General features: G+C 68.1%; 110 protein-coding genes, 4 tRNA genes and 1 pseudogene (1 of these 115 only partly in view). 63 read left to right on the forward strand and 52 right to left on the reverse strand.

The annotated features are described in order from the left end of the window. Nucleotides 1-21 precede the first annotated feature (21 nt). The 20 genes from metK (at nt 22) to MNR00_RS08705 (ending at nt 21,639) form a co-directional block, all read left to right on the forward strand. Entirely contained in the window at nt 22-1,218 is a 1,197-nt protein-coding gene (metK, locus tag MNR00_RS08610) for a methionine adenosyltransferase (protein ID WP_241928725.1), read from the forward strand. Between the two features lie 8 nt (nt 1,219-1,226). Continuing rightward, nucleotides 1,227-3,191 carry a primosomal protein N' gene (locus MNR00_RS08615; protein ID WP_241928726.1) on the forward strand — a complete coding sequence of 655 codons (1,965 nt, stop codon included), beginning with the start codon at nt 1,227-1,229 and terminating at the stop codon, nt 3,189-3,191. A gap of 47 nt (nt 3,192-3,238) precedes the next feature. Further along, complete coding sequence (gene fmt, locus MNR00_RS08620) at nt 3,239-4,162, forward strand: methionyl-tRNA formyltransferase (RefSeq protein ID WP_241928727.1); 924 nt, start codon at nt 3,239-3,241, stop codon at nt 4,160-4,162. Next, nucleotides 4,159-5,577 carry a transcription antitermination factor NusB gene (locus MNR00_RS08625; RefSeq protein WP_241928728.1) on the forward strand — a complete coding sequence of 473 codons (1,419 nt, stop codon included), beginning with the start codon at nt 4,159-4,161 and terminating at the stop codon, nt 5,575-5,577. The genes fmt and MNR00_RS08625 overlap by 4 nt, the downstream gene beginning before the upstream one ends. A 1-nt stretch (nt 5,578) precedes the next feature. Then, complete coding sequence (gene rpe / locus MNR00_RS08630) at nt 5,579-6,265, forward strand: ribulose-phosphate 3-epimerase (RefSeq protein WP_241928729.1); 687 nt, start codon at nt 5,579-5,581, stop codon at nt 6,263-6,265. Next, on the forward strand, nt 6,262-6,525 hold the full coding sequence (locus tag MNR00_RS08635; RefSeq protein ID WP_241928730.1) for a phosphoribosyl-ATP diphosphatase: 264 nt from the start codon (nt 6,262-6,264) through the stop codon (nt 6,523-6,525). The genes rpe and MNR00_RS08635 overlap by 4 nt, the downstream gene beginning before the upstream one ends. A gap of 37 nt (nt 6,526-6,562) precedes the next feature. Continuing rightward, on the forward strand, nt 6,563-7,405 hold the full coding sequence (gene hisG / locus MNR00_RS08640; RefSeq protein ID WP_241928731.1) for an ATP phosphoribosyltransferase: 843 nt from the start codon (nt 6,563-6,565) through the stop codon (nt 7,403-7,405). Next, a complete protein-coding gene (gene hisF / locus MNR00_RS08645) occupies nt 7,405-8,166 on the forward strand; it encodes an imidazole glycerol phosphate synthase subunit HisF (RefSeq protein WP_241928732.1) in 762 nt (253 codons plus the stop codon). The genes hisG and hisF overlap by 1 nt, the downstream gene beginning before the upstream one ends. Further along, nucleotides 8,166-8,528, forward strand: coding sequence for a phosphoribosyl-AMP cyclohydrolase (gene hisI, locus MNR00_RS08650; RefSeq protein ID WP_241928733.1), 363 nt, complete (start codon nt 8,166-8,168; stop codon nt 8,526-8,528). Before hisF ends, hisI begins: the two co-directional genes overlap by 1 nt. Continuing rightward, entirely contained in the window at nt 8,525-9,118 is a 594-nt protein-coding gene (locus MNR00_RS08655) for a Trp biosynthesis-associated membrane protein (RefSeq protein WP_241928734.1), read from the forward strand. Before hisI ends, MNR00_RS08655 begins: the two co-directional genes overlap by 4 nt. Before the next feature lie 35 nt (nt 9,119-9,153). Then, on the forward strand, nt 9,154-9,384 hold the full coding sequence (locus MNR00_RS08660; RefSeq protein ID WP_241928735.1) for an HGxxPAAW family protein: 231 nt from the start codon (nt 9,154-9,156) through the stop codon (nt 9,382-9,384). Between the two features lie 2 nt (nt 9,385-9,386). After that, nucleotides 9,387-10,190, forward strand: a complete 804-nt coding sequence (gene trpC, locus MNR00_RS08665; protein ID WP_241928801.1) for an indole-3-glycerol phosphate synthase TrpC — start codon at nt 9,387-9,389, stop codon at nt 10,188-10,190. Further along, nucleotides 10,187-11,398, forward strand: a complete 1,212-nt coding sequence (gene trpB, locus MNR00_RS08670; protein WP_241928736.1) for a tryptophan synthase subunit beta — start codon at nt 10,187-10,189, stop codon at nt 11,396-11,398. The genes trpC and trpB overlap by 4 nt, the downstream gene beginning before the upstream one ends. Continuing rightward, complete coding sequence (gene trpA / locus MNR00_RS08675; protein WP_241928737.1) at nt 11,395-12,186, forward strand: tryptophan synthase subunit alpha; 792 nt, start codon at nt 11,395-11,397, stop codon at nt 12,184-12,186. The genes trpB and trpA overlap by 4 nt, the downstream gene beginning before the upstream one ends. A gap of 10 nt (nt 12,187-12,196) precedes the next feature. Further along, nucleotides 12,197-13,168 carry a prolipoprotein diacylglyceryl transferase gene (gene lgt / locus MNR00_RS08680; protein ID WP_241928738.1) on the forward strand — a complete coding sequence of 324 codons (972 nt, stop codon included), beginning with the start codon at nt 12,197-12,199 and terminating at the stop codon, nt 13,166-13,168. Between the two features lie 132 nt (nt 13,169-13,300). Further along, nucleotides 13,301-17,875, forward strand: coding sequence for a glutamate synthase large subunit (gene gltB, locus MNR00_RS08685; RefSeq protein ID WP_241928739.1), 4,575 nt, complete (start codon nt 13,301-13,303; stop codon nt 17,873-17,875). After that, nucleotides 17,868-19,334: a glutamate synthase subunit beta gene (locus MNR00_RS08690; RefSeq protein ID WP_241925549.1), complete on the forward strand. Its 1,467-nt coding sequence runs from the start codon at nt 17,868-17,870 to the stop codon at nt 19,332-19,334. The genes gltB and MNR00_RS08690 overlap by 8 nt, the downstream gene beginning before the upstream one ends. 57 nt (nt 19,335-19,391) lie before the next feature. Further along, the gene (gene pyk / locus MNR00_RS08695; protein WP_241925550.1) at nt 19,392-20,840 is read left to right on the forward strand and encodes a pyruvate kinase; all 1,449 of its coding nucleotides are present in this window, start codon (nt 19,392-19,394) and stop codon (nt 20,838-20,840) included. Nucleotides 20,841-20,914: 74 nt separating this feature from the next. Continuing rightward, a tRNA-Leu gene (locus tag MNR00_RS08700) sits at nt 20,915-20,997 on the forward strand. Between the two features lie 24 nt (nt 20,998-21,021). Next, nucleotides 21,022-21,639 (forward strand): response regulator, encoded by a 618-nt coding sequence (locus MNR00_RS08705; RefSeq protein ID WP_071644465.1) that lies wholly within the window; start codon nt 21,022-21,024, stop codon nt 21,637-21,639. A 69-nt stretch (nt 21,640-21,708) separates the two neighbouring features. Here MNR00_RS08705 and MNR00_RS08710 read toward each other — a convergent pair whose 3' ends face one another. Then, nucleotides 21,709-22,059, reverse strand: coding sequence for a hotdog fold thioesterase (locus MNR00_RS08710; RefSeq protein WP_241928802.1), 351 nt, complete (start codon nt 22,057-22,059; stop codon nt 21,709-21,711). Between the two features lie 118 nt (nt 22,060-22,177). Here MNR00_RS08710 and polA point away from each other — a divergent pair, with 118 nt between their 5' ends. The 6 genes from polA to MNR00_RS08740 are packed head-to-tail and all read left to right on the forward strand — an operon-like array spanning nt 22,178 to nt 29,777. Next, on the forward strand, nt 22,178-24,829 hold the full coding sequence (gene polA, locus MNR00_RS08715) for a DNA polymerase I (protein WP_241925551.1): 2,652 nt from the start codon (nt 22,178-22,180) through the stop codon (nt 24,827-24,829). A gap of 28 nt (nt 24,830-24,857) precedes the next feature. Continuing rightward, nucleotides 24,858-26,531 (forward strand): DUF885 domain-containing protein, encoded by a 1,674-nt coding sequence (locus tag MNR00_RS08720; RefSeq protein ID WP_241925552.1) that lies wholly within the window; start codon nt 24,858-24,860, stop codon nt 26,529-26,531. 2 nt (nt 26,532-26,533) lie between these two features. Beyond that, a complete protein-coding gene (locus MNR00_RS08725; protein ID WP_241925553.1) occupies nt 26,534-27,565 on the forward strand; it encodes an Atu2307/SP_0267 family LLM class monooxygenase in 1,032 nt (343 codons plus the stop codon). Nucleotides 27,566-27,613: 48 nt separating this feature from the next. After that, nucleotides 27,614-28,369, forward strand: a complete 756-nt coding sequence (locus MNR00_RS08730; protein WP_241925554.1) for an SGNH/GDSL hydrolase family protein — start codon at nt 27,614-27,616, stop codon at nt 28,367-28,369. Next, nucleotides 28,366-29,028 carry a hypothetical protein gene (locus MNR00_RS08735; protein ID WP_241925555.1) on the forward strand — a complete coding sequence of 221 codons (663 nt, stop codon included), beginning with the start codon at nt 28,366-28,368 and terminating at the stop codon, nt 29,026-29,028. The genes MNR00_RS08730 and MNR00_RS08735 overlap by 4 nt, the downstream gene beginning before the upstream one ends. Before the next feature lie 5 nt (nt 29,029-29,033). After that, on the forward strand, nt 29,034-29,777 hold the full coding sequence (locus MNR00_RS08740) for an SUMF1/EgtB/PvdO family nonheme iron enzyme (protein WP_241925556.1): 744 nt from the start codon (nt 29,034-29,036) through the stop codon (nt 29,775-29,777). Nucleotides 29,778-29,780: 3 nt separating this feature from the next. On the opposite strand, the gene MNR00_RS08745 is transcribed toward MNR00_RS08740, so the two are convergent. From MNR00_RS08745 to MNR00_RS08755, 3 genes are read right to left on the reverse strand one after another with little or no spacing between them, the layout of a single operon-like run. After that, nucleotides 29,781-30,197 carry a GNAT family N-acetyltransferase gene (locus MNR00_RS08745; RefSeq protein ID WP_241925557.1) on the reverse strand — a complete coding sequence of 139 codons (417 nt, stop codon included), beginning with the start codon at nt 30,195-30,197 and terminating at the stop codon, nt 29,781-29,783. Beyond that, nucleotides 30,194-31,522 carry an MFS transporter gene (locus MNR00_RS08750; RefSeq protein WP_241925558.1) on the reverse strand — a complete coding sequence of 443 codons (1,329 nt, stop codon included), beginning with the start codon at nt 31,520-31,522 and terminating at the stop codon, nt 30,194-30,196. Before MNR00_RS08750 ends, MNR00_RS08745 begins: the two co-directional genes overlap by 4 nt. A 10-nt stretch (nt 31,523-31,532) precedes the next feature. Beyond that, nucleotides 31,533-32,090, reverse strand: coding sequence for a GNAT family N-acetyltransferase (locus MNR00_RS08755; protein ID WP_241925559.1), 558 nt, complete (start codon nt 32,088-32,090; stop codon nt 31,533-31,535). A gap of 95 nt (nt 32,091-32,185) precedes the next feature. Between MNR00_RS08755 and MNR00_RS08760 the strand changes: the two genes are divergently transcribed. Beyond that, the gene (locus MNR00_RS08760) at nt 32,186-32,797 is read left to right on the forward strand and encodes a glyoxalase (RefSeq protein ID WP_241925560.1); all 612 of its coding nucleotides are present in this window, start codon (nt 32,186-32,188) and stop codon (nt 32,795-32,797) included. Here the strand turns inward: MNR00_RS08760 and MNR00_RS08765 are convergent. The 3 genes from MNR00_RS08765 to MNR00_RS08775 are packed head-to-tail and all read right to left on the reverse strand — an operon-like array spanning nt 32,763 to nt 34,531. Then, on the reverse strand, nt 32,763-33,335 hold the full coding sequence (locus MNR00_RS08765) for a histidine phosphatase family protein (protein ID WP_241925561.1): 573 nt from the start codon (nt 33,333-33,335) through the stop codon (nt 32,763-32,765). The two genes, MNR00_RS08760 and MNR00_RS08765, sit on opposite strands and share 35 nt — an antisense overlap. After that, nucleotides 33,332-34,015, reverse strand: coding sequence for a type A chloramphenicol O-acetyltransferase (catA, locus tag MNR00_RS08770; protein ID WP_241925562.1), 684 nt, complete (start codon nt 34,013-34,015; stop codon nt 33,332-33,334). Before catA ends, MNR00_RS08765 begins: the two co-directional genes overlap by 4 nt. Nucleotides 34,016-34,069: 54 nt before the next feature. Next, nucleotides 34,070-34,531, reverse strand: a complete 462-nt coding sequence (locus MNR00_RS08775) for a GNAT family N-acetyltransferase (RefSeq protein ID WP_241925563.1) — start codon at nt 34,529-34,531, stop codon at nt 34,070-34,072. Nucleotides 34,532-34,596: 65 nt separating this feature from the next. Here MNR00_RS08775 and MNR00_RS08780 point away from each other — a divergent pair, with 65 nt between their 5' ends. After that, nucleotides 34,597-35,679, forward strand: a complete 1,083-nt coding sequence (locus MNR00_RS08780) for a DNA polymerase IV (protein WP_241925564.1) — start codon at nt 34,597-34,599, stop codon at nt 35,677-35,679. A gap of 27 nt (nt 35,680-35,706) precedes the next feature. On the opposite strand, the gene MNR00_RS08785 is transcribed toward MNR00_RS08780, so the two are convergent. After that, nucleotides 35,707-36,363 carry a class I SAM-dependent methyltransferase gene (locus MNR00_RS08785; protein ID WP_241925565.1) on the reverse strand — a complete coding sequence of 219 codons (657 nt, stop codon included), beginning with the start codon at nt 36,361-36,363 and terminating at the stop codon, nt 35,707-35,709. Between the two features lie 75 nt (nt 36,364-36,438). Between MNR00_RS08785 and MNR00_RS08790 the strand changes: the two genes are divergently transcribed. The 4 genes from MNR00_RS08790 to MNR00_RS08805 are packed head-to-tail and all read left to right on the forward strand — an operon-like array spanning nt 36,439 to nt 39,625. Continuing rightward, a complete protein-coding gene (locus MNR00_RS08790; RefSeq protein WP_241925566.1) occupies nt 36,439-37,068 on the forward strand; it encodes an ABC transporter ATP-binding protein in 630 nt (209 codons plus the stop codon). Beyond that, nucleotides 37,065-38,555, forward strand: coding sequence for a DUF6297 family protein (locus tag MNR00_RS08795; RefSeq protein ID WP_241925567.1), 1,491 nt, complete (start codon nt 37,065-37,067; stop codon nt 38,553-38,555). Before MNR00_RS08790 ends, MNR00_RS08795 begins: the two co-directional genes overlap by 4 nt. Then, a complete protein-coding gene (locus tag MNR00_RS08800) occupies nt 38,552-39,073 on the forward strand; it encodes a GNAT family N-acetyltransferase (protein WP_241925568.1) in 522 nt (173 codons plus the stop codon). The genes MNR00_RS08795 and MNR00_RS08800 overlap by 4 nt, the downstream gene beginning before the upstream one ends. 3 nt (nt 39,074-39,076) lie before the next feature. Beyond that, entirely contained in the window at nt 39,077-39,625 is a 549-nt protein-coding gene (locus MNR00_RS08805) for a GNAT family protein (protein ID WP_241925569.1), read from the forward strand. An 11-nt stretch (nt 39,626-39,636) separates the two neighbouring features. Here MNR00_RS08805 and MNR00_RS08810 read toward each other — a convergent pair whose 3' ends face one another. Then, a complete protein-coding gene (locus MNR00_RS08810; protein ID WP_241925570.1) occupies nt 39,637-40,122 on the reverse strand; it encodes an HIT family protein in 486 nt (161 codons plus the stop codon). A gap of 800 nt (nt 40,123-40,922) precedes the next feature. Between MNR00_RS08810 and MNR00_RS08815 the strand changes: the two genes are divergently transcribed. The 3 genes from MNR00_RS08815 to MNR00_RS08825 all read left to right on the forward strand — a co-directional run bounded on the left by MNR00_RS08815 (nt 40,923) and on the right by MNR00_RS08825 (nt 43,187). Further along, nucleotides 40,923-41,645 carry a Type 1 glutamine amidotransferase-like domain-containing protein gene (locus MNR00_RS08815; RefSeq protein WP_241925571.1) on the forward strand — a complete coding sequence of 241 codons (723 nt, stop codon included), beginning with the start codon at nt 40,923-40,925 and terminating at the stop codon, nt 41,643-41,645. Nucleotides 41,646-41,896: 251 nt separating this feature from the next. Then, entirely contained in the window at nt 41,897-42,469 is a 573-nt protein-coding gene (locus MNR00_RS08820) for a hypothetical protein (RefSeq protein WP_241925572.1), read from the forward strand. A gap of 202 nt (nt 42,470-42,671) precedes the next feature. Then, the gene (locus MNR00_RS08825; protein ID WP_241925573.1) at nt 42,672-43,187 is read left to right on the forward strand and encodes a hypothetical protein; all 516 of its coding nucleotides are present in this window, start codon (nt 42,672-42,674) and stop codon (nt 43,185-43,187) included. A 15-nt stretch (nt 43,188-43,202) separates the two neighbouring features. Here the strand turns inward: MNR00_RS08825 and MNR00_RS08830 are convergent, their stop codons facing one another. Together MNR00_RS08830 and MNR00_RS08835 are read right to left on the reverse strand one after the other, a co-directional pair. Further along, nucleotides 43,203-43,994, reverse strand: coding sequence for a class I SAM-dependent methyltransferase (locus MNR00_RS08830; RefSeq protein WP_277884354.1), 792 nt, complete (start codon nt 43,992-43,994; stop codon nt 43,203-43,205). 5 nt (nt 43,995-43,999) lie between these two features. Further along, entirely contained in the window at nt 44,000-46,354 is a 2,355-nt protein-coding gene (locus MNR00_RS08835; RefSeq protein WP_241925574.1) for an excinuclease ABC subunit UvrA, read from the reverse strand. 189 nt (nt 46,355-46,543) lie between these two features. Between MNR00_RS08835 and MNR00_RS08840 the strand changes: the two genes are divergently transcribed. Then, complete coding sequence (locus MNR00_RS08840; RefSeq protein WP_241925575.1) at nt 46,544-47,101, forward strand: DUF308 domain-containing protein; 558 nt, start codon at nt 46,544-46,546, stop codon at nt 47,099-47,101. Between the two features lie 78 nt (nt 47,102-47,179). On the opposite strand, the gene MNR00_RS08845 is transcribed toward MNR00_RS08840, so the two are convergent. Further along, entirely contained in the window at nt 47,180-47,944 is a 765-nt protein-coding gene (locus tag MNR00_RS08845) for an SDR family oxidoreductase (protein ID WP_241925576.1), read from the reverse strand. A gap of 113 nt (nt 47,945-48,057) precedes the next feature. On the opposite strand from MNR00_RS08845, the gene MNR00_RS08850 reads away from it, so the two are divergent. The 4 genes from MNR00_RS08850 (at nt 48,058) to MNR00_RS08865 (ending at nt 50,734) form a co-directional block, all read left to right on the forward strand. Then, nucleotides 48,058-48,540, forward strand: a complete 483-nt coding sequence (locus tag MNR00_RS08850; protein WP_241925577.1) for an NfeD family protein — start codon at nt 48,058-48,060, stop codon at nt 48,538-48,540. Then, nucleotides 48,540-49,457, forward strand: coding sequence for an SPFH domain-containing protein (locus MNR00_RS08855; RefSeq protein WP_241925578.1), 918 nt, complete (start codon nt 48,540-48,542; stop codon nt 49,455-49,457). The genes MNR00_RS08850 and MNR00_RS08855 overlap by 1 nt, the downstream gene beginning before the upstream one ends. Next, on the forward strand, nt 49,454-50,230 hold the full coding sequence (locus MNR00_RS08860; protein WP_241925579.1) for a glycerophosphodiester phosphodiesterase family protein: 777 nt from the start codon (nt 49,454-49,456) through the stop codon (nt 50,228-50,230). Before MNR00_RS08855 ends, MNR00_RS08860 begins: the two co-directional genes overlap by 4 nt. 120 nt (nt 50,231-50,350) lie before the next feature. After that, nucleotides 50,351-50,734, forward strand: coding sequence for an RNA polymerase-binding protein RbpA (locus MNR00_RS08865; RefSeq protein ID WP_241925580.1), 384 nt, complete (start codon nt 50,351-50,353; stop codon nt 50,732-50,734). A 1-nt stretch (nt 50,735) separates the two neighbouring features. On the opposite strand, the gene lnt is transcribed toward MNR00_RS08865, so the two are convergent. From lnt to MNR00_RS08910, 9 genes are read right to left on the reverse strand one after another with little or no spacing between them, the layout of a single operon-like run. Then, nucleotides 50,736-52,262 (reverse strand): apolipoprotein N-acyltransferase, encoded by a 1,527-nt coding sequence (gene lnt / locus MNR00_RS08870; protein ID WP_241925581.1) that lies wholly within the window; start codon nt 52,260-52,262, stop codon nt 50,736-50,738. A 4-nt stretch (nt 52,263-52,266) separates the two neighbouring features. Further along, the gene (locus MNR00_RS08875) at nt 52,267-54,741 is read right to left on the reverse strand and encodes a DEAD/DEAH box helicase (protein WP_241925582.1); all 2,475 of its coding nucleotides are present in this window, start codon (nt 54,739-54,741) and stop codon (nt 52,267-52,269) included. Further along, nucleotides 54,738-55,502 (reverse strand): twin-arginine translocase subunit TatC, encoded by a 765-nt coding sequence (gene tatC / locus MNR00_RS08880; RefSeq protein ID WP_241928804.1) that lies wholly within the window; start codon nt 55,500-55,502, stop codon nt 54,738-54,740. The genes MNR00_RS08875 and tatC overlap by 4 nt, the downstream gene beginning before the upstream one ends. Nucleotides 55,503-55,559: 57 nt before the next feature. Then, entirely contained in the window at nt 55,560-55,850 is a 291-nt protein-coding gene (gene tatA, locus MNR00_RS08885) for a Sec-independent protein translocase subunit TatA (RefSeq protein ID WP_241925583.1), read from the reverse strand. Between the two features lie 31 nt (nt 55,851-55,881). Then, complete coding sequence (locus MNR00_RS08890; protein WP_241925584.1) at nt 55,882-56,874, reverse strand: WYL domain-containing protein; 993 nt, start codon at nt 56,872-56,874, stop codon at nt 55,882-55,884. After that, on the reverse strand, nt 56,871-57,860 hold the full coding sequence (locus MNR00_RS08895; protein ID WP_241925585.1) for a WYL domain-containing protein: 990 nt from the start codon (nt 57,858-57,860) through the stop codon (nt 56,871-56,873). Before MNR00_RS08895 ends, MNR00_RS08890 begins: the two co-directional genes overlap by 4 nt. After that, a complete protein-coding gene (locus MNR00_RS08900; RefSeq protein WP_241925586.1) occupies nt 57,857-58,765 on the reverse strand; it encodes a hypothetical protein in 909 nt (302 codons plus the stop codon). Before MNR00_RS08900 ends, MNR00_RS08895 begins: the two co-directional genes overlap by 4 nt. Nucleotides 58,766-58,775: 10 nt before the next feature. Further along, complete coding sequence (locus MNR00_RS08905) at nt 58,776-59,786, reverse strand: tRNA (adenine-N1)-methyltransferase (RefSeq protein WP_241925587.1); 1,011 nt, start codon at nt 59,784-59,786, stop codon at nt 58,776-58,778. Continuing rightward, nucleotides 59,783-60,427: an HAD family phosphatase gene (locus MNR00_RS08910; RefSeq protein ID WP_241928805.1), complete on the reverse strand. Its 645-nt coding sequence runs from the start codon at nt 60,425-60,427 to the stop codon at nt 59,783-59,785. Before MNR00_RS08910 ends, MNR00_RS08905 begins: the two co-directional genes overlap by 4 nt. Before the next feature lie 137 nt (nt 60,428-60,564). Between MNR00_RS08910 and MNR00_RS08915 the strand changes: the two genes are divergently transcribed. Continuing rightward, entirely contained in the window at nt 60,565-61,407 is an 843-nt protein-coding gene (locus MNR00_RS08915) for a PAC2 family protein (protein WP_241925588.1), read from the forward strand. A 31-nt stretch (nt 61,408-61,438) separates the two neighbouring features. Here the strand turns inward: MNR00_RS08915 and MNR00_RS08920 are convergent, their stop codons facing one another. Together MNR00_RS08920 and MNR00_RS08925 are read right to left on the reverse strand one after the other, a co-directional pair. Then, nucleotides 61,439-62,269: an undecaprenyl-diphosphate phosphatase gene (locus MNR00_RS08920; protein WP_241925589.1), complete on the reverse strand. Its 831-nt coding sequence runs from the start codon at nt 62,267-62,269 to the stop codon at nt 61,439-61,441. Nucleotides 62,270-62,312: 43 nt separating this feature from the next. After that, nucleotides 62,313-63,608 carry a M20/M25/M40 family metallo-hydrolase gene (locus tag MNR00_RS08925; protein ID WP_241925590.1) on the reverse strand — a complete coding sequence of 432 codons (1,296 nt, stop codon included), beginning with the start codon at nt 63,606-63,608 and terminating at the stop codon, nt 62,313-62,315. Between the two features lie 110 nt (nt 63,609-63,718). Here MNR00_RS08925 and MNR00_RS08930 point away from each other — a divergent pair. After that, nucleotides 63,719-63,801: transfer RNA gene (locus tag MNR00_RS08930), tRNA-Leu, on the forward strand. A 90-nt stretch (nt 63,802-63,891) separates the two neighbouring features. Here the strand turns inward: MNR00_RS08930 and MNR00_RS08935 are convergent. Both MNR00_RS08935 and MNR00_RS08940 read right to left on the reverse strand, forming a co-directional pair. Next, on the reverse strand, nt 63,892-64,986 hold the full coding sequence (locus tag MNR00_RS08935) for a VIT1/CCC1 family protein (protein ID WP_241925591.1): 1,095 nt from the start codon (nt 64,984-64,986) through the stop codon (nt 63,892-63,894). Nucleotides 64,987-65,101: 115 nt separating this feature from the next. Beyond that, nucleotides 65,102-66,844 carry a DEAD/DEAH box helicase gene (locus tag MNR00_RS08940; protein WP_241925592.1) on the reverse strand — a complete coding sequence of 581 codons (1,743 nt, stop codon included), beginning with the start codon at nt 66,842-66,844 and terminating at the stop codon, nt 65,102-65,104. A gap of 118 nt (nt 66,845-66,962) precedes the next feature. On the opposite strand from MNR00_RS08940, the gene MNR00_RS08945 reads away from it, so the two are divergent. After that, a complete protein-coding gene (locus MNR00_RS08945) occupies nt 66,963-67,793 on the forward strand; it encodes an SGNH/GDSL hydrolase family protein (RefSeq protein ID WP_241925593.1) in 831 nt (276 codons plus the stop codon). 2 nt (nt 67,794-67,795) lie between these two features. Here the strand turns inward: MNR00_RS08945 and MNR00_RS08950 are convergent, their stop codons facing one another. Beyond that, nucleotides 67,796-68,596, reverse strand: coding sequence for an RNA methyltransferase (locus MNR00_RS08950; protein ID WP_241925594.1), 801 nt, complete (start codon nt 68,594-68,596; stop codon nt 67,796-67,798). 55 nt (nt 68,597-68,651) lie between these two features. Here MNR00_RS08950 and MNR00_RS08955 point away from each other — a divergent pair, with 55 nt between their 5' ends. Both MNR00_RS08955 and MNR00_RS08960 read left to right on the forward strand, forming a co-directional pair. Beyond that, the gene (locus MNR00_RS08955; protein ID WP_241925595.1) at nt 68,652-69,500 is read left to right on the forward strand and encodes a Sir2 family NAD-dependent protein deacetylase; all 849 of its coding nucleotides are present in this window, start codon (nt 68,652-68,654) and stop codon (nt 69,498-69,500) included. A 23-nt stretch (nt 69,501-69,523) separates the two neighbouring features. Next, complete coding sequence (locus tag MNR00_RS08960; protein ID WP_241925596.1) at nt 69,524-70,111, forward strand: histidine phosphatase family protein; 588 nt, start codon at nt 69,524-69,526, stop codon at nt 70,109-70,111. Between the two features lie 49 nt (nt 70,112-70,160). Here MNR00_RS08960 and MNR00_RS08965 read toward each other — a convergent pair whose 3' ends face one another. The 5 genes from MNR00_RS08965 to MNR00_RS08985 are packed head-to-tail and all read right to left on the reverse strand — an operon-like array spanning nt 70,161 to nt 76,092. Then, complete coding sequence (locus MNR00_RS08965; RefSeq protein WP_241925597.1) at nt 70,161-70,961, reverse strand: CoA ester lyase; 801 nt, start codon at nt 70,959-70,961, stop codon at nt 70,161-70,163. 3 nt (nt 70,962-70,964) lie between these two features. Then, complete coding sequence (locus tag MNR00_RS08970) at nt 70,965-71,441, reverse strand: MaoC family dehydratase (RefSeq protein WP_241925598.1); 477 nt, start codon at nt 71,439-71,441, stop codon at nt 70,965-70,967. A gap of 9 nt (nt 71,442-71,450) precedes the next feature. After that, nucleotides 71,451-72,617, reverse strand: a complete 1,167-nt coding sequence (locus MNR00_RS08975; RefSeq protein WP_241925599.1) for an acyl-CoA dehydrogenase family protein — start codon at nt 72,615-72,617, stop codon at nt 71,451-71,453. Next, nucleotides 72,614-74,533, reverse strand: a complete 1,920-nt coding sequence (locus MNR00_RS08980) for a biotin carboxylase N-terminal domain-containing protein (RefSeq protein ID WP_241925600.1) — start codon at nt 74,531-74,533, stop codon at nt 72,614-72,616. Before MNR00_RS08980 ends, MNR00_RS08975 begins: the two co-directional genes overlap by 4 nt. 5 nt (nt 74,534-74,538) lie before the next feature. After that, nucleotides 74,539-76,092, reverse strand: a complete 1,554-nt coding sequence (locus MNR00_RS08985; protein ID WP_241925601.1) for a carboxyl transferase domain-containing protein — start codon at nt 76,090-76,092, stop codon at nt 74,539-74,541. Between the two features lie 115 nt (nt 76,093-76,207). Here MNR00_RS08985 and MNR00_RS08990 point away from each other — a divergent pair, with 115 nt between their 5' ends. Then, on the forward strand, nt 76,208-76,804 hold the full coding sequence (locus tag MNR00_RS08990) for a TetR/AcrR family transcriptional regulator (RefSeq protein ID WP_241925602.1): 597 nt from the start codon (nt 76,208-76,210) through the stop codon (nt 76,802-76,804). Between the two features lie 52 nt (nt 76,805-76,856). Here MNR00_RS08990 and MNR00_RS08995 read toward each other — a convergent pair whose 3' ends face one another. The 3 genes from MNR00_RS08995 to MNR00_RS09005 are packed head-to-tail and all read right to left on the reverse strand — an operon-like array spanning nt 76,857 to nt 80,396. Next, nucleotides 76,857-78,257: a dihydrolipoamide acetyltransferase family protein gene (locus MNR00_RS08995; protein WP_241925603.1), complete on the reverse strand. Its 1,401-nt coding sequence runs from the start codon at nt 78,255-78,257 to the stop codon at nt 76,857-76,859. Next, complete coding sequence (locus tag MNR00_RS09000; protein ID WP_241925604.1) at nt 78,254-79,282, reverse strand: alpha-ketoacid dehydrogenase subunit beta; 1,029 nt, start codon at nt 79,280-79,282, stop codon at nt 78,254-78,256. Before MNR00_RS09000 ends, MNR00_RS08995 begins: the two co-directional genes overlap by 4 nt. Before the next feature lies 1 nt (nt 79,283). Continuing rightward, nucleotides 79,284-80,396: a thiamine pyrophosphate-dependent dehydrogenase E1 component subunit alpha gene (locus tag MNR00_RS09005; protein ID WP_241925605.1), complete on the reverse strand. Its 1,113-nt coding sequence runs from the start codon at nt 80,394-80,396 to the stop codon at nt 79,284-79,286. A gap of 168 nt (nt 80,397-80,564) precedes the next feature. Here MNR00_RS09005 and MNR00_RS09010 point away from each other — a divergent pair, with 168 nt between their 5' ends. Continuing rightward, a complete protein-coding gene (locus MNR00_RS09010; RefSeq protein ID WP_241925606.1) occupies nt 80,565-81,038 on the forward strand; it encodes an Lrp/AsnC family transcriptional regulator in 474 nt (157 codons plus the stop codon). On the opposite strand, the gene MNR00_RS09015 is transcribed toward MNR00_RS09010, so the two are convergent. Then, complete coding sequence (locus MNR00_RS09015; RefSeq protein WP_241925607.1) at nt 81,010-81,918, reverse strand: alpha/beta hydrolase; 909 nt, start codon at nt 81,916-81,918, stop codon at nt 81,010-81,012. The genes MNR00_RS09010 and MNR00_RS09015 overlap by 29 nt on opposite strands. Before the next feature lie 82 nt (nt 81,919-82,000). Here MNR00_RS09015 and MNR00_RS09020 point away from each other — a divergent pair, with 82 nt between their 5' ends. Further along, a complete protein-coding gene (locus MNR00_RS09020) occupies nt 82,001-82,264 on the forward strand; it encodes a hypothetical protein (RefSeq protein ID WP_241925608.1) in 264 nt (87 codons plus the stop codon). A gap of 2 nt (nt 82,265-82,266) precedes the next feature. On the opposite strand, the gene MNR00_RS09025 is transcribed toward MNR00_RS09020, so the two are convergent. Further along, nucleotides 82,267-82,338 (reverse strand) — tRNA-Arg (locus MNR00_RS09025). Between the two features lie 46 nt (nt 82,339-82,384). Here MNR00_RS09025 and orn point away from each other — a divergent pair. The 6 genes and pseudogenes from orn to MNR00_RS09055 all read left to right on the forward strand — a co-directional run bounded on the left by orn (nt 82,385) and on the right by MNR00_RS09055 (nt 84,898). After that, on the forward strand, nt 82,385-83,011 hold the full coding sequence (orn, locus tag MNR00_RS09030) for an oligoribonuclease (protein WP_241925609.1): 627 nt from the start codon (nt 82,385-82,387) through the stop codon (nt 83,009-83,011). A 36-nt stretch (nt 83,012-83,047) separates the two neighbouring features. Then, a tRNA-His gene (locus MNR00_RS09035) sits at nt 83,048-83,123 on the forward strand. 94 nt (nt 83,124-83,217) lie between these two features. After that, nucleotides 83,218-83,574, forward strand: a pseudogene (locus tag MNR00_RS09040) (GNAT family N-acetyltransferase); the annotation flags it as partial. 156 nt (nt 83,575-83,730) lie between these two features. Further along, nucleotides 83,731-84,075, forward strand: coding sequence for a metallopeptidase family protein (locus MNR00_RS09045; RefSeq protein ID WP_241928806.1), 345 nt, complete (start codon nt 83,731-83,733; stop codon nt 84,073-84,075). After that, nucleotides 84,072-84,395 (forward strand): ATP-dependent Clp protease adapter ClpS, encoded by a 324-nt coding sequence (gene clpS, locus MNR00_RS09050; RefSeq protein WP_241925610.1) that lies wholly within the window; start codon nt 84,072-84,074, stop codon nt 84,393-84,395. Before MNR00_RS09045 ends, clpS begins: the two co-directional genes overlap by 4 nt. After that, on the forward strand, nt 84,392-84,898 hold the full coding sequence (locus tag MNR00_RS09055; protein ID WP_241925611.1) for a DUF2017 family protein: 507 nt from the start codon (nt 84,392-84,394) through the stop codon (nt 84,896-84,898). The genes clpS and MNR00_RS09055 overlap by 4 nt, the downstream gene beginning before the upstream one ends. Here MNR00_RS09055 and MNR00_RS09060 read toward each other — a convergent pair. From MNR00_RS09060 to gatC, 6 genes are read right to left on the reverse strand one after another with little or no spacing between them, the layout of a single operon-like run. Further along, nucleotides 84,885-85,466, reverse strand: a complete 582-nt coding sequence (locus MNR00_RS09060) for a hypothetical protein (protein ID WP_241925612.1) — start codon at nt 85,464-85,466, stop codon at nt 84,885-84,887. The two genes, MNR00_RS09055 and MNR00_RS09060, sit on opposite strands and share 14 nt — an antisense overlap. Then, on the reverse strand, nt 85,450-85,770 hold the full coding sequence (locus tag MNR00_RS09065; RefSeq protein ID WP_241925613.1) for a hypothetical protein: 321 nt from the start codon (nt 85,768-85,770) through the stop codon (nt 85,450-85,452). Before MNR00_RS09065 ends, MNR00_RS09060 begins: the two co-directional genes overlap by 17 nt. 54 nt (nt 85,771-85,824) lie before the next feature. Then, nucleotides 85,825-87,072 (reverse strand): DNA polymerase IV, encoded by a 1,248-nt coding sequence (dinB, locus tag MNR00_RS09070; protein WP_241925614.1) that lies wholly within the window; start codon nt 87,070-87,072, stop codon nt 85,825-85,827. A 50-nt stretch (nt 87,073-87,122) separates the two neighbouring features. Then, complete coding sequence (gene gatB, locus MNR00_RS09075; protein ID WP_241925615.1) at nt 87,123-88,652, reverse strand: Asp-tRNA(Asn)/Glu-tRNA(Gln) amidotransferase subunit GatB; 1,530 nt, start codon at nt 88,650-88,652, stop codon at nt 87,123-87,125. Then, nucleotides 88,652-90,166, reverse strand: coding sequence for an Asp-tRNA(Asn)/Glu-tRNA(Gln) amidotransferase subunit GatA (gatA, locus tag MNR00_RS09080; protein ID WP_241925616.1), 1,515 nt, complete (start codon nt 90,164-90,166; stop codon nt 88,652-88,654). Before gatA ends, gatB begins: the two co-directional genes overlap by 1 nt. After that, nucleotides 90,163-90,462: an Asp-tRNA(Asn)/Glu-tRNA(Gln) amidotransferase subunit GatC gene (gatC, locus tag MNR00_RS09085; RefSeq protein ID WP_241925617.1), complete on the reverse strand. Its 300-nt coding sequence runs from the start codon at nt 90,460-90,462 to the stop codon at nt 90,163-90,165. The genes gatA and gatC overlap by 4 nt, the downstream gene beginning before the upstream one ends. 83 nt (nt 90,463-90,545) lie before the next feature. On the opposite strand from gatC, the gene MNR00_RS09090 reads away from it, so the two are divergent. The 3 genes from MNR00_RS09090 to MNR00_RS09100 all read left to right on the forward strand — a co-directional run bounded on the left by MNR00_RS09090 (nt 90,546) and on the right by MNR00_RS09100 (nt 94,601). Then, the gene (locus tag MNR00_RS09090) at nt 90,546-92,246 is read left to right on the forward strand and encodes a long-chain-fatty-acid--CoA ligase (protein WP_241925618.1); all 1,701 of its coding nucleotides are present in this window, start codon (nt 90,546-90,548) and stop codon (nt 92,244-92,246) included. Between the two features lie 122 nt (nt 92,247-92,368). Next, the gene (locus tag MNR00_RS09095; RefSeq protein ID WP_241928807.1) at nt 92,369-94,195 is read left to right on the forward strand and encodes a DEAD/DEAH box helicase; all 1,827 of its coding nucleotides are present in this window, start codon (nt 92,369-92,371) and stop codon (nt 94,193-94,195) included. Nucleotides 94,196-94,331: 136 nt separating this feature from the next. Further along, nucleotides 94,332-94,601 carry an acylphosphatase gene (locus tag MNR00_RS09100; RefSeq protein ID WP_241925619.1) on the forward strand — a complete coding sequence of 90 codons (270 nt, stop codon included), beginning with the start codon at nt 94,332-94,334 and terminating at the stop codon, nt 94,599-94,601. 117 nt (nt 94,602-94,718) lie between these two features. Here the strand turns inward: MNR00_RS09100 and MNR00_RS09105 are convergent, their stop codons facing one another. Then, entirely contained in the window at nt 94,719-95,168 is a 450-nt protein-coding gene (locus MNR00_RS09105; protein WP_241925620.1) for a hypothetical protein, read from the reverse strand. Between the two features lie 131 nt (nt 95,169-95,299). After that, nucleotides 95,300-97,618, reverse strand: a complete 2,319-nt coding sequence (ligA, locus tag MNR00_RS09110) for an NAD-dependent DNA ligase LigA (RefSeq protein WP_241925621.1) — start codon at nt 97,616-97,618, stop codon at nt 95,300-95,302. An 86-nt stretch (nt 97,619-97,704) separates the two neighbouring features. Between ligA and MNR00_RS09115 the strand changes: the two genes are divergently transcribed. Both MNR00_RS09115 and MNR00_RS09120 read left to right on the forward strand, forming a co-directional pair. Next, nucleotides 97,705-98,391 carry an aminoglycoside phosphotransferase family protein gene (locus MNR00_RS09115; protein ID WP_241925622.1) on the forward strand — a complete coding sequence of 229 codons (687 nt, stop codon included), beginning with the start codon at nt 97,705-97,707 and terminating at the stop codon, nt 98,389-98,391. Between the two features lie 30 nt (nt 98,392-98,421). Beyond that, on the forward strand, nt 98,422-98,604 hold the full coding sequence (locus MNR00_RS09120; protein WP_241925623.1) for a hypothetical protein: 183 nt from the start codon (nt 98,422-98,424) through the stop codon (nt 98,602-98,604). Here MNR00_RS09120 and mnmA read toward each other — a convergent pair. Both mnmA and MNR00_RS09130 read right to left on the reverse strand, forming a co-directional pair. Beyond that, nucleotides 98,556-99,635 (reverse strand): tRNA 2-thiouridine(34) synthase MnmA, encoded by a 1,080-nt coding sequence (mnmA, locus tag MNR00_RS09125; protein WP_241928808.1) that lies wholly within the window; start codon nt 99,633-99,635, stop codon nt 98,556-98,558. The genes MNR00_RS09120 and mnmA overlap by 49 nt on opposite strands. 28 nt (nt 99,636-99,663) lie before the next feature. Beyond that, nucleotides 99,664-100,830, reverse strand: a complete 1,167-nt coding sequence (locus MNR00_RS09130) for a cysteine desulfurase family protein (protein ID WP_241925624.1) — start codon at nt 100,828-100,830, stop codon at nt 99,664-99,666. Nucleotides 100,831-100,928: 98 nt separating this feature from the next. On the opposite strand from MNR00_RS09130, the gene glgX reads away from it, so the two are divergent. The 3 genes from glgX (at nt 100,929) to glgB (ending at nt 107,326) form a co-directional block, all read left to right on the forward strand. After that, entirely contained in the window at nt 100,929-102,998 is a 2,070-nt protein-coding gene (glgX, locus tag MNR00_RS09135) for a glycogen debranching protein GlgX (RefSeq protein ID WP_241925625.1), read from the forward strand. Nucleotides 102,999-103,157: 159 nt separating this feature from the next. Next, on the forward strand, nt 103,158-105,122 hold the full coding sequence (locus tag MNR00_RS09140) for an alpha-1,4-glucan--maltose-1-phosphate maltosyltransferase (protein WP_241928809.1): 1,965 nt from the start codon (nt 103,158-103,160) through the stop codon (nt 105,120-105,122). Continuing rightward, nucleotides 105,119-107,326 carry a 1,4-alpha-glucan branching protein GlgB gene (gene glgB / locus MNR00_RS09145; protein WP_241925626.1) on the forward strand — a complete coding sequence of 736 codons (2,208 nt, stop codon included), beginning with the start codon at nt 105,119-105,121 and terminating at the stop codon, nt 107,324-107,326. The genes MNR00_RS09140 and glgB overlap by 4 nt, the downstream gene beginning before the upstream one ends. Nucleotides 107,327-107,335: 9 nt before the next feature. On the opposite strand, the gene MNR00_RS09150 is transcribed toward glgB, so the two are convergent. Both MNR00_RS09150 and MNR00_RS09155 read right to left on the reverse strand, forming a co-directional pair. After that, entirely contained in the window at nt 107,336-108,280 is a 945-nt protein-coding gene (locus MNR00_RS09150; RefSeq protein WP_241925627.1) for a tetratricopeptide repeat protein, read from the reverse strand. Next, a complete protein-coding gene (locus MNR00_RS09155; RefSeq protein WP_241925628.1) occupies nt 108,277-110,130 on the reverse strand; it encodes a glycosyl transferase in 1,854 nt (617 codons plus the stop codon). Before MNR00_RS09155 ends, MNR00_RS09150 begins: the two co-directional genes overlap by 4 nt. Nucleotides 110,131-110,304: 174 nt before the next feature. On the opposite strand from MNR00_RS09155, the gene MNR00_RS09160 reads away from it, so the two are divergent. Further along, nucleotides 110,305-111,384 carry an AI-2E family transporter gene (locus MNR00_RS09160; protein WP_241925629.1) on the forward strand — a complete coding sequence of 360 codons (1,080 nt, stop codon included), beginning with the start codon at nt 110,305-110,307 and terminating at the stop codon, nt 111,382-111,384. On the opposite strand, the gene MNR00_RS09165 is transcribed toward MNR00_RS09160, so the two are convergent. The 4 genes from MNR00_RS09165 to MNR00_RS09180 form a co-directional block, all read right to left on the reverse strand. Next, a complete protein-coding gene (locus tag MNR00_RS09165; RefSeq protein WP_241925630.1) occupies nt 111,385-111,672 on the reverse strand; it encodes a hypothetical protein in 288 nt (95 codons plus the stop codon). A gap of 9 nt (nt 111,673-111,681) precedes the next feature. Next, a complete protein-coding gene (locus MNR00_RS09170) occupies nt 111,682-112,290 on the reverse strand; it encodes a transglycosylase SLT domain-containing protein (protein ID WP_241925631.1) in 609 nt (202 codons plus the stop codon). Nucleotides 112,291-112,394: 104 nt separating this feature from the next. After that, nucleotides 112,395-112,979, reverse strand: coding sequence for a DivIVA domain-containing protein (locus MNR00_RS09175; RefSeq protein ID WP_241928810.1), 585 nt, complete (start codon nt 112,977-112,979; stop codon nt 112,395-112,397). Further along, nucleotides 112,979-114,173 carry the 3' portion of a phosphatidate cytidylyltransferase gene (locus MNR00_RS09180; RefSeq protein ID WP_241925632.1) on the reverse strand. The gene runs 59 nt beyond the window's last position, so 1,195 of the gene's 1,254 nt are visible here — the last part of the coding sequence; its start codon lies off the right edge, out of view; the stop codon is at nt 112,979-112,981. The genes MNR00_RS09175 and MNR00_RS09180 overlap by 1 nt, the downstream gene beginning before the upstream one ends.

A 114,173-nucleotide genomic window follows, 5' to 3' on the forward strand; every position in this document is an offset into this window, starting at 1 on the left:
ATCTCCCGATCTGGAGTACCGATGAGCGCGCTGCGTCTGTTCACGTCCGAGTCCGTCACCGAGGGACACCCTGACAAGATCTGCGACCAGATCTCCGACAGCGTCCTCGACGGACTGCTCGCGGTCGATCGCGACTCCCGCGTAGCCGTCGAGACCCTCGTCACCACGGGCCTCGTGCACGTCGCCGGCGAGATCCGCACCGACGGCTACGTCGACATCCCCACGATTGTGCGCGATGTCGTCAACGGCATCGGCTACACCTCCAGCGACACCGGCTTCGACGGCTCGTCATGTGGTGTCACGGTCTCGGTCGGCGAGCAGTCCAGCGACATCGCCCAGGGCGTCGACCAGGCGCAGGAGCACCGTGATGGCACGTCGACCGATCCGCGCGACCTGCTCGGCGCCGGCGACCAGGGAATCATGTTCGGCTACGCCACCAATGAGACTCCCCAGCTGATGCCGATGGCCGCCTGGACGGCGCACCGCATCGCCGAGCGCCTCACCGAGGTGCGCCGCTCCGGTGAGCTGGACTTCCTGCGCCCCGACGGCAAGACCCAGGTCACGCTGGGCTACGAGGGGTTCACCCCGAAGACCATCGACGCGGTCGTCGTGTCGACCCAGCATCACCCCGACATCTCGCAGGACGAGCTGCGCGGACTCGTGCGGGCGAAGGTCATCGACCCCGTGCTCGCGCAGACCGGTCTGGATCTGGCATCCGATCTGAAGTACTACATCAACCCCGCCGGCCCCTTCGTCATCGGCGGTCCGAAGGGCGACGCCGGTCTCACCGGCCGCAAGATCATCATCGACACCTACGGCGGGGCGGCACGCCACGGCGGGGGCGCGTTCAGCGGCAAGGACCCGTCGAAGGTCGACCGCTCCGGCGCCTACGCGATGCGCTGGGTGGCGAAGAACGTCGTCGCGGCCGGACTCGCCGACCGCGCCGAAGTGCAGGTCGCCTACGCCATCGGCGTCGCACGCCCCGTCGGCCTGTACGTCGAGACCTTCGGCACCGGCAAGGTGGACGAAGAGGTCATCATCCGCGCGATCACCGACGTGTTCGACCTGCGCCCGCAGGCGATCATCGAAGAACTCGATCTGCTGCGCCCCATCTACGCGCAGACCGCGGCCTACGGGCACTTCGGTCGTGAGCTGCCGGACTTCACCTGGGAGCGCACCGACCGGGCAGAAGACCTGCGCCGCGCCGCCGGCGTCTGAAGGCCGTCGTGGCGACGTCGTCTGATGGCGCGCACGCGCGCGGCCGGCGCATCGCACGCGTGCTCATCGACTCGCCGCTGCCGCAGCTGGACCGTCTGTTCGACTACGCCCTGCCGGATGAGCTGGGCGATGTCGAACCTGGCGTGCGCATCAAAGCGCCGCTGCGCACCGCTGGGCGCGTGATCGACGGGTACATCGCCGAGATCGATGTCGAACCGGATGCCGCGCGCACGCTCTCCGAGGTGGAGAGCGTCGTATCTCCCGTGGTCGTGATGCCGGACCGGCTGTACCGCCTCGCACGTCGCGTGGCCGACCGCGCGGCCGGGTCCGCCTCGGATGTGCTGCGCCTGGCGATCCCGAAGCGGCAGGTCCGGGTGGAGAAGTCCTGGCACGCCGTGCAGGACGCCCCCACCGTGTCGGAAGATGCCGTCGCCGGGGCCCGCGAGGTCGTCGCGGCGTACGGCGGACTGGCCGACGTGATCGCCGCCCGCGGGCGTGCGGCCGTCGAGGCGATCCCGGTGCAGGACGGCAGCATCCCGGGCTGGGCGAGGCTGCTCGCGGCGACCGCAGCGCTTCAACTCGCAGAGGCGCGCTCCAGCATCCTCGTCGTGCCCGACTATCGCGATCAGGAGCTGCTGCTCACAGCGCTCGAAGCAGTGCTGCCGGCCGATGCCATCGTGCGGCACGACGCGCGCCAGCCGAACCCCGACCGGTACCGCGCGTTCCTGCGCACGCTGGATGAGGCGCCGTGCGTGGTCGTCGGCAACCGCTCGGCGGTCTACTCGCCGGCGCAGGCCGGTCTCGTGGCCATCTGGGATGACGGCGACGCACTGCTGGCAGAGCCGCTCGCGCCCTACGTGCACGCACGGGATGCCGCACTGGTGCGCCAGGAGCACGAGGGCAGTGCGCTGCTGCTGGTGGGCCACACCCGCTCCACCGACGCCGAGCGCCTGGTCGTGAACGGCTGGATGCAGGACGTCACGGCTGTGCGGCGGGTGATCCCGAAGGTGAAGCTCAGCACCCCGCAGGAATTGGAGCAGACGGCGCAGCGTGTGCCATCAAGCGCATTCGCCGCGGCGCGTGCGGCGACGGCCGAGGGCCCCGTGCTGGTGCAGGTGGCTCGCCCCGGCTTCGCGCCGACTCTCGTGTGCGCCACCTGCCGTGCGCCGGCGCGCTGCACGCACTGCGGGGGACCACTTGGAGCCAGGCGACGCGGCGCGGTTCCGCTCTGCGGCTGGTGCGGCCGATCCGCGAACTCGTGGCGGTGCGACCAGTGCGACTCAGACAAGGTGCGCCTGGCCTCCTCAGGCACCGAGCGCACCGCCGATGAGCTCGGCCGGGCTTTCCCCGGCGTGCGCGTGATCGTCTCGGACGGCGCCCATCCCGTGCAGCACGTCGACGCGAAGCCGGCTCTCGTGATCGCCACGCGCGGGGCCGAGCCCGTCGCCGACGGGGGATACCGTGCGGTCATCCTGCTCGACGGGGCACGGATGCTGCAGGCACCGGAGCTGCGCATCGGCGAATCCTGCCTGCGGTGGTGGAGCAATGCCACCGCGCTGGCGGCCCCGGGCGCCCCCGTGCATCTGGTGGGTGTGAACGGACCGGTCGCGCGGGCGCTTGCCACCTGGAGCCCTGCTGCCTACGCGCGCAGCGAGCTGGAGTCCCGCGCACCACTGCACATGCCCCCGACGACCCGTGTGGCGCAGATCGACGGTCTGCCTGCCTCAGTGCGCGCTGCGCTCGGACGGCTCGCCGAGATCGGCGTGGGCGGCGAGGCCGTGCTCGGGCCGGTGCCTGTGGGCGATGACGGGCGCGTGCGCGCCCTGGTGCGCTTCGGCTACGGCGCTGGACAGACCGTCGCGGCCGCCATGCGCGCCGCGGTCGTCGCCGAGGCCGCGGCAGGTCGGCGAGGGCGCGGCCGAACGCGGGTGCCCCTCGCGGTGCACCTCGATATCCTCGAACCAGACATCTGACCGTCAGCACCATCCTCACTCACAGACTCACCATCCGGAGAACCTTCATGCGCCTCGTCTTCGCCGGCACACCCGCTGCCGCGGTCCCGACGCTCCGCGCCCTCGCCGCCCAGCACGAGATCGCCGCCGTGGTCACCCGACCCGACGCGCCCCTGGGCCGCAAGCGCGTGCTCACCCCGTCCCCTGTCGCCGCCGCGGCCGAAGAGCTCGGATTGCCGGTGATCAAGGCCGCTCGGCTCGACACCGAAGCCACTGAGCGCATCTCCGCCCTGCTCGCCGACCTCGGCGTGATCGTCGCGTACGGCGGCATCGTGCGTGAGCCGCTGCTGTCTGCGCCTGCGCACGGCTGGATCAACCTGCACTTCTCGCTGCTGCCGCAGTGGCGTGGCGCCGCACCCGTGCAGCGCGCCTTGATCGCCGGTGATGCGGAACTCGGCGTGAGCGTGTTCCAGCTCGTGCCTGCCCTCGACGCCGGCGACGTGTTCGCGATGCGCACCGTCGCGATGCCGTCGGATGCCACGGCAGATGCCGCCCTCGAGATCCTCGCGCTCGACGGCGCGGCGCTGACCTCAGACGTGGTGGCCGCGATCGCCGCCGGCACTGCTGTGGCCAGCGCGCAGACGGGTGAAGTGAGCCTGGCTCCCAAACTCGCGCTCGAGGACGGGCTGATGGACTGGACCCAGCCCGTCGAGGCACTGTACGCGCGGTTCCGCGGCGTCACCCCTGAGCCCGGGGCGCACACCACGGTCGACGGCGCACGGCTGAAGATCCTGAGCGCGGCCCCGATGGCATCCGACGCTCCCGATCTCGCCCCCGGTGAGCTGCTCGGCACCAAGAACGGCGTCCTGATCGGCACCGCCACCACGCCCCTGGCCGTCACGCGCGTGCAGCCGGCCGGCAAGGGGGCGATGAACGCCGCGGACTGGTGGCGCGGACTGCGCGACAGTGACGGAATGAAGGCAGGATCATGAGCAGCACGAGCATCCAGCCGGCCCGGTGGGTCGCCTACGACGTGATCCGCGCGGTCTCCGACGACGACGCCTACGCCAACCTGCTGCTGCCGAAGCTGATCGGCGAGGCTGGACTCAACACGGCAGACGCAGCGCTGGCGACCGAACTCGCCTACGGCACTCTGCGTCGCCGCGGCACCTACGACGCGATCATCGCCGAGGCCGCAGGGCGTCCTGTCGACGAGATCGACCCTCCGGTGCTCGATGCACTGCGTCTCGGCGCGCATCAGCTGCTCGCCACGCGCGTCGCGGCGCACGCGGCCGTCAACGAATCGGTGAATCTCGTCGCCGCAGAAGTGGGACGCGGTGCATCCGGCTTCGCGAACGCGGTGCTGCGACGGATCGGACGCGATGACGCGCACACCTGGCAGCAGCGCATCGAGAGCATGGCGCGATCCGACGACGAGCGCCTCGCGCTGCGGACCGCGCACCCGGTCTGGGTGATCCGCGCCCTGCGGCGTTCGCTGGATGCCGAGGGGCGAGTCGATGAGCTCGAAGACCTGCTGCACGCCGACAACGTCTCCCCGGAGGTGACGCTCGCGGCGCTGCCGGGGCTGGCGGAGCCAGGAGAGCCGCGCCGCCCATACGCCCGGACCGCATTCGCCTCACCTGGTGGCGACCCTCGCGAGGCGATTGCGCATGCGTCAGGCACGATCCGCGTGCAGGATGAGGGCTCGCAGCTGGTCGCCCTCGCTGTGGCCGCCGCCGCTCCGGTGCGAGCGGGGGAGCGCTGGCTGGACCTCTGCGCCGGCCCTGGCGGCAAGACCGCGATACTCGCCGCGCTCGCACTCGAATCCGGCGCGCAGCTGGAGGCCAACGAGGTCGTCTCGACTCGAGCCGGGCTGGTCAGAGGGGCCGTGAAGCCCCTGCCCATCGACGTGCCAGTGCACGAGCAGGACGGCAGGGAGCTCGCGGCTCAGCATCCATCCTCCTTCGACCGCATCCTGGTCGACGCACCCTGCACAGGTCTCGGCGCGCTGCGCCGCCGGCCGGAGGCGCGCTGGCGCAAGTCGCCGTCTGACGTGCCAGAGCTCGTCACGCTGCAGACCCAGCTGCTGGATGCTGCGATCGATGCTCTTGCCCCTGGCGGGATCGTGGCCTACGCGACCTGCTCGCCGCACCTGGCCGAGACCACCGGTGTCGTCTCAGAGGTGCTGCGACGACGCGGCGATGTGATCGAACTCGACGCGCGGGCCGTGATGGCGGAGGTCGCCGAAGCGCCGATCGACCTCGCGGCACGCGGCACAGATGAGCCGGGCGCGCTCAGCGCCCAGCTGTGGCCGCACCGGCACGGTACCGACGCGATGTTCCTCGCGCTGCTGCAGCGGAGGACGGACCAGCCAGACGAGCCAGAACAGCGAGAAGGAGACCAATGACATGACGAACCCGACCCCCGCCGCTCCGCGCATCAACCCCAGCATCCTCGCCGCCGATTTCGTGAACATGCAGGCCGACCTCGCCCGCATCGCATCGGCTGACTTCGCCCATGTCGACGTGATGGACAACCATTTCGTCCCGAACCTCACCTTCGGACCGCAGATGGTCGAGCGCATCCAGGCAACCAGCCCGATCCCGCTCGACGTGCATCTGATGATCACCGACCCCGACCGGTGGGCCCCCGGCTACGCCGAGCTAGGTGCCGCGAGTGTGACCTTCCACCTCGAGGCCGCGGCCGACCCGGTGGCGCTCGCTCGGCGGCTGAGGTCGATCGGCGCCCGCGCCGGCGTCGCGATCAAGCCGGGCACGCCGCAGCAGCCGCTCTACGAGATCCTCGACGAGTTCGACCAGATTCTGGTCATGACCGTAGAGCCCGGCTTCGGCGGCCAGGGATTCATGCCAGAGACCATGCCCAAGCTGCGGGCGCTGCGCGACGAGGCCCGCCGCCGTGGGTCCGACGTGTGGCTGCAGGTCGACGGCGGGATCTCGGACGCCACCATCGCGCAGGCGGCCGAGGCCGGCGCCGACACCTTCGTCGCAGGCTCCGCCGTCTACGGCGCCGATGACATCGCGGCGGCCGTCACAGGTCTTCGGGACCGCGCACGAGCGGCTAGCCTGGAAGCGTGAAGACTTTCGACGAGCTGTTCGCCGAGCTCAGCGCCACGGCGCTCGCGCGCCCCGAGGGATCGGGTACCGTCGCACAGCTGGACCGCGGCGTGCATGCCATCGGCAAGAAGATCGTCGAAGAGGCCGCCGAGGTGTGGATGGCCGCCGAGTACGAGTCGAACGAGAACGCCGCCGAGGAGATCTCGCAGCTGCTCTACCACCTGCAGGTGATGATGCTCGCCAAGGGGCTGAGCCTGGAGGACGTCTACCGACATCTGTGAGCCCGTGCCCACAGACCGTTCGATCCGAAAGACACCCATGCTCCGCATTGCCGTTCCGAACAAGGGCTCGCTCTCCGAGACCGCCGCCGACATGCTCGCGGAGGCCGGCTACGTCGGCCGCCGCGACCCCAAGACCCTGCACGTGATCGACGCCGACAGCGACGTCGAGTTCTTCTACCTCCGTCCCCGCGACATCGCGACGTACGTGGCCTCCGGTGCCCTCGATGTCGGCATCACCGGCCGTGACCTGCTGATCGACGTGCGTCAGGACGATGCCCGCGAGATCGAGCAGCTGGGCTTCGCCCGCTCGACGTTCCGCTTCGCCGCCCCTCCCGGCCGCTATCGCACGGTCGCCGACCTCGCCGGCGCTCGCGTGGCATCCGCCTACCCCGGCCTCGTCGACGACTTCCTGCGCAAGCACGGTGTCGAGGCGGAGCTCGTCTCGCTGGATGGCGCCGTCGAATCGGCCGTGCAGCTCGGCGTGGCCGACGTGATCGCCGACGTCGTCGAGACCGGCACCACACTTCGCCAAGCCGGGCTCGAGATCTTCGGTCCGGTGATCATCGAATCCGAGGCGGTGCTGATCAGCCGCCCCGGTGACGCCCCAGGCACCGACCGCCTGCTACGGCGCCTTCGCGGCGTGATGGTCGCCCGCCAGTTCGTGCTGCTCGACTACGACCTGCCCGCGAACCTCGTCGACCAGGCCGTCGCCATCGCAGGCGGTCGCGAATCGCCCACCATCTCGCCGCTGCGCGATCCGGAATGGGTGGCCGTGCGGGTGATGATCCCGCGAAAGGGCATGAACCAGGTGATGGACGACCTGTACGCACTGGGCGCCAGGGCGATCCTGGTCACCGCGATCCACGCTGCGAGGCTCTGATGACACTCGCAGCACGCGTCATCCCGTGCCTCGACGTGGCCGCAGGCCGCGTCGTCAAGGGCGTCAACTTCCAGAACCTGCGCGACATGGGCGATCCGGTCGAGCTGGCCTCGCACTATGCGGCGCAGGGCGCGGACGAGATCACCTTCCTCGACGTCACAGCGACGGTGGATGCCCGCGCGACGACCTACGACGTCGTGCAGCGCACCGCCGAGCAGGTGTTCGTACCGCTCACCGTCGGCGGGGGAGTGCGAGAGGTCGAGGACGTCGCCCGCCTGCTCTCGGTCGGTGCCGACAAAGTGGGTGTGAACTCCGCCGCGATCGCGCGTCCGGATCTAATCGGCGAGATCGCCGACCGGTTCGGCGCACAGGTGCTCGTGCTGTCGCTCGACGTCAAGCGTGCGGCGACCACGCCGTCGGGGTTCGCGGTCACCACACACGGTGGACGCACTGAGACCACGCTGGATGCACTCGAGTGGGCCCGAGAGGCCATCGAGCGCGGCGCCGGCGAGCTGCTGGTGAACTCGATCGACGCCGACGGCACGAAGGACGGCTTCGACCTCGAGCTCGTGCGGCTGATGCGCGAGGTCTCGTCTGTTCCGGTCATCGCCTCCGGCGGCGCAGGGAAGACCGCGGACTTCGCCCCCGCGATCGAGGCAGGAGCGGACGCTGTGCTCGCGGCGAGTGTCTTCCACAGCGGCCAGCTGACCGTCGGAGACGTCAAGGACGCCCTCCGCGAAGCGGGAGTGGTGGTGCGGTGATGGGCTCGCTGGACGCGGACATCGCTCGCGTGGTCTGGAACGACGCCGGCCTCGCCCCCGTGATCGTGCAGCAGCACGACACGCGGGAAGTGCTCATGCTGGCGTGGATGGATGCTGAAGCGCTGCGCCGCACGCTGACCGGCGGACGCGCGGTGTACTGGTCCCGCTCGCGCCAGGAGTACTGGCGCAAGGGCGACACGTCCGGCAACACCCAGCGGGTGCACAGCGTCGCCGTCGACTGCGACGGCGACACCATCCTGCTCGCGGTCGACCAGCACGGACCGGCATGCCACACCGGAACGCGGACCTGCTTCGACGGCAGAGAACTCGCCTTCACGCCGATCGAGGAGCCAGTCGAATGATCCGCCGCGCGCGCATGCTCGCCGTCCTGGGCTTCCTGCTCGCCGGCGCCATCGGCATCATCTCGTCGACCCAGACCTGGATCACCGTGCGTCGCGCGGACGGCGGTGAGGATCTGCTCGTCGCCGGGGCGGATGCTGTCGCGCTGCTGGCTCCGCTCTCGCTGGCCGTGCTCGCGCTCGGTGCAGCCCTGTCGATCGCAGGACGCGTGCTGCGCTACGTCTTCGGCACCCTCGGCGCCGCCGGCGCTGTCGTGCTGCTGGTGAGCACGATTCCCCTTGCGGTGGATCCGCCACTCGTCGTCGTCGCCGCCGACGTGACCGAGGTCACAGGGCTCGCCGGCGATGATGCGCTGCACACCATCGTGGCGGGGCTGGTCCCGACTGCGTGGCCATCGGTGGCGGTCGCCGCCTGGGTGCTTCTGCTGCTGGCATCCGTCTTCGTACTCGTCACAGCACACCGCTGGAAGAGCGGCGGGCGCCGATACCGGTCGGCGTCAGAAGCAGAGCATCACGAATCCGGGCCGCTCGACGCCGTCGATTCCTGGGACGAGCTGTCTCATGGCACCGATCCGACCGACACTGCCCGATAGACTGAACGCATTCGCCTAACCTCCCGGAGGAGAACATGACCAACCCGATCGCCGATCCCGGACACGGACACTCGCCTGCTGCCTGGACGGCCGTTGTGATCATGCTGGTCGGCTTCGCCGCCGGAACCGTCTTCTTCGTCCTCGACATGCCGGTGGCGGTCGTCGTCTCCGCAGTCGTAGTGCTCGCAGGACTGATCGTCGGCTGGGCGATGGCGAAGGCGGGCTGGGGTGTGAAGGGCCCGAAGTACGCGCCGAAGGCACACTGATGGTGCTCGCCGACCTGACGGCCGGCGCGGTGCAGGACGCCGAGAAGCGGGCGCTGACACGCCCGCTCTCCGTCGTGGAGCGCGAAGCGGCTGAACGGCCTGCCGCGAGGAATGCCCTGGCAGCCCTCGCCCCGGCCGATCACGTCAAGATCATCGCCGAGGTCAAACGCGCCAGCCCTTCGCGTGGCGCCTTGGCCGCGATCCCCGACCCCGCACTGCAGGCGTCCCTGTACGAGCAGGGCGGAGCCTCTGCGATCAGCGTCCTCACGGAGGAACGCCGATTCGGCGGCAGTCTTGCCGACCTCGAGGCCGTGACGTCGCGCGTGGCGCTCCCGGTGCTGCGCAAGGACTTCATCGCGACGCCGTACCAGGTGTTCGAGGCCCGCGCCACCGGCGCCGACCTCGTGCTGCTCATCGTCGCGGGACTGACTCAGAAGACGCTCACCGAACTGCACACGCTCATCCTCGAGCTGGGGATGACTCCGCTGGTCGAGACGCACTCCGCTGAGGAACTCGAGGTCGCCATCGACCTCGGCGCAGACCTCATCGGCGTCAACGCCCGCAACCTGCACACCCTCGAACTCGATCGAGACCTTTTCGCCCGGCTGGCCGACCGCATCCCCGACACAGCGATCAAGATCGCCGAGTCGGCGGTGCTCGCGCCAGAGGACGTCACCCGCTACCGCGAGGCCGGCGCCGACGTCGTGCTGATCGGCGAAGCGCTGGTCACGGGTGACGCCGTCGCCACGCTGCGGAGCTTCCTGGACGCCGGCGACATGCCGATCACACAAGGAGGCGAGTCGTGAGTCTGCGCGACCAGCACGGTCCGTTCTTCGGTGACTTCGGCGGCCGCTACATGCCGGAGTCGCTGATCGCGGCGATCGACGAACTGACGGTGGCGTACGAAGACGCCATCGTCGATCCCGAGTTCCGCTCTGAGCTCGCGACACTCCTGCACTCGTACGCCGGTCGGCCATCGCCGATCACCGAGGTGCCTCGGTTCGCCGAGCACGCCGGGGGAGCGCGGGTGTTCCTCAAGCGCGAGGACCTCAACCACACCGGATCGCACAAGATCAACAATGTGCTCGGACAGGCGCTGCTCACCAAGCGCCTCGGCAAGACGCGCGTGATCGCCGAGACCGGTGCGGGCCAGCACGGCGTCGCCACTGCGACCGCGGCCGCACTGTTCGGCCTGGACTGCACGATCTACATGGGTGAGGTCGACACCGAGCGTCAGGCTCTGAACGTCGCCCGCATGCGCCTTCTCGGCGCGACGGTCGTGGCTGTCAAGACGGGGTCGCGCACGCTGAAGGATGCCATCAACGACGCGTACCGCGACTGGGTCGCCACCGTCGAGACCACGAACTACATCTTCGGCACCGCAGCGGGTCCGCACCCGTTCCCCGCCATGGTGCGGGACTTCCAGAAGATCATCGGCGAAGAAGCGCGCGCGCAGCTGCTCGATGAGGCCGGACGTCTGCCCGATGCTGTCGTCGCGTGCGTCGGCGGCGGATCGAACGCCATCGGCATGTTCGACGCCTTCCTCGACGATGAGAGCGTGAAGCTCTACGGCGTGGAGGCCGCAGGCGACGGCGTCGACACACCACGGCACGCGGCATCCATCGAACGCGGCCGCCCCGGCGTGCTGCACGGCGCCAAGACCTACGTGCTGCAGGACGAGGACGGCCAGACCATCGAGTCGCACTCCATCTCAGCGGGACTGGACTATCCAGGCGTCGGGCCCGAGCACGCGTGGCTGAGCGACATCGGTCGCGCCGAGTACATCCCTGCCACCGACGACGAGGCCATGCAGGCCCTGCGCCTGCTGACCCGCACCGAGGGCATCATCCCCGCCATCGAATCCGCGCATGCGCTGGCCGGTGCTCTGCGCCTGGGGCGCGAGCTCGGACCCGAGGGACTCATCGCCATCTGCCTGTCAGGTCGTGGCGACAAGGACATGGACACCGCCGCACGCTACTTCCAGCTCTACGACGGAGAGGACGGCGCGCAGTGAGCCGTGTCGAAGACGCGATCCGCAAGGCGCACGAGGCAGGCCGCGGTGCCTTCATCGGCTACCTGCCGGTGGGATATCCGGATCTGGAGACCAGCATCCAGGCGGCGCTGACCCTTGCGCGCAACGGGGTCGACATCATCGAACTCGGCCCGCCGTACTCGGATCCCGTCATGGACGGCGCGGTCATCCAGGAGGCGACACAGCACGCGCTCGCGAACGGCTTCCGCATGCGCGACCTGTTCACCGCCGTGCAGCGCATCACCGCAGAGACCGACGTGCCGGTCGTCGTGATGACCTACTGGAACCCGGTCATGCAGTACGGCGTCGACCGCTATGCGGACGACCTGCTCGCCGCAGGCGGCGCTGGGCTCATCACCCCTGACATCACCCCCGAGGCGGCAGGGGAGTGGATCGCCGCGAGTGAGCGCACCGGCCTTGACCGGATCTTCCTCGCAGCCCCCACCTCCAGCGACGAGCGTCTCGACCTCGTCATCTCCTCGTCCACCGGATTCGTCTACACCGTCTCGACGATGGGCATCACCGGAGAGCGTGCCGCTCTCGATCGGGCTGCTCGTACCCTCGTCGAGCGCATGCGCCGGCGTGGCGAGACGCTCGCCTGCGTCGGCATCGGCATCTCCAGTGCCGAGCAGATCGAGGGCGTCATCGAATACGCCGACGGTGCCATCGTCGGCACGGCGCTCGTCAAGGCGCTGCGTGACGGCGGACTCGACGCCCTCGCCGAAACCACCAGAGCACTCGCCGTCGGCACGCCGACGACGCGATACTAGGATCGTTCTCATGCCCTTCGCGACTCTCAGCGCCCTCTCGACCGTGCCCGCGAGCATTCCCAGCCCGCCCGTCAGCTCCTTCCCGCTCGGACCGCTGACCATCCACTTCTACGCGCTGTGCATCATCGCAGGCATCATCGCCGCCGTGCTGCTCACCAACTACCGCCTCACCAAGCGGGGCGCAGAGAAGTGGGTCGTGATCGACATCGCGATCATCGCCGTGCCGCTCGGCATCATCGGCGCGCGCATCTTCCACGTGCTCACCCACCCCGACTTCTACTTCGGACCGGGAAAGAACACCTGGAACCCGTTCGAGCCGGGCTCGGTGTGGGCGATCTGGGAGGGTGGCATCGCCATCTTCGGTGCCCTGATCGGCGGCGCCGTCGGCGCCTGGCTCGGCTGCAAGTGGACGGGCATCCGATTCTGGACGTTCGCCGACGCCCTCGCGCCTGGCCTGCTGCTGGCACAGGCCATGGGACGTTTCGGCAACTGGTTCAACCACGAGCTGTTCGGTCTGCCCACCGACCTGCCGTGGGGCCTCGAGATCGAATCGACCAATCCCGCATTCCCCCCTGGGCTCGCCGAGGGCACCCTGTTCCACCCCACGTTCCTGTACGAGGTGCTGTGGAACGGCCTCGGCGTGATCGTGCTGCTCTGGGCGGGCTCCAAGCTGCGCCTGCAGTGGGGCAAGCTGTTCGCGCTGTATCTCATCTGGTACAGCGCAGGACGTATCGTCTGGGAGTCGATCCGGATCGATCCGAGCGAGATCATCCTCGGCCTGCGCAGCAACGTCTGGGCGGCGATCATCGGCGTCATCGTCGGACTCGTGATCTTCGTCGTGCAGACCCGCCGTCACACCGGCGTCGAGCCGTCGCCGTACATGACCGGACGGGAGCCGGCCGCGGCCGTTGTAGACTCGCAGAACAATCCCACCGACTTCGTCGACGTGAGCGAGCCTCCGACGACAGCAGACGTCGACTAGGAGCGACCGCCACAAGCAGCGCTCCCGTCAGCGAGGATTCTCCGTCGGAGTCTCCTCACCAAGCGAGAAATCGCACTGAACGAGCGGGCCGACGACGTCCCCGGGTTCACTGAGAACTGAGGACGGTGACTGGTGTACTTCCAGCCTCCCTACGGCGCCTCCGGCGCTTACCCCCCGAAGCAGGGGCTGTACAACCCGGCATTCGAGAAGGATGCCTGCGGCCTGGCCATGGTCGCCACGTTGCGCGGGGAAGCCTCGCACGACATCATCGCGTTGGCGCTCGAGGCGCTGCGCAACCTGGAACACCGCGGTGCGATCGGCTCTGACGCCGGCACAGGCGATGGCGCAGGCATCCTGACCCAGATGCCGGACGCGTTCCTCCGCTCGGTCACTGAATTCGAGCTTCCCCCGGTCGGCGAATACGCTGCAGGCCTGGCATTCCTCCCTCGGGAGTCGAGCGCCCGCCGCGAGCAGAAGGCCGGCATCGAGCGCATCGCCTCTGAAGAGGGCCTCAGCGTCCTCGGCTGGCGTGAGGTCCCCACCGCCAACGAGAACCTCGGCAAGCTCGCCGACGAGGCCCGTCCGGCATTCGAGCAGCTGTTCGTGTCCCTCCCTGCACTCGCGGGTCGAGGAGCGGACTCCGCCCTGGCTCTGGACCGCGTCGCCTACCGTCTGCGCAAGCGCGCAGGGCACGAGCTCGACGCCTACTTCGTCACCCTTTCCTGCCGCACGCTCGGCTACAAGGGCATGGTCACCACGCTGCAGCTCGAGCCGTTCTATCCCGATCTGCAGGACGAGCGCTTCGCATCCGAGCTCGCCGTCGTGCACTCCAGGTACTCGACCAACACGTTCCCGTCCTGGCCCCTCGCGCAGCCGCTGCGGATGCTCGCACACAACGGCGAGATCAACACGGTCGGCGGCAACCGCAACTGGATGCGCGCACGTCAGTCGCAGCTCGAATCCGAGCTGCTCGGTGACATCCGCCCGCTGCTGCCGATCTGCACCCCAGGAGCCAGCGACTCGGCGTCGTTCGACGAGGTCCTCGAGCTGCTGACCCTCACCGGGCGCAGCCTGCCGCATGCCGTCATGATGATGGTGCCAGAGGCGTGGGAGAAGCAGTCCGAGATCGACCCGGAGCTGCGCGCGTTCTACGAGTATCACGCCAACCAGATGGAGCCGTGGGACGGCCCGGCCGCGCTGATCTTCACTGACGGCACGCAGGTGGGCGCCACCCTCGATCGCAACGGTCTGCGACCCGGCCGCTGGACAGAGACCACCGATGGCCTGGTCGTCATCGGCAGCGAGACCGGTGTGCTGGAGTTCGCCCCTGAGCGCATCAAGCGACGCGGACGCCTGCGTCCTGGACGCATGTTCCTGGTCGACACCGCCCAGGGGCGCATCATCGAGGATGACGAGATCAAGCGCGACCTCGCGACTATGCACCCCTGGCGGGAATGGCTCGACGAGGGCGCAGTGCGCCTGGCAGACCTGCCTGAGCGCGAGCACATCGTGCATCCTGCTGCGTCCATCACCCGCCGCCAGCGCACGTTCGGCTACACCGAGGAAGAGGTGCGGATCCTGCTCACCCCGATGGGGCAGAACGGCGCGGAGCCGCTCGGCGCCATGGGGAGTGACACCCCGATCGCGGCGCTCAGCGAGCGTCCTCGCCTGCTGTTCGACTACTTCGTGCAGCAGTTCGCGCAGGTCACCAACCCGCCGCTGGACGCGATCCGCGAAGAGGTCGTGACCAGCCTGCGACTGGGGCTCGGCCCCGAGCGCAACCTGCTCAGCTGGGGTCCGGATCACGCGCGCACCGTCACCCTCGATTTCCCGGTGATCGACAACGACGAACTGACGAAGATCCGACACATCGAGAAGGCGCGCCCAGGGCACACCAGCGCCACGATCCGCGGGCTGTACCACTTCGACGCTGGTCCCCACACGATGCAGGAGCGCCTCGCCGAGATGTGCGCAGAGGCGGACGCTGCGATCGAGCGCGGCGCCGAGCTGCTCATCCTCTCGGACCGCGACTCGAACAAGGACCTTGTGCCGATCCCGTCGCTGCTGATGGTCGCCGCCGTGCACCACCACCTGATCCGCCGCGAGAACCGGATGAAGGTCGGACTGGTCGTCGAGGCCGGTGACGTGCGCGAGGTGCACCACGTCGCGACGCTGATCGGATACGGCGCATCGGCGGTGAACCCTTACCTGGCGATGGAGAGCGTCGAGCACCTGGTGCGCACCGGGTACATCACTGACATCGCGCCCGAGAAGGCCGTGCGCAACCTGATCTACGCGCTCGGCAAGGGCGTGCTGAAGATCATGTCGAAGATGGGCATCTCGACGGTGTCGTCCTACGCGGGCGCCCAGGTGTTCGAGGCGATCGGCCTCAGCCAGGAGTTCATCGACGCGTACTTCACCGGCACCGAGACGAAGCTCGGCGGCATCGGCATCGAGGACGTGTTCGCCGAGAACCAGGCGCGCCACGACTTCGCGTATCCAGAGGACGCCGCGCCTCGTGCCCATGAGCGGCTGTGGACGGGCGGCGAGTACCAGTGGCGTCGCGACGGATCGCCGCACCTGTTCAACCCTGACACCGTTTTCCGGCTGCAGCACTCCACGCGCACGCGCCGCTACGACATCTTCCGCGAGTACACCAAGCTCGTCGACGACCAGGCAGCCGAGCTGAAGACGCTGCGCGGCCTCTTCGAGCTGCGCACCGGCGAGCGCCCCCCGGTGCCGCTGGACGAGGTGGAGCCGGTCAGCTCCATCGTCAAGCGCTTCTCGACCGGGGCGATGAGCTACGGCTCGATCTCGCAGGAGGCGCACGAGACGCTGGCGATCGCCATGAACCGGCTGGGCGCGAAGTCGAACACGGGTGAGGGCGGCGAGGACCCGGACCGCCTGATCGACCCCGAACGGCGCAGCGCGATCAAGCAGGTCGCCTCAGGACGCTTCGGCGTCACCAGCCAGTACCTCACCGAGGCCGAGGATCTGCAGATCAAGCTCGCCCAGGGCGCGAAGCCCGGTGAGGGCGGGCAGCTTCCGCCGCAGAAGGTGTATCCGTGGGTGGCGCGCACGCGCCACGCCACGCCTGGCGTGGGGCTCATCTCGCCGCCTCCGCACCATGACATCTACTCGATCGAAGACCTCAAACAGCTGATCTTCGACCTGAAGCGCGCGAACCCGAAGGCCCGCATCCACACGAAGCTCGTCAGCCAGTCGGGCATCGGGGCCGTGGCAGCCGGCGTCGCCAAGGCGCTCAGCGACGTCGTGCTCGTCTCGGGACACGACGGCGGCACCGGCGCGAGCCCGCTGAACTCGCTCAAGCACGCCGGCACCCCGTGGGAGCTGGGCCTTGCTGAGACGCAGCAGACGCTGATGCTCAACGGCATGCGCGACCGCGTGGTCGTGCAGGTCGACGGCCAGCTCAAGACCGGCCGCGACGTCATCATCGGCGCGCTGCTCGGTGCCGAGGAGTTCGGCTTCGCCACCGCCCCGCTGGTGGTGAGCGGATGCATCATGATGCGCGTCTGCCACCTGGACACCTGCCCGGTCGGCGTGGCGACGCAGAACCCGGTGCTCCGGCAGCGCTTCAACGGCAAGCCGGAGTTCGTCGTGAACTTCATGGAGTTCATCGCCGAAGAGGTCCGCGAACTGCTGGCGGCCCTCGGATACCGCTCGCTGGACGAGATCGTCGGCCACACCGAGCTGCTGCGCACCGACCGTGCGCTGCATCACTGGAAGAGCGAGGGGCTGGATCTCACGCCGATCCTGCAGGGCCCGGCGTTCCCCGCCGGTGAGCCCCGTCGAAGCGCACGCACGCAGGACCACGAGCTGGAGAAGCACTTCGACGTGGCGCTGATCGCGCATGCGGCGGAAGCGCTCGAGACCGGCGACCCCGTCGTTCTCGAACTGCCGATCCGCAACACCGAGCGCGCTGTCGGCACGATGCTCGGCCACCACCTCACCGCGCGGCACGGCGCGGACGGCCTGCCGCGTGGCACGATCGACGTCACGCTGCGCGGCACGGCAGGGCAGTCCCTTGGAGCGTTCCTGCCGTCAGGCATCGTGCTGCGCCTCGAGGGGGACGCCAACGACTACGTCGGCAAGGGACTCTCGGGCGGCGACATCACGGTGCGCCCGGCCAGGGACGCCGCGTTCCGCCCCGAATCGAACGTGATCGCCGGCAACGTGATCGGCTATGGCGCGACCAGCGGGACGATGTTCATCTCCGGTGTCGTGGGGGAGAGGTTCCTGGTGCGCAACTCCGGCGCGACCGCCGTCGTCGAGGGCGTCGGCGATCACGCACTCGAGTACATGACCGGCGGTACGGCAGTGATCCTCGGCGAGACCGGACGCAATCTCGGCGCCGGCATGTCTGGTGGGGTCGCGTACGTGCACGGCCTGCGCCCTGCAGCCGTGAACACCGAGGCCCTGGCCTCAGGCGAACTCCTGCTGGAGCCGCTGGATCGCGCCGACGTGGAAGTGCTGCGCGCCCTGCTCGGCGAGCACGTCGAGAACACGGCCTCGCCACTGGCATCCGACATCCTGGACGACTTCGACCGCGTCCAGTCCGAATTCATCAAGGTGCTGCCGCGCGACTTCGCGGCAGTGCAGACCATGCGCCAGGAAGCGGAGGCCGAGGGCATCGACCCGGACGGCGACGTGATCTGGAACCGGATCCTGGAGGTGACCGGTGGCTGACCCCAAAGGCTTTCTGAAGACGACCGAGCGGGAGCTTCCCGCCCGCCGCCCCGTGCCGGTGCGCATCATGGACTGGAAAGAGGTCTATGAGCCCGGTGACCGGAACGTGCTCAAGCGACAGGCGAGCCGGTGCATGGACTGCGGTGTGCCGTTCTGCCACTCCGGATGCCCGCTCGGCAACCTCATCCCGGAATGGAACGACCTCACCTGGCGCGGCGAGGACCGCTCCGCGATCGAGCGTCTGCACGCCACGAACAACTTCCCGGAGTTCACAGGGCGGCTCTGCCCTGCACCGTGTGAGAGCGCGTGCGTGCTGGGCATCAACCAGCCCGCAGTGACGATCAAGCAGATCGAGGTCTCGATCATCGACGAGGCGTTCGAGCGCGGCTGGGTGCAGCCGCAGCCTCCGCAGCGCCTCACCGGCAAGACCGTCGCGGTCGTCGGATCCGGCCCTGCAGGGCTCGCCGCGGCCCAGCAGCTCACGCGCGCCGGCCACACCGTCGTCGTGTTCGAGCGTGACGACCGCATCGGCGGACTGCTGCGCTATGGCATCCCGGACTTCAAGATGGAGAAGACCCATCTCGACATCCGACTGCAGCAGATGCAGGACGAGGGCACGCGCTTCCGCGCCGGCGTCGAGATCGGCGCCGACATCACGTGGGACGAGTTGCGCGCACGCTACGACTCCGTGCTCATCGCGACGGGTTCGACGGTGCCGCGCGACCTGGCGATCCCCGGTCGCGACCTCGCCGGCGTGCACTTCGCCATGGAGTACCTGGTGGAGTCCAACCACGCGACCGCCGGGGACGACGTCAGCGATCAGATCACCGCCGGCGGCAAGCACGTCGTGGTGATCGGCGGCGGCGACACCGGCGCCGACTGCATCGGCACCGCTCACCGTCAGGGAGCGCTCAGCGTCACCAACCTGGCGATCGGGCGTCAGCCCGGTGAGGAGCGCGCTGAGCACCAGCCGTGGCCGACGATGCCGACGCTGTTCGAGGTGCAGTCCGCGCACGAGGAGGGCGGGGAGCGCAGCTATCTGGCATCCACCGTCGAGTTCCTCTCGGATGCTGCCGGCGAAGTGCGCGCAGTGCGCGTCGCCGAGACCGAGTTCATCGGCGGACGGCGCGTGCCGAAGAGCGGGACCGAGCGTGAGATCCCGGCCGACCTGGTGCTGATCGCGATGGGCTTCACCGGCCCTGAGGCCGACTCGTTCGGCGGCGGCAGCGAACCGGCGATCACCGACCGCGGCACGCTGCGGCGCAGCGCGGACTACGCTTCCTCGCTTCCCGGTGTGTACGTCGCCGGTGACGCGGGGCGCGGCCAGTCGCTGATCGTCTGGGCGATCGCGGAGGGCCGTGCCGCGGCAGCCGAGATCGACCGCCACCTGATGGGCGCGACCTCGCTGCCGATCCCGGTGGCGGCAACAGACGTCGCACTCAGCGTTCAGCCCGCGTAGGCTGAGGGCGGCAACGTCGCCACTTTCTTTTTGTTCCCTTCTGACCCTGGAGAAGATTTGAGACGCGCGAAGATCGTCGCCACCCTAGGACCTGCCACCTCGACCTATGAGACGGTCCGTGCCCTGATCGACGCCGGCGTCGATGTCGCCCGGCTGAACCTCAGCCATGGCGACTACGGCGTCCACGACGCGAACTATGCGAACGTGCGGCGTGCCGCTGACGACGCCGGTCGCGCTGTGGCCGTTCTGGTCGATCTGCAGGGACCGAAGATCCGCCTGGGCAAGTTCGAGGACGGCCCCTACGAGCTCGCGGCCGGTGACATCTTCAAGATCACCACCGAGGACATCATCGGCAACCGCGAGATCTGCGGCACGACGTTCAAGGGGCTGCCCCAGGACGTCAAGCCGGGCGACTTCCTGCTGATCGATGACGGCAAGGTGCGAGTCGAGGTCGTCGAGACCGACGGCACCGTCGTGACGACCAAGGTCATCGTGGCCGGTGCGGTCTCCAACAACAAGGGCATCAATCTGCCCGGCGTCGCCGTCAACGTGCCTGCACTGAGCACGAAGGACGAGGACGACCTGCGCTGGGGCCTGCGCACCGGCGCCGACCTCATCGCACTGTCCTTCGTCCGCAATGCCGAAGACGTCGAGCGCGTGCACGAGATCATGGCCGAAGAGGGCGTGCGCGTCCCCGTCATCGCCAAGATCGAGAAGCCGCAGGCCGTCGAGGCGCTCGAGGAGATCGTGGATGCCTTCGACGGCATCATGGTCGCGCGAGGTGACCTCGGAGTCGAGCTTCCGCTCGAGGCGGTGCCGATCGTGCAGAAGCGTGCGGTCGAGATCGCTCGCCGCATGGCGAAGCCGGTCATCGTCGCCACCCAGATGCTCGAGTCGATGATCGAGAGCCCGGTGCCGACCCGCGCCGAGACCTCGGACGTCGCCAACGCCGTCCTCGACGGCGCGGACGCCGTGATGCTGTCTGGCGAGACGAGCGTGGGGGAGTACCCCGTGGTGGTCGTCGAGACCATGGCGCGCATCGTCGAGTCGACCGAGGAGCACGGCCTGGAGCGCATCCTGCCGCTGAACACCAAGCCGCGCACGCAGGGTGGTGCCATCACGCTGGCAGCGCTCGAGGTCGCCGAGTTCGTCGACGCGAAGTTCCTGTGCGTGTTCACCCAGTCCGGTGACTCGGCCCGCCGCCTCTCGCGGCTGCGTTCGCGGATCCCCATGCTCGCGTTCACGCCTGAGCCGGGCATCCGACGCCGCATGGCACTCACCTGGGGCATCCAGTCCACCCTCGTGGAGTCGGTGCAGCACACCGATTCGATGTACCGCCAGGTGGACGAGTACCTGCTGCGCACGAAGCTCGCGGCTGAAGGCGACAAGGTCGTCGTGATCTCTGGATCCCCTCCCGGGATCATCGGCTCGACCAACGACATCCGCGTCCACAAGGTCGGGGATGCCGTTGGCGGAGCCGCTCCCGTCTACAAGACCGGAGTCTGAGCGTCCGAGAAGGGGCGGGGAGTGCACAGTTCGCTGTGCGCCCCGCCCTTTCTCATGCGCTAAAGTCGATCCGGGCCGGCGTGGCGGAATGGCAGACGCGGAGCACTCAAAATGCTTTGTCCGAGAGGACGTGTGGGTTCGACCCCCACCGCCGGCACTCACCTCCGATAGGATTTCTTCTGTGACTGAGCAAGAACAGCCCGAGCAGCCCACGGCCTCCGCCCCGCGACGCGTCGTCGTCGCCGAGGATGAGTCGCTGATCCGCCTCGATATCGTCGAGATTCTGCGCGACAACGGCTTCGATGTCGTCGGCGAGGCCGGCGATGGCGAGACCGCAGTGCAACTCGCAACCGAACTTCGCCCCGACCTGGTCGTGATGGACGTGAAGATGCCCCAGCTGGACGGCATCAGCGCGGCCGAGAAGCTGCACAAGGCGAACATCGCCCCCGTCGTGCTGCTGACCGCATTCAGCCAGAAGGAGCTCGTCGAGCGCGCCAGCGAGGCCGGCGCCCTGGCGTACGTCGTGAAGCCCTTCACGCCGAACGACCTGCTGCCGGCGATCGAGATCGCTCTGGCCCGCCACGAGCAGATCATCACGCTCGAGGCCGAGGTCGCTGACATGGTCGAGCGCTTCGAGACCCGCAAGCTCGTCGATCGGGCCAAGGGCCTGCTGAACGAGAAGATGGGCCTTTCCGAGCCCGAGGCGTTCCGCTGGATCCAGAAGGCCTCGATGGACCGTCGCCTGACGATGCAGGACGTCGCCAAGGCGATCATCGAGCAGCTCGCGCCGAAGAAGTGAGCCGCGCGACCCAGAACTGAGAGACGGCCCCGGTGCATCGCACCGGGGCCGTCTTCGTCTCTTCAGCCGTCAGGCCTTCATGTCGCGGATCATGTTGGTGATGCGGATGGTCGAGCAGCGGCGGCCCTGATCGTCGGTGACGACGATCTCATGCACGGTCAGGCTGCGGCCGAGATGCACCGGCGTGCAGACGCCGGTGACGGTGCCTGAGGTCGCCGATCGGGTGTGCGTGGCATTGATGTCGATCCCGACGGCGAGCTTGCCTGGGCCCGCGTGCAGATTCGCCGACATCGATCCGAGCGACTCGCCCATGACCACGTAGGCTCCGCCGTGCAGAAGCCCGACCGGCTGGGTGTTGCCCTCGACTGGCATCGTTGCGACGCTGCGCTCGACCGAGAACTCGGTGAACTCGATCCCCATCTTCTCGGCAAGGGCGCCCTTGCCACGGGCATTGGCCCAGTCCAGTCCAGGTGTCAAGGCCTGATCCGTCACGCGTCCTCCTCAGCGAGTGTCCGCCGTGCTCGTTAGGCTTGCTGATGTGACGGACTCCGCAAAGCCTACCCTCATGGTCGTCGACGGCCACTCGCTCGCCTACCGGGCCTTCTTCGCCCTCCCCGTGGAGAATTTCACGACGAAGGACAATCAGCACACGAACGCCATCTACGGCTTCCTGTCGATGCTCGTGAACCTCATCAAGGCCGAGCAGCCGACCCACCTGGCGATCGCCTTCGACACCTCGCGACACTCGTTCCGCACAGATGAGTACCCCGAGTACAAGGCCACGCGGTCTGAGACGCCGTCCGAGTTCAAGGGACAGATCCCGCTGCTGCAGGACTGCCTAGCCGCCATGTCGATCCCGGTGCTCACCAAAGAGGGCATCGAGGCCGACGACATCCTCGCGACGCTCTCGGTGCAGGGCTCTGAGAAGGGCTACGACGTCCTCGTCGTCTCCGGCGACCGCGACACCATCCAGCTCGTCAACGACAAGGTCACGCTGCTGTACCCGTCTGTGCAGGGCGTCTCGCAGCTGAAGCGCTACGACCCGACCGCGGTGCAGGAGCGCTACGGTGTGCGCCCCGAGCAGTACCCCGATATCGCCGCGCTCGTCGGAGAGACCAGCGACAATCTGCCTGGCGTGCCGAAGGTCGGCGAGAAGACCGCGGTGAAGTGGCTCACGCAGTTCGGCAGCCTCGACGAGCTTCTCGAGCGCGCCGAGGAGATCAAGGGCGTCGTGGGCGGCAACCTGCGCGAGCACATGGACGACGTGCGCCGCAACCGCAAGCTGAACCGGCTGCTGACCGACGTCGAACTGCCGGTCGGCCCTGACGAGCTCATCGTCACGCCGATCGATGCGCAGGCCGTGCGCGACATCTTCGCCCGGCTCGAGTTCCGCACGCTGCTGCCGCGGGTGTTCGAGGCCGTCGGCGCCGGTGACGAGCCGGTGCACGACGAGCCGGCCGTGCAGGTTCCGGCTGCGGTGGAGGCGACGGGCGCTGAGATCGCGGCTTGGCTCGCGACCCAGAACGGCGAGCTCGGCCTCACCCTGGTGACGAACGCCGGTGTGATCTCGCGCGTCGGCATCGCAGGCGACACCGAACTGCGCGAGGGCGATTGGAACGACCAGACCGCCGCCGCGCTGCGCGGGTGGCTCGAATCCGATGCCGGGAAGGTGCTCAACGACGCGAAGGTCCAGGTCAAGGCGCTGCTGCGCGCCGGCATCCGACTGGGGGGCCTCCACTACGACACCCTGCTCGCCGGGTGGCTGATGCGGCCGAGCTTCCCCGACAAGACCCTCGCGCACCTCGTCGGCCGCTACCTCGACGAGAAGCTCCCCGAAGCCGACCCGTCGCAGCTGGTGCCAGAGACCGACGGCGCCACGCCGTCGCAGGAGGCGTGGTTCACGCTGCGCACCGCGGCGGCCATTCGCGAGCAGATGCCCGAGTCCGTGACCTCCGTGCTCACCGACATCGAACTGCCGACGCTGCTGGTTCTGGCCGACATGGAGTTGGCCGGCGTCGCCGTCTCGCACGACGTGCTCTCCACGTTCTCGGCCGAGCTGCTCACCCGCACCGACGCTCTCGCCGCCGACGCGTTCGCGATGGTCGGGCGCGAGTTCAACCTCGGCTCGCCGAAGCAGCTCCAGGAGGTGCTGTTCGAAGACCTGCAGCTGCCGAAGACCCGCAAGACGAAGACGGGATACTCGACGGATGCTGCGGTGCTGGCAGACCTGCAGGAGACCAACCCGCACCCGTTCCTCGACCTGCTGCTGCAGTACCGCGAGGCGACGAAGCTGCGGCAGATCATCGAGTCGCTCGACAGCGCCATCGGCAAGAACGGGCCGGTGGACGACGATCACCGCATCCACACCACATACGTGCAGACCGGCAGCCAGACCGGTCGCCTGTCGAGCACGGATCCCAATCTGCAGAACATCCCCGTGCGCACCGAGGAGTCGCGTCGCATCCGCAGCGCGTTCGAGGTGGGCGAGGGCTACGAGACGCTGCTGACCGCCGACTACTCGCAGATCGAGATGCGCATCATGGCGCACCTGTCCGGCGACGCAGGTCTCATCGAGGCGTTCAACTCGGGCGAGGACCTGCACCGCTTCGTGGGCGCACGCGTCTTCGGCGTCGAGCCGGAAGAGGTCACATCGGCGATGCGCACCAAGGTGAAGGCGATGTCGTACGGACTGGTCTACGGCCTCTCGGCCTTCGGCCTGTCGAAGCAGCTGCGCATCGAGCAGTCCGAGGCGAAGAGGCTGATGATGGAGTACTTCGCCCGCTTCGGCGCCGTGCGCGACTATCTGCGCGCCTCAGTGCTGCAGGCGAAGGAAGACGGATACACCGAGACGATCTTCGGCCGCCGTCGTCCGTTCCCGGATCTGACCAGCCCCAACCGCGTACTGCGTGAGAACGCCGAGCGCGCAGCGCTGAACGCCCCCATCCAGGGCAGCGCAGCCGACATCATGAAGATCGCGCTGAACCGGATCCACGCTGACCTGCGCGAGGCCGGGCTCGCTTCCCGCGCGCTGCTGCAGATCCACGACGAGCTCGTGGTGGAGATCGCACCGGGGGAGTGGGATCGGGTGGAGGCGATCGTCCGCACACAGATGGCCGGCGCAGCCGACCTCTCCGTGCCACTCGACGTGCAGGTCGGAGCAGGACGTGACTGGAACGAGGCCGCGCACTAGACAGCGCTGCGGGGCTAGGCTCGAATCCATGACTGCTGAGCCCCGCACCCCGTCCGCCATCGACCAGGTCGCCGAGGACTGGGTCGACACGCTGGTCGAGCTGTCGCCGGTCCTTGCCACCTACATCGGACGCAATGAAGCGAACGCCCGGCTCGACGACGTGAGCCCCGCCGGACACGACCGCGCCGTCGCGGCAGCCCGCGACGCTCTCGCGAAGCTGGATGCCCTCGAGCCGGTCGACAAGATCGACGAGGTCACCAAGACAGACCTGTCGGCCGAGCTGCGCCTGCAGTCGGAGCTGCACGACGCCCAGTGGCATCTGCGAGACCTCAACGTCATCGCATCTGCGCCGCAGGACTTCCGTCAGGCGTTCGATCTTATGCCCACCGACACCGTCGAGGACTGGTCGGTCGTCTCCGAGCGCCTGTCAGCGGTCCCCGGAGCGTTGAAGGGCTACATCGAGACGCTGCGCGAGGGCATCCGACACGGCGTGGTCCCTGCCCGCCGCCAGGTGCGCGAGGTCGCGACGCAGATCGCCCGCTACAGCGCCGACGAGGGCTTCTTCGCCGACTTCGTCGCGGGAGCTGCTCCTAAGGGCGGCCAGCTGCCGGCATCCCTCGCCCGCGACCTGGCCGACCACGCCGGCGCCGCACGCGTCGCGTACGACGCGCTCGGTGAGTTCCTCACCGGCGAGCTCGCCCCGGTGGCAGGGGAGGAGGATGCCGTCGGTCGTGACCTGTACGCGCTGAACTCCCGCCGCTTCCTCGGCGCCACCATCGACCTCGACGAGACCTACGAGTGGGGGCGCGAGGAGCTCGCGCGGATGATCGCCGAGCAGGAATCGATCGCCCGCGAGATCCTGCCAGGTGCCACCGTGGAGGAGGCCGTGGCGCACCTCGAGGCCGATCCGGCCCGCAAACTGCAGGGCACCGACGCGCTGCAGAAGTGGATGCAGGAGACCAGCGACCGTGCGATCGCCGAGCTGGGTGCGTCGCACTTCGACATCCCCGAGCAGATCCGCGAGCTCGAGTGCATGATCGCGCCCACGCAGGAAGGCGGCATCTACTACACCGGTCCGACCGACGACTTCTCCCGCCCGGGCCGGATGTGGTGGTCTGTGCCCGCGGGTGTCACCGAGTTCGACACCTGGCGCGAGCTGACCACTGTCTACCACGAGGGCGTTCCCGGCCACCACCTGCAGATCGCGCAGGCGACGTACAACCGCGCCGAGCTGAACACCTGGCGACGTGTGCTCGCCGGCACCTCCGGTCACGCCGAAGGCTGGGCGCTGTACGCCGAGCGGCTGATGCAGCAGCTCGGGTACCTCGATGACCCGGCCGACCGGCTCGGCATGCTCGACGGCCAGCGCATGCGCGCGCTGCGCGTGGTGCTCGACATCGGCGTGCACCTGAAGAAGCCGCGGCTCGACGGCCAGGGCGTGTGGGACCACGACTACGCCCTCGACCAGATGCGCCACAACGTCAACATGCCGGACGAGTTCCGTCAGTTCGAGGTCAACCGCTACCTGGGCTGGCCGGGGCAGGCGCCGTCGTACAAGGTCGGCCAGCGCATCTGGGAGCAGGTGCGTGACACCGTGCGCGAGCAGCAGGGTGACGCGTTCAACTTCAAGGACTTCCACAAGCAGGCGCTCGACATCGGCGGCGTCGGCCTCGACACGTTGCGCAGCAGCTTCGTGAGTTGAACATGTCGATCCAATTCGGACTCGACACCTTCGGCGATGTCACCCGCGGCCAGGACGGCGAGCTGCTCAGTCAGGCGCAGACGATCCGCAACGTGGTGGCGCAGGCCGAGCTGGCAGAGAGCATCGGCATCGACTTCTTCGGAGTCGGTGAGCACCATCGTCCTGATTTCGCGATCTCCGCTCCTGAGATGGTGCTCGCCGCCATCGCCGCGCGCACCGACAGCATCCGACTCGGCACAGCGGTGACGGTGCTGTCCTCGGATGACCCTGTGCGGGTGTACGAGCGCTTCGCGACGCTGGACGCTGTCTCGAGCGGTCGCGCCGAGATCGTCGTGGGACGCGGATCATTCGTCGAGTCGTTCGCCCTGTTCGGTCACGATCTGCGCGACTATGAGGCGCTGTTCGAAGAGAAGCTGGAGCTGCTCGTCGAGCTCGTGAAGGAGCAGCCGGTCACCTGGTCGGGCACGATGCGTCCCGCTCTGGACGGCGCTGATGTGTTCCCCAAGACCGAGAACGGCATGCCGATCTGGGTCGGCGTCGGCGGCAGCCCCGAGTCGGTGATGCGCGTCGCACGCCACGGCGTCGGCCTGATGCTCGCGATCATCGGCGGATCAGCCGGGCGCTTCGCACCGTTCGTCGAGCTGTATCACCGGTCGGTGGCCAGTTACGGCACGCAGGCGCACCCGATCGTCGTGCACTCACCAGGACATGTCGGCGAGACCGATGATGACGCCTGGGACGAGGCGTACCCCGGGTTCGAGGCGATGCACGAGACGATCGGGCGGGAACGAGGATGGCCGGCGTACAGTCGCGCGCGCTTCCAGAATGAGGTCGGCCCCGCCGGCGCGGTCTACAGTGGCTCGCCCGAGCGGGTGGCGGCCAAGATCGCCGACACGATCCGCACGCTCGGCGTCGGTCGTTTCGATCTGAAGTACGCCAACGGCACGCTCTCGCACGAGGCGATGATGCGCAGCATCGAGCTGTACGGCACCGAGGTCATCCCACGCGTGAAACGATTGCTGGCCGACGACTGAACCTGACCCGCGGGCGTCCGAGGCCGCCGGCGGGAATAGGCTGGAGTGATGGCAGCAGTGCGTTTTGTGGCGATCGGCGACTCCTTCACCGAGGGGGTGGGGGATGAGCTCCCCGACGGCACGGTGCGCGGCTGGGCCGATCTGACGGCGCAGGGATGGGCGGATGCCACCGGCGAGCCGATCCAGTACTCGAACCTCGCGATCCGCGGGCGCCTGGTGTGGCCGATCGTCGACGAGCAGCTCGATCGCGCCCTGACCCTGCAGCCCACCCATCTCTCTTTCAACGGCGGAGGCAACGACATCCTGCGGCCCGGCGTCGACATCGAGCACATCGCCGATGCATTCACCCGCGTGCTGCGCCGGTGCGACGAAGAGGGTGTGCAGCTCATCCTGCTCTCGGGGGCGAACCCCAGCCCGCAGCTGCCGATGGGCGACGTGTTCCAGAAGCGCGGCGATCTGCTGGCTGCGGCCGTCGAGCGTCGGATCGAGAACTGCCCCGACGTGATCCGCGCGTGGAACTGGCCGGACGCCGAACTGTCGCAGCCGCGGTACTGGTCACAGGACCGTCTGCATATGAATGCGAACGGGCATCACCGAGTGGCCGCGCGCGTGCTGAATGCGCTGGGTCTTGAACCGCGCGAGGACTGGTGGGCGCCAACCACCGCGCTGCCGACCGGAGCGTCCGGGTTCGCCTACTACAGGGAGTTCGTCGGTCCGTGGATCAAGCGGCGCGTCACACGCACGTCGTCCGGCGACGGGCGCGCGGCGAAGTACGCCGATTGGGTAGAGCGGATGCCGCAGTGAGTCGCTTCAGCGGGCGGCGCCTGCCGCGTCGGTTCCTGCAGCTCGCGGTCGGCCTGTTCCTCTACGGAATCGGCATCGCATTCATCATCCGCGGGGCGATCGGCGCCGCGCCCTGGGATGTGCTGGCACAGGGGATCGCTCGGCATGTGCCCCTTTCCTTCGGCACAGTCACGATCCTGGTCAGCGTCATCGTGCTGCTGCTGTGGATCCCCATCAAGCAGAAGCCGGGCATCGGCGCGATCCTGAACGCCCTGGCGGTCGGGCCTGCGGCCGACCTCGGCCTGCGGATCCTTCCCGAACCCGATGCGCTGTGGCTGCAGGTGCTGTTCTTCGCGATCGGCCTCACAGTGCTCGCCGCGGCGACAGGACTGTACATCGGCGCGCATTTCGGTCCGGGCCCGCGTGACGGACTCATGACTGGTCTGCACCAGCAGCTGGGCTGGCCGATCTGGGTGGTGCGCACCGGCCTGGAGGTGACCGTGGTGATCATCGGCTGGGCGCTCGGCGGCAACGTCGGCGTCGGCACGGTGGCATTCGCGCTGCTGGTCGGACCGATGTGCCAGTTCTTCATGCGCGTGTTCGCCGTGCGGCTCGCCGGGGGCGAGGATCCGCGACGCGGCGCCGGCACGCACACCGGACCTGTCCCGGTGCGGGGCTGACGAGGGTGGATCTCTGGGAGCTGCAGGCGCTGCCGGCCGGCTCGGTGACGCTGCATGACGCACGTCGCAAGACGCACCGCACCGTTCCGCTCGAGCCGTTCGAGATCGGCGTCTTCGCCGTCACCGAAGAGCAGTTCGCTGAGGTCCTCGGGGTGCCGGCGCAGCATCCACGTCGCCCCGCCCGCGATCTCAGCTGGCTGCGCGCGGTGCGCTTCTGCAACGCAGCCTCCGAGTGGGAGGGACTCGACCCCGCCTATACGTTCGACGGCGAGGACGTCACGTGGCACGTCGACAGCGACGGATACCGTCTGCCGACCGAGGCGGAGTGGGAGTACGCCTGCCGGGCAGGCTCCGTGGGCCCGCATTACGCTCCGCTGCCCGATGCCGCGTGGACCGCTGCCGATGGCGGTTCGGCTCCGCATGACGTCGGGCTCAAGCTGCCGAACCTCAACGGCCTCTTCGACACGCTCGGCAACGTCTGGGAGTGGTGCTGGGACTTCTTGGACCCCGAGCGGTATGACGACTACCGGGTGTTCCGCGGGGGCGGGTTCGCCGATGACGCCTTCAGCGTGCGCGCGTCGGTGCGGCGCGGCGGCGCGCCGCGGATGCACCACGACGACGTCGGCATGCGGTTCGCGCGCGGGGGCTTCGATGCAGTGGATGCTGCGCAGGGCTGGTCTGCACAGGCCGACCTCGAGCACGGCGGGCGCGGGGGAGCGCGCCCGATGGGGTGGACGCCGCGGGGCTGACGCTCAGCCCTTCACGCGGATCATGTATCGGTTGGGGTCTTCCGACGGCGCGAAGCCGTACTGCGCGTACAGCCCGTGGGCGTCGGCTGTTGCCAGCACGATGCGCTTCACCGGCAGGGACTCGATGTCGGCGACCACTCCGGCGACGAGCATCTTCCCGGCTCCGCTGCCCCGTACGGCGGGATCGACGAAGACGTCGCACAACCAGGCGAATGTGACGCCGTCGGTGACCACGCGCGCATAGGCGACCTGCGTGCCTGCTGCGTCGAGGATCGCATAGTTGCGCGACGCGTCGATGGCGGCATCCTGCAGCTCACGCGCTCTTCCCTTGGCCCAGTAGGACTGATCGCTGAGCCACGTGTGCACCCGCTCGCGGTCGATGTCGGCGCTGTCGGTGCTGAGGCGGTAGCCGTGGGTCATCGGTGTCGTCTTCTCTCGGGGTCGAGCCCCATCCGGATGCGGGTGTTCTTGCGCTCGTAGATGATGAAGGCGGTGCCGAGCGCCCACAGCGGCAGCTGGGTGAGGAAGGCCCACCGGAACGCCTCCAGGGAGTACGTGTCCGGGGTGCCGGCGCCCTGCACATCGAGCATCAGGCCGATCAGGAAGATCGCCACGAGCGCGGCGAGGAATCCGCCGGAGTTGGTCACGCCGGTTGCGGTGCTGAGCCGGTGCGCCGGGTTGTGCGTGCGGGCGTGGTCGAACGCGATCATGGATGCCGGACCTCCGGCGGCAAGGCAGATGACGAGCACGGTGAGCAGCCAGATCGGCGCTGGGCCCGGCCAGAACGCGACCGCGAGCCAGGCGATCACCTGCACGACGATGCTGGGCAGCACCAGGGCCAGCGAGCGCCGTGTCGGGATGCGTCGCGACAGCATCCCGAGCAGGGGACTCAGCGACATCGCCACGACGACGTTCAGCGAGAGCAAGCCTGCGGCCGCCGCGGCGGAGAGCCCCTCGCCGGCGGTCAGGAACGGCATGCCCCACAACAGCAGGAAGGCCGTGCCTGCGAAGGGAGTGGTGAAGTGCGACCAGAAGGCGAGGCGGGTGCCCGGGTGCGCCCACGCCGCGCGGATGCCGACGCCGGTGTCGATGGCAGACGTGACGACCCGGACGACCCCGGTCTCGGTGTTGACGCTCACGTCGGCCTGCTGCTCAGCCGGATGGTTGCGCACGATCGCCCAGACCAGCACCGCGAAGAGCAATCCGAGGCCGGCGATGCTGCCGAAGGTGATCGTCCAGGACGTCGCGTGCAGCAGGGCCGCGAGCGGCAGAAGCGCGGCGAGCTGACCAGTCTGCCCGACGAGCCCCGTCAGCTGCACCATGATCGGGCCTCGCTGCGCCGGGAACCAGGTGGCCACCAGGCGCAGCACCGCGGGGAAGATCGCGGCATCGCCGGCACCCAGCAGCACGCGGGCGACGAGCGCGACGCCGATGCTGGGCGAGATCGCCATCACGAACTGGCCGAGGGCCATCAACAGCATCCCGATCACCATGATGGGTCGAGACCCGAAGCGGTCGAGCAGTACGCCGATCGGGATCTGCATGCCGCCGTAGACGGCGAGCTGCACGACGGCGAACATCGAAAGGGTCGCGGCGTCGGCGTCGAACCGCTCGGCGGTGTCGACCCCCACCGCGCTGAGGGAGTTCCGGTTCGTGATCGCGAGGATGTACGCGGCGACCGCGACACCCCAGACCAACCATGCGCGCCATCCTGGCGAGGTGCGGAGAGGGGGAACGGCGGTCACTCCTGCAAGGCTACTCTGCGGGCATCCGATCGGCCGGAATGTGTGACCAGATGACGAGGTCGGTGCGTCCGGCATCCGTGAATCCGGCGCTGCGTGCAACGCCTTCGCGGATGAAGCTGGCGCTGCGCGCCACGCCGAGCGAGCCGGCGTTGTCTGGTGAGATGCGCAGTTCCACCCGTTCGAACCCGAGCTCTTCGATCAGCCACGCCGTCACGCGGCGCAGGGCGGCTGTCATCACGCCCTGTCCACGGTGCGCCGCTGCGGTCCAGTAGCTGAGCTCCAGGGTGCGGGAGCGCCAGTCGACGCGCTTCGCGTCGATGCTGCCGGCGAGTGATCCGTCGCGGCGGATGCCGAGCACGAAGCCGCGACCGGATTCGCGCATCGCGGTCGACACTTCGGTGCACCAGGACGCGGCGAGCTCGCGCGTGTACGGCGAGGGGAGCGGCAGCCACCGTCGCAGCTCCGCGTCTTGCACGGCTGCCACCAGCGCCGGCGCGTCGTCACGGTTCAGCGGAGTGAGCACCAGGTCGTCCTCGGCAGACAGGACGATTTCGGGGAACGACGGCATGTGTCCATTCTGGCGCTGGCGATCGGTCAGGAATCGAGAAGGCTGCGCGGCGGGACGGATCTAGCGTCGAAAGCACGAACATTCACAGCATCACTTTGGAAGTCGACACCGCCGACCAGATCGAGCCCACCGGGCGGTTCTATGCAGAGTCGTTCGGGCTCTCAGGTCTCGTCGATATCGGCATCGCGTCAGCCCCGAGCTCGGGGTTTCGCGGGTTCGCGCCCTCGCTCATCCTCGAGCAGCCTGCGGATGTCGACCTGCTGTTCGATCGGGCAATCGCGGCCGGTGCGGAGGTGCTGAAGCCCGTTGTGAAGAGCATGTGGGGCTACGGCGGCTCGCTGCGCGCGCCCGATGGCACCGTGTGGCAGATCGCGAGTGCGAGCAAGAAGAACACCGGCGAAGCCACCGGAAAGGTGGAGCGGCTCGTGCTTCTGACCGGGGTTGCGGACGTCAAGGCGAGCAAGCGCTTCTACGAGGACCAGGGCGTGATGGTGGCGAAGAGCTTCGGAGGCAAGTACGTCGAGTTCTCTTCGGGAGACGTGACGCTCGCGTTGTACAAGCGCGGGGAGCTGGCGAAGCAGGTCGGCGTCGACGCTGCGGCGGGCACCGGCTCGCACCGCGTGACGGTGGTCGGCGATGGCGAATTCACCGACCCGGACGGTTTCAGCTGGGTCAGTGCGCCACGCGAAGGTGACTCACATCGTTGAATCCGAGCACGGCGGGCTCGACGCCAGGCCGCAGTTCGAGTTCGGTGACGCTCGCGTTCGCCACACGGAGCTGCATCCACGCGGCCGGGGGAGCCGCCAGCACTTGATTGAGGAAGCTGGCGATGACGAAGGCGTGCGTGACGAGCACGAGTGTGCCGGAATCGGACTGCCCGCCCGCTGACAGTTCCGCCCACGCTGCCGTCAGATGCCTGGCATCCTCATCAGCTTCGTCGGCTGGCGTCTCGCGCAACCAGTCCCACCGGTGCGACGGGTAGTCCGCCCAACGATCAGCGGAGGGAACCGGAGTGCGGTCGTCCAGCAGTGCGGTGGTGTCGGTCGGGCATTCGGCACGACTCACCACGGCAGCGGCGGTCTGTCGCGCCCGGCGCTTGGGGCTGTGGAGCACGCGAGTCACGTCCTCGCCAACGAGCCTGGCGGCCAGCATCGTCGCCTGCTGCTCGCCGATCTCGTCCAGCGCTGGATCGTCGGCCTCGCTGCCGTGTGCCTGCGCGTGACGGACCAGCAGAATTCGACTCATTCGCCAGACGATAACGGATCGGGCTGAGCGCCAAGCCAGGATCCGTCCCGCAGCAGCTCGCTGAGTTCGCTGACGAGTCGTGCGGTGTGGAAGCCGTCTGCCGCTGCATGATGGATCTGCACCGCCAAGGGCAGAAGCACGCGTCCGTCACTCTCGGTGTAGCGCCCGAAGGTGAAGATCGGGGCGAGGTGCTTGCCGCCGCCATCGATGTTCAGGTTGAACCCGGTGAAGCTCGTCCAGGGCAGGCTGGACACATCGAACGAGTTTCGCGGCGGCGCGCCCTGAGGGAAGAACTCGGTGGTGCCGGTGTGCTCGGCGATGACCTGAGCAGCGCTGTCGTGGAAGGTCGCGAAGTCAGGATCGAACGGCGTCCACAGGCTCGAGAAGGTCTCCTGGGCCTCGTTGAACACGGTGAATGACGGATGTACGTGTGGCCAGATCGCCGGAGCACCCGCCTCGGTCAGTGTCATCCGAAACTCGTCATGGCTGTTGACCACAGAGGCGAGCGCCCAGATCTGCGCGATGTACGTCCGCCTGCCCGCTGACCGCACGGCCTCGACGAACTCTGTCACGTCGAGCTCGACGGTGATCGAGTAACTGCAGGGAGCATCGCGGAAGAAGTGCTCGAAATGCTGACGGCGCGGCCACGTGCTGAGGTCGATCGGAATTGGCGAGTGCATCTCGCCATCCTCTCAGGTGCCCCTCGGCTTGTGAGGCGCCGCGTCTCGGTTCGATCAGCGGGGCGGCTCCGCCGCTGGGCTCATGTCGTATGTGACCCAGGGCGTCGCGTCGGCGACGGCGTCGTAGAGCCGGCGTGCGGTGGCATTGTCGGCGGCAGTGATCCACCGCACGACGCTCGCACCCTCGTGCGCCGCGATCTCGGCGGCGCGGCGGAGGAGGGCGCGGCCGATCCCGTGTGCGCGCGCCTCAGGCGAGGTGTAGAGATCATCAAGATAGAGCCCCAAGGTCGCCGTCGACGGGCGTGCGAACCAGCGCAGGTTCGCCAGTCCGACGGGCTGACCATCCACCGTCGCGACCAGACCGAGCAGACTGTGCTCGCCGTGCAGGATCCACTGCCACGTGCGTGCGGCCGCAGTCTCGTCGGCCGGCAGTCTGTAGAAGGCGCGGTAGCCGTTGTAGAGCGCACGCCACGCGTGTTCGTCTTCAGCGGTGACCGCGCGGACCTCGATCGTCATCCCCTCACGATAGGGGAGTGGCGGGCAGTGGTGACAGAACGCGAGCGAGGGCGCAGACTCGAGGCATGACTTCGGTGCCGTGGGTGCTCCACGTCGACATGGATCAGTTCATCGCGGCTGTTGAGGTGCTGCGGCGTCCCGAACTCGCCGGCCGGCCGGTGATCGTGGGAGGCAGCGGAGACCCGACAGAGCGGGCTGTGGTCTCCACCGCCTCATACGAGGCGCGTGCGTACGGCATCGGCTCGGGGATGCCGTTGAAGATCGCGGCGCGAAAGGCTCCGGATGACGCGGTGTTCCTGCCTGTGGACCACGCGGCGTACGAGGTGGTGTCTGCGCAGGTGATGCAGACGCTGAGGAGGATTCCCGGCGTCGTGCTGGAGGTCATCGGCTGGGACGAGTGCTTTCTGGGGACGGTCACCGACGATCCTGACGCCGTCGCGAGGGCGGCGCAGCGCGCTGTGCTAGAGGCGACGTCCCTGCACTGCTCGGTGGGTATGGGCGACAACAAGGTACGGGCCAAGATCGCGACGGACTTCGGCAAGCCGCGCGGGGTGTTCCGCCTCACGGAGCAGAACTGGTTCGACGTGATGGGGGAGCGCAGCACCCGAGAGCTCTGGGGCGTCGGATCCCGCGTGCAGAAGCGCCTCGCTGAACTCGGCATCCGCACGGTGCGCGAGCTGGCGGAGGCAGACGAGTCGGAGATCGTCGCCGAGTTCGGACCGAAGATGGGCGTCTGGTACCACGGACTCGGCTTTGGCCGCGGTCCCGCCGATGTGGATGACACTCCGTGGGTCGCTCGCAGCCACAGTCGTGAGACGACCTTTCAGCAGAACCTGACCGCGAAGGCAGACATCGAGGCTGCTGTGGGGGAACTGGCCGGTCAGGCATTCGACGACTGCGCGGCTGAGGGGCGCTCAGTCATGCGCGTGCATCTCAAGGTGCGGTATGCGCCGTTCGAGACGCGCACGACCGGTCATAAGCTCGCCGAGCCCACGGGCGATCGCGCAACTTTCATCGACGCCGCCCTCGCACTGGCGGCCGCGCTGGACCCCACGCGGGAAGTGCGTCTGCTGGGCGTCCGAGCCGAGATGACGATGCCCGATGGTGGCGATGCCGTCGAGCGCACGCCGGTGCGGGGGCGGATCTGAGCAAGCGTCCGCGTCCGTGCGGCGAGCTCATCGAGCAGTCGGGGCTGCCCAGACCGCGGTGTAGCGCCAGAAGAGGCGGCGACGCAGTCGGATGCCAGGGAGCACCTCCTCGGCGACCGCACCGATCTCGTCGAAGGACTCCCGCGGCTCGGCGACCGGAGCCCGCATGTGGGTGGGACGGGCGACGGCACGGCGCGGATGCCTGACCAGGCCGACGAGCGGGTTGAGCACGACCGAGACAAGCGAACGAGCCGCATCCGCGGAGGTCTCCCGCGCGACCCCGACGATCACGATCCGTCCGCCCGGTCTCAGCGCGGCTCGGGCCTTCAGCAGCGTTTCGCGGAGGGGCATGTGATGCAGCGATGCAACGAACACGATGAGGTCGTACGTCTCGGGCGATTCCGATCCGAATGCACGCTGCTCGATACGGGCATCCGATGTTCGTGCGAGCCGGCGCTTCGCGACGGCAGCGGTCTCCGCATCGGGCTCGATGCCGATCACGGTCGGGAACACGGCGGCGAGCCGCGCCACGAGACCGCCTGTGCCGCATCCGACGTCGACGGCGACTCTTCCGCCCACGCGGCGCACGGCCCGCGCCTGTCCGAGCACGAACCCCGAGAACGCGTCGTTGTGCGACCACGGGTGGCCTTCGTTGAAGCGCGTGAGCGCAGCGAGCAGATTCACGGTCCCATGATGGCGGATCGGGCCGACACCCGCGCATCACCGAAAGCGACGGCCGCAACCTGGGAGGATGTCCTCATGCTTCAACTGGACGAAGTCAGCGTGACGGCTGGTGCCATCGTTCTCCTTCCACCAGTCTCGATCACAGTGCAAAGGGGCGAGGCTCTGATGGTTCGGGGTCGCAACGGAGCCGGCAAGTCGACTCTGCTGCGCGTACTCGCCGGCTCACAACTGCCATCAAGTGGATCCGTGAGAATCGGCGACCATGAGGTCGTCGAACGTGATCCCCGGTTCCGAAGGCGGGTCGCGGCCATGATCGGTCTGCCGCCGATGGCGTCGGATCTGACTGTGTTCGACCACGTGCTGCTCGTCGCAACGACCTGGATGGACAGCGCCGCGGCGGCACTGGAGCTGACCGGACAAGTGCTCACCGATTTGGGGTTGGGCCCGCTGGAGCAGCGGTTCCCGCATGAGCTCTCGTCAGGGCAGACGCAGCTCTTCGGTCTCGCACTCGTCCTGGTGCGGCCGTGCGAGGTGCTGATCCTCGATGAGCCGGAGCAGAGGCTGGATCCAGAGCACATCGACTCCGTCATCCGCACCCTGCGAAACCGACGCGACAGCGGGGTGACCTTGGTGATTGCGACCCACAGCCCGAGAATCGCGGATGGGCTGGGAGATCGCACCATCACCTTGGAGGCCGCCGCGTGAGTGCCACAACTCAGGCCGCACTCAAGGTCTGGCGAGCGCGAAGCACCCGATCAGTCGCTGACCGGGGATACGTCGTCTATCTGGGTCTGCTGGTGACGCTGGTCACCGTTGTGCCGGTGGCTCGCATGGTCTGGTTGAGTGCGAGCGGAGTCGACGGGTCTGCGCTGCTCGGTTCGGCCTCTGCTCCTGGCGTCGCCACACTGATGAGCGCCGCCCTGTGGGCAGGCGCGCTGCTCGTAGGGCGCGACAGGGGACCGGCAGTCCTCCCGCCGTTTCTCACTCACGCCCTCGCAGCGAGTTCAGTCCCCAGAGCAGATGCCTTCCTGGGTCCACTCCTGCGTGGTGGGGTACTCGTGACCGCGATCAGCACAGCCATCACCGCGGTGGTGTCGCTGAGCCTCGCGGCTAATGGGGTGGTCGACGCCTTCGGCGTCACAGGCTTCATCGTCACTGGGGCGATGGTCGGGGTCATCACCACTGTTGCCTGGCTTTCGGGCCAGGCGGTTCCTTCCGCGGCGATCCCGGCAGCGATCGGCATCGTCCTCCTTGGATCGATCACAGCGGGCCTGCCCGCGCTACAGCCGTTCACCCCCTGGGGGTGGGTCGGTGCAACGTATCCCGGCGGTGGCTCACTGACCGCGGTGGGCGCCTTGGCGGCATTGACCGTCGCGCTCGTCTCGGTGGTGCCCACGCTGCTGAATCGTCTCGGATACCGCAGGCTGATCGCGCAGGCGTCGCGCTGGGAGTCGGCGACGATGCATGCGACGAGCATGGACTTCAACACTGCGGCAGCGACCTACCAGGCGCGCCCGAACTGGGGTCGCGGCACCCGTGCCGTACGACAGTCGCGTGGGCTCGCACGAACCTTCTGGATTCGTGACGCCGTCGGAGCGACGCGTACTCCGGGTCGGATCGTCGTCGGGCTCCTCGCGCTCATCGCCGCTGGGGTGCTGCTCACATTCGCCTTCGCGGATTCGACACCTGGATGGCTGCTCGGAGCGGCCGCGGGCGTGACGCTGTTCGCCGGTCTCGGACCGTTCTCCGATGGTCTTCGCCATGCGGCACGGGTCGCCGCAGACCTGCCGCTGTATGGGATCAGCGATGAGAGCCTTCTCGCTCACCACCTGCTCTTCCCCGTGACGGTGATCCTTGCCGTTCTGCTCGCCACGGTCCTGGTCTGTGCGATCGCCTCAGGCAGTGGCGTGGGACCGCCGCTCGCAGCCGCATTGCTGCTGGGATTGCATGCTGTCCTCGCCCGGACGAGCAGCGCGCTGAAGGGGCCGCTGCCACCTGTGCTGCTCACGCCGATTCCCACACCGATGGGGGATGCTGGCGCAGCAGTCCGCATGGTCTGGGCGGTGGACGCGCCGGTGGTCATGGCGATTGCGGGCGTGTCCGCCGTGTTCCTGTTCCCAGCGCCACTGCTCGTCGTCGGCGTGACGGCCGCTCTGATCGGGCTGTGCGTCAGTCGTTGGCGCCGGCGTTGAGGCTCCCGCTTGACCGGCTGCAGACCGAACGCCTGATCCTGCGCCGACAGAGCGTGGCGGACGCTGCGGTGTTCCACCAGTTGTGGACCGAACGCGATGACCGCGTTCCCGCTCACCGCCGATTGGATGCCAGCGGGCATCCGACTGTGGAGGACATCGCCGCGCACATTCGCGATCTGGACCTTTCCCGGCCGGGGCTGCTCACGGTCGAGTTGCGTGAGACGGAGGAGCCCATCGGCTACTGCGGTGTCGTGTGGGGCGGTGACGAGGCCACCGACGAGCCCGAGTTGGCGTTCGAGCTGCTGCGCGCCGTACACAACCGCGGGTATGCCACCGAGGCCGCGCTCGCGGTGCTGGATTGGGCGCGCCAGGCCGGCTACCGGCGAATCCACGCAGGCGTGTGGGACTGGAACGTCGCGTCTCGGCGTGTCCTGGCAAAGCTGGGCTTCCGCGAGAATGGAATCGTGACGAAGGAGAGCGCTTACGGACGATCGCTGATGACCGTCCGCGAGCTGTGACACATGGATCTATACGCGAATCCGACGATCGTGGGGGAGTGGGTCACTCTTCGCGGATACACGGACGACGACGTCGCGCTGGTGGCGTCAGTCGTAGATGATCCGCTGATCCCGCTGATCACCACCGTGCCGCCAGGAGGAGACGGCCACGCGATCTTGGAGTACATCGAACGACAGCGCTCGCGCGCATCCAACGGCGAGGGATTCCAATTCGTCATCGTCGACAACGCGTCAGGCGATTCCGTCGGCCAGGTGGGTCTGACATTCAGAGAACCGGCCCGCGCACGAGCAAGCGCCGGCTACTGGATCGCACCTCAGCATCGCCGGCGCGGCTATGCTGCCGACGCGCTCCGCGAGGTCTCTCGCTGGGCGATCCAGGATCTGTCTGTCCAACGCCTTGAGCTGTACGTCGAGCCGCAGAACGAAGGGTCGATCCGCACAGCGGAGAAGGCGGGCTACCTTCGCGAGGCCCTGCTCAGGAGTTGGATGCGCGTGGGATCGGCACGGGTCGACATGTACATGTACGCCTTGCTCGGCGAGGGCCACCGGTAGGGCCGGACCGGTCAGTCATCGAACGTGTACGGCATCCCCAGGGTGGTCCGCAGCTTCTGGGCGTACGGCTCTCGCGCGGACGTATCGATCCATTGGGCGTCGTCGTGCCGCTGGTAGAGGCGGTCGTCCGCGTGGCGTGGGAACACGTGCACGTGAAGATGCCAGACGTCTTGGCCGCCGGCCGGTTCATTGTGCTGCCGGATCGATGTTCCTTCACACTTGTAGGCAGCGCGAATCCCGACGGCAACGCGCTGAACAAGGTCCCATACCGCCTGCCCGTCGATCGCTGACAGTTCGTAGATGTTCTCGATGTGGGCACGCGGGATCACGAGCACTGCGCCGGGGTTTCCTGGCCACCACTTCGGAGCGATCCGCGCGTACGCGTGATCGGTGACCGCGACGACATCAGAGGCGGCGTTGCGCTCATCGACGATGCCCTCTTGAAGCCGGCAGAACGGACAGGAATAGGCGTCAGGCTCGTGCGTGATTGTGGACACGTTCGATGATCGCATGGGTGACCGGGGCGGCGCGGGCGGCCACGGAACTACGCTGTGTTGATGTCGACGTCTGATGACACTCCGAAGCGGTCTCGTGCGTCCACGTGGGCGCTCAAACGCAGCGGTGTCCCAGAATCAGCCTGGCATGACGCCGAGAAGCTCCGCGAATGGCAACGGCTGCAGCGGCCTCGCAATCTTCGCTGGACGCTCTTCAGCGTTACCGCGGGCGCGGCGATGGTTTCGGCCTTTCTGCTGACATTCAGTGCCCACGTTCTAACGGAGCAGGTGGGCCTCACGGTGCAGTGCGTCATGCTCGCTGCCACAGGAATCGGCATGATCTTGCTCAAGAGGCGTGACCGCCGAGAGGACCGCGAACAGCAGTAACACACTCAATCGGCTCATGAGAGGTGACCTGTTGGATCGCACTTGCGTGGGGGAGTGGGACGTGGATCTGGCGCATCCCAACGTCCTAGGATTCGAGACTGTCTGAGTTGATGGATCGGTTACAGGCTGGTTCGGCCGTCCGCGCGATTCCAGCGCTGAACAAGGTTCCGTACCGCCTGCCCGTCGATCGCTGACAGTTCGTAGATGGTCTCGATGTGGACACGCGGGATCACGTCAGGCTCGTGCCATGCGCTCGTTGCAGGGGAGTGCGGTGGCCGCGCCTAAACTCATCAGATGACCTTTGAATCGAGCGGTGCGGGCACCGGTTCCAACAGGATCGGACGTGAGCTCCACCCTATGAGCCAGGTCGGCGACCCAGCAGTGTCGCCTGCTATTGCGACATGGTGTGACGCCGCGTGAGCGTGCACCTGATCGGCGGCGGGGCGACCACGAGTGCGGACGCACTCCTTCACGCGCCGTTCGTCTCCGAAGCGGCGCTGCGAGCCAGCCAGGACGGACGGGCGCGGACGCGCATCGCGGTCATCTCTCTGCAGCCCGAGGCTGCGGAGAAGGCGGCGGCTCTGGGCGAGCTTCTGACCGAGGCTGCAGGGGATTCCGAGATCGACATGCACCTGATCGCCGGGCGGCCTGGCGAGCCGATCGAAATCGACGCGATCGTGGGCGTCGACGGTATCGCCGTAGGAGGGGGCGTTGTCGAGGACGTGCGCGCCGGGCTCGAGCCGGTGTTCAGCGAATTGCGTCGCCTGGTTGCCGGTGGGGTGCCATACCTCGGAGTCTCGGCCGGAGCGATGATCGCGGGGGAGACGTCATTCGGAGGCGGGTCGCGCATCGGCGGCATGGTCGTCTCACCTGAGGATCCTGACGACGGCTACGAGCTGGAGATCGAGACCGGAATCGGCCTCGTGGAGTTGGCCGTCGAGGTGCACACGGCCCAGCGCGGCATGCTGTCGCGACTCGTTGCCGCCGTCGAGTCTGGATTGGTCACGGAGGGATTGGGCATCGATGAGCGCACGGCCGTGATAGTGAGCGCCGATGGGCTCCGGATCGAGGGCGAAGGAAACGTCTGGCGAGTTCTGCCTGCTGAGGGTGGCGTACTGGTCACCAGGATCAGCCCCTGAGGCGCTTCGAGGGGATCAGCCAGGCCACAGCATTCGCTCTACTGGTGATCCTGTGTCACCGCCTTCCAACAGTGCGTAGTCACTTGGTGGCCTTTCGATGAGGTCGTTCAACGCGGAGGCGGCCCGGTGGGAGCCCCAGTCGGCAGATAGGGACCGTCCGCAGTCCCCAGCAACGACGCGGTGCGCTTGAGAGCGCGCAGGCAAAGGGCGACTTCTTCCCCTCCGCGGGGGCGAACTCGTATGATCGGCAGGTGAGCACAAACGGAGCCGCGGACGGGCCAACCGCTGTCGATGCGGACGCCTCGCGACCAGAGGTCGACATCCGGACATTGACGCTCACTCAGTTCTTTGTTGGCGGGTGCGTGCTATTTGTAGCGGCCGTGATCGTGGGGGACGGCATGATCGCCTCCGGGACCGGCGGCAACGAATATGACGGAGTCTTGTCGCTCATCGGAATCGTCATCAGTGGCGTGTTGGTCGCCGTACCATCGATGGTCCTTGCAATGGTCATCGGACTGCCGATTCGACTCATTCCGGCGCTTCGGTCTCGGTGGCTCGCGAACGGCGCGATCACGGTGGCCGGCGCGGTCATAGGATTCATCGCTCTAATCGGAATCACCGCAGCGCTGGCCGTGAGCGCGGGGGAGGGCGGCGCGTCCGCAGCCACGGCACTTTGGGGACTTTTGGCCATTGCTTGGGGCGTGTTTGCCCTCTCCGTCGCACATTTCGTGTGGCCCGCCCAATGGCGACGAGGCAGGAGAACGGCAGTCGCTGCGCAGCAACCTTTGCACGCCTCGATCGAGGGAGAGCAAACCTCCCACTGAACGGGATCGCAGTGCGCGAGGTTGATGGCGCGGCTGGACCTCGGCGGCGCGGGGAGCGGCAGCATCAGTCACCACCTGCACACAACCTGCGGAACATGCGGGCTGTCGGACTACGACCTGACATAATGTGCATTATCGGCAACGCTCTGTGCGCGCGGGAGGGGATTTGCGCGCCCATGGCCGCACATGTCAGCGTGAGCATATGTTCACCCCTGTACGCCGTCGTCTCGGCGCCCTGGCGGCATCGTCGATCGTCTTCGTGGCCGTCCTGACGGGATGCACCGCTCCAGCACCCGAGGTTCCGCCTGCGCGCGACGCCACGCCCACCAGTGCGCCGACTCCGCAGTCGCCGTCAGCCGAGGAACCGGCTGCCACCGTGACACCCGAGGCGGCCTTCCGCGCGTGGCTGGCTGCCAGTCGCGAGCCGGATGCTGTGGAAGCCTGCGGCTACTTCACGGACGAGCTTGCTGAGCGGATGCTCACCGAGATGCGGGCCAGTGGGTTTCCGGTCGCCGATTGCCTCGAGATGATCAACGTGACCGCTCAGGCCTATGCCGCCACCGGCGCGAGCATGGAAGTCGACATCGAGACCATCGAGCACACGCCTCAGAACGCAGAGCTCTTCGTGACGTATCCCGGCAACAAGTGCGGCAGCATCGTCATGCTTCCGCATGGAGATTCCTGGATCATGACGGAGAACTCCGAGCAGATGTGCTGAGTTGCTGGCCCCTCGTCATTCCGGCACGCGTGCCACAGCGATGAGGTGCGCGCTCATGTCACGGATCCCAGGCAGATCGGCTGACGCCCGCGCGATCGTCAGTGCGGCATCCGACAGCTGCTCCCCCGCATCCTGCAACGATTCCAGCAGCGCGCCCGCGGGACCTTCCACGCCGACGACCTCCAGCACGTGCATCCCGGCTGCGGTGACCTCGGCCTGCAACTCCTCCGCGGTATGGAAGTGCCCGGCAGGGAACCGTCCCGGCGAAGGCGTTCCTGTGGCCGCCAGCGCCACCCACTCCCCCGGATACAGCTCGGGAACGGGCCGACCCAACGTGGCCTTCCCAAACGCGATATAACGCGAAAGCCCGGCAGCGAAGACGACCCCGCCGGGGCGGACCACTCGTGCCGCCTCGCGCAGCGCGCGCACGCGGTCGTGCTCGGATGCCAGGTGATAGAGCGGGCCCAGCATCAGCGCCGCGTCGAACGAGGCATCCGAGAACGGGAGCTCACGGGCATCCGCCACGTGCGCGTCGACGCCGATGGAAAGCGCCTGCTCGACGTGACGGGGCACGGGGTCGATCAGCGCGACGTCGAACCCGCCATCCGCCAGCGCCCTCGCATGCACACCGGCGCCGCCGCCGATGTCGAGCACGCGTCCGCCAGAAACGTGGGTGCGGATGATCTCCTGCGTCCGCTGGAACTCCAGCGGACCCTGCGCAGAACGGGTCGTCAGCCGGGCATGCTCGTCGAACACCTCGCCGTAGTAGGTCTGGATGCGCGCGTCGATGTCAGTCTGGTCGGACACCGCAGTCACGCACCGACGTAGTCGGCGAGGTGCTGCCCTGTGAGCGTCGTCTTCGCCGAGATGAGATCTGCCGGCGAGCCCTCGAATACCACGCGTCCGCCATCGTGACCTGCACCAGGTCCGATGTCGACGATCCAGTCGGCGTGCGCCATGACCGCCTGGTGGTGCTCGATCACGATCACGGTCTTGCCGGCATCGACGAGGCGATCCAGCAGTCCGAGCAGGTTGTCGACATCAGCGAGGTGCAGCCCCGTCGTGGGTTCGTCGAGCACGTAGGTGTCGGCGTCCTCCCCCATCTGGATCGCCAGCTTCAAACGCTGCCGCTCGCCACCGGACAGGGTCGACAGCGGCTGCCCGAGGGTCAGGTATCCGAGACCGACGTCCTGCATGCGGCCCAGGATCTTCACCACCGCCGGGATCTTCGCCTCATCCGACGCGAAGAACGCGTGCGCCTCCGAGACCGGCAGGTCGAGCACCTCGGTGATGTCCTTGCCTGCGAGCTTGTACTCCAGCACGGCGGCCTGGAAGCGCTTGCCTCCACAGTCCTCACAGGGCGTCTCGATGGTGTCCATGAAGCCGAGTTCAGTGATGATGACCCCCGAGCCCTTGCATGTGGGGCACGCGCCCTCACTGTTCGCACTGAACAGCGCAGGCTTTACTCCGTTGGCCTTCGCGAACGCCTTGCGGATCGGCTCGAGCATCCCGGTGTACGTCGCCGGGTTGCTGCGCCGTGACCCCTTGATCGCCGTCTGGTCGATCGAGACGACATCAGGGCGCGGCGAGATCGAGCCGTGCACCAGCGAGCTCTTGCCCGACCCGGCAACACCGGTGATGACCGTGAGGATGCCCGTCGGCACGTCCACGTCGACATCCTGCAGGTTGTGCGTGTCGGCGCCGCGCACCTCGATCACCCCGGAGCGCGCCCGCACGGCGTCCTTCAGCTTCGCCCGATCGTTCAGATGCCGCCCCGTGACTGTGTCGCTGGCCGCCAGCCCCTTAACGGTTCCCTCGAAGCCGATCTCTCCACCCGCGCTCCCCGCGCCGGGCCCCAGATCGACCACGTGATCGGCGATCGCGATGGTCTCGGGCTTGTGTTCCACGACGAGCACGGTGTTGCCCTTGTCGCGCAGCCGCAGCAGCAGGGAGTTCATCTGCTGGATGTCGTGCGGGTGGAGGCCGATCGTGGGCTCGTCGAAGACGTACGTCACGTCCGTGAGCGACGAGCCGAGGTGCCGCAGCAGCTTGATGCGCTGCGCCTCTCCCCCGCTCAGCGTGCCCGACGGGCGCTCGAGGCTGAGATAACCCAGGCCCAGGGTGACGAAGGAATCCAGGTTCGACCGCAGCGCGTCCAGCAGCGGCCCCGCCCCTGTCAGCGTCAGAGCATTCACCCACGCGGCAAGGTCAGTCACCTGCATCCGACATGCATCGGCGATGCTGACGCCGTCGATCTTCGACGAGCGCGCCCCCTCGGTGAGCCGGGTTCCGTCGCACTCAGGGCAGGTGGCGAACGTCGCCACCTTCTCGACGAACGCGCGGATGTGCGGCTGCAGCGCGTCAAGATCCTTCGACAGCATCGCCTTGGTGATCTTGGGGATCAGCCCTTCGTAGGTGATGTTGATCTCGTTGATCTTCACCTTCGTGACTTCTCCATAGAGGAAGAGGTGTCGCTGCTTCTCGGTGAACTGCTCGATCGGCTTGTCGGCGGGGTAGAAGCCGGACCCTGCGAACTGCTTCACCATCCAGCCGTCGGCCGTATAGCCGGGCACCATGATCGCACCGTCCAGCAGCGACTTCGATTCGTCGACGATCTGCGTCAGGTCGAGGTCGGAGACCGCTCCCCTGCCCTCGCACCGCGGGCACATGCCGCCCAGATAGATCGCATCCTTGACGATCTTCTTCTCGCCGCCCGGTCCGATCATCACCCCGCTCGCTTTCTGCGTCGGGATGTTGAAGGAGAAGGCCGTGGGTCCGCCGATGTGCGGCGCACCGAACTTGGAGAACAGAATGCGCAACATCGCGTTGGCATCGGTCACTGTGCCGACAGTGGACCGCGGGTTGGCTCCCAGCCGCTCCTGATCGACGATGATCGCCGTGGTCAGTCCCTCGAGCACATCGACGTCCGGCCGAGGCACTGACGGCATGAACCCCTGCACGAATGCGCTGTAGGTCTCATCGATCATGCGCCGCGACTCCGCCGCGACCGTGTCGAAGACGAGTGAGCTCTTGCCGGATCCTGAGACGCCGGTGAAGACCGTGAGGCGCCGTTTCGGGATGCTGACGCTGACGTCCTTGAGATTGTTCTCACGCGCACCCTGAATTCGGATGACGTCATGGCTGTCAGCGGGGTGCCCCTGTGTCACGTCTGTTCCTTCTGTCGATCGCCTGATGGACTGTCTGATCCTTGCATCCACCGCCGACACCCGCCACCCGAATCAGGTGAAAGATCCCACGCAGAGCACGGTTCACCACTACGCTGAGGGCATTCCTCACAGGAGGTTCCCAGAAAGGTATCCCTCATGTCTGATGCGGTCTCAGAAGCGAAGAGCTTCGTGAAATCCGTTCGTGTGTTCCTTGCTGTCTCCGGCGTCATCGCGCTTGCCGCTGGCTTGGTGCTGCTGATCTGGCCGGGCAAGTCGGCGACGGTGTTCGCCGGCATCGCCGTAGCCATCATCGGCGCCTACTTCGTCATCGGCGGTCTGGTGTACATCGCCCTGGCGATCTTCTCGAAGGAGAAGGGCGGCTGGTCGCGCATCGGCCACATTCTGCTCGGCCTGCTTTACATCGTCGCCGGTGTCATCATGTTCGCGAACTTCTACGCGAGCACGGCTGTGCTGATCGTGATCGCGATGGTCATCATCGGCGTCAGCTGGATCATCGACGGCATCGTCTCGCTGAGCCTGCTCAAGAGCGCGGCGTCGAAGACCTGGACGATCATTTACGCGATCATCGCGATCATCGCCGGTGTCGTCGTCTGCTTCGCGCCGCTCTACAGCGCGGCCGTCGTGTGGATGGTCATCGGCATCTCGCTGATCGTCATCGGCATCGTGCAGATCATCCGCGCGATCACGATGAAGAGCGACGTCTCCGCCGCTGAGGCTCTCGCCTGAGCTTCAGCGACGAAAGAAGGAGGCGGCCCCGATGATCGGGACCGCCTCCTTCTGTCTTGTGAGCCGTTCAGCCGCTGCTTACTCGGCGATGAAGTCCGAGGTGTCGCCGATCAGGCGGGTGTTGTCTGCCGGCACGGGATCGACCGCAGCTCGAGCGACCTCGGCAGCGAACTCCGAAACGTTGTAGAGCTTGCCAGCCGATTCACGACGACCGGCGATCGCACCAGGATTCGCGCGCTCGAGCAGGGTCGCCGTGATCGTGCCCTCGATCATGTCGCCGGAGACGACCGTGAAGCCGATGCCCTTCTCTGCCAGGCCGGGGATGAGTTCGCGCAGCGCATCTTCGCCTGCCCGCTTGGACTTCGCCACCGGCTCATACTCCGGCATCGTCGGGGTCGTGCGGATGAAGTGCGCCTGGTGGCTTGTCACGAACACGACGCGAGAGCCTTCACCGAGCAGCGGCTCCGCAGCCTGCAGCACGCCTACCTGCGCATCCCGATTGAGCTTGAGCGCATAGTCCTCGGCCATGCCGGACTCCATGCCACCTGAAGCGTTGAGCACGAGCACATCGAGCCGTCCGAACTCCGCGCGCACCTGTGCGAACAGGGAGGCGACGGAATCGGGGTCAGTCAGATCTGCGCCGACGACCAGCGCCCGGCGTCCCAGAGCGCGCAGCTCGTTCGCCAGCTTCTCGGCACGCGGCGCCTTGTTGCGGAAATTGATCACCACATCCGCGCCGGCTTCGGCGAAATAGCGAATCGTGTCTGCACCGATTCCTCGCGACGAGCCGGTGACGAGTGCCACCTTGCCGTCGAGGGATCCGGCGGGGAGAACCTGGGTCATTTCGACTCCTCGTGGGCGCGGATTTCGCACGTTTGGCGACATCTCACCCTACAACGGCAGCGAGACGGATCCCGGCCCCACCCCGCGTGGTAGGTTGACCCCAGGAGGGCCCCATGGACGACTTCTCGACATTAATCACGGTCATCGAAGACTGGGCGTGGGTCGGCTGGCTGGTGCTGATCGCGCTGTTCCTGGTGATCGAGATGCTCACTCTCGACATGACTTTCCTGATGCTCTCTTTCGGCGGCGCGGTCGGGCTGCTCAGCGATCTGGTCGGACTGCCGGTGTGGGCGCAGGTGATCATCGCCGGTGCCGCCGCGGCCGCCTTCATACTGTTCCTGCGGCCACCGCTGCTGCAGCGTCTGAGCAGGGATGAGGATCCGACGCCTTCCAACCTCGATGCTCTGCTCGATCTGCGCGGAGTAGTCCTGCAGGACGTCACGCAGGCGTCTGGGCAGGTGAAGCTCAGCAACGGCGACACCTGGACTGCGCGCAGCTTCGATGGCATCCCCATCCCGCAGGGCAGTCACGTCGCCGTCACCGAGATCAGCGGCGCCACCGCCATCGTCCACCCCGTCACCGAAGAGGACTTCTGATGGACAGCTCGTTCATTCCCGCCGCAATCGCCTGGATCCTCGCGATCGCAGTCATCATCTTCGTGCTGGTCACGCTGGCCCGCGCGATCCGCATCATCCCGCAGGCGACCGCCGGTGTCGTGGAGCGCCTGGGGCGCTACCACAAGACCTTGACCCCAGGTTTGAACATCCTGGTCCCGTTCATCGATCGGCTGCGTCCCCTGATCGATATGCGCGAGCAGGTGGTGTCCTTCCCGCCGCAGCCGGTGATCACCGAGGACAACCTCGTCGTCTCCATCGACACTGTCGTCTATTTTCAGGTGACGGATGCCAGGGCGGCGACCTATGAGATCGCGAACTACCTTGGCGCGGTGGAGCAGTTGACGACCACGACCCTGCGCAACGTCGTCGGTGGCCTCAACCTCGAAGAAGCACTCACCAGCCGTGACAACATCAACGGACAGCTGAGGGTCGTCCTCGACGAAGCCACCGGCAAGTGGGGCATCCGCGTCTCGCGTGTGGAACTGAAGGCCATCGACCCGCCTCACTCCATCCAGGACTCGATGGAGAAGCAGATGCGAGCGGAGCGCGAGCGGCGTGCGACGATCCTCACCGCGGAGGGATCCAAGCAGTCGCAGATCCTCGAGGCCGAGGGGCAGCGTCAAGCGGCGATCCTCAAGGCCGAGGGCGACAAGCAGGCCGCGGTCCTACGAGCACAGGGCGAGGCCGAGGCGATTCAGAACGTCTTCACCGCGATCCATCAAGGACGCCCTGACGACAAGCTCCTCGCCTACCAGTATCTGCAGATGCTGCCGAAGATCAGTGAGAGCGAATCCAGCAAGCTCTGGATCATCCCCAGCGAGCTGACCGAAGCTCTCAAGGGCATCGGCAGCGCCTTCACGCCGAGGCCGGGAACCGACGTGCAGCGCGACGCGTGACGCACCCTTACTTCCTCGACGCAGGACGACCACGCGTCTTCGCCCACCGTGGCCTGGCTTCGGCACCGTCGCAGGATCCGACCATCTGGGAGAACACCGCCGCGGCATTCGCGGCTGCGCATGCCGCCGGCGCCACGTACATCGAGACGGACTGTCAGGTGACCGCCGACGGCGACGTCGTGCTGTTCCACGACGACACGCTGCTGCGCGTCGCCGGTGACCCGCGCGCCATCGCCGATGTGCGCACATCCGAGCTCACTGCCCTGTTCGAAGACCACGGCGGCATCCTGACCGTGGCCGAGGCGCTGGATGCGTTTCCGGAGTCGCGCTTCAACATCGATGTGAAAGTCCCTGCCGCGGCCGAACCGATCGGCGCGCTGATCGCGCCGCACGCGCACAGAGTGCTGCTGACGAGCTTCTCCGACGGCAACAGGGCGGCCGCCCTGGCCTCCGCCATGCGCGCCGGCGCCGGCATCCCCCCGGCGACCTCCGGCGGGACGAAGGTGATCGCGACCCTGCGCGCCCTCTCAGCCCTGCGGCTCTCCCCCGCTCGCGCCCTGCGCGGCGTCGATGCCGTGCAGATCCCCGAGCGGCACAACGGAGTGCGCCTGTTCACGCCGACGTTCCTGCGTGCCGCACACGCACACGGCGTCGAGGTGCACGTGTGGACCATCAATGACCCCGAAGACATGACGCGCCTGATCGCCGCCGGAGCGGACGGCATTGTCACCGATCGCGCCGACTTGGCACTGGCGACACTGAAGAGCACCTGATACACCCAGATCAGGGCCTCTGCGCTGAGATTCCGCTGTGAGTTCTGCCCGGAACTCGCCGGTGTGGATGAAGCGCACAGGCGCGAGCGTTATACCTGACAGCGACGAGAGGACCACACAATGGCAGATCGCAGCCTACGCGGCATCCGACTGGGTGCCCAGAGCCTTCAGAGCGAAGAGGGCGTCGTGTTCATGGAACGACACGCGACCACCTATAAGTGCGAGTCGTGCGGCCAGGAGACGACCCTGATGTTCGCGGCAGATGCCGAGCCGCCGCAGACCTGGGAGTGCCGCGGATGCGGCGCTGAGGCAGTGCTGCAGGTCGACGGTGCGCCCGTCAAGCTCGAGGAGACCGACGAGAAGGCTGCTCGCACCCACTGGGACATGCTGCTGGAGCGCCGCACCCGTGATGAGCTCGAGGAGCTCCTCGCCGACCGTCTTGCTTACATCCGTGCGCGTCGTGGCACAGGCGACGACCCCACGCGCGAGCGCATCGGCGCCTGATTCAGCGGCGTCGCCTGGCCCCCAGGGCGGCGCCCAGCAACAGCACGGGTCCTGAGATCAGAATCCCCAGCTGAATCCAGGGCCCCAGCAGCACCCCCGCCGTGAGGCCGGAGCGAAGTTCGACATCCTCGAGCAGCGCTCCGGCCTCATCTGCGTCCAGCGACGACACCGTCGACCCGTCCGGGCGGATGATCTGACTGGTGCCGACCGTCGAGACGTTCACGACGCTGCGCCCGGTCTCGATGGCCCGCATGCGCGCGAAGGCAAGCTGCTGCAGGTTCTCGTCGGTCCTACGGAAGTCCGCGTTGTTGGTCTGGAACACCAGCACCTCGGCACCGGCCGTGATGCCCTCGCGGATCACCTCGTCGTAGATGACGTCGAAGCAGATCGCCAGCCCCACGCCCACCCCGTCGACGTCGATGAACGGCGGATTGGTGCCGGGGGTGTACTCCCGGCCGATCAGGCCGATGAGGTCAGGAGCGATGGCGTAATAGAACTCGCGGTCTGGCACGTACTCGCCGAACGGCACCGGATGGCGCTTGTCGTGGAACTGCGCGGCAGTGCCGTCGGCCGTCCAGAGGAACGACGTGTTGAAGTACTCGTCGCCGCGCTGTGTCGCGGTGTTGGCCAGCAGCGGCGCGTCGAGGGAGTTCACGATACGGGTCAGGCGACGTGCCGTCGCGGCATCCTGGAACGGGTCGTAGTCGACCCCGCCCTCTGGCCACACGATGAGGTCGACGTCCTCGCCCTGCAGGGCGTCCGTTGCGGCCTTCTGCGCCGTGATCACGCCATACGGCTCGCGGTCATCGAAGTAGCCCGTCGTGCCGTTGCCCTGTACCGCGGCGATGCGCATGCTGCCGGACTCGGTCGTCGGGAACAACGGCGTGAAGACGAGCACGAGCACCGTGAGCGCCGGGGCGATGAGCCGCACTGGGTGCCGCCACGATCGCATGCGCACCACTTCCACGAGCAGTGCGACGGCAGCCACCATCAGGAAGGTGAGTCCGCTCACGCCGACCCACGACGACACAGGGGCGAACGGTCCCTCCGCCTGCGTCATGCCCAGTCGCGCCCAGGGAAAGCCACCGTACGGCCAGTTGCCGAGGAACAGCTCATGCAGGGTCCACAGCGCGGCCACCGTGAAGGGCAGCACGACCGCCTGACTGCGCGGCCAGGCACGGGGCAGCCAGCGGTAGGCCAGAGTGATGGGCACGAGCGAGACGGCTGTCAGAGCCGCTTCCAGCGCCGAGAGCGCCGCCCACGGGATCGGACCCAGGTAACGGGCCGTCCAGGAGACCAGCAGCGAGAAGAGCGCCAGTCCGTACACGCCCGAGACGAGCATCGCGCCGCCGACGCGGCGGCCGATCAGCGTCGGCAGCAGAATCGCCAGTGCGACGAACACCAGAGGCCAGGCCGCCACCGATGGGAAGGAGAGATTGATGAGGATGCCGGCGACTCCGGCCATCGGCACGGCGAGCCACAGCGGGATCAGTGGGCGCGCTCGGGCATCCGTCGTTCCGTCGCTCATCCGATCACACCGCCGAGTACGCGACGATGCCGCGCCGCACGCCGTCGAGGGCGCGCCTGGCGGTGCGCGCCAGGTCGCCGTCCTCGGCGACGATCGAGAGCTGGTCGAGCAGGTCGATGGTCTGTTTGGTCCAGCGCACGAAGTCGCCGGCGGCCATGTCGGCGTCGATCAGCACGCGATCCAGCGCGCCGCCGCGGGCCCACGAGTGCATCGCAGCGGCCAGTCCCGGTGCGAGCGGCTCGGTGCGCGGCAGCGAGTAGTCGTGCTCGAGGTCGTCGAGCTCAGCCCACAGCCTGGTCGTCGCGTCGTAGGCGATTCGGAACGCCCCGCGGGGCAGCCCCCGCTCCCCCATGTTCTGCTCGTCACGCCGCGGTTCGTAGACCAGGCAGCTCGCCATCGCGGCAAGCGAGGGGGCATCCAGATTGCGCCAGAGGTTCTGACGCAGCGATTCAGCCACCAGCAGGTCGCGTTCGCCGTAGATGCGGCGCATCGTGCGCCCGGCGTCGGTGAGGGCGAGGTCATCACCCGCAGCGTGGATGTAGCCCATCACCTGCAGCACGTCGATCACGCGATCGAAGATGCGCGCGACAGTGCCGGTGCGGTTCTCGATCTGACGGCGGATGCGGTCGGTCTCGCGTTTCAGCGAGTAGTAGCGCTCTGCCCACCGGGCGTGCGCCTCGCGATCGGGGCAGCCGTGACACGGGTGCCGCTGCATCCGCGTGCGCAGCTGCTGGATCTTCTTCATCCGCTTCTCGCGCGCCACGCGCGGCCCGGCGGCATCCTTGCGATTCTTCTTCTCGAGGTCGCTGAGCTCGCGGCGGATGGCCGCGTAATCGAGGAAGTCACCGTGCTCGCACTGCATGGCCTTCTCGTAGCCGTCCAGCGACTCCTCGGCATCCTTCACCTTGCGCGCGAGGCCCACCACCGCGCGGTCCGCCTGGAACTGCGCGAACGACGACTCGAGGATCTCCCTGGCCCGTGCACGACCGAAGCCGTCGATCAGGTTGACGGCCATGTTGTAGGTCGGGCGGAAGCTGGAGTTGAGAGGATACGTGCGACGGGATGCCAGTGCCGCGACCGCCTGCGGATCCATGCCTTCTGTCCACTGCACGACGGCGTGACCTTCGACGTCGATGCCGCGGCGGCCGGCGCGCCCGGTGAGCTGGGTGTACTCCCCCGAGGTGATGGCGACCCGCGCCTCGCCGTTGAACTTCTCCATCTTCTCGAGCACCACCGTGCGCGCCGGCATGTTGATGCCGAGCGCCAGGGTCTCGGTCGCGAAGACGGCTTTGACGAGTTTGCGCTGGAACAGCTCCTCGACGACCTCCTTGAAGGCCGGGAGCATGCCGGCGTGGTGAGCTGCGACACCCCGCTCGAGGTTGTCGCGCCACTCCCAGAAGCCGAGCACGTCCAGATCCTCGTCCTGCAGCGACCGGGTGCGCTCGTCGACGATCGAGCGGATCTCAGCGCGGTCCTCCTGCGAGGTCAGGCGCACGCCGGCACGGCGCACCTGCTGCACAGCCGCGTCGCAGCCCACGCGACTGAAGATGAAGAAGATCGCCGGCAGGAGATTGGCGCGCTCCAGCAGCCGCACCACGTCAGGGCGGTCCATCCGCTCTATACGCCGCAGGTTCGAAGCCCGCACGGGACGCTTGCCGCCCCGGGGCGGTCGCTGCGCCTGGCGCCCCGCGTGCCGATTGCTGCGGTACTCCTGCGCTCGCTGATTGCTCTCGTGCCGCGACCCGGTGAAGGAGCGGATGCGGGTGAGCTCCTGATTCACCTGGGCGGTGGCGACGCCCGCGCGGTCGTCGAACAGGGGCAGCAGATCATCGCGCACGAGCACGTGCTGCTCGAGCGGCACCGGGCGGATCTCCGACACGATGACGTCGGTGTCTCCACGGACGGTGTCGAGCCAGTCGCCGAACTCCTCGGCGTTCGAGACCGTGGCGCTGAGCGAGATCAGACGCACGTCCTGCGGCAGATGCAGGATGACCTCTTCCCATACGGGTCCGCGGAAGCGGTCGGCGAGGTAGTGCACTTCGTCCATCACAACGTAGCGCAGCCCTCGGAGCGCGTCCGAGCCCGCGTAGAGCATGTTGCGGAGCACTTCGGTGGTCATCACGACGATGCGCGCGTTGCCGTTGATGTTGGTGTCGCCGGTGAGCAGACCCACCTGGTCCTCGCCGTACACGTCGACCAGTTCGCGGAACTTCTGGTTCGAGAGCGCCTTCATCGGCGTCGTGTAGAACGCCTTGTCGCTCGGCGTCTGCATCGCGAGGTGGATGGCGAACTCGCCGACGATCGTCTTGCCGGCACCCGTCGGCGCCGCGACGAGCACGCTGCGGCCGCCTTCGAGCGCGTGGCAGGCTTCGACCTGGAACGGGTCCAGGTCGAAGCGCTGCCTTGCCGCGAACGCCTGCGTCTGAGGGTGCTCGGCCGCCGATCGTGCGGCGGCGTAGCGCTCAGCGGGCGACGTCATGCCACCGGATTGTCGGGATCGAGCCCTGCGGCGAGTTGTCTCTTGCGCTTCTGCTTGTCGAATATCAGGGAGAGCACTGCAGCTGCGAAGTAGAGCACGATCAGGATCCCGGCCAGCATCAGCATCGAGCCGATGTCCGCAGCCGGCGTGGCGACCGCCGCGAACAGCGCAGCGACCAGGATCGCGATGCGCCACGCCTTGAGCATCGCCTTGCCGGTCAGGATTCCGGCGAGGTTCAGCGCGACCATGAACACGGGCAGCACGAACGAGACGCCGATCACCAGCACGAACTTCAGGATGAAGTCGTAGTAGTAATCCGAGTCGAAGAAGTTGACACCGATCTCCGGAACGAAGTTCGACATCACCTCGATCACATGCGGAGCAACCAGCACCGCCACGTAACCGCCGGCGAAGAACAGCGGCACAGCGGCAGCGACGAACGCCACCGTGTACTTGATCTCCTTGCGGGTGAGCCCAGGCATGATGAACGCCCAGATCTGCCACAGCCACACCGGCGCTGACAGCAGCAGGCCGATCGACAACGCCATTCGGATTCGCAGGTTGAAGCCCGACGCGATTCCCGTGAACATCAGCTCTGCGAAGTCGCCACCGCGTTTCTCGTCGATCACACGGATCGGCTCAGTGAGAAAGTTGATCACGGGATCGGTGATGATGAACGCGATCACCATTCCGGCAGCGAGGCCGATCACGGCGATGACAAGCCGTTTGCGGGCTTCCCTCAGGTGCTCGCCGAGTGACATACGCCGATCACGCTTGCCGCCTTCGGCTGGCGCTTCGACGTCCAGTTCAGTCACGGCCTATGAGGCGCGAGGCGGAGTGTCCTGGTCGGCAGGACGCTCCGCAGGCGGTGCAGTGGAGGCCGCAGGCGAAGGTGCGGGAGCAGCCGTGGTGCCGGTCGACGCGGCGTCAGCGCCGTCGGTCGTGGCAGTGTCGGCGTTCTCGTCCTTCATGGCCTTCATCTCGCCCTTGAACACGCGAGCGGACTGGCCCATGCTCTTCGCCAGTGCCGGCAGCTTCGCCGCACCGAAAAGAAGCAGAATGATGATCAGGATGATCCACAGGTGTGGTCCTGCGAAAAGATTGCCCATGGAGGTCTCCTCTAACTGGGTCAGGGTTGGTTCAGTCTACCCGTGCGGAACGCCTGCCGGGTACGTCGTAGAGGGCAAGTCCAGCCGACGCCCAGTCTCGCGTCGCGACGCGCGCGACCGACGGATCCAGCACCTCCATCAGGCCGCCGAATCTGCCCGCGATCCGCTTGATTCCGCGGGGGTCCGCCATATGGAATCGGAGCGTGACCAGGTCACTCTCCCGATCGATCTGCTCGTGCGAGAACGCACCGAGCAGCGGGACCAGGCGATCCGGTAACCGAACCGTTACGTGTCCGGATCCGCCGTCCTCCCCGAACGTCGCGGGAACCGCGGCATCGGCGTGCGTGATCGCGATGTCGGTCAGCTGCGGGTCGCTCACTCGGTCGAGGTGGAACGTGCGCATCGCCTTGCGCAGATGGCACCAGCCCTGCAGGTACCACTGGCCGTTGGTGAGCAGGATCTGCATCGGGTCGACCGTGCGAATGGTGACCGCAGCATCAGGCGCCTGATAGCTGAATGACACCGCCACACCCTCGTGCAGCGCACGCGAGATGACATCCTGCACTTCGCTGACGGCCACGGGCGCGACGATCAGATCGGGCGGCGCACCCGCCGAGCCGCGAGACAGCTTCGCCATGAGCCCAGTGACGAGGCCGGAGTCCGCGACTGCCGGCACCGATGCCACCATCTGCAGCCCGGCCAGCAGCGCAGCGGCCTCTCGCGCGGTGAATCGCGGGACGCGGCGCAGCGCGACATCGTTCGTGATCTCGATCACGCCGTGGTCATCGAGCAGATCCCAGTCGATGTCGAACATCTCCTGCGGCAGCTGCCAGTACCCCGAGTCACCCGGCAGACCGATCACCGTGAGCTTCTCGACCATGGTGCGCATCTCGCCAGGGGTGACGCCGAACTCCACCGCGGCCTCGTCGAGGGTGACCTGACCGCGCTCGAGCAGATACGGAACGAGTGTCAGATAGAGCCGCACCCGGTCAGCCGCCAGCAGCGGCGCGCGCGACGACGTCATGATTCACTCCCGTCATGCACGCGGATGATCGCCTGCAGACGAACGATGACAGCATCCCGCAGCGCTTCCGGCTCCACCACGCGCACCTCCGGTCCGTACGCAGCGAGCTCATCGGCGAAGACGTGGCGATCGACGTATGCCACGCGGATGCCCTGGGCGGCCGGTGTCGAGCGGCGACCGAGGCGCAGCGCGGCCTCGGTGCCTGGTGTCACCTCGAGCAGGGCACTCTGCGATTCCGCCACCGCCACGAGCCCTGCCAGCGCACGGTCGGTCGCGCCCTCGCGCAGCGCAGGAGCGAACGTCTGCCCGCTCACCTTGACGTCGCTGACGATGCGGCTGAGCAGGAACGTGCGGTCGCCGTCGGCGTCGACGTCGACGCCGAACAGGTGCCAGCGCGCTTCGTACTCGACGAGCGCGAGCGGCCGGATGCGACGCCGGGTCGGGGTGTCCTCCCCCGGCTTGAGGTATTCGAAGACGACCACGCGGCTGCGTTCGATGCCCTCCTGCAGCTTCGGGAAGGCGGCGTCCCGCGCAGTGATCCGCGGCGCGAAGCCGATGATCGGCTCATCGCCGTCGATGCCGAGCGCGCGGATCTTGCGAACACCGGACTGCGCATCGCCCGAGACCGACTCGGTGCTCCAGACGCTGCCGGCCAGGCGCAGCACCGCCAGTTCTGCCGGCGTGAACTCGATGTCGGCCGGCAGATCGTACTCCGCCTGTGGGATGCGGTAGCGGGCCTCGCGCAGATCCTGCGGGTCGGTGGGGTCTCCGATCGTCTCGATCGGCATGCCCAGTGCGCGCAGGTCGTCCTTGTCGCGCTCGAACATCTTCTCCAGCGAGTCGGGCTTCGCACCCGCGTCAGCGCGCTGACGGTAGCCGGAGACGTTGTCGAGGATCTGCTGCTTGGTCAGGCCGATCTCCGTGGCCATCAGCGCCACGACGAGATTCGTCAGGCGCTCCTCCGCGGGGATCGTCGTCGGGGTCATCCCTGCGTCAGCTCCTCCGGAATGACGCCGAGGATGTCGACGACGTACACGGTTGCCGCGCCGGCCTCGCCAGGGACGACGACCATGACCTGCGAGCCGATCGTCGCCTTCGAGAGCGCCTTGGTGACGTCCTCTGGCAGCGATTCAGTGCTCAGCGAGACGGCACCGTCCCACGAGGTGCCGGTCACCGAGCGTCCTGCCCAGTCGACGGCGGTGTAGTTGAACATGGGCGCGCCGTCGCCGACCTTCTCACCCTCGCCCGCGATGAGCGTCTCGGTGATGGTGCTCTTCGGTGCGGCGCTGTCCGGCACGATGATGCCGGGGCGGCCGTCGGGGGCGCGCACGACCGAGGGAAGGTTGCGGGTGGTGTTGAAGACGTCGTTGCCCTCTGCCTTCGGCAGCAGGGTGTAGCGGATGTCGTAGACGGCGACCATGCTGTCGTCGGCACCGAGACCGACCTGTTCGGCCATGCCCTCGGGAAGGTCGCCCGACGGGATGGCCACGACGATGCGGCTGCCCTCGGTGGCGCACTTGAGAGCTTCGTCGACACCGGGCAGCTCGGTCGTCGCCGACTGCGGGCTCCATAGGCTGACGGCTGAGTGGATGGGTTCACCGGTGTCGCCGTTGACAAGCACGCGCGTCATGATCGCGTTCTGCGTCTCAGTGGTGATCGGCGCGCCGTCGCCGACGATGAGGTCGGCGTACTTCACCTCGGATGCCCGCACCGGCAGTTCAATCGACACGTCCGGCGTGCCGAACGCGCCCGACACATCGACGGACGCGGCGAGCCCTTCGGAGCTGGAGCGATCGCAGCTGGCACCGTCGAAGCTCGGCGCAGCCGAGCAGCCGGTCAGAGCGAGAGCGGAGAGGGCGAGGGCCGAGAGAGCAGCGGTCGATTTACGCACGCGCCCCAGTCTATTCCGAAGAGGAGGGTGCCTCGCGCGACTCGGCGGCGGTGCGCGCGCCCGCAGCCGCTTTCTGCGCCTCACGAACGCGCTTGCGCAGGTTCTTGTCGGTGATCTGGCGATCGCCGACGGCCCCTGGCGTCCACAGCTCGACGTCCTCATCGCCGTAGCTCGATTTGGATGCCCGGCGCTTGACCTCGGGCGGCACCGCGCCAGGCGCGAGCCGACGAGCGGTCAGCAGGAACCCGGTGTGTGCGACCATGCGGTGATCAGGCCGCACCGACAGGCCCTCGACATGCCAGCCGCGCACCATGGTCTCGGATGCATCCGGCTCGGTGAACAGTCCGGTGCCGCGGATGTACTCCGCAACGCGCGAGAGCTGCGTCGCTGTGGCGATGTAGCAGATGACGACGCCGCCGGGCGTGAGCGCCTCGGCGACAGCATCCATGCACTCCCACGGGGCGAGCATGTCGAGCACGACGCGATCGACCGTCGCGGGCTCGAACTGCACCGCGAGCTCCTCGGCGAGGTCGCCGACGACCACGTCCCAGGTGTCGGGGATCTCGCCGAAGAAGGTCTCGACGTTCGCCTTCGCGACCTCGGCGAAGTCCTCGCGGCGCTCGAACGAGGTCAGGGCGCCGTCCGGTCCGATCGCACGCAGCAGGGCGAGCGACAGTGCGCCGGACCCGACGCCGGCCTCTACGACCACGGCACCGGGGAAGATGTCTGCATGCATGACGATCTGCGCCGAGTCCTTCGGGTACACGATCGCCGCTCCCCGCGGCATCGACAGTGCGAAGTCGCGCAGCAGCGGGCGCAGCGCCAGGTAGTCGTGGCCGGAGCTGTTGGTGACGACCGAGCCGTCCGGCTGACCGATCAGGTCGCGGTGGAACAGCACGCCGTGGTGCGTATGCAGTTCGCCGTCGGAGCGGAGCGTGATCGTGTGCATCCGCGCCTTGGGCCCGGTCAGTTGCACCCGGTCGCCCTCGCGGAACGGGCCGCTGGGTCGCGTCGCGGTCATCGGGTCGCCTCCGTCGCGAAACGGTCGCGCAGGTCGACGAGGTCGGCTGCCGTGCGGCCGTCGAGCGTCGGCCAGAGCTCGTGTGCGCCGAGATCGTCGAGAGAGACGATGTGCGCAACGCCGAGCGTGGTGGCGCCGGATGCCAGTCCAGAGGCCAGGCCGGTGGGCGAGTCCTCGATGACGACCGCGTCGGCGATGTCGATGCCGAGCAGATCTGCGGCGCGCAGGTACGGGTCAGGGTGGGGTTTGGGGTTCTCGACGTCGTCGCCGGCGACGATGACGTCGAACGCGGGGAAGTCGATCAGATCGACGACGCTCAGCGCCATCCGCCGCAGCGACATGGTCACCAATGCGGTGGGGATGCCCTGGGCGCGAAGGTCGGCGAGCAGCTCGCGGGCGCCGGGGCGGAACGGCACGCCCTCGGTGCGCAGGCGATCGGCGACCCGATCGGTCAGCAGCTGCACGATGGCATCCGGCTCCATGTCCACACCGGCACGGCGCAGGGTGTTGGCACTGTCGATCAGGGCGTTGCCGACGAGTTGCAGGGCGTCCTCGTGCGTCCACGTGCCGCCGTACGACTCGACGAGTTCCGTTTCGATGGCGATCCAGTACGGCTCGGTGTCGACAAGGGTGCCATCCATGTCCCACAGGACTGCGCTGGGCTTGTTGGCGGTGTAGGGCTGATTGCTCACTGAACCCATGCTAGCCGTGTCCCCGCCCTGTGCAGACGGCACCCGACTACCCTGGAGGGATACGTTCGGCCGACCGGAAGGAGCCCATGGACGTCCTCGGCTCTCGCATCATCATCGCCGCGTTCGACGGCTGGAACGACGCGGGTGAGGCTGCCAGTGGCGCAATCGCCGCACTGCGCGAGTCCACCGAGTACGAGCGGGTGCACTCGGCCGACCCCGAGCTGTATTTCGACTATCAGTACACGCGCCCCTCGACGCGGATGGATGCCAGTGGGCGTCGCGAGCTGAACTGGCCGGAAGCTGCACTCTGGCGTCCGACGACTCCGAGCGATGGCCCTGAGCTCTGGCTGCTCACCGGATCAGAGCCGGCAAGGGCGTGGCAGGCGTTCGTCAGTGAGTTCATCGACGTCGCGCTGCGCGACGACGTGACGGGTCTCGTCACGCTCGGCGCCATGCTCTCAGACGTGCCCCACACCCGGCCGATCTCGGTGTTCGCGTCCAGCCAGGACGACCGCGTGCGCGACGCGCATGGTCTGGACAAGTCGAGCTACGAGGGGCCGGTCGGCATCCTCAGTGTGTTCGAGCACTTCGCCGCCGCAGCAGACATCCCTGCCGCGAGCCTGTGGGCCAGTGTTCCGCACTACGTCGCTTCGGCCGCCCCGTCACCCAAGGCGACGCTGGCGCTGCTGGACCGCCTGGAAGAGCTGACCGGTGTGGGGTCGCCCCGCGAGCACCTGCGCACTGAGGCGGCCGCGTGGGAGGCGTCCATCGATGCCGCGGCCGCCGAGGACGACGACATGGCCGAGTACATCCATCAGCTCGAGCAGACCCGCGACACGTGGGATTCGCCGGACGCCTCTGGGGATGCCATCGCGCAGGCCTTCGAGCGGTATCTGCGTCGCCGCGGCGAGGGGCCGGACAAGCGCTGAGGCCGCACCCGCAGGTGCGGCGCCGAGTTCGTCAGAGCGCCGGGATGACACCCATCGACAGCAGCACGATGAGGGCGATGCCCAGCAGCACGCGGTAGATCACGAACGGCAGGAAGCTGCGCTTCGAGATCCAGCTCATGAAGAACGCGATCACGCCGAGTGCGACGACGAAGGCGATGCCGGTGGCAGCGAACGTCTCCCCCAGCCCGAAGTGCTGGTTCGGGTCGTCCCAGTGCTTGAACAGCTGGTAGAAGCCGCTGCCGAACACGGCCGGAATGGCGAGCAGGAACGCGTAGCGAGCGGCGGCCGCGCGCTCGTATCCGAGGAACAGCCCCATCGTGATGGTGCCGCCGGAGCGGGAGACGCCGGGGACGAGGGCGAGTGCCTGCGCGAACCCGAAGGCGACGCCGTGCGGGTAGGTCAGCTGGTCGAGCTTGCGCTTCTTGGCGCCGACGTAGTCTGCGATGCCGAGCAGCACGCCGAAGGCGATGAGCATGATCGCGGCGATCCAGAGGGAGCGCAGCACGGTCTCGATCTGATCCTGGAAGAGCAGGCCGAGCACGACGATCGGGATGCTGCCGATGATGATCAGCCAGCCCATCCTGGCATCAGGATCGTTGCGGGGAACTCGCCCGGCGAGCGACCGGAACCACTGCCCGATGATGCGCACGATGTCGCGCCAGAAGAAGACCACCACGGCGGCCTCGGTGCCGATCTGCGTGATGGCGGTGAACGCGGCGCCCGGATCCTCGCCGGAGGGCAGGAACGTGCCCACGATGCGCAGGTGCGCGCTGGACGAGATGGGCAGGAACTCGGTGAGTCCCTGCACGATACCGAGAATGAGCGCTTCAAGCAGGTTCATGCGGTGCTTTCGGGGGGTGGCGTGGAAGTGCGTCGGATGCTGATCAGCAGACGCGCAGCAGATCGGCCAGCACACGCTGACCGAAGACAAGCGATTCTACGGGTACGCGCTCGTCGACGCCGTGAAACATCCCGGTGAAGTCGAGGTCGGCCGGCAGCTGCAGCGGGGCGAACCCGTAGCCGGTGATTCCGATGGCTGCGAGAGCCTTGTTGTCCGTTCCGGCACCGAGCAGGTACGGGATCACCGGCACGCCGGGGTCGTGGCGGCGGAGGGCGGCGACCATGTGGTCGACGAGGTCACCCTCGAACGGCGTCTCCATGCCGATGTCGCGCACGACAGTCTGGATCTCGATGTCGTCGCCGACGATGCGCTGCAGCTCGGCGAGCACGTCGTCCTCGGTCCCGGGGATCACGCGCACGTCGATGAGCGCCTCAGCCGTCTCGGGGATGACGTTGTGCTTGTACCCGGCGGTCAGCGCCGTCGGGTTGGCCGTGGTGCGGAACGTCGACCGCAGGAACGCCTCGGCTGGTCCCGCCGCAGCGGCCAGCGCATCAGGATCGTCGACGGGACGCCCGCTGAGGTCGCTGAGCCCCTGCAGCAGCGCCTGGGTGGTCGCGGTGAGTCGGATCGGCCAGCGGGTGCGGCCGATGGCAGCGACGGCCTCGGAGAGCCGCGTGACGGCGTTGTCCTCGTGGTACCGGCTGCCATGACCCGCTCGGCCCTTGGCGACCAGGCGCAGCCACATCAGCGCCTTCTCGCCGACCTGCAGAAGGTAGGCGCGGTGATCGTCGACAGTGATCGAGTAGCCGCCGACCTCGCTGATCGCCTCGGTCGCGCCGGCGAACCACTCGGGCTTGTCCCGCACGACGAGTGCAGAGCCCTCGACCCCGCCGTTCTCCTCATCGGCGAAGAAGACCAGAATCAGGTCGCGATCGGGCTGCTCCCCCGCCCGCAGCAGGTCCGCGACGGCGGTGAGGATCATGGCATCCATGTTCTTCATGTCGACCGCACCGCGGCCCCACAGCATCCCATCTCGGATGACGCCCTCGAACGGATCGACGCTCCAGTCCTCGGCCATGGCCGGGACGACGTCGAGGTGGCCGTGCACGACCAGCGCCGGCCGATCGGGATTGCGGCCTGGTACCCGCGCCATGACATTGGTGCGGCGCGGGATCGGCTCGTAGTACTCGGGTTCGAGCCCGAGGCTCTTCAGGTACGCGCCGACATACTCAGCGGCCTCGCGCTCGCCGCTGGCCTTCCCTCCCCCGAAGTTGGAGGTGTCGATGCGGATCAGGTCGCGCGCGATCTGCGCGACCTCGGGAAGGGACGACTCGGACATGCCTCCAGGCTATCGAAGCCCGCAGGGCGCGCCCGGGCGTCATCACGGTTCGGAGGCCTCTGGAAAACCTGGTAATGTTTCTCTTCGGTCGGCAACGACCTTCACCACCTGCGCGGGTGGCGGAATGGTAGACGCGCTGCGTTGAGGTCGCAGTGCCCGCAAGGGCGTGGGGGTTCAAGTCCCCCTCCGCGCACGGACAGGCCCCGGATCTGAGATCCGGGGCCTTCTTCGTGTCCGCCGACCGCCCGACTCTCGGGGCCCGAAGCTCCCCCGAGTGCCGGAGTCAGACCGCGCCGACTCCGAACACGAGACCCAGTGCGTACGTGATCGCCGCGGCGCCGAAGCCGATCGCCAGCTGACGCAGAGCACGCCGCAGCGGCGGACCGCCGGAGAGGATCCCGACCATCGCCCCCGTCGCCATCAGCGCGACGCCGACGAGACCCAGCGCGACCAGGATCGCGGAGAGCCCGCTGAGCCCGAAGATCCAGGGCAGCACCGGCACGATCGCACCAGAAGCGAACAGCAGGAAGCTCGAGATCGCGGCCGTCCAGTCATTGCCGATGATCTCGTGGTCGTCGTGCCCGATGTGCGTGCCGATCGGTCCGGTGCTGGTGCGCCGCACTCCGGCGCGCGCCGCGGTCACGACGCGCTCCGCTCGGGCCAGCGCCTCTTCCTCCCCCACGCCGCGTGCGCGGTACACGAGCGCCAGCTCGTTGGCGTCGATGTCCAGATCGCCGGCGGCAGCATCCGCATCGTCGTTGGCCTCGGTGGCAGCAAGCAGCTCGCGCTGGGACCGAACCGACACGAACTCCCCCGCGCCCATCGAGAGCGCGCCGGCGAGCAGGCCGGCCACGCCGCTGAAGAGCACGAAGGATCCGCTGACCCCGGTCGCGCCGATGCCCAGCACCAGGGCGAGGTTGGAGACGAGACCGTCGTTGGCGCCGAACACCGCGGCGCGGAACGAGCCGGACAGGCGCCGGCGTCCGCGCGCGGCCAGCCCGCGGACGACTTCATAGTGCACTTTCTCGTCGGCTCGCATGGCCGGCGTCGCATGCTTTTCGGAGTCGTACGGCGAACGCGCCTCCGCGCTCTGGGCGAGGGCGAGCACGAAGATGGACCCGAATCGGCCTGCCATCCAACCCAGCATCCGAGACCGGAGCCCTGCCCGCGGCAGCCGCGCCGGCTCCGTGCCGAGCAGATCGAGCCAGTGCTGCTCGTGGCGACGCTCGGCGTCGGCGAGCGAGAGCAGGATGTCGCGCTCCTCGCCCTTCTTGCGTGCGGCGAGGCGCGCGTAGACGGCGCCTTCGGCGCGTTCCTCGACAAGGTAGCGGGCCCACTGCTTGCGGTCGGCGGCAGTGGGTTGGGCGGGCGCGGTCATGGATCCTCCGGCTCGTGGGCGAACATTCCACGCTATCGAGCACAGGCCGCGAGAACCGCATCAGGACGGCGATTGACAGGATTTCGGATGCCCGAAGCAGGCCTTCCTGCAGGGGTCAGGAGCGGACGCGCTTGCGCAGCACGTCGATGCGGGACTGCAGCTGCGTCACCGTAGCCTGTGCCACCGATGGCCCCCCGCACACCCGGCGCAGCTCGGCGTGCACCGAGCCGTGCGGTTCACCGCTCTGGCGGGCGTACAACCCGACCAGGCTGTTCAGCAGCTGACGCTGCTCGCGCAGCGTGCGATGCAGCGGAGCGGGCAGGGTGGTCGTCGCCTCCGGCGGTGCAACGGCCTCTCGGGCCTCGCGCAGCCGCCCTTGGCGCGTCTGCCGTTGCATGAGCAGCTCGTGCACGTGCTCGGGTTCGAGCAGCCCAGGGAATCCGATGAACTCCTCTTCTTCGGGAGTGCCGGGTTCGGCGAGCTGCCCGAACTCCTTGCCGTCGAAGACGACGCGGTCGAAGTGTGCGAGCGACGAGATCGCCTGGTAACTGAACTCCTGGGTGAGGGCATCCGATGCGTCATCTTCGCGGTTCGCGCTCTCCAGCAGCGAGTCCTCGAGGCCCTCGTCATCCTTGGTCTGCCGATCCAGCGCGTGATCGCGCTGCTTCTCCATCTCGTTCGCGAGCGTCATCAGCACAGGCACATTCGGCAGGAAGACGCTCGCCGCCTCACCCCGGCGCCTGGCGCGCACGAAGCGGCCGATGGCCTGCGCGAAGAACAGCGGCGTGGACGACGAGGTGGCGTAGACGCCGACGGCGAGTCGCGGCACGTCCACGCCTTCCGACACCATGCGCACGGCCACCATCCAGCGCCTGGTGTTGCCGCTGAACTGGTCGATGCGCTCTGAGGCCGTCGCGTCGTCGGAGAGCACGATCGTCGCCTGTTCGCCGGTGATGCTGTGCAGGATCTTCGCGTAGGCGCGTGCGACGGTCTGGTCGGTGGCGAGCACCAGTCCCCCGGCATCCGGCACGTGGTGGCGGATCTCGGTGAGTCGGCGGTCGGCGGCGGAGAGGACCGCCGGCATCCACTCCCCCTCAGGGTCGAGGGCCGTGCGCCACGCCTGCGAGTTGACGTCCTTCGTGTTGTCCTGGCCCAGGTGCGCTTCGAGCTCATCACCGGCGCTGGTCCGCCAGCGCATCTTGCCCGAGTACATGTGGAACAGCACCGGGCGCACGACGCCGTCCTCGAGAGCACGTCCGTACCCGTACGAGTAGTCGGTGCTCGAGATCCGCGCGCCGGATTCGTCGGGCAGATACTCCACGAACGGGATCGGCGCGGTGTCGCTGCGGAATGGCGTGCCGGAGAGCAGCAGCCGCCGCCTGGCCGGTGCGTAGGCGTCGCGGATCGCATCACCCCAGCTCAGCGCGTCGCCGCCGTGGTGCACCTCGTCGAGGATCACCAGCGTCTTGGCGTCCTCCGTCAGATGCCGGTGCACAGACGAGCGCGCGGCGACCTGCGCGTAGGTCACGACCACGCCGTGGTAGTGCCGCGCGGGTGCCCAATGGCTGTTCCTGAAGCGGGGATCGAGTCGGATGCTGACGCGTGCCGCCGCGTCTGCCCACTGCGTCTTCAGATGCTCGGTGGGGGCGACCACGATGATCCGATTGACCTCGCCCATGCGCAGAAGCTCGACGGCGAGCGTGAGCGCGAAGGTCGTCTTGCCTGCGCCCGGTGTCGCCGCCACGAGGAAGTCCCGCTGGTCAGCGCTGAAATAGCGATCCAGCGCCTCACGCTGCCATGCCCTCAGCTTGTCTGCGGTTCCCCAAGGAGCGCGCTGGGGAAAGGACGGAGAGAGCATCGAATCAACGATAAGCCAGGCCGCGGACACTCCGGTCCGCGCCGTGCGGACGGAGCGGGGGTAGGCTCTCATCCTGCGCCGTTGGCACCCCTGTGGCGCTTCCCGCGAAGGAGACACGATGACCGATCAGGAATCGTCACGCACCCCGTACATCGGCAACGACGGCCCCCAGCCGTGGCGCCGATTCGTCGCCGTCGGCGACTCGTTCACCGAAGGGATCGGCGACCCCGACCCGACACTGCCAGGCAGTCACCGCGGCTGGGCAGACCGCGTTGCAGAGGTGCTCGCACGGGACGTCGATGACTTCGCGTACGCGAATCTCGCGGTCAGGGGAAAGCTGATCGGGCAGATCGCGGCGGAGCAGATCCAGCCTGCCGTCGATCTGAAACCCGATCTGATCTCGATCTGCGCTGGTGGCAACGACGTCATCCGCCCCGGCACCGACCCGGACGCCATCGCCGTGCAGCTCGAGGATGCTGTCACGCGCCTCTCGTCCACGGGTGCCGCCGTCGTGCTGTTCACCGGCATCGACACCGGATTCACCCCCGTGTTCCGGGCGTTCCGCGGCAAGGTCGCGATCTACAACGAGAACGTCCGGACGATCGCCGACCGGCACGACTGCATCGTCGCCGATCAGTGGGCGCTCAAGACGATCCAGGACACCCGCTTCTTCGCCGATGACCGACTGCATCTGAATCCGCTCGGGCACCACGAGGTGGCGCGCATGGTGCTGCGTTCCCTGAACGTGCAGAACGATCTGCAGGCGATGCAGCCCGAACCGCTTCCGGTGCGCACGTGGCGTGAAGCGCGTGCAGAGGACATCGGCTGGGCACGGGAGCACCTCGTGCCGTGGGTGCTGCGGCGCCTGCGCCATCAGTCGTCCGGCGATCACATCGGCGCCAAGCGACCGGATGCCGTGCCGGTGATCGTCCTGGAGGACGACGCCTGACCTCAGCGCGTCAGCGCCCAGACGGCCACCGCTGCGGCGGAGGCGACGTTCAGTGAGTCCACTCCTCCTGCCATCGGGATCGTGACGATGCGGTCAGCCGCGTCGAGCGCGCCACGCGAGAGTCCCTCGCCTTCGGTGCCCATCACGAGCGCGACCCGCTCCGGACTCGATGCCGCGTAGGCATCGAGCGCCACGGCATCGTCGCTCAGCGCCAGCGCCGCGATCTCGAAGCCGTGTGCATGAAGCTGTGGACCCGCCGCACTCCACTCGCCGATGCGCGTCCACGGCACCTGGAAGACCGTCCCCATACTCACGCGCACGCTGCGGCGGTACAGCGGATCACCACACCGTGGGGTGACCAGCACGGCGTCGGCGCCGAGCCCAGCCGCGGCACGGAACGCCGCACCGATGTTGGTCGGATCGGCGATGTCCTCCAGCACGAGCACCCGACGCGCATCCGCCACCACGTCAGACAGCGACGGCATCTCCGGCCTGTGCATGGCGGCCATCACCCCACGGTGCACTGCAAACCCGGTCAGCTGCTCGGCCACCGCATCGGACACCACATAGACGGGAACGTCATGCGCGCCGAAGAGCGGCGCGACGGCATCCACCCACTTCTGCTGCGTCAGCACAGACCGCGGCCGGTGTCCGGCCGCCAGCGCCCGCTCGATCACCTTCGCCGACTCGGCGATGTAGAGCCCGCCCTCGGGCTCCTGCACGCGTCGCAGCGCGGCATCAGTCAGTGATCGATAGTCATCGAGCAGGGGGTCGCGCGCATCGGAGACGGACTGCAGGTGCATGGTTCCACTCTGGCAGTTCGAGCCTGTGCCGGCGCACCCGGCATAGACTTCCCTCGTGCCGTCGATCGAACTCTCCGAACACGATCCCGACGCCCTCGACCGTGCCTCGGAGCTGCTCAGCGGGCGACGGACGGCTGTGCTCACCGGCGCCGGCATCTCCACCGACTCCGGCATCCCCGCCTATCGCGGCGCCGGCGCCCCCGCGCGGGTGAACCCGATGACGATCCAGACGTACCTCGGCGATGAGGCCGCACGACGTCGGTACTGGATGGGAGGGCACCTCGGCTACCGGCGATTCACCTCCCCGGACCCCAACGGCGGGCACCTCGCGCTCGCCGCGCTGGAAGAGCACGGGGATGTGACCGGCGTCATCACCCAGAACGTCGACGGCCTGCACCTGCGGGCCGGCAGCAAGCGGGTCATCGAACTGCACGGCACGATGCACCGCGTGCACTGCCTGGACTGCGGGCAGGTCTTCGATCGGCGCGCCATCGCCGAGCAGATCGATGAGCTCAACCCGTGGGTCACCGTGCCGGAGAACATCGTCCTCAACCCGGACGGCGATGTCACGCCTGAGAGCTCGGAGGGCTTCGTGGTCCCGCCGTGCACCGTCTGCGGCGGCATGCTCAAGCCCGAGGTCGTCTACTTCGGCGAGTTCGTGCCGGTGGGCAGGTTCCGACTCTCGGAGTCGCTGGTGCACGGCTCGGATGCGCTGCTGGTGGCGGGCACCTCGCTGACGGTGAACTCGGGCATCCGCATCATCGAGCGCGCCAGGCGCCGCGACATGCCTCTGGTGATCATCAATCGCGAGCCGACCCGCGCTGATGCCTGGGCAGACGAAGTGATCGCAGGCGGCACCACCGCGGTGCTCACAGCGCTCGCCACGCGGTTCGGCGCTCTCTGATCCGTCTCGCCTATGGTGTTGGGGTGACCCTTCTGACTCTCGTGCGCCATGGCCAGACCGACTGGAATCTCGACCGGCGGATCCAGGGCACCACCGACATCCCGCTGAACGACACCGGACGCGCCGACGCCCGGTACGCCGCGGGACGTCTCTCGGCCGGCATGCACCACTCGATCTATGCGAGCCCGCTGCTGCGGGCGCACGAGACCGCGACGATCATCGCCGCAGAGCTCGGCCTGCAGCCGCCCACGCTCGTCGAGGACGTGCGCGAGCGCGAGTTCGGCGATGGCGAGGGGATGCTGGTCGCCGACTACATCGCGAACTACGGCGACTGGCATGCCGCGGTGCCTGGAGCCGAGTCGCTGGATGCGGTCTGCGTCCGCGCGATGGGTGCGCTGCACCGGATCGCCCGCGAGGCGCGGCGCCGCTCGGCGCCCACGGCCGAGTCCGTCATCGTCGTGACGCACGGTGGCGTCATCCGGTCGCTGATCGACCACGTCTCCGGTGGCACTCTGCCCAAGGTGGGCAGCACCCTCGCGAACGGGTCCGTGCACCGATTCGAGGCGTCACCGGGTTCGCTGCGGCTGCTCGAGGAGGCTGTCGTCCTCTGACGCGAGGAGCTGCGCCTTCGCGCGCTGATCCCGCTCAGGCTGACCCCTCTCAGGCCCGGCCCAGCACCGCCCTGGCATGCCGCAGCACCGGCTCGTCGACCATGCGCCCCTCGAACCGGAAGACACCGCGCTCGGCGTCGGCGGCGACGAGCACGGCCCGTGCCCACTCCACGGCGGCAGGATCAGGTCGGTAGGCCTCGCGGATCGCCTCGACCTGCTTGGGGTGGATGCACGCCGTCGCGCCGAATCCGGATGCCACAGCGTCGGCGGCCTCGGCGGCGAGCCCGTCCAGGTCGTCGATGTCGAGATGCACGGCATCGATCGCGGTCTTGCCTTGTGCGCCGGCGGCGACCAGCACCTGGGCACGCGCGAACCGCGCGACGTCGCGATAGGTCCCGTCTGCGAAACGGCTCGACATGCCCCCGAGCGAGGCGACCAGATCCTCGGCGCCCCACATCAGCGCCGTGGTGCGCTGGTGTACGGCGATGTCGCCCGACCGGTGCACACCGCGCGCGGTCTCGCACAGCGCGATCAGCGAGTAGGTGGCGTCGAAGGCATCGAAGGCTGAGGGGTCTTCGCTCTTGGCGACCATCACGGTGCGGAACGATGTGCGCGACAGTGCCTCGAGGTCTTTGATGAAGTCCCTCGTGTCCGGGGCGTTCACTCGCACGATCACACGGGCGGGATCGACGTCAGCCGCGACGATGTTCTCGCGCGCCTTGGCTTTGGCCGCGGGCAGCACGGCATCCTCGAGGTCGAGGATGACAGCATCCGACTTCTGCAGCGCGCCGGCGAAGCGATCCGGACGATCCGCCGGGCAGAACAGCAGCGCGGGGCCGAGGGTGAACATGATCTATTCCTCTTTCGGCATACAGTGCATGAGCGCCGTGCGGGTCGCTGTCGCGACGATCGTGCCGTCCTGGTTGCGACCCGTGTGCGCGATGGTGCAGATGCCCTGGCCTGGGCGCGACGATGAGAGTCGCTTGTCGACGATGACACTCTCGGTGTAGAGCGTGTCGCCGTGGAACAGCGGGTGTTGAAAGGTGATCTCCCCCAGCCCGAGCTGCGCGACCAGCGTGCCCTGCGTCAGCTGCCCGACGGATGCCCCGACCATGGTCGACAGGGTCCACATCGAGTTCATCAGGCGCTGCCCGAAGGGCTGCTGCGTGTCGGCGAAGGCCGCATCGAGGTGCAGGGCCTGGGTGTTCATGGTGAGCGTCGTGAAGAGCACATTGTCGGCCTCGGTGGCCGTGCGACCAGGGCGATGCAGGTAGCGGGCGCCGACCTCGAACTCCTCGTAGTAGAGGCCGCGCTGCACGATATCGGTCATGTCGTCACGCTACCCCGCCAGCCCGAGCGCGCGGGCGATCACGAGCAGCTGCACTTCGGTGGTGCCCTCGCCGATCTCGAGGATCTTCGAGTCGCGGTAGTGCCGTGCCACGGGGTACTCGTTCATGAAGCCATTGCCGCCGAAGATCTGCGTGGCGTCCCGCGCGTTGTCCATCGCCGCGTCGCCCGAGACGAGCTTCGCGATCGCCGCGGCCTCGGCGAACGGGCGTCCGGCGTCGCGCAGGCGCGCGGCGTGGTGCCAGGCCAGCCGGGCGGTGTGCACCCTGGCGCGCATGCGGGCGAGTGTGAACTGCGCGTTCTGTCTGGTGCTCAGCGGCGCCCCGAACACGACGCGCTTCTGCGCGTAGTCGACGGCGGCCTCCAGACACCCTTCAGCGGCTCCGGTCGCGAGAGCGGCGATCGCGATGCGCCCCTCGTCGAGGATGCTGAGGAAGTTGCGGAACCCGCTGCCCCGTTCGCCGATCAGGTTCCCGGCCGGAACTCGCACGTCCTGCAGCGTCAGCGGGTGGGTGTCTGAGGCGTTCCAGCCGACCTTGTCGTACGCGGGCTCCACGGTGAAACCGGCAGTGCCGTTGGGCACGAGGATCGTCGAGATCTCCTTGCGACCGTCACGGTCGCCGGTGACGGCGGTCACCGTGACGAAGCGCGTGATGGCGGTGCCGGAGTTGGTGATGAACTGCTTCGTGCCGTTGATCACCCATTCGTCGCCGTCGAGACGCGCTGTCGTGCGCGTGGCCCCAGCGTCGCTGCCGGCCTCGGGCTCGGTGAGGCCGAATCCGCCCAGCGCCTCACCAGTGAGGAGCGTCGGCAGGTACTCGCGCTTCTGCTCCTCGGTGCCGAAGCGGTAGATCGGCATCGCACCGAGGCTGACTCCTGCCTCGAGCGTGATCGCGATCGACTGGTCGACGCGCGCGAGGCCTTCGATGGCGATGCCGAGCGCGAAGTAGTCGCCGCCCTGTCCGCCGTACTCCTCTGAGAACGGCAGGCCGAACAGGCCCATCTCGCCCATCTGGCGCACGACGTCGAGGTTCAGGGTGTGCGTGCGATCGGCCTCGTAGGACTGCGGGGCGACCACCTGCTCGGCGAAGTCGCGCACCATCGCTGCGAGTTCGCGCTGATCGTCGTCCAGATCGGCGTGGCTCAGTTCGTCGGTCATGGGGTCTCCTGTTCGCTGGCTTCTTCGCTGACGCGCACGACCGGCTGGTCGCGGCGCACCTGGTCGCCGAGCGCGACCATCAGATGAACGATGCCGTCGTGCGGAGCGAGCACCGGGTGCTCCATCTTCATCGCCTCGATCGACACCAGTGGGGCGCCGGCGCGCACGTGATCGCCGTCGGCGACGTGCACGGCGACGATGCTGCCCGGCATGGGCGCGCGGCCCTCAGGCTCGCGCGGGCCTGATTCGGGCATCCGATCCGCCAAGCGACGCCGCATGGCCGCGCGACGCGACAGCGGACGCAGCCGCATCGTGACTCCCCGTTCAGAGACCCAGATCGCGCCGTCGTCATCCCGCGCCGTCACCGCACCTGAGGGGCTGTCAGCCGGTGCCATGACGACCTCGTCGTCGTCCGTGAGGAACGCCGTGCCGGCCGGGGCGGAGGGTGCCCCGAGCCGCCAGCCGGGCAGCGCCAGCCAGAGCGGTCCCGCAGCGCCCACTGCAGCGCCGACCGCAGTTGCGGCAGGAATGGATGCGGCTGATGCCAGCAGCCGCTCGGTGGGCTCGGCCGGCGCCAGCGGCAGCATCGTCTCGATGAGTCCGGTGTCGAGGTCTCCGCTCGCGACGCGCTCGTGCTGACACAGCGCCCGCAGGAACGCGATGTTCGTCTCGACGCCCAGCACGACGGTGCGCGCCAGCGCGGCGTCGAGGCGGCGCAGGGCGGTTGCCCTGTCGGGGCCGTACGCGATCACCTTGGCGATCATCGGGTCGTAGAACCCGCTCACCTCTGAACCGGTCTCGACGGCAGCATCCACACGCACACCCGACGGCGCGTCGAAGCGCAGCACGCGTCCCGTCGACGGCAGGAATCCACGTTCCGGCGACTCTGCGTACACACGTGCCTCGATGGCATGCCCCCGCACGGCGGGCGGTGCATCGAGCGCACCCCCGGTGGCGACGTGCAGCTGCAGCGCGACCAGGTCGAGTCCCGTGACCTCCTCGGTGACAGGGTGCTCGACCTGCAGGCGGGTATTCATCTCGATGAAGAAGATCTCGTCGACAGCATCCGCTTCCACGAGGAACTCCACCGTGCCGGCGCCGACGTAGTCCACGCTCTGGGCGGCCGCCACGGCGGCATCCAGCAGGCGTTGTCGCACGGCCTCTGGCAGGTGCGCGGCCGGCGCCTCTTCGATCACCTTCTGGTGGCGCCGCTGCAGGGTGCACTCGCGCTCGCCGAGCGCGATCACCGTGCCGTGCGCGTCGCCGAAGACTTGCACCTCGATGTGCCGAGGACGCTGCACGAGACGCTCGAGCACCATTGCGTCATCGCCGAAGGCGGCGGTCGCGATGCGGCGAGCGGTGGTGAGGGCGGATGCCAGTTCGTCGCCAGAGCGGACGACCTCCATCCCCTTGCCTCCGCCGCCAGCACTGGGCTTGACCAGCAGGGGGTACCCGACCTCGTCGGCGCGCGCGCGGATCTGCGCGTCGTCGAGGCCTGCGGCATCGAATCCGGGAACCACGGGAACGCCGTGCTGCGACACGTGGGCGCGGGCGCGCGCCTTGTCGCCCATGATCTGCAGCGCGTTCACGTCGGGCCCGATGAAGATCACGCCGGCATCGGCACACGCCTCGGCCAGCGCGACGCTTTCAGACAGGAACCCGTATCCGGGGTGGATGGCCTGAGCGCCCGTGTCACGCGCAGCGGCCATGATCGCATCCACCTTCAGATACGACTCCGCGGCCGCAGAAGCGCCGATCCGCACCGCCTCATCGGCCTCGCGGACGTGGGGTGCGTCGGCGTCGGCGTCGCTGTACACCGCGATGCTGCGGATGCCGAGCTCGCGCAGCGTGCGGATGATCCGGCGGGCGATCTCGCCGCGGTTGGCGACGAGGACGGTGTGCAGGTCGATGGTCATGTGCATCACATCCGGAAGAGGCCGAAGCGCGGTTCGGGCAGCGGCGTGCGAGAGACGACGTCAAGGGCGAGGCCCAGCGCGTCGCGGGTCTGGTCAGGGTCGATGATGCCGTCATCCCACAGCCGGGCGGTGGCGTAGTACGGCTCGCCCTGTGCCTCGTACTGGCTGCGGATGGGGGCTTCGAACTCCGCTCGCTCCTCGGCGGTCCACGTCGACCCTGCCGAGGCGTGCTGGTCCTCCTTGACGGTGGCGAGGACGGATGCCGCCTGTGCGCCACCCATCACCGAGATGCGGCTGGCGGGCCAGCTCCACAGGAAGCGCGGCGAGTAGGCGCGGCCGCACATCGAGTAGTTGCCGGCCCCGAACGAGCCGCCGATGATGACGGTGAGCTTGGGCACACGGGTGGTGGCGACGGCGGTGACCATCTTGGCGCCGTCCTTGGCGATGCCGCCGGCCTCGGCGTCTGTACCCACCATGAAGCCGGTGATGTTCTGCAGGAACAGCAGCGGGATGCCGCGCTGGTCGCAGAGTTCGATGAAGTGGGCGCCCTTCAGCGCGGACTCGCTGAACAGCACGCCGTTGTTGGCGACGATGCCGATCGGATGCCCGTGCAGCACCGCGAACCCGGTGACGAGCGTCGTGCCGTACTCGCGCTTGAACTCGCGGAAGCTGTCGGCGTCGACCAGCCGGTCGATCACCTCGTGCACGTCGTACCCGGCGTTCACGTCGACGGGCACCGCGTCGTACAGGCTGCCGGTCTCGCTCGGCGCCGTGCTCGGCACCACTGTCCACGCGGGCTCGGCCGGCCGCGGCAGAGTCGCGACGATGTCGCGCAGGATCTCGAGCGCATGCTCGTCATCCTCGGCGAGGTGGTCGACGACCCCGGACCTGCGGGCGTGCAGCTCTCCCCCGCCCAGTTCCTCAGCGGTGACGACCTCGCCGATGGCGGCCTTCACCAGCGGCGGCCCGCCGAGGAAGATCGTCCCCTGGTTCTTGACGATGACGGTCTCATCGCTCATCGCCGGCACGTAGGCGCCGCCGGCGGTGCACGAGCCCAGCACGGCGGCGAGCTGCGGGATGCCCTCTGCCGACATGCGCGCCTGGTTGAAGAAGATGCGACCGAAGTGGTCCCGGTCGGGGAAGACCTCGTCCTGCTTGGGGAGGAACGCCCCGCCCGAGTCGACGAGATACAGGCACGGCAGCCTGTTCTCCAGCGCGATCTCCTGCGCCCGCAGGTGCTTCTTCACCGTCAGTGGGTAGTACGTGCCGCCCTTCACGGTGGGGTCGTTGCAGACGACCATGACGTGGCGTCCGTGCACCAGGCCGATGCCGGCGATGACGCCGGCCGCCGGCGCTTGACCGTCATACAGCCCGTGCGCGGCGAGAGGTGCCACTTCGATGAACGGGCTGTTCTCGTCGAGCAGTCGCGCGACCCGTTCGCGCGGCAGCATCTTGCCTCGCGACACGTGTCGTTCGCGCGAGCGTTCAGGGCCACCGAGTGCGACCTCGGCGAGCCGCGTGCGCAGTTCATCGGCGAGCGTCTGCTGGGTGGCTGGCATCGCGTGTCCTCCTCGACCGTGCGAATCGTCACATTTTCGCTGAATGCTGATATTTCGCGTCAGATTGGTTAGTCTTCACTAACCCGACAGTTCAGGTTAGCGAGGATTAACCGAAATGACAACGCCCGTCACGGCTCGTGACAGAGCGAAGGCCCAGCGCACTGATGCGATCCTCAGTGCATCCGCACGCCTCTTCGCCGCGCGCGGATACTCCGGAGCGAGCTTGGAGGACATCGGGGCCGCCGTCGGCATCTCGGGTCCCGCCGTCTACCGCCATTTCGCAGGCAAGCAGGCGCTGCTCGCCGCTCTGCTCGTGGGCGTGAGCGAACGGCTGGTCGCCGGTGGCGACGCGGTGTCGGCGGCCGCTGGCTCACCGCTGGAGCGCATGCGTGCCCTGGTCGACTTCCACGTCGACTTCGCGCTCGGCAACGCTGATGTGATCCGGGTGCAGGACCGCGACATCGCACACCTCTCCCCCGAGTCGCGCGCCGACGTGCGTCAGCTGCAGCGCACCTACATCGAACTGTGGATCGACGGGCTGAGCGGGATCGTCAACGCCAACCGTGACGAACTCCGCCTGCGCGTGCAGGCCTGCTTCGGGCTGCTGAACTCCACCCCGCACAGCACCAGCACGGCGCTGCGCTCACGCACCGGCACCGCCCCGCTGCTGGCGGGCATGGCGCTGTCCGCTCTGCTCGCCGGCGCCGAGTGACCAGCGGCTGAGCGCGGTTCTCACCTCAGCTCAGCCGCCGGCATCGACTCTCTCAGAACAGCATCGCGCGACCCGGCTGCTCGAGCAGGTCTGCGACGTCCTTCAGGAACCGCGATCCCTCAGCACCGTCGACGAGACGGTGGTCGAACGACACGCTCAGCGTCATCATCTGCCGCAGCGCGATCTCGCCCTTGTACTCCCACGGCTGGCGTCGCACGGCACCGACGGCGAGGATGCCCGATTGCCCAGGAGGCAGGATCGGGGTGCCCGCATCGATGCCGAAGACGCCGATGTTCGTGATCGAGAACGTTCCGCCGGCGAGCTCAGCCGGGCTGGTCTTGCCCGACCGCGCGGTCTGCGTGAGCTGTGTCAGTGCGTCAGCCATGCCGGTCAGAGAGAGCCGCTCGGCGTCGCGGATGATCGGCACGATCAGTCCGCGATCCGTGGCGGCAGCGATGCCGAGATCCACGTAGTGGTTCTCGATGATCTCACCGGCAGCCTCATCCCATGTGGCGTTCAGCGAGGGGTTGCGGCCGAGCGCGAGACAGACGGCCTTGGCCACGAGCACGAGCGGACCGATGCGATGATCGGCCAGCGTCCGGTCGGCCTTCAGCTGCTCGATCAGCTCCATGGTCGCGGTGACGTCGACGGTGTGGAACGTGGTGACGTGCGGCGCGGTGAAGGCACTGCGCACCATGGCCTGCGCGGTGTGCTTGCGCACGCCCTTGACGGGTATGCGGGTCTGGGCCCGCTCGCCGGCTGTGGTGGCCGGCACTGTCGACGGCACCGCCGGCGCTGTCGTCGGCACCGTGATCTCGGATGCTGTCGTGCCCGCGTCAGGCGCACCGAGCCGATCTGCGTACTCATCGACGTCGGCGCGAGTGATGAGGCGGTCACCGACCTGTGCCGCCACCAGCACGAGGTCGACTCCCCTGCGCTTCGCGTGCGCTCGCACTGGAGGCGTGGACCGCGGGCGCTCGCCGAGTCGCGGCTCCGCTGCGGCAGGCGGCAGCGCGTCATGCGGTGCTGCTTCGATCACGGCGGCGTCTGCGGCTGCAGCGGATGCCGCGCTCGCGGCGCTTCGACGCGCGCGGCGCGCCGGCCGACCGCCGGATGACGGTGCGGCTCCGTAGCCGACCAGGTTCGGCTGAGCCTTCTCCTCAGCATCCGACGACTGCTCCGCACTTGCGGGAGTGGCGGAGTCCGGCTCGGCGCCGGCCACCTCGAATGCGATCAGCGGTGCACCGACCGCGATGGTCTCACCGGCGTCCGCGTGCAGAGAGGCGACAGTGCCCTCGTATGGCGACGGCAACTCGACAACGGCCTTGGCGGTCTCGACCTCGGCGAGCGTCTGATTCAGCGCGACGGTGTCGCCTGGCTGCACGAGCCACTGCACCACCTCGGCCTCGGTCAGGCCCTCACCCAGGTCCGGAAGTCGGAATTCTGCGATCAACGCTCTGCTCCCTTCGCGTCGGCTGCTCCGCTGAGGCTGTTCGGGCGATCCATCACCCGATCGACGGCGTCGAGGAGCCGGTCGAGATCCGGCAGGTGGAACTTCTCCAGCTTCGCCGGCGGGTACGGGATGTCGTGTCCGGTGACGCGCACCGGAGCCGCCTCGAGGTATTCGAAGCAGAACTCGGTGATGCTGGCGATGACCTCGGCGGCCACTCCGGCCTCACGGGATGCCTCGTGTGCGACGACGACACGTCCAGTGCGACGCACGGATGCGGAGACCGTCTCGTAGTCCACCGGGGACAGTGAGCGCAGGTCGATGACCTCGAGCGAGATGCCCTCGTCCTCGGCGGCCGCGGCGGCATCGAGCGCCGTGCGCACCATCGCGCCGTAGGTGATGATCGTGGCATCCGATCCCTGCCGCACGACGCGCGCCAAGCCCATCGGCGGGGCGTCGGCGAGCGGCGCCTCGAGGTCGACTTCGCCCTTGTGGTGGTAGAGCCGCTTCGGCTCGAAGAAGATCACCGGATCGTCGCTGGCGATGGCCTGCTGCAGGCAGCGGTAGGCGTCCTGCGGGTCGGAGACGGCGATCACACGCAGGCCGGCGGTGTGCACGAAATAGGCCTCGTTGGATTCGGAGTGGTGCTCGGCCGCGCCGATGCCGCCTGCCCAGGGCACCCGGATCGTGATGGGCATCTTCACGCGCCCCTGGGTGCGGTAGTGCAGCTTCGCGACCTGCGAGACGATCTGGTCGAACGCCGGGTAGATGAACCCGTCGAACTGGATCTCGACGACCGGCCGGTAGCCGCGGAAGGCGAGCCCGACGGCGGTGCCGACGATCCCTGATTCCGCGAGCGGCGTGTCGATCACGCGCTTCGCGCCGAACTCGTCCTGCAGCCCATCGGTGATGCGGAAGACTCCGCCGAGCGCGCCGATGTCCTCGCCCATCAGCACGACCTTGTCATCGTCGCGCATTGCCTGCCGAAGGCCGGCATTGAGCGCCTTGCCCATCGTCATCTGCACCATGTCACGCCTCCTCGTAGGTCGAGAGGTAAGCGGCGTACTCGTCGCGCTCGCGCTCGAGCCCGGAGTGCGGCTCGGCGTACACGCCGTCGAACACAGCGATCGCCGGGCGCGTCACCATGCCGATGCAGGCCGCGCGCATCTCGCGCGCCGTGGCGTCGGCCTCGGCCTGGACGGCGTCGAGGTGCTCCTGCGGGAGCTCCCCCGCCGACTGCAGGTACGCCTCGAGGCGCGAGATCGGGTCGCGCTCACGCCACTTCGCAAGCTCCGCGTCGTCGCGGTAGCGCTTCGGGTCGTCTGCGGTGGTGTGCGGGCCCATGCGGTAGGTGACCATCTCGAGGTACGCGGGCCCTTTGCCCGAGCGGGCGTGATCGAGCGCCCAGCGCATCGCTGCGAGCGAGGCGAGCACGTCGTTGCCGTCGACGCGCATGCTGGGGATGCCGAAGCCGGGCGCACGGCCGGCGAGCGGATACTGCGACTGCAGGCCGACTGGCTCCGAGATCGCCCAGTGGTTGTTCTGGCAGACGAAGACGACCGGTGTGCGGTAGGACGAGGCGAAGACCATGGCCTCGTTGACGTCTCCCTGGCTGGTGGCGCCGTCGCCGAAGTAGGCGACGGCCACCTCATCTGCCTCGTCGTGCAGGATGCCGAGGCCGTAGCCGACGGCGTGCAGTGTCTGGGCGCCGATGATGATCTGCAGCGGCGCGATGCGCAGCACGTCAGGGTCGTACGCAGCGCCCTCTTCACCACGCCACATGCGGGCGTAGTCGCCTGGCGCGGCGCCGCGGGCGTACATCACTCCGGTCTCGCGGTAGCTGGGGAAGACGTAGTCGCGGGCGGCCAGCGCGCGGGCGGTGCCGATCTGGGCGGCCTCCTGCCCATTGCAGGGGGCCCAGAGGCCCAACTGGCCCTGACGCTGCAGAGCGACGCCCTCGGCGTCGATGCGACGCACGACGACCATGTCGCGATGCAGGTCGCGCAGCATCTGGAAATTGATGTCCTGGATGTAGCGATCCAACTGTGGATTCGCGACCCTGGTGCCATCGGGCGCGATGACGCGCTCAGTGAGCTCGAGATCGTTCTCGGTGTCGACGATCGGGGTGGTGTGCGGTGACATCGGCGTCCTCCAGACGTGCGGCCCTTGTGGGGCATTCACGGCGGTCCCGACGGCTTAGTCGGGCCTCTCTGAAGCGTACGTCGACATGACACGACGCTCAAGCATGTGCACGGTGGTTGAGCATGTTGCCCATTTCGGGGCACCATCGCCCTGATATCGTGTGGCACTATGCCTGCTCTTGATCGTGTGGACCTCGAACTGCTCACCGTCCTCTCGGAGGATCCGCGCACCACAGTCGTCGCTCTCGCAGAGCGGCTGCGACTGTCGCGCAACACCATCCAGGCGCGGATGGCGCGACTGGACCAGACCGGCGTGTTCGAATCGTACGAGCGGTCCTTCTCGATGGAGGTGCTCGGCTTCCCGCTACAGGCGTTCATCAGCATCGGCGTGCGGCAGACCGAGCTCCCCCGGATCATCGCCGAACTCGCGCGGGTGCCGGAGATCGTGCAGGCGCACGGCCTGAGCGGATCCATCGACCTGCTGGCGCGGGTCGCCTGCCGCGACGCGCGTCACCTGTTCGACACCGACGCCAGGATCCTCTCGATCGAGGGCGTGGAGCGCACCGAGACATCGCTGGCGATGGGCGAGGTGATCCCGTTCCGCGTCGCCGGGCTCATCGGGATGGCGCGACGGGAAGCCTGAGGAAACGGCGGATGGCGCCGGCCGCTTCGGCGGGCGCCTCGTAGTGGATGAGGTGGCCGACGCCGGCGATCTCGACCAGCTCAGCGTCCGGGAACATCGCGGCGAGCGTGCGCTCCCCCTCGATCGGTGTGATCTGGTCGCGCTGTGCGGCGATGAGCAGGGTCGGCACATCGATGACGCCGGCGAACGCCCGCACGTCGTGCGAGACGCTCGTGACGAAGGCGTCATGCAGCACGTCACGGTCGGCGAAGCGCGAGAAGTACGTATCGTGCTGGTCGTGGATGAACCGCCGCAGCGCTGGATCGGATGCTGTCACCATGGCGAGACTGGCGACGCGGACGATCAGCGGACTGCGCAGCAGCTCGGTGCCGAGCTTCTCGGGAAGCCGCGCTCCCATCGAGTAGTAGAACACCGCGAGGCGTGTGAGCAGCCCCTTTGGCCCCTCCAGCGCGGGGGCGCCGATCGGGTTGATGAGGATCAGCTGCGGGGTCTCGAGCCCGCCTGCCACCGCGGCTGAGGTGACGATCGACCCGAAGGAGTGGCCAAGGATGATCGCGCCCGGTGCGACCTCGCGCGCGAATTCGCACAGCCAGCCGGCGTAGAGCCCGAGATCGTGCTCGCGCCCTGGAATCGGCGGCGTCCCACCGAAGCCGGGCAGATCCGGTGAGATGATCCGCACGCCGGGCAGGTAGGCGACGATCGGCTCGAGTCCGTGGTGCTCCCCGCGGAAGCCATGCACCGCGACGACCGTCGGCACGCCGGGCACATCGATCGGCGGTCCGTACACCCAGTACGCGGTCATCGAGTCGAGCACCTGCACCTCGTGTCGCTCGACGGGGATCTCACCGAGTCGGGCGGCGTACGGGGATTCGACGGACATGCGCACGAGTCTACGGGACGCAATGTCGGTGGCCGTCCTTATGTTCGAAGAAAGGTCATCCGAAGCATCGGAAGGAGAATCCATGCGCACCTACACAGACAGCCTCCCCGCCCTGCAGTGGGAGACGCCTCGGCTGCGTTCGCGCGTCGAGCACCTGGAGCGAGCCGGCGATCACCTGTGGCGTGTCCTCGACGCAGGCGGCAGCATCCGCGGCCACCTGCGTGTCATCGCCGACCCGCTCGGCGTGCGCTACCGCGCAGAGCGCCTGCACCTGGCATCCAGCGCCTTCCGCCTCGTCGGCGAGTTCTGGGATGCCGACGACGCCGTCGCCGCACTTCGATTCTGAAGTGCCCCCTGCAGGAATCGAACCTGCGACCAACGGATTAGAAAGCCGATGCTCTTCCTCTGAGCTAAGGAGGCGGAACCTCCAGATTACCGTGTCGGAACCCGCCGATAGGATCTAGGAATGGTTTCTGCGTCTGAGAACGATCGACTCGTCTGGATCGACTGCGAGATGACGGGACTCGACCTCGCGATCGACGAGCTGTGCGAGATCGCCGTCGTCGTCACCGACTTCGAGCTTCGACCGCTCGACGAAGGATTCCAGGTCGTGATCAAGCCGAGCGATGCTGCGCTCGCGAACATGGGTGACTTCGTCACGAACATGCACCGCACGTCGGGACTGATCGAAGAGATTCCGAACGGCGTGACTCTGGCCGAGGCCGAGGCGCAGACGCTCGATTACATCAAGCGGTTCGTGCCGCTGGAGCGCAAGGCACCGCTCGCCGGCAACACGATCGGCACCGACCGGATGTTCCTCGCCAAGTACATGCCGCAGGTCGACCAGTACCTGCATTACCGCAACGTCGATGTGTCCAGCGTGAAGGAGCTCTCGCGCCGCTGGTACCCGCGGGTGTTCTTCCAGGCACCCGAGAAGAACGGCGGGCACCGCGCCCTGGCAGACATCCTGGAATCCATCCGCGAACTGCACTACTACCGCGAGGCCGTGTTCGTTCCTGAACCGGGACCGTCGTCCGACGACGCCAAGGAGATCGCTGCTCGCACGGTGTCATCGTTCGCCTCGAACATGTAATAGACTCGTTGAGTTGCCTGCTCCGGTAGGCGCATGGTGGGTATAGCTCAGCTGGTAGAGCACCGCGTTGTGGTCGCGGGGGTCGCGGGTTCAAGCCCCGTTACTCACCCCAAGGAAGAAGCCCCGGGACATGGTCCCGGGGCTTCTTCGTGTCTGCACAGTGCGCGGCATCGACCGTGCTGCTCTCGCCTGGATAGCATCGAATCATGGCCTCGCACATCCGCACCGCAGCCGACTCCGACGTCGAGTCCCTCCCCGGCATCGAATCGGCCGCTGACTCTGCGTTCGATGCGGTCTTCGGCGCCGCCGACTGGGGCACTCCCCCGTCGGGCACGTCGCGCCTACGCCATCCGGGGTTCATCCTCGTCGCCGCTGAGAGCGAGAGCGGCGAGCCGGTCGGCTTCGTCCACGTGATCGAGCACGACGGTGAGGCTCACCTCGAGCAGCTCGCGGTGCTGCCCGCGCACGCAAGGCAGGGACACGGCACGGCCCTGGTCGAAGCGGCACTCGACGAAGCGCAGATGCGCGGCGCAACTCGCATGACCCTTCGCACGTTCGCCGACGTGCCGTGGAACGCCCCCTTCTACGCAGTGCTCGGATTCGAGGAAGCGCCGTCACCCGATGACGAGTTCCATGCCGCGCTGCTCGCCGCGGAAGAGCAGTTGGGTCTGGCAGCACACGGGCGCCGCGTGCACATGACCCTGTCTCTCGAGGCCGGCATGCACCTGGACGCCGAGGCGTTCGAGAAGCTGGTCGTCGACGAACTCGACAAACTGCCCGACGATATGGTGGCCGGCCTCGAGAACGTGGTGTTCGTCGTCGAAGACCGTCCGGAGAACGGCGATGACCTGTTCGGGATCTATGAGGGCTTCGCCCTGACCGAGCGCGGCCAGTACGGCATGGGCGAGCTGCCGGATCGCATCGTCGTCTACCGGCACGCACACCTCGCCGCCTGCGCGAACGAGGCCGAGCTGCGCGGCGAGGTGCACACCACCCTCGTGCACGAGATCGCGCACTTCTACGGGATCGATGACGAGCAGCTGCACGAACTGGGGTGGGCATGAGCACTCCGACGATCATGAGCACTCCGGCGATCAGCACCCCGGCATCCCACCCCGTCATCGACGAGCAGCTGGTCGCGGCCCCGCTGGTGCCGTGGCAGTTGGTCGTCTGGGACGATCCGGTGAACCTGATGAGCTATGTGACGCGGGTGTTCCGCACCTACTTCGGCTACCCGGAAGAGCGCGCCACCTCGCTCATGCTGGCCGTGCACCACGAGGGCCATGCGGTGGTCGCGACCGGCCCGCGCGAGACCATGGAGGTGCACGCGCAGGCGATGCATGACTTCGGACTGTGGGCGACGGTGCGGCAGGTGCCGCAGTGACTGCGCTGCGCCTGGAGTTCGTGATGATCGAGGGCCAGAACCTGCTGCATCTCGTGGAGGAGTTCATCGATCTGCTGGTGGGCGGGCGCGACACGGCCGACGCGGGCCTGGAGCGGCTGGCGCCGAACGCGTACCCGGAGGACGACGAGTCCGCGGCCGCGTTCCGCGCCGCGACGCGCGTCGATCTGCTCGACCGCCGCGTGTCGGATGCGCTGGACGTACGCGCTGCCCTCGCCCCGTTCGACCGTGACGACGTCGAGCCCCTGGCGGCTGCGGCGATGGTGCCGCACGAGGTGACCATCCCCGCCGGAGAGACGGATGCCTGGCTGCGCACTCTCTCGGCGATGCGGCTCGTGGTCGCCGCGCGTCTCGGGGTCGACCATGCGGACGCGCACGACCCGGAGGATCAGCGCTTCCACGTGTACGACTGGCTCGGCTACCGTCTCGACCAGCTCGTGCAGCTGGCCGATGAGCAGGATGCTGCGGGCTCTACGGGACCGTGACGGTCAGCGCTGCGAGCCGTTGAGGGTCGTGACGCGCGATGTGCCTCTGCTCTTGCTGCGCCCACATGTCCCAGTGCGAGCGGAAGGCGTCGCCGTCGCGTTCCAGTGCCCTCCGGCGCCGGGAGGGCGCCGGCCCGTCGACCCACACCGTAACGTCGGCCAGAGCGGCGGATGCTGCGGTGAGCGCCCCGCAGCCCTCGACGACCAGGCCGAGCGCCGGGTCGACGGCATGTGCCTCTGCCTCTTCGGCACGCTGCCAATCCCAGCGCCGCCAGGTGCCGATCCGGCCCCGTCCGTGCGGCACGAGCACCTGTTCCCTGGCGATCTCCGCGCCGTGCGCGAGTCCGTCCCAGCCGGGGTAGACGGAGTCCAGCGCAAGCAGCTGCACAGGTCCGCGCAGCGGCCAGGCGCTGATCACGCGCGCGGCGAGACTGCTCTTGCCCGCCCCGCTGCGCCCGTCGATGATGACGACGGGGTTCGATGCGGCAACGTCCAGCACCGCCGACCGGATGCGGTCGGCGGCAGCAGTGAGAACGGCGTCGAGCGGGTCGCTACTTCTTGAGGGCACGGATGACACGACTCAGCGCACGACCGGCGACCCACACGAACGGCACTGCGACGCAGAGCAGCACGATCAGGTTCGGCTCGAAGCGCAGTCCCTCTTCGCGGCGCACGTACACGCCGAGAGGAATGGCGACGCCACCGCCGGTGCCGCCGTCGCCCTGCCCCTCGACCTCGCCGCCCGCGAATCCCGTCACCGCCAGCGCAACGGGCGTCACGCTCACGCCATCGACGTCGACCGCGTCGCCGTAGGCGCTCTTGACCCCGAAGGACGCGGACTGCTTACCCAGCTCCAGTGCAATGTTCGGCATGCCCCAACGCTAGTCGAATGACACCCACTTGCACCCGCACCTCGGGTCGAATTCTCAGTGCTCGCCGCCGGAACGGGGCGCTGGGCCGGGGGCGCCACGTCCGACATGACGTGCGCGCGTGATCATGCCGACGCCGAATCTCGCGCGCGCGTCATCGAGAGTGCCCTCCAGCCTGCGCTGCTCCTCATCGTCATCCCAGAGCGCGAGCGCGCCGAGCCCTGACTCACGAAGGCGCTCGGCCCGCACGCCGACCAGGCGCACCGGCTCGTGACGGTCGATCTGTTCGAACAGCGCAACCGCGGTCTCGCCGATGCGCTGCCCGACATCGGTCGCCTCGGAAAGGGAGACCGACCGGCTCAGCGTGCTGAAGTCGGCGAACCGGATCTTGATCGCCACGGCGCCGGCCTGCCAACTCGAGGTACGCAGCCGCGCACCCACCCGATCTGCCAGTCGCAGCAGCTCCGAACGCAGCAGATCGCGGTCCTCGATGTCGCGGTCGAAGGTCTCCTCGTGGCCGATGCTCTTCTCGATGCGCTCGGTCTCGATCGCCCTGCCGTCCCGCCCAACGGCCAGTTCCTGAATGCGCTGGCCGAGCGCCGGTCCGAGGGCGCGTTCGAGTGCTTCCGGCGGCGACTCCCGCACGTCGCGGATCAGCCGGATGCCACGACGCTGCAGCGCTTCGGCGGCCTTCGGCCCGACGCCCCACATCGCACCGACTGGGCGCGGGTCGAGGAACTCCTGCGTGCGTGCGGCCGGCACGATCAGCATCCCGTCCGGCTTGGAGATGGTGGATGCCATCTTCGCGACGTGCTTGGTGGCGGCGACTCCCACGCTGCAGGTGATCCCCACCTCGTCCTGCACGCGCTGCCGGATGAGCACCGCGATCTCACCTGGACTCCCCCACAGCCGGCGCACGCCGCGCACGTCGAGGAACGCCTCGTCGATCGACAGCGGCTCGACCATCGGCGTGATGCTCTCGAAGATGCCCATCACCTGCTCGGAGACCGCCCGGTACCGCGTGAAGTCCGGCGGCACGACGCGTGCGGTCGGGCACAGACGCAGCGCCTGCGAGACCGGCATGGCGCTGCGCACCCCGAAGCGGCGGGCCTCGTAGGACGCGCTGGAGACGACGGAACGACCGTCCGGCGCGCCGATGATCAGCGGCAGTCCGCGCAGCGAGGGGTCGTGCAGCACCTCGACGGCGGCATAGAAGGCATCCATGTCGACGTGCAGAATGCCGGTGCCGCTGTCGTCGGCGCCCGGCCGCGAGACGAGGCGTCCCGATCCATCACCACGACCCATGGTTCCATTCTCGCCGAGACCGCCGACATCGGCGGCCCCGGCAGGAATGACTACTGAGCAGCCCGCTCCAGGATCAGTTCGCGCACCCGGGCAGCGTCTGCCTGCCCCTTCATCGCCTTCATCACGGCGCCGATCACGGCACCGGCGGCCTGCACCTTGCCGTCCTTGATCTTCGCCATCACGTCCGGCTGAGAGGCGAGTGCCTCGTCGATCGCGGCGATCAGGGCGCCGTCGTCGGACACGACGGCGAGCCCTCTGGCATCCACGACCTGCTGCGGGGTGCCCTCGCCGGCGATGACGCCCTCGATGACCTGGCGTGCGAGCTTGTCGGTCAGCGTCCCGGCATCCACCAGCGACTGCAGCGCAGCGACGTCGGCCGGAGTGACGAGCGTCGCCGCCTCGCGCTCCTGCGCGTTGGCGATGCGGCTGATCTCACCGGTCCACCACTTGCGGGCGGCGGCAGGCGCCGCACCGGCGGCGATCGTGGCTTCGACCTCGTCGAGCAGTCCGCCGTTGTGCACGTCCTGGAACTCCAGGTCGGTGAAACCCCAGTCGGCCTTCAGCCGGCGGCGGCGCGCGATCGGCTGCTCTGGCAGCGCGGCACGCAGCTGCTCCACGAGCTCGCGGGCCGGCCGCACCGGCAGCAGGTCGGGCTCGGGGAAGTAGCGGTAGTCGTCAGCATCCGACTTCGGACGACCCGGCGAGGTCGTTCCGGTGTCCTCGTGCCAGTGCCGCGTCTCCTGCGTGATGGTGCCGCCGTCGGCGAGGATCGCCGCCTGACGCTGGATCTCGTACTTCACAGCACGCTCGACGGAGCGCATCGAGTTGACGTTCTTCGTCTCGGTGCGGGTGCCGAGCGGTGCGGCGGGCTCGCCCTCGGCCACGCGCGGACGCAGCGAGACGTTCGCGTCGCAGCGCAGGTTGCCGCGCTCCAGGCGCGCCTCGGAGATGCCGAGGCCACGCACGATGTCGCGGATCGCGGCGACGTACGCCTTCGCGATCTCGGGGGCGCGGTGCTCGGCACCGAAGATCACCTTGGTGACGATCTCTACCAGCGGGACGCCGGCACGGTTGTAGTCGACGAGCGAGTACTCGGCGCCCTGGATGCGACCGGTCGCGCCACCCATGTGGGTGAGCTTTCCGGCGTCCTCCTCCATGTGCGCCCGCTCGACAGGGATCGTCACGAGCGTGCCGTCCTCAAGCTCGACCTCGACCGATCCCTCGTACGCGATCGGCTCGTCGTACTGCGAGATCTGGTAGTTCTTGCCGAGGTCGGGGTAGAAGTAGTTCTTGCGCGCGAAGCGGCTCGACTCGGCGATCGAGCAGCCCAGCGCAAGGCCGAGGCTGATCGACGAGCGCACAGCGGTCTCGTTGACGACCGGCAGCGATCCGGGAAGACCCAGGTCGACCGGAGCGATGAGCGTGTTCGGCTCAGCCGCGTGGAACTCCTCGTTCGCCGGGTTCGGCGCGTCCGAGAACATCTTCGTGCGGGTGTTCAGCTCGACGTGCACCTCGAAGCCGAGCACCGGCTCGAACAGCTCGAGGGCCTTGTCGTAATCCATGAGCTTGACGGCGGCCATCAGCGGGTTCCTCCCAGGGCGGGTGCCTTCTCGAGCAGGGGTGCGCCCCATGCATCCAGCAGCGCGGCTTCGAGGGCCGCGCCGACCTTGTATAGCCGGGCATCCTGCCGCGCCGGAGCGAGGAACTGGATGCCGACGGGCAGACCGTCCTCGGCGGCAAGGCCCGAGGGGATCGAGATGCCTGGCACACCGGCGAGGTTCGCCGGGATCGTCGTCAGGTCGTTGAGGTACATCTGCAGCGGATCGTCGATCTTCTCGCCGATCTTGAACGCGGTGGTAGGCGCGGACGGTGTCGCGATGACGTCGACCTGCGCGAACGCGGCGTCGAAGTCCTGCTGGATGAGCGTGCGGACCTTCTGCGCGCTGCCGTAGTAGGCGTCGTAGTAGCCGGCGGACAGCGCATAGGTGCCGAGGATGATGCGGCGCTTCACCTCGGGGCCGAACCCGGCCTCGCGGGTGGCCGACATGACGTCCTCGACGGTGGGGTTGCCGTCAGGCGTGACGCGAAGGCCGAAGCGCACGGAGTCGAACTTGGCGAGGTTGCTGGATGCCTCTGCGGGGAGGATCAGGTAGTACGCGGCCACGCCGTACTCGAAGTGCGGTGCCGAGATCTCGACGATCTCCGCGCCCTGCGCCTCCATCAGCGCGAGCGACTCGCGGAACGACGAGGCGACGCCGGTCTGGAAGCCGGAGTCCGGCAGCTCCTTGATGACGCCGACCTTCAGGCCCTTCAGCACCTGGCCGTCGGCCCCTTCCCGCGCGGCTGCCGCGAAGGAAGGCCACTCCTCGGCAAGCGAGGTGGAGTCCTTGGGGTCGTGACCGCCGATCACGTCGTGCAACAGGCCCGCGTCGAGCACGGTGCGGGTGACGGGTCCGACCTGGTCGAGGCTGGATGCCAGGGCGATCGCGCCGTAGCGGCTGACGCCGCCGTAGGTGGGCTTGATGCCGACCGTGCCGGTGACGTGCGCGGGCTGACGGATGGATCCGCCGGTGTCGGAGCCGAGTGCGAGCGGCGCCTCGAAGGCCGCCACTGCCGCAGCCGAGCCGCCGCCGGAGCCACCGGGGATGCGGTCGAGGTCCCACGGGTTGCGGGTAGGACCGTACGCGGAGTGCTCGGTGGACGAGCCCATCGCGAACTCGTCCATGTTGGTCTTGCCGATCGGGATCAGCCCGGCTGCCCGCGAACGGGCGACGACGGTCGCATCGAAGGGCGACATGTAGCCCTCGAGGATCTTCGATCCGCTGGTGGAGGGCTGGTCGGTGGTGACCAGCACGTCCTTGACGGCGAGGGGCACGCCGGCGATCGGGCCGAGCTGCTCACCGGCGGCACGCCGTGCGTCGACCGCGGCTGCCGCGGCGAGGGCGTGCTCGTTCACGTGCAGGAAGGCGTGTACCTCGCCGTCGACGGCGGCGATGCGATCGAGGTGCGCCTGGGTGGCCTCGACACTCGAGATCTCGCCGGCGGTCAGCTTCTCGCCGAGTTCTGCGGCGCTCAGGCGGATGATGTCGCTCACTGCTCTTCTCCCAGGATCGCGGTGACGCGGAAGCGCCCGTCGGCAGCATCAGGCGCATTCTGCAGCGTCTGCTCGAGCGTGAGCGTCTGCCCGACCTCATCGGCGCGGAAGACATTGCTCAGCGGGATCGGGTGGCTCGTCGCTGCGACGTCGGGCGTGGCCACCTCCGACACCTTGGCGATGTTGTCGACGATGGCGTCGAGCTGACCAGTCAGCTGCGTCACCTCGTCGTCGGTGAGTTGGATGCGCGCGAGCACGCCGAGATGGCGCACGAGATCAGGGGTGATTTCAGACACCGCTCCAGTCTACGAGAGCGCGTCGCGCGCGCTGACGCTTTCGACGATGCGGATGCACGCAACCTGAGGCATAGTCTGGTGGCGTGACGACGTTCGTACCTCCTCGCCCGTGGACCGCCAGCTATGCCGAAGGCGTGCCGGAGGATCTGCCCCCGGTCTCCGGCTCTCTCATCGACATCGTCGAGGCGTCGGTGCGCGATTACCCGGATGCCCCGGCGCTGCAGTTCTTCGGCCGCGAGACCAGCTATCGCGACATGCAGGATGCCATCGAGCGCGCTGCTGCAGGACTGCGAGATCTCGGTGTCGGCCCCGGTGACCCCGTCGCGATCGTGCTGCCCAACTGCCCGCAGCACATCATCGCGTTCTACGCCGTGCTGCGTCTGGGGGCGGTGGTCGTCGAGCACAACCCGCTGTACACGCCGCGCGAGCTGCGCAAGCAGTTCGAGGATCACGGCGCCAAGCACGCCATCGTGTGGAGCAAGGTCGCCGCGACCGTGCAGCAGTTCCCCGAGGACCTCAAGGTCACCAGCATCATCTCCGTCGACGTCACCAAGGCGATGCCGATGTTCACTCAGCTCGCCCTGAAACTGCCGATCGCCAAGGCCCGCGAATCCCGCGAAGCGCTCACGGCCAAGGTGCGCGGTGCCATCGCGTGGGACCAGCTCGTGGCATCCGCTCCCCTGCCCCGGACGCACCCGCGCCCGCAGACCGATGATCTCGCGATCATCCAGTACACGTCAGGGACGACCGGCACGCCCAAGGGCGCATCGCTGACCCACCGCAACCTGATGGCCAATGCCGCCCAGGCGAAGGCCTGGGTGCCATCCATCACGCGGGGCGACGGCTGCGTCGTCTACGCCGTGCTGCCGATGTTCCACGCCTACGGGCTCACGCTGTGCCTGACGTTCGCGATGTCGATGGGCGCACGACTCGTGCTGTTCCCGAAGTTCGATCCCGATCTCGTACTGGAGGTCGCCAAGAAGCACCCGGCGACTTTCCTGCCGCTCGTGCCGCCCATCGCCGACCGGCTGCTGTCTGCCGCGAAGGAGAAGGGCGTCTCGCTGGCCGGCACTGAGGTCGCGATCTCGGGAGCCATGGCGCTGCCGCACGAGCTCGTCGTGCCGTTCGAGAAGGCCACCGGCGGCTACCTCGTCGAGGGCTACGGCCTCAGCGAGTGCTCGCCGGTCCTGATGGCGAACCCCGTTGCAGACAGTCGCGTCGCCGGCACCGTCGGTCTGCCACTGCCAGGAACCGAGTGCCGCGTCGTCGATCCTGCGAACCCCACCGTCGATGTGCCGGCCGGCTCTCCCGGTGAGCTGGTCGTCCGAGGACCGCAGGTCTTCTCTGGCTACTACGGCAAGCCCGAGGCCACCGACGCGGTCTTCGTCGATGGCTGGTTCCGCACCGGGGACATCGTCACGATCGACGACGCCGGGTTCGTGCGCATCGTCGACCGCATCAAGGAGCTGATCATCACTGGCGGCTTCAATGTCGCCCCGACCGAGGTGGAGGGCGCGCTGCGCCAGCATCCCGACGTCGTCGACGCCGCCGTGGTCGGCCTGCCCAGCGACCATTCCGGTGAGGAGGTCGTCGCGGCGATCGTCGTCGAGCGCGGGGTCGACCCCGACATCGATGCCATCAGGGAGTTCGCCCGCGGCATCCTCACGCCGTACAAGGTACCGCGGCGCCTGTTCGTCGTCGATGAGCTGCCGAAGTCGCTCATCGGCAAAGTGCTGCGCCGCGAAGTGAAGGAGAAGCTGGTCGGATTGACCACCGGCAGCTGAACGACCAGCACTCTCCCATCCGCAGGGACTATCGTTGGCAGGTGACTGCTGACGATAATGCCGCTGCCGAGCCTGCCCTCGACGCCTCCGCTGAGACCACTCAGCCCGCTGCCGAAGAGAGCGTGAAGCCCGGCTTCGACGACCTCGGCATCACGGGCCCCGTACTGAAGGCCGTCCGCGACCTGGGATACGAGACGCCCTCGCCCATCCAGGCCGCGACGATCCCCCTGCTGCTGCAGGGTCGCGACGTGCTCGGCACCGCGCAGACCGGCACGGGCAAGACGGCGGCTTTCGCGCTGCCGGTGCTCGAGAAGCTCGACCTCAGCCAGAAGACGCCGCAAGTGCTCGTGCTCGCCCCCACGCGCGAGCTCGCCCTGCAGGTCTGCGAAGCTTTCGAGTCGTACTCGGCACGCATGAAGGATGTCCGCGTGCTCCCCGTCTACGGCGGGCAGGCGTATGGCGTGCAGCTGTCGGCGCTGCGCCGCGGCGTGCACATCGTCGTCGGCACCCCCGGTCGCATCATGGACCACCAGGCAAAGGGCACCCTCGATCTCTCGGAGCTGAAGTACCTCGTTCTGGACGAGGCCGACGAGATGCTGAAGATGGGCTTCGCCGAAGACGTCGAGCAGATCCTCGCGCAGACGCCGGAGGACAAGCAGGTCGCGCTGTTCTCGGCGACGATGCCCGCGACGATCCGCCGCCTCGCGCAGCAGTACCTGAACATGCCCGAAGAGGTCGCGATCAAGGGCAAGACCACGACCAACCAGAACATCACGCAGCGGTACCTGGTCGTCTCGTACGCACAGAAGGTGGATGCCCTGACGCGCATCCTCGAGGTCGAGAACTTCGACGGGATGATCGTCTTCGTCCGCACCAAGAACGAGACCGAGACGCTGGCTGAGAAGCTGCGTGCCCGCGGATACTCCGCCGCCGCGATCAACGGCGACGTGCCGCAGGTGCAGCGCGAGCGCTCAGTGAACCAGCTCAAGGACGGCAAGCTCGACATCCTCGTCGCCACCGACGTCGCCGCCCGCGGTCTTGACGTCGAGCGCATCAGCCACGTGGTGAACTTCGACATCCCCACCGACACCGAGTCGTACGTGCACCGCATCGGCCGCACCGGCCGCGCCGGCCGCACCGGCGACGCGATCAGCTTCATCACGCCGCGCGAGCGTTACCTGCTCAAGCACATCGAGAAGGCCACCCGCCAGCAGCCAACGCAGATGCAGCTGCCCACGACCGAGGACGTCAACACGACGCGTCTGGCGCGCTTCGACGATGCCATCACGGCCGCACTGCAGGAGACCAGCCGCATCGAGGGCTTCCGCGACATCATCGCGCACTACGTGCGCAACAACGATGTGCCAGAGGCTGACGTGGCCGCAGCCCTCGCCGTGGTCGCGCAGGGCGCGACCCCGCTGCTGCTGGACCCGGCCAATGACTCGCTGTCGAAGGCTGTCGAGCGCGACAACCGTCCGCAGCGTGACCGCGACGACCGTGGCGACCGCCAGGATCGCGCGCCTCGCGAGCGCCGCAGCCGCGGCGACTACGCGGCCTACCGCATCGAGGTGGGTCGTCGTCACCGCGTCGAGCCGCGTCAGATCGTCGGGGCACTCGCGAACGAGGGTGGCCTCGGCCGTGATGACTTCGGCGCCATCGCCATCAAGCCGGACTTCTCGATCGTCGAGCTGCCGGTCAACCTCGACCCCTCGGTGCTCGAGAAGCTGCGTGACACGCGCATCTCGGGCCAGCTGATCGAGATCAAGCCCGACCGCGGGATGCCGAACCGTCGTGGTCCGCGTGACGACGACCGCCGCGGCGGCTACTCGCAGGGCCCCCGTGAGGGCGGCTACCAGCGCGACCGCGGTGGCTACCAGCGCGATGACCGTGGTGGACGGGACGACCGCGGCGGCGACGCGGCGTACCGCAAGCCCCGCCACAAGAACTGACCGACTCGGCGCCTGCCGTCGGATATCCCAGACGCCTGCGGCGTGTCACGGTTGCCCTGACCGCGACACGCCGCGTCTCGCAAAGATGCTCTGTCATTTCCGACGCGCATCCGGCGTGAGCGGGCATGCTGGAAGCGTGAGATCCGTTCGAGTGATCGTCCGCGGCCGCGTGCAGGGCGTCGGCTTCCGGTGGTTCGTGCGGGATGCCGCCGTGGCCCGCGGAGTGACCGGCTGGGTGCGCAATCACGCCGACGGCAGCGTCGAGGCGCTGCTCAGCGGTGCGGATGCCGACGTGGATACCGTCCTTTCGCAGTTGCGCACCGGCCCAGCGTTCGCGCACGTCGATGACGTGGTGATGGCGGATGCCGAAGATCCCCACCTGCGCGAGTTCGAGATCAGGCGCTGACGACGAGGCCGTGCACGTCAGAGCGCGAGGTCTAAGTGGTGCGCGGTGATCATGGAACGAGCCTATGGGTGATGACATCTCGCGCCGCTCCTGGGACAGGTGCAAGAGCGCTCACGGTCACACCGCTGTTGCGCGCGCGAGTCTGGCGGCCAGTTCCACCAGTCTCTCGGGGTGCGCGAGAAGCGCCTGCTGATCGGGATTCGCGATCAAGTGCGCGATCAAGCGGTTCGCGCCGATCACGGTCGGCGCCCAGTATCCGCCTAGGTGATGCCGACTGAGCGACAGGGTACGAGTCTCGCCGTCGGCGGTGATGTGCGCGGAGCCGTCGTCAGGCTCGACGCCGGGATCAGCCATCGTGATGACTGCCAGTGCGCCCAGCAAAACCGTCCCGAGAAAGCCGGGCAGACGGAACCGCGTCGTCGGCACGTCGATCGAAAGCTGCTCGATACTCCCCCACGCCAGGATGCCGCCGTTCTCCGCGCCCTCGCGGATGATCACGGCTTCCGGGGTCAGCCGGAGATGGCTGCGTCCTGGATCGCCGACGACCAGCGCGCCGCCCGTGGCCATGAGCGGTCCGTAGCGGCGCAAATCAACTCTCCTGTCCGGTGGTGATCCCGCTGTCGCGGATGACGGGCGCGAGAGGCGCGGTCAGCGTAGTCTCACCCGCAGCGGCGATGTCGTTGAGGACGATTAGTCGATCAGGCATCCAGTGCGTCCGGCCCCTCGGTCACCAGAACGTGGAACTGGGCGGCGTCGAGGACGCGGATGCCGAGATCCTCGGCCTTGGCGAGCTTCGATCCCGCTCCGGGGCCTGCGGCGACGAAGTCGGTCTTCTTAGAGACGCTGGATGCCGCCTTGCCGCCGGCTTTGATGATCGCCTCCTGCGCCCCTTCGCGCGAGTAGCCGTCGAGCGATCCTGTCGCGACGACCGTGAGACCGTCGAGCACACCGCCCTCGGCGACCGCTGCGCCCGGACCGGGATGCCCCGGTGTCGCCCACTGCACCCCGGCGGCGGTCCACTGGTCGATGATGTCGATGTGCCAGTCGACCTCGAACCAGGCCAGCAGTGAATCGGCGATGATCCCGCCGACCCCCTCGACAGCGGCGAGCTCTTCGCGGGTCGCCGCGCGGATGGCATCCAGCGATCCGAACCACTGCGCCAGGGCGCGCGCGGCGACGGGGCCGACGTGGCGGATGTTCAGCGACACCAGCAGGCGCCAGAGCTCCTTGGCCTTGGCCTTCTCGAGTTCGGCAAGCAGCTTGACGGCCTGGGATGACGGCTGGGGCCCCTCGATCCCCTGCTTCTTCTCGGCAGCGGTGGCGTTGCGACGGAACGGCGCGCGGGTCTTCACGATCCCGTCGTCATCCTCCTTCGGCAGGCCGGTCTCGGAGTCCCGCACGACCACTTCGATCGGCACGATCTGATCCAGGGTCAGCGTGAACAGCCCCGCCTCGGTCTCCAGTGGCGGATCGGCCGGATGGCTGGGCTGGGTCAGTGCCGCAGCGGTCACCTCGCCGAGCGCCTCGACATCCAACGCGCCGCGCGAGCCGATGTGATCGACTCGTCCTCGGACCTGCGCGGGGCAGGAGCGCGCGTTCGGGCAGCGCAGATCGATGTCGCCCTCTTTCATCGGCCGCAGCGGGGTGCCGCATTCCGGGCATCCGATCGGCATGACGAACTCGCGCTCGGTGCCGTCACGTCGCTCGACCACAGGGCCCAGCACCTCGGGGATCACGTCACCCGCCTTGCGCAGCACGACGGTGTCTCCGATGAGCACGCCCTTGGCCTTGACGACGTCCTTGTTGTGCAGCGTGGCCTGACGCACGACTGAGCCCGCCACATGTGCGGGGGCCATCACCGCAAACGGGGTGGCGCGACCGGTGCGTCCGACCGAGACGACGATGTCGAGCAGCGTGGTCTGCACCTCTTCGGGCGGGTACTTGTAGGCGATGGCCCAGCGGGGCGCACGACTGGTCATGCCCAGCTCGTCGTGCAGGGCGAGCTCGTCCACCTTGACGACGATTCCGTCGAGCTCGTGTTCGACATCGTGGCGGTGCTCGCCGAAGTGCGCGACGAATTCGGCAACCTCGTCGACGCTGTGACACACCTTGGTGTGCGGACTCGTTGGCAGGCCCCAGCTCGCGACGAGGTCGTACACCTCACTCTGCGCAGCCACCGGCGGATCGGGCCAGGCGCCGATGCCGTGCACGTAAAGGGCGAGGGATTCGATGCGCAGCAGCCCTGCTTCGAGCTCCAGTCCGCTCTTCTTGTCGATCTGCTGGCGCAGCCCGCCACTGGCGGCGTTGCGCGGATTCGCGAAGGACGGGAACCGGCGTGCAGCCGCGGTGCGGGCCTTGTCCTCATCGAATGGGCGCTTCGCGCCGGCGCGCGCCTCCCAGCGCTCCAGCGCGTCGGCGTAGGCGCGATCGCGGAACGCGGCCTGTGCGGCGTTGAGTCGCTCGAACGCGGCAACAGGGATGAACACCTCGCCGCGCACTTCGACGATGGCAGGATGTCCTTCACCGCTGAGGCGTTCGGGGATCTCGGCCAATCGCAGTGCGTTCTCGGTGACGATCTCGCCGACGCGCCCATCGCCACGGGTCGCAGCAGAGGTCAGCATGCCGTTCTCATAGCGCAGGTTGATCGCCAGCCCGTCGATCTTCAGCTCGGTCAGCCAGGCGACCTCGCGCCCGGCCGCCGCCTGCGTCTTGCTCTGCCACTCGCGCAGCTCGTCGAGGGAGAAGACGTTGTCGAGGCTCAGCATCCGCTCGGCGTGCTCGATCGTCGCCAGCCCTGTGGCCTCGGCAGCCCCCACCATCTGCGTGGGCGAGTCCTGCCCCTGCAGCTCGGGGTACAGCCGCTCGATTTCTTCGAGTCGGTGCATCCAGCCGTCGTACGTCGCGTCATCGACCAGCGATGTGTCACGACCGTAGTACGCGTCCTTGGCTTCGAGGATGCGCGTGGTCAGCTCTTCAGCCTCGGCGCGAGCGGCTTCCAGCGTGATGTTCTCCGGCACAGAACGAGTCTACGAGCGGCGTGCGACATCCGCCGGGCGCGTCGCCTCAACTGTTGAGGGCGAGAGTGAAGACCTACGGTGGAAATGTGACGACGCACACGCATGATCTGTTCATCTCCGACAGCGAGGTGCGCAAGCGGTTCACCAGCTGGTCAGATGGTGAGGCCGACCGGGAGTGGACGTGCCTCACGCTGATCGCGCGGCACGCACCTGATCTGGCCCCACGGCCGCTGCGCCGCGAGACCGCGGAGGGTGCGCCGGAGATCGTGATGGACCGTCTTCGGGGTCGCCCCTTCGGTGCTGCGCTGCTGACCGCGGAGCAGACAGTCGCCCTTGGGGTCGCTCTGCGCCGCCTCTACGACATGCCGCTCACGGCGGTCGTGGCGAGCGGCATCGGTGAGCGTCGGCTCGGCCCATCGACGCTGCGCGCGCACCTGGTCGACTGGTCGGCTGAGTCGCCCGACCTGAGTCCTGCGCGGCAGCCGAAGCTCGTCGAGCACGCACTCCGCGAAGTGCGCGAGTTTCTCGCTGGTGCGCAGGTTCCCGAGTCCCGGCTCTCGGTGCTCGGCATCGCCGATCTCAACCCAGCGAACGTCCTGTGGGACGGTCGGGTCTGCCGACTGGTGGACTTCGAGGACGGCGGGCTGTCCGACCCCGCGTTCGAGCTCGCCGACCACGTGGAGCACCTTGCGGGCCGGGGCGTGTACGACGCTGATTCCCTCGTGCGCGCGGTCGGACTCGACGCCGAGGACCGCGAGCGATTCTGCGAATGACGCACGCACTGGGCGATCTTCTGGCTGATCATGGTGCTGCCGGGCAACGGCGGGTTCCTGCGGAACCCACCTGGCACGACAGAAGCGCAGGCCGAGCGGGTGCTGCGGATGCTCAGCGCGCGACGCGCGGCCGACGCCCCGAAGGGCTCCGATGCTTCGGGCGCTCAGGCCTCGACAGGCACCGCCGACACGGTCGTGTCGATCGTGAACTGACCCAGCACGCGGGTGCCGACGTAGATCACCGCGCTCTGACCTGGCGCGACGCCGTCGAGCGGCACATCAGGCACGACGCGCACGCCGGTGTCCGAGACGAACGCGCGCGCCGGCACGGGATCGGCGTGGGCGCGGATCTGCACTTCGCACTCGAACTCGGATGCCTCGGGCGCAGCCCCCGCCCAGGAGAACCGCTCCCCCGATATCTCTGCGATGGCAAGCGCTTCCTTTGGGCCGACGACCACGGTGTTCGACACCGGACGGATCTCGAGCACGAAGCGCGGCTTGCCGTCAGCGGCGGGGATGCCGAGCTTGAGACCGCGCCGCTGCCCCACCGTGAACGCGTGCGCGCCCTCGTGCGAACCCACCACGTCACCGTTACGGTCGACGACGTCGCCGGTCGCCGTGCCGACCTTCTCGGCCAGCCAGCCGCGCGTGTCGCCGTCGGGGATGAAGCAGATGTCGTGGCTGTCGGGCTTCTGCGCGACGCTGATGCCGCGTTCGGCGGCCTCGGCGCGCACGAGCGCCTTCGAGGGTGTCTCCCCCAGTGGGAAGTAGGTGTGCGCGATCTGCTCGGCGTTCAGCACGCCGAGAACATAGGACTGGTCTTTCGCAGAATCGGACGCCCGGTGCAGCTCGAGCCCGCCGGTGCCGTCGACCAGCGTGGCGTAGTGCCCCGTGCACACCGCGTCGAAGCCGAGCTCGATCGCCCGCTCCAGCAGAGCGGCGAACTTGATCTTCTCGTTGCACCGCAGGCAGGGGTTCGGCGTGCGGCCGGCCTGGTATTCCGAGATGAAGTCCTCGATGACGTCCTCGCGAAAGCGCTCCGAGAAGTCCCACACATAGAACGGGATGCCGATCAGGTCGGCGGTGCGACGGGCATCCATCGCGTCCTCGATCGTGCAGCAGCCGCGGCTGCCGGTGCGCAGCGTGCCGCCGGCGCGCGAGAGCGCCAAGTGCACGCCGACGACGTCGTGGCCGGCTTCGACGGCGCGGGCCGCCGCCACCGCCGAGTCGACCCCGCCACTCATCGCCGCCAGAACTCGCATGGGTTCCAGTTTACGTGCGCGCAGCTGGAGAGGCCCGGTGCACGGCATCCGCGATCACCGCGAGCACGGCATCGACGTCCGCGTCGGTCGAGGTCGCCCCCAGCGTGAACCGCAGCACACTGCGCGCCTCGGTCTCGCTGCGCCCCATCGCCATCACGACGTGGGAGGGCTCGGCGACGCCGGCCTGGCAGGCGGATCCGGTGGATGCTGAGACGCCGGCCATGTCGAGCAGGAACAGCAGGCTCTCCCCCACAGCCCCAGGGAAAAGCACGTGCGCGTTGCCGGGCAGACGGTCGGTGGGGTCGCCGAGCAGCTCAGCCGACGGCACGGCGGATCGGATGCCGACGACGAGCCGCTCACGCAGCACGCGCAGCCTCTCCGATTCGCGCTCGCGTTCGAGCTCCGCTGCCTCCATGGCGGCGGCCAGCGCGGCAGCTCCTGGGACATCCTGCGTGCCGGCGCGCAGACCGCGCTGCTGGGCTCCCCCGTGCAGCAGCGGCGCCAGTCGCGCGGTGCGGGCGACGATCAGCGCTCCCGTTCCCACCGGTGCACCGATCTTGTGCCCTGCGATGCTCATCGCCACCAGTCCAGAGCCTGCAGGCGCGTCGCCGCGCAGTACGCGGAACGACAGCGGCAGATGTCCCCAGGCCGAGACAGCGTCCAGATGCAGCGGTACCCAGGCATCCGCCGCCGCCGCGCTGAGCGCACCTGCGTCATTGATCGTGCCCACCTCGTTGTTGGCGACGAGCGCTGTTGCCAGCGCGGCGCCGGGAAGGGCGTCAGCGAAGGCCGGCACAGAGATCCGACCGAGCTCGTCCACCGGCACCGGAAGCACCACGGCGCCGCTCGCGGCCAGGGCTGCGACCGTGTCCATAGTGGCGTGATGTTCGGCGTCGGGCAGCACGATGGCATCCGATTTCTCGGCCCGAGCTGCCCACAGTCCGTGCAGCGCCGTGTTGATGGATTCTGTGCCGCCCGAGGTGAAGACGACTTCGATCGGTTCGCAGCCCAGCACGGTCGCGACGCGTTCGCGTGACTCCTCCAGCAGCCGGCGCACGTCCTGGCCGGCGCCGTGCGTCGATGACGCGTTGCCGACGAGGTCGGATGCGCTCAGCCATGCCTCGCGCGCTTCGCGCCGCAACGGCGTGGTCGCCGCGTGATCGAGGTAGAAGCGCATGCCTCCATTGTCCCACCGTGAGCAGGGTGAGACTCGGGATCAGCGGACGCGGCACGCGGATTCACCCGACGACGTCCTGCACGTTTAGGCTGTTCCCCATGTCCGCGCCGACCATCCAGCCCCTCGGAGGCACCGCTCTCGACGACCTCGGTGTGCGTCTGCACGACGGCGGCGGAACCCTGCGCATCTGGTCGCAGAACGCGTCGTCCATCGAGTTGGTGCTCTTCGACGAAGACGACCTCGACTGGGAGACCGCCACCGTCGCCCTCGAGCGCCGCACCGGCGGCGTGTGGGAGGTGACGACCGACCTGCTGCAGCCAGGCACGCGCTACTCGCTGCGCGTCGACGGCCCGCACGGCCCTGGCAACACCTTCAACGCCGAGACGCTGCTGCTTGACCCATACAGCCGCGGCCTCGCACAGGGCGACGGCTACGAGGAATGGCGCTCGGTCGTCATCGTCGACGGCTTCGACTGGGGCGGGATCGCCAAGCCGCGCATTCCGCTGGATGAGACCGTCATCTACGAAGGGCATGTGAAGGGCCTCACCAAGCGGCACCCGGAGGTTCCCGCCGCACTGCACGGCACCTACGCGGGCCTGGCCCACCCGGCCATGATCGAGTACCTGAAAGATCTCGGGGTCACCGCTGTCGAGCTGCTGCCGGTGCACGCCTTCGTGCCCGAGCCCCGTCTGCTCGAACGCGGGCTCACCAACTACTGGGGCTACAACACCCTGAACTTCTTCACTCCGCACACCGCATACGCCACCGAGGCCTCTCGCAACGCCGGGCCGGAAGCCGTGCTCACCGAGTTCAAGGGCATGGTCAAGCTGCTGCACGAGGCGGGCCTCGAGGTCATCCTCGACGTCGTCTACAACCACACCAGCGAAGAGGGACTCGGCGGTCCGCGATCGAGCCTGCGCGGCATCGACAACGCCAACTACTACCGCCAGCAGCCGAACGGCGCGTACATCGACACCACCGGCGTCGGGAACACCGTCAACACGGCCACAGACGCCGCCGCGCGACTCGTGCTGGACTCGCTGCGCTACTGGGCGAACGAGATGCAGATCGACGGCTTCCGCTTCGATCTCGCCGCGGCCCTCGGCCGCGGCGCCACGCACGAGTTCGACCCCCAGCATCCGCTGCTGCTCGCGATCCGCGACGATCCCGCCCTGCAGGACGTGAAGATCATCGCCGAGCCGTGGGACGTCGGGATGGGCGGATGGCAGACCGGCAACTTCCCCACCGGATGGAGCGAGTGGAACGACCGCTACCGCGATCGCGCGCGCAACTTCTGGCTGAGCGACATCGACTACGCGCGCCGCGCATCAGCGCCGGTCGGGATCGGCGGGTTCGCGAACCGTCTCGCCGGGTCAGCCAACACCTACAGCGAGGAGCGCGGCCCGCTGGCGAGCATCAACTTCGTCACCGCCCACGACGGGTTCACCCTGCACGACCTCGTCTCGTACGACGTCAAGCACAATGAGGCCAACGGCGAGGACAACCGCGACGGTGCGGACGTGAACCGCTCGTTCAACCACGGCGTCGAGGGCGAGACCGAGCAGCCCGCGATCCTCACAGCCAGGCGCAAGGCCATGCGCAACCTGATGGGAACGCTGCTGCTGTCAGCCGGCATCCCGATGATCACCGCCGGCGACGAGTTCGGACGCACACAGCGCGGCAACAACAACGCCTACTGTCAGGACTCCCCCCTGACCTGGCTGCAGTGGGAGCACCAGCCGTGGCAGCGGGACCTGCGCGCGCACGTGTCGCTGCTGACGCGCCTGCGCGCCGAGAACCCGGCGCTGCGGCCGGGGCGCTATGCACGGCTCGGCGAGCACGTACCTGAGGCGTCCGAGATGGACTGGTACGACCAGGACGGCCAGACGATGGAGGTCGAGCAGTGGAACGACCCCCGCAACCGCACCCTGCAGTACGTCGCAGCCAGCATCCCGCACGACGGTGAGAGCAATCGCATCCTGCTGATCGTGCACGGCACCGAGGCGCCGATCGATGTGCGACTGCCCGACAGCATCGAGAACGCTTCCTCGTTCGTCTCGCTGTGGTCCAGTTCCGACGAGGCTCCAGCCGCCGAGGAACGCCGCTACCTGCCCGGTGAGGTACTGCCCATCGCGGGCACATCGATGCGGCTCTTCCGGGTCGAATGACACTCATCCTGATGGAGTGACTCCCACCCGCCGGAGCGGTACATTCAAAGTGTGGCGGCTCTGACTGGTGGGGAGACCGCGGGGCTGAGAAGCCCCGCACTGATTCCGGCACGCCCTGCCGCCGAGTCGCCGGCGGTGGGCAGCACCATCGTCGGGCGGATGCCCCTCTTCGACCCGACACCGCATGTGCCGCACGGGCACCCCGCCAAGGCGTTCGTCGGCGAGGTCGTGCCTTTCGACGTCGTCGCATTCCGCGAAGGGCATGACCGCATCGGAGTGCATCTGCGCCTGGTCGATCCGGCCGGCGACGAGACACTGCACCGGCTGACTCCGCTGGCCGACGGCACCGACAGATGGCGCGCGTCGATCGCGATCGAGCTGAAGGGCGACTGGCGCTACCGGTTCGAGTCGTTCGCCGACGACTTCGCGACCTGGGCGCACGATGCCGCCGTCAAGGCGGTCGCCGGTGTCGACATCGCGGTGATGAGCGCACTCGGTGCGCGTCTGCTTACGACCGCTGCGAAGGAGAAGGACCGGTCGGCGGCTGAGAAGCGGATGCTGAAGGCTGCGGCCGCGCGACTCGCGCATCCCGCACCCGACGTTCTGCACGCCGTCGCGGCAGACGAGGACGTCGCGGCGGCATTCGCCGCACGCCCGCACACATCACTCGGCTCGCAGACCGCATGGCAGACACTGCGGGTCGAGCGCACCCTCGCCGGAGTGGGCGCCTGGTACGAGTTCTTCCCCCGCTCCGAGGGCGCCGTGCGCCGCAAGGACGGCAGCGTCAAGAGCGGCACCTTCCGCACGGCGATGAAGCGCCTGCCCGGTGTCGCCGGCATGGGCTTCGACGTCATCTACCTCGTGCCGATCCACCCGATCGGCACCACCAACCGCAAGGGCCGCAACAACACCCTCACCACCGAACCAGGTGATCCCGGCTCTCCGTATGCGATCGGCTCCGCAGACGGCGGTCACGACGGCATCCATCCCGAACTCGGCACAGAGAAGGACTTCCGTGCCTTCGTCCGCGCCGCAGGCAAGGAGGGACTCGAGGTAGCGCTCGATCTCGCGCTCCAGGCCTCCCCCGACCATCCCTGGGTCGCCGCGCATCCGGAGTGGTTCACGACCCTGCCGGACGGAACGATCGCGTACGCCGAGAACCCGCCGAAGAAGTACCAGGACATCTATCCGCTGAACTTCGACAACGACCCAGTCGGCATCTACGCCGAGATGCGGCGCGTGGTGATGCACTGGGTCGCTCAGGGGGTGAAGATCTTCCGCGTCGACAATCCGCACACCAAGCCACTGGCCTTCTGGGAGTGGCTGATCGCCGAGGTGCGGGACGAGGATCCCGACGTCATCTTCCTCGCCGAGGCGTTCACCCGCCCTGCGGTGATGCGCGCGCTCGCCGCGATCGGCTTCCAGCAGAGCTACTCGTACTTCACCTGGCGCAACACCAAGGCCGAACTCGAGGAGTTCCTGACCTCGGTCTCGCACGAGACCAGCGATTACATGCGCCCCAACCTGTTCGTGAACACGCACGACATCCTCACCGAGTATCTGCAGTTCGGCGGCCGCGCCGCGTACCGCATCCGGGCCTGCATCGCCGCGACCGCCGCCCCGATCTGGGGAGTGTACGCGGGGTACGAACTCATCGAGAACGTCGCGCGGCCGGGGTCCGAAGAGAACATCGACAACGAGAAGTACGAGTACAAGTTCCGCGACTGGGCCGGCAGCGAGGAGCGCGGCGAGTCCCTTGCTCCCCTGCTGCGGCGCCTCAACGCGATCCGCGACGCGCACCCGGCACTGCGACAGCTGAGGAACCTCTCCGTGCACTGGAGCGACGATGACGCCGTGCTCGTCTACTCCAAGCACCTGGACGGCGCCTTCACCGCCACCGGCGAATCCGACACGCTCATCATCGTCGCCAACGTCGACCCGCACTCCGTCCGGGAGACGACAGTGCACCTGGACACCCGCATCTGGGGTGTCGAACCCGGTGACGACTACGAGGTCGAGGATCTGCTCAGCGGAGCGATCTGGACCTGGAACGACCACAACTATGTGCGACTCGACGCGTTCGCCGAGCCGGTGCACATCCTGAGGGTGAAGGAGCGATCATGAGCTATACCGAGGATGTCTCCGTTTCCGAGCAGTGGCGGAAGGCCGCACGCGGTAGCCACCACGATCCCCACATGCTGCTGGGGGCGCATCCCACCACGGATGCCGTCGGCCGAACCACCACCGTCATCCGCACGCGACGCCCCCTCGCCGAATCAGTGAGCGCCGTCTTCGCGGACGGCGACAGACTGACGCTCGCGCACGTCGCGCACGGAATCTGGGAGGGCACGCACGCGGGCCCGCCAGTGCCCTACCAGCTCGCGACCGTCTACGCGGGGCAGAACGAGGCCCTCGCCGGCGACCCCTACCGCCACCCACCCGCGATCGGCGACCTCGACCTGCACCTGATCGGCGAAGGGCGACACGAGCGACTGTGGGACGTGCTGGGCGCACACCCAAGGGTGTTCGACGGCGACACCGGCGTCGAATTCGCCGTCTGGGCGCCGAACGCGCAGGCCGTGCGCGTGTGCGGCGACTGGAACGACTGGAACGGCGAGGGCCACGCCATGCGCTCCATGGGCGTGAGCGGCGTCTGGGAGCTCTTCATCCCCGACGTCAGCGTCGGCAGCCGGTACAAGTACGAGATCCTCACCGCTGAGGGTCGGTGGCAGCTCAAGGCCGACCCGATGGCGCAGCAGGCCGAGGAGCCCCCGGCGACAGCATCCGTCGTCGCGCTCAGCGCCTACCAGTGGGGCGACCACGCCTGGCTCACGCGCCGGGCGGCCACGCATGCCGTGGCGCACCCGATGTCGGTGTACGAGGTGCACCTCGGCTCGTGGCGCGGGGGGCTCGGATACCGCGACGCCGCTGCACCGCTCATCGAGCACGTCAAGACCACCGGATTCACCCATGTCGAGTTCATGCCGCTCGCTGAGCACCCGTTCGGCGGCTCGTGGGGCTACCAGGTCACCGGATACTATGCGGCGACGAGCCGCTACGGCTCACCAGACGACCTGCGCTACCTGATCGACCAGCTGCACCAGGCAGGCATCGGCGTGATCATGGACTGGGTGCCTGGCCACTTTCCCAAGGACGAGTTCGCGCTCGCGCGCTTCGACGGGCGCGCGCTGTACGAGCACGCCGACCCCCGCCGCGGCGAGCACCAGGACTGGGGCACGCTGATCTTCGACTACGGCCGCAGCGAGGTGCGCAACTTCCTCGTCGCGAACGCCCTGTTCTGGCTGAGCGAGTTCCACGTCGACGGACTGCGCGTCGACGCCGTCGCCTCGATGCTGTACCTCGACTACTCGCGCAGCGACGGCGAGTGGGAGCCGAACGTGCATGGCGGCCGCGAGAACCTCGAGGCGATCCGCTTCCTGCAGGAGGTCAACGCGACCGCATACCGGGCGCACAAGGGCATCGTGATGATCGCCGAGGAATCGACCGCCTTCCCCGGCGTCACCGCGCCCACCGACCACGCCGGGCTCGGATTCGGCTTCAAGTGGAACATGGGGTGGATGAACGACTCGCTCGTGTACATGCACCGCGACCCCATGCACCGCTCACACCACGAGGGCGAGATAACCTTCTCGTTCGTGTACGCGTTCGGCGAGAACTACATGCTGCCGATCAGTCATGATGAGGTCGTGCACGGCAAAGGCAGTCTGCTATCACGGATGCCGGGCGACCATGCCCACAAGCTGGCGAACGTCCGCGCCTACCTCGGCTACATGTGGGGTCACCCCGGCAAGAAGCTGCTGTTCATGGGCCAGGAGTTCGGTCAGATCGGCGAATGGTCCGTCGACCGCGAACTGGACTGGTGGTTGCTCGATCAGCCCTCGCACGCCCAGCTGCAGCGTTTCGTCGGCGCCATGAACACGGTGTACCGCGCGCAGGCGCCGCTGTGGGAGCGTGACAGCGACAGCACGTCGTTCTCGCGGCTGGGAGCACCCACCTGGGACCCGAGCGTCGTCGCGTTCGAGCGCAGAGACGCACACGGCGGTCGCCTTGCCGTCGTGACGAACTTCGCGGGCGTCACCCGCACCGGTTACCGACTGGCACTCCCTGTCGAAGGGGCATGGCAGGAAGTGCTGAACACGGATGCCGCTGAGTACGGCGGCAGCGCCGCCGGCAACCTCGGCATGATCTCAGCGCACAAGGACGCTGACGACTCGCCGGCGATCGCGACCGTCACGCTGCCTGCGCTGTCGACGCTGTGGTTCCGCTACCAGCCGGATCCGCACCTGCCGACACCCAGCCAGTGGTGAGCGGGGCGTCTAGAACAGCAGCGAGGCCAGGCGGGTCCGCGCGGATGCCACGCGCGGGTCCGCTGACCCGACGAGGTCGAACAGCTCCACCAGACGCTCGCGCACGCGCGCACGCTGGTCGTCGTCGGATGCTGCGAACAGATCGAGCAGGCGCCCGAACGCGTCATCGATGTGACCACCGGCGACGTCGAGGTCGGCGACCTGGAACTGCACGTCGACGTCCTGCGGGGCAGCTGCTGCCGCGGCACGCACCTGCTGCAGATCAAGGCCCTGCACGCGGTCGAGCAGTCGCACCTGACCGAGCCCGGCCTTGGCATCCTCATCGCGGGGGTTCTCCGCCAGCGCCTTCTCGTAGGCGACGACCGCGCGTGCGTAGTCGCCGGCCTCGATGGCGTCGAAAGCCTCCGCGTGCAGCGGCGGCAGCGGTGGCTCCTGCGGCTCTTCAGCCGCGTCAGCAGCATCCGACGCGTCGCCTGTCGGCACGCTGCCGGTGACGCCGTTCTGCGCGGCCACCTCGAGCAGCTTCGCGAAGACCTCGCGGACCTGCTCTTCGGGCACGGCTCCGGTGAACATCGGCACCGGCTGGCCGCCGATGAGCGCGACGACCATCGGAATCGACTGGGCGCGGAATGCCTGGGCGATCTGCGGATTGGCGTCCACATCGACCTTCGCGAGGACGACGCGACCGTTCTGCTCCCGCGTCACCTTCTCGATGATCGGGCTCAGCTGCTTGCACGGGCCGCACCATTCGGCCCACAGATCGACGACCACCGGCACACTGCGGGACAGTTCGAGGATCTCGCCGAACGAGGCGTCGGTCACGTCGACGACGACGCCGCCATTCGCCGAAGCGGTCACTGCCGCGGCAGGGTCGGATGCCGGCGCCTGGGCCCGCCCGCGCAGAGAGGAGAGGTCGACGGCACCGCGAAGCGCCGCGGCAGAGATCTCGGTCACTTGATCACCTTCACGCTGAGGAGGTCCTGGTCATAGGCGAGCAGACGGATCTGCTCATTCGAGCCCTGCGCCGGCACGGCGAAGAACAGCTGAATCGAGTATGTCGTCTGGAAGCCCTTGGCGGACTCCTTCACACCGGTGAGCGCCTGTGCCTCTTGATTGTCGCCGAGGCGGATCATCGCATCGCCACTGGTCGGAGTCACCGTCTCGGTGTCCAGCACGCTGACGGCCACCACGGCACCGCTGTCGAGCGTCGCCATCGACAGTGGGTCATCTGCGGAGGCGACCATGTCGAACGCCGTCTTCGAGGTCTTCGCAGCCCCCTTGTCGGCAAGCCCCTTGGTGACGGCAGCACGGCTCTCTCGCACGGTCTCGGCCAGCTTCTGCGCCATGTCGTCGAAACGGCCGGCGTACTCGCTCTTGTCGCCGGCGTCGACGTAGTCGGCGAACGCCGCGGCAAGCTCGGCAGGCGGCAGCGAAAGGAACGGCGAGTCGGCAGGCACTCGAGTGGTGCCGAGCCAGGCCGGGGCCACATCAGGGAACTCCGAGGATGCCGGCATATCCGCCATCTCAGCGATCTTGTAGTCCGCCCACGGGTCGGCCTGCGTCATCGTCAGCAGCACGGGAGGGACGGTGTCGTCCTTCTCAGACACGGTGAGGACCAGCACGGTGCGCGGCCAGCTGTCCGTCGCCTCCGGCAGCAGGATCTTCACCTTGTCGCGGGGGGCGGTCAGCGCGCCCTCGCGCTCGGCGATCTTGCTGCGCAGCGTGTACTCGGTGGTCCTGCCGGCAAGGGCTGCACCGGTCAGGCGCGTCGCGGCAAGGTCGATGTCGAGGTCGGTGTCGGCCTGTGCGACCGTCTCGGCGATCTCGGAGACGATGCGCTGTCCCTGCTTCTCGCTCACCACCGGCGGCTTCTGATCCTCGGGCGTGACCACCGTCGGAGTGGGGGTCGGCGTGGGCGTTGCAGCGTCGAACTGCGGCCAGGACTCGGCAGAGCATCCGGTGGCGAGCACAGCCGTCAGCGCAAGGGCAGGCAGCCCGATCGCCAGGCGGCGACCGGTTCCGGCGCGGCGCTGTGCGCGCCCTGGTGCTTTGTCGTCGCCGGAGCTGGAGCCCGTGCCTCCGGCTGGACGCTCGCCGGCACTGACGCCGTCTGCGAGCGCCTCCGCTTCAGGAAGGCTGATCGGCTGGGTCTCCGGCAGCGGGCCTGCGCCCTTGCGCAGCGGCCCACGACCGCGTCTCTGGTGGCGGATCGCCAAGAAGTACAGCACGAGGCCGACGAGCAGCAGCAGGGCACCTGCCGCCATCAGGGGGCCGGCCAGGGGCGTGCGGGTGTCGAGCGGCCAGGTGAGCAGGATGTCGTCAGGCGCCGGCTCGACGCCGTCGCGCGCGATGAGCACACTGTGTCCCTCGGTGAGCTGCATCTCGGCGACGAGCGAGTCCTTGTCGCTGAACGAGTCCAGCCACAGGTCGGATCCGGCGGGGTTGCGCCCAGCGGTCTCGCCGCCGTCAGCAGGTTCCTGCTCGGCAGCGACCGGAGTGGACTTCGGGTCGCCGGCCTTGGTGAGCGTGACATGGGTGTAGGCGGCGTCGGAGAGCCACGATTCCATGTCGGAGGTGCGACCGTACGCGACGAAGATGTCGCCGCTGCCTCGCACGAGCAGCGTCTGCAGCCCGTCGTGTGCGTCGAGCACTGCGGCGTCGACGAGCACGAACGGCGCGGGGTCGTCGACGCTCAGCTCCATCCGCTGCTCAGATGGGCCCATGAAGATGGTGCGCTGGGCGATCCCGGCTCCGATGAGAACCGTGGCCAGCACGAAGGCCACGACGGCCCATACGAAACGCACGAATCAGCTCCTTACGTGACCCCGGGCATTCGCCGATGGTCTCCGTTCGACATTCGAGACTAGCGAAATCACCTGTGCGTTGCCCACGAGCGACGTGCACACGGCCTATGCGGCAGGTCGCGTAACCCTGGGAACGTGAGCCATTATGCTTTCCGCAGGGCGATCAGGAGAGCAATGAAGATCCACAATCCGTTCCGCACCGCGCTGGTGGCGACGCTGGGCGTCGGCCTGGGCATTCTGATGCTCACGAGCATCCAGACGCTTTCCACGATCATCCTCTACATCGGCACAGCACTGTTCCTCAGCCTCGGCCTTGATCCGCTGGTGACGTGGCTGGAGCGCCGCGGGCTGCCCCGCTGGCTGGCAGTGCTGCTGACGATCCTGGCCGTGCTGAGCGTCTTCGCCGCCGTGGTGCTGATCGTGCTCCCGGTATTGATCCAGCAGATCTCCGAACTCGTCGAGCAGGTCACCCCGCTCGTGCAGAACGGCGAGGAGACGACCGACGCGTTCAAGCTGTGGCTGACCGAGACCTTCCCGAACCTCGCCGTCGATGACGTCTTCGCCTACATCAAGGACTGGTTGGAGCAGGAGGACTGGCAGCGAACCGTCGCCAGTTGGACGGAGTCGATCGGCCAGGGCGTGCTCGTCCTCGGCGGGGCGGTGCTGGCGGGGCTGTTCGGTGCGTTCATCGTGCTGGTGCTCACCATCTACCTGACCGCCTCCACGCCGTCCCTGAAGCGATCGGTGTATCAGCTGGTGCCGGCTTCGAAGCGCGAGCGCTTCATCGAGATCGCCGACCAGATCACCGACTCGGTCGGCCACTACGTGATGGGGCAGGTCTCGCTTGGTGTCATCAATGGCATCCTCAGCGCGATCTACCTCTCTATCATCAATGCGCCATTCACCGCCGTGCTCGCCGTGATCGCGTTCTTCTTCTCGCTCATCCCGCTGGTGGGAACCCTGACCGGATCGACGATCATCGTGCTGGCCTGTCTGCTGCCCGGCCTCGGCTCCCCCGCGACCGCACTCGCAGCGGCGATCTACTACCTGATCTACATGCAGGTGGAGGCGTACTTCATCGCGCCCCGCATCATGAGCCGCGCGGTCGCCGTTCCCGGGGCCGTCGTCGTGATCGCTGCGCTCTCTGGCGGCGCGCTGCTCGGGCTGCTCGGTGCGCTCATCGCGATCCCGGTGGCTGCGAGCATCCTGATCATCTACCGCCAGGTCGCGATCCCGCGCATGGAGAAACGCTAGTCAGCCGATCCGCCAGCAGTGCAGGTGCCAGTGTCGGCGGGCGGCCAGATCGGCCGACTCCCCCATCACTCCGTCGGCGCGCCACACAACGACGTGGGCGGTCTGCGGGGCGATCGTGCCGTGGCATCCGGGGCAGGTGTACGGCTTCACCGCCTGCGCGGCTGAGACCGGCTGCACTGTCCACTCGCGGCCGCCGCGGGTCTCGGTGCGCTTCCACCCCGCCAGAAGGCGCTCGAAGGAGTCCTCCGAGTCAGGGCGCTCAGGGCGTCGTCTGCGTGATCGTGCCATGCCGGTGGCTTACCACCAGTGGTTGCGGGTCCAGAAGTTGTACGCGTTCGCCCAGCTGCCGTAGCGACCCACGGCGTAGCCGTTGCCCCAGCGCAGGTTGTCGACCGGGTTGTATCCGTTGCCGGGCACCTTGCTGCATGGCAACGCCTGCACGAGTCCGCACGCACCAGACGAGCTGTTGGTCGCGTTCGGGTTCCAGCCGCTCTCGCGGGAGACGATGTAGTCGACGTAGCCGTAGTCGCTCGCGGCGATCCCGGCTCCCGCCATCCATTCTTCCTTCGACCCGCCACCGGAGTAGCGAGGAGGGGCGACACTGCCGCCGCCGCTGCCGCCGGAATCCGAGGAAGCCACTGCTGGCTTCGGCTTGGGCTTCGGCTTGGGCTTCACATAGACCTCGAAGCCGCTGCGCACGACCGGCTCGATCTGCGCGCCTTCGACGCTGACAGTGATGCTCTGCGTGTCGTCGGCCGCCAGCGAGAACGCCGTCTGAGTGGCATCCTTCGCGGTGGGATCGGCGACAGCCATGCCGGTCGGCGCGATCATCGCAGCAGAGAACCCGACGACGGCGAGTCCGGCCAGCAGAGCGCTGGCACGTCGGCGTGCCGGGGGCTTCTTCACGGACCTGGGCGCCTGAGGGCGCGCTGAGGTCGAGATCAATTCGTTATCGGGAGTCACGATGGCCATCAGTCTATGCACAGCTCCCTGAGACATCCATGAGAATCTCAGCGAACAGCGAGCATCACCTCAACGGTGGCATCCAGCAGAGCATCGACCTGCTCCTCCCGGTACCCGCCCCGCTGCATGCGGAACGCCGCCCCGCGCACCTGCTCGACCGTGAGGGCATCGCCCTCGCGGAGGAACGCCGAGATGCGATCCGTGACGTGGTCGACTTCATCGATCCGATAGCCGAAGGTCAGGACTCCCGTGCGCGCGAAGCGGTGCTTGTGGGGCCGGCTGAGGTGATCGAGCACCCGCTGAGCCTCTTCCCTGGCGCCGGCGACCCAGGCGTCGACGCCCATCTCCCGCACCGATCGCTCCCTTGCGCGGGACGCGAACGCGTCTTCGACGCGGGCGAGTGCCGCATCGACGTCGGAGATGACGTACCCGTGCTTGACCAGAGGGAACGACGCAGAGCGCACATCTTCGGCACCGAAGCCGTCGCGGTCGTCTTCGAAAGCAGCGCGCGCCGACTCGAGGAAGTGGTCGACCGCTGCCCGGTGATAGCCGCGCTGACGCCCCGTGGTCAATGCGAACGCGGGCGGTGTCTCGTCGTCGACGGTGAGTGCATCGAGGTCGGTTTCCATCATCACGATCCGATCCATGGGGCGAGCAGGAAGGAGAGGGCGAGAGCGGGGACCGTCGACGGCAGGATGCTGTCGAGCCGGTCGAGCAGCCCGCCGTGCCCCGGCAGCCAGGAACTCATGTCCTTGATGCCGAGATCGCGCTTGAGCATGGACTCGCCAAGATCGCCGAGGGTGGCGGAGAGCAGGATCGCAGCACCGAAGATCAGACCGCCCCACCACGGCAGGTGGAGCGCGAACACCGACATGAGGACGCCGACCACCAGAGCGCCGACGAACGCACCGGCGAAGCCTTCCCAGGTCTTCTTCGGGCTGATGCGCGGTGCCATCGGGTGCTTACCGAAGGCCAAGCCGGACGCATAGGCGCAGGTGTCGGCCGACACCGCGATCGCCACGAACGACAGCACCCACCACTCGCCGTTGTCGCGGCTGAGCAGCATCAGCGCCACCGAAGTCAGGAACGGCACGTACACCTGCACGAAGGCTCCGACGAGCACGTCCTGGAGCACGTCTCCGTACGTGCGACCGTCCTGCGCGATCATCTGCGCGACCATGCGCCACACCATCACGAAGGCGACTGCGGCGAAGAGCACGACCCAGCTGAGCCAGAGCGCCGAGAAGTAGCCGACCAGCAGTATGGCGAGACCGCCGACAAGCTGCGGGACGATGTCGATCCGGCGCCCACCGGCACGCAGGGCGCGGGAGAGCTCGTAGGTGCCGAGAAGGCCGGCGGCGACCGCGAAGGGGATGAACAGCGCCTTCACGAACAGCAGTGAGGCCAGCAGCACTGCGCCGATGGCGACGCCGATGACGATCGCGACGATCAGGTCGCGCCCTGTGCGCTGCTTGATGCGCTCGTTCGCCTGGTCGAACTGCTCACGGGCCTGCGACACATGCGACTCGAGCTCGCCCCGCGCGGCCCGCAACTGGTCGCGGATCACGTTGTGGTCGCCGGTCTCGAACTTCGCCCGATGGGATTCGGGAGTGTCCGGTGCCGGCATGGGCGGGCGCGGCGGGACGCTCGTCGCGTCGAAAGCCGGGAACGCGGCATCCGTGAGCGGAGTGCCGGCGACTGGCGTCGATGGCTCGGAAGCAATCGTCGGCAGCGGCTCCGACGGAGCCCCGCTCTCTGCGGAGGCAACGTCGTCGGCATCCGACACGTTCTCGCCGGAGTCGGGATCCACCCGCCTCGGCTGCCCG

Origin of the sequence: Microbacterium sp. H1-D42 (assembly GCF_022637555.1) — a bacterium.
Lineage (GTDB): Bacteria > Actinomycetota > Actinomycetes > Actinomycetales > Microbacteriaceae > Microbacterium.

Bases quoted from the DNA above. Each gene is read 5' to 3' on its own strand.
- metK (WP_241928725.1), top strand. From the start codon at position 22: ATGAGCGCGCTGCGTCTGTTCACGTCCGAGTCCGTCACCGAGGGACAC.
- fmt (WP_241928727.1), top strand. From the start codon at position 3,239: ATGCGCCTCGTCTTCGCCGGCACACCCGCTGCCGCGGTCCCGACGCTC.
- MNR00_RS08625 (WP_241928728.1), top strand. From the start codon at position 4,159: ATGAGCAGCACGAGCATCCAGCCGGCCCGGTGGGTCGCCTACGACGTG.
- rpe (WP_241928729.1), top strand. From the start codon at position 5,579: ATGACGAACCCGACCCCCGCCGCTCCGCGCATCAACCCCAGCATCCTC.
- hisG (WP_241928731.1), top strand. From the start codon at position 6,563: ATGCTCCGCATTGCCGTTCCGAACAAGGGCTCGCTCTCCGAGACCGCC.
- hisF (WP_241928732.1), top strand. From the start codon at position 7,405: ATGACACTCGCAGCACGCGTCATCCCGTGCCTCGACGTGGCCGCAGGC.
- hisI (WP_241928733.1), top strand. From the start codon at position 8,166: ATGGGCTCGCTGGACGCGGACATCGCTCGCGTGGTCTGGAACGACGCC.
- MNR00_RS08655 (WP_241928734.1), top strand. From the start codon at position 8,525: ATGATCCGCCGCGCGCGCATGCTCGCCGTCCTGGGCTTCCTGCTCGCC.
- MNR00_RS08660 (WP_241928735.1), top strand. From the start codon at position 9,154: ATGACCAACCCGATCGCCGATCCCGGACACGGACACTCGCCTGCTGCC.
- lgt (WP_241928738.1), top strand. From the start codon at position 12,197: ATGCCCTTCGCGACTCTCAGCGCCCTCTCGACCGTGCCCGCGAGCATT.
- MNR00_RS08710 (WP_241928802.1), bottom strand. From the start codon at position 22,059: ATGGGGATCGAGTTCACCGAGTTCTCGGTCGAGCGCAGCGTCGCAACG.
- MNR00_RS08720 (WP_241925552.1), top strand. From the start codon at position 24,858: ATGACTGCTGAGCCCCGCACCCCGTCCGCCATCGACCAGGTCGCCGAG.
- MNR00_RS08725 (WP_241925553.1), top strand. From the start codon at position 26,534: ATGTCGATCCAATTCGGACTCGACACCTTCGGCGATGTCACCCGCGGC.
- MNR00_RS08730 (WP_241925554.1), top strand. From the start codon at position 27,614: ATGGCAGCAGTGCGTTTTGTGGCGATCGGCGACTCCTTCACCGAGGGG.
- MNR00_RS08745 (WP_241925557.1), bottom strand. From the start codon at position 30,197: ATGACCCACGGCTACCGCCTCAGCACCGACAGCGCCGACATCGACCGC.
- MNR00_RS08755 (WP_241925559.1), bottom strand. From the start codon at position 32,090: ATGCCGTCGTTCCCCGAAATCGTCCTGTCTGCCGAGGACGACCTGGTG.
- MNR00_RS08765 (WP_241925561.1), bottom strand. From the start codon at position 33,335: ATGAGTCGAATTCTGCTGGTCCGTCACGCGCAGGCACACGGCAGCGAG.
- catA (WP_241925562.1), bottom strand. From the start codon at position 34,015: ATGCACTCGCCAATTCCGATCGACCTCAGCACGTGGCCGCGCCGTCAG.
- MNR00_RS08775 (WP_241925563.1), bottom strand. From the start codon at position 34,531: ATGACGATCGAGGTCCGCGCGGTCACCGCTGAAGACGAACACGCGTGG.
- MNR00_RS08780 (WP_241925564.1), top strand. From the start codon at position 34,597: ATGACTTCGGTGCCGTGGGTGCTCCACGTCGACATGGATCAGTTCATC.
- MNR00_RS08790 (WP_241925566.1), top strand. From the start codon at position 36,439: ATGCTTCAACTGGACGAAGTCAGCGTGACGGCTGGTGCCATCGTTCTC.
- MNR00_RS08805 (WP_241925569.1), top strand. From the start codon at position 39,077: ATGGATCTATACGCGAATCCGACGATCGTGGGGGAGTGGGTCACTCTT.
- MNR00_RS08825 (WP_241925573.1), top strand. From the start codon at position 42,672: ATGTTCACCCCTGTACGCCGTCGTCTCGGCGCCCTGGCGGCATCGTCG.
- MNR00_RS08845 (WP_241925576.1), bottom strand. From the start codon at position 47,944: ATGACCCAGGTTCTCCCCGCCGGATCCCTCGACGGCAAGGTGGCACTC.
- MNR00_RS08850 (WP_241925577.1), top strand. From the start codon at position 48,058: ATGGACGACTTCTCGACATTAATCACGGTCATCGAAGACTGGGCGTGG.
- MNR00_RS08855 (WP_241925578.1), top strand. From the start codon at position 48,540: ATGGACAGCTCGTTCATTCCCGCCGCAATCGCCTGGATCCTCGCGATC.
- MNR00_RS08865 (WP_241925580.1), top strand. From the start codon at position 50,351: ATGGCAGATCGCAGCCTACGCGGCATCCGACTGGGTGCCCAGAGCCTT.
- lnt (WP_241925581.1), bottom strand. From the start codon at position 52,262: ATGAGCGACGGAACGACGGATGCCCGAGCGCGCCCACTGATCCCGCTG.
- MNR00_RS08875 (WP_241925582.1), bottom strand. From the start codon at position 54,741: ATGACGTCGCCCGCTGAGCGCTACGCCGCCGCACGATCGGCGGCCGAG.
- tatC (WP_241928804.1), bottom strand. From the start codon at position 55,502: ATGTCACTCGGCGAGCACCTGAGGGAAGCCCGCAAACGGCTTGTCATC.
- tatA (WP_241925583.1), bottom strand. From the start codon at position 55,850: ATGGGCAATCTTTTCGCAGGACCACACCTGTGGATCATCCTGATCATC.
- MNR00_RS08890 (WP_241925584.1), bottom strand. From the start codon at position 56,874: ATGACGTCGTCGCGCGCGCCGCTGCTGGCGGCTGACCGGGTGCGGCTC.
- MNR00_RS08895 (WP_241925585.1), bottom strand. From the start codon at position 57,860: ATGACCCCGACGACGATCCCCGCGGAGGAGCGCCTGACGAATCTCGTC.
- MNR00_RS08905 (WP_241925587.1), bottom strand. From the start codon at position 59,786: ATGACCGCGACGCGACCCAGCGGCCCGTTCCGCGAGGGCGACCGGGTG.
- MNR00_RS08910 (WP_241928805.1), bottom strand. From the start codon at position 60,427: ATGGATGGCACCCTTGTCGACACCGAGCCGTACTGGATCGCCATCGAA.
- MNR00_RS08915 (WP_241925588.1), top strand. From the start codon at position 60,565: ATGGACGTCCTCGGCTCTCGCATCATCATCGCCGCGTTCGACGGCTGG.
- MNR00_RS08920 (WP_241925589.1), bottom strand. From the start codon at position 62,269: ATGAACCTGCTTGAAGCGCTCATTCTCGGTATCGTGCAGGGACTCACC.
- MNR00_RS08925 (WP_241925590.1), bottom strand. From the start codon at position 63,608: ATGTCCGAGTCGTCCCTTCCCGAGGTCGCGCAGATCGCGCGCGACCTG.
- MNR00_RS08935 (WP_241925591.1), bottom strand. From the start codon at position 64,986: ATGACCGCGCCCGCCCAACCCACTGCCGCCGACCGCAAGCAGTGGGCC.
- MNR00_RS08940 (WP_241925592.1), bottom strand. From the start codon at position 66,844: ATGCTCTCTCCGTCCTTTCCCCAGCGCGCTCCTTGGGGAACCGCAGAC.
- MNR00_RS08945 (WP_241925593.1), top strand. From the start codon at position 66,963: ATGACCGATCAGGAATCGTCACGCACCCCGTACATCGGCAACGACGGC.
- MNR00_RS08950 (WP_241925594.1), bottom strand. From the start codon at position 68,596: ATGCACCTGCAGTCCGTCTCCGATGCGCGCGACCCCCTGCTCGATGAC.
- MNR00_RS08965 (WP_241925597.1), bottom strand. From the start codon at position 70,961: ATGTTCACCCTCGGCCCCGCGCTGCTGTTCTGCCCGGCGGATCGTCCG.
- MNR00_RS08970 (WP_241925598.1), bottom strand. From the start codon at position 71,441: ATGACCGATATCGTGCAGCGCGGCCTCTACTACGAGGAGTTCGAGGTC.
- MNR00_RS08975 (WP_241925599.1), bottom strand. From the start codon at position 72,617: ATGACCGACGAACTGAGCCACGCCGATCTGGACGACGATCAGCGCGAA.
- MNR00_RS08980 (WP_241925600.1), bottom strand. From the start codon at position 74,533: ATGACCATCGACCTGCACACCGTCCTCGTCGCCAACCGCGGCGAGATC.
- MNR00_RS08985 (WP_241925601.1), bottom strand. From the start codon at position 76,092: ATGCCAGCCACCCAGCAGACGCTCGCCGATGAACTGCGCACGCGGCTC.
- MNR00_RS08990 (WP_241925602.1), top strand. From the start codon at position 76,208: ATGACAACGCCCGTCACGGCTCGTGACAGAGCGAAGGCCCAGCGCACT.
- MNR00_RS09000 (WP_241925604.1), bottom strand. From the start codon at position 79,282: ATGGTGCAGATGACGATGGGCAAGGCGCTCAATGCCGGCCTTCGGCAG.
- MNR00_RS09005 (WP_241925605.1), bottom strand. From the start codon at position 80,396: ATGTCACCGCACACCACCCCGATCGTCGACACCGAGAACGATCTCGAG.
- MNR00_RS09010 (WP_241925606.1), top strand. From the start codon at position 80,565: ATGCCTGCTCTTGATCGTGTGGACCTCGAACTGCTCACCGTCCTCTCG.
- MNR00_RS09015 (WP_241925607.1), bottom strand. From the start codon at position 81,918: ATGTCCGTCGAATCCCCGTACGCCGCCCGACTCGGTGAGATCCCCGTC.
- MNR00_RS09020 (WP_241925608.1), top strand. From the start codon at position 82,001: ATGCGCACCTACACAGACAGCCTCCCCGCCCTGCAGTGGGAGACGCCT.
- orn (WP_241925609.1), top strand. From the start codon at position 82,385: ATGGTTTCTGCGTCTGAGAACGATCGACTCGTCTGGATCGACTGCGAG.
- MNR00_RS09045 (WP_241928806.1), top strand. From the start codon at position 83,731: ATGCACCTGGACGCCGAGGCGTTCGAGAAGCTGGTCGTCGACGAACTC.
- clpS (WP_241925610.1), top strand. From the start codon at position 84,072: ATGAGCACTCCGACGATCATGAGCACTCCGGCGATCAGCACCCCGGCA.
- MNR00_RS09065 (WP_241925613.1), bottom strand. From the start codon at position 85,770: ATGCCGAACATTGCACTGGAGCTGGGTAAGCAGTCCGCGTCCTTCGGG.
- dinB (WP_241925614.1), bottom strand. From the start codon at position 87,072: ATGGGTCGTGGTGATGGATCGGGACGCCTCGTCTCGCGGCCGGGCGCC.
- gatB (WP_241925615.1), bottom strand. From the start codon at position 88,652: ATGGCCGCCGTCAAGCTCATGGATTACGACAAGGCCCTCGAGCTGTTC.
- MNR00_RS09105 (WP_241925620.1), bottom strand. From the start codon at position 95,168: ATGGCCACGGGCGGCGCGCTGGTCGTCGGCGATCCAGGACGCAGCCAT.
- MNR00_RS09120 (WP_241925623.1), top strand. From the start codon at position 98,422: ATGGTGCTGCCGGGCAACGGCGGGTTCCTGCGGAACCCACCTGGCACG.
- mnmA (WP_241928808.1), bottom strand. From the start codon at position 99,635: ATGAGTGGCGGGGTCGACTCGGCGGTGGCGGCGGCCCGCGCCGTCGAA.
- MNR00_RS09130 (WP_241925624.1), bottom strand. From the start codon at position 100,830: ATGCGCTTCTACCTCGATCACGCGGCGACCACGCCGTTGCGGCGCGAA.
- glgX (WP_241925625.1), top strand. From the start codon at position 100,929: ATGTCCGCGCCGACCATCCAGCCCCTCGGAGGCACCGCTCTCGACGAC.
- MNR00_RS09140 (WP_241928809.1), top strand. From the start codon at position 103,158: ATGCCCCTCTTCGACCCGACACCGCATGTGCCGCACGGGCACCCCGCC.
- glgB (WP_241925626.1), top strand. From the start codon at position 105,119: ATGAGCTATACCGAGGATGTCTCCGTTTCCGAGCAGTGGCGGAAGGCC.
- MNR00_RS09160 (WP_241925629.1), top strand. From the start codon at position 110,305: ATGAAGATCCACAATCCGTTCCGCACCGCGCTGGTGGCGACGCTGGGC.
- MNR00_RS09165 (WP_241925630.1), bottom strand. From the start codon at position 111,672: ATGGCACGATCACGCAGACGACGCCCTGAGCGCCCTGACTCGGAGGAC.
- MNR00_RS09175 (WP_241928810.1), bottom strand. From the start codon at position 112,979: ATGATGGAAACCGACCTCGATGCACTCACCGTCGACGACGAGACACCG.